The 111,688-nt window shown below is 52.8% G+C and carries 122 protein-coding genes, 2 tRNA genes and 1 pseudogene (2 of these 125 only partly in view); 54 read left to right on the forward strand and 71 right to left on the reverse strand.

Features of this window, described 5'->3' with window-relative positions; all coding sequences use genetic code 11:
- From ACOTYH_RS00560 to ACOTYH_RS00760, 41 genes are all read right to left on the reverse strand, one after another.
- Positions 1 to 226, reverse strand: partial view of a host specificity protein J gene (locus ACOTYH_RS00560; RefSeq protein WP_421637486.1) — the beginning only. The gene continues 3,329 nt to the left of window position 1, outside the view; 226 of the gene's 3,555 nt are visible here — the first part of the coding sequence; it begins with the start codon at positions 224 to 226; the stop codon falls past the left edge of the window.
- A gap of 71 nt (positions 227 to 297) precedes the next feature.
- Complete coding sequence (locus ACOTYH_RS00565) at positions 298 to 1,239, reverse strand: hypothetical protein (protein WP_421637487.1); 942 nt, start codon at positions 1,237 to 1,239, stop codon at positions 298 to 300.
- A gap of 41 nt (positions 1,240 to 1,280) precedes the next feature.
- A complete protein-coding gene (locus tag ACOTYH_RS00570; RefSeq protein WP_421637488.1) occupies positions 1,281 to 1,859 on the reverse strand; it encodes a tail assembly protein in 579 nt (192 codons plus the stop codon).
- Between the two features lie 83 nt (positions 1,860 to 1,942).
- Positions 1,943 to 2,653 (reverse strand): C40 family peptidase, encoded by a 711-nt coding sequence (locus ACOTYH_RS00575; RefSeq protein WP_421637489.1) that lies wholly within the window; start codon positions 2,651 to 2,653, stop codon positions 1,943 to 1,945.
- A 1-nt stretch (position 2,654) separates the two neighbouring features.
- Positions 2,655 to 3,410, reverse strand: coding sequence for a phage minor tail protein L (locus ACOTYH_RS00580; RefSeq protein WP_421637490.1), 756 nt, complete (start codon positions 3,408 to 3,410; stop codon positions 2,655 to 2,657).
- The gene (locus ACOTYH_RS00585) at positions 3,407 to 3,754 is read right to left on the reverse strand and encodes a phage tail protein (protein ID WP_023296494.1); all 348 of its coding nucleotides are present in this window, start codon (positions 3,752 to 3,754) and stop codon (positions 3,407 to 3,409) included. The genes ACOTYH_RS00580 and ACOTYH_RS00585 overlap by 4 nt, the downstream gene beginning before the upstream one ends.
- Positions 3,755 to 3,810: 56 nt before the next feature.
- Positions 3,811 to 4,164, reverse strand: a complete 354-nt coding sequence (locus ACOTYH_RS00590; RefSeq protein WP_020690998.1) for a hypothetical protein — start codon at positions 4,162 to 4,164, stop codon at positions 3,811 to 3,813.
- 76 nt (positions 4,165 to 4,240) lie between these two features.
- A complete protein-coding gene (locus ACOTYH_RS00595) occupies positions 4,241 to 7,153 on the reverse strand; it encodes a phage tail tape measure protein (protein ID WP_421637491.1) in 2,913 nt (970 codons plus the stop codon).
- Positions 7,150 to 7,464, reverse strand: coding sequence for a DUF1799 domain-containing protein (locus tag ACOTYH_RS00600; protein ID WP_080336444.1), 315 nt, complete (start codon positions 7,462 to 7,464; stop codon positions 7,150 to 7,152). Before ACOTYH_RS00600 ends, ACOTYH_RS00595 begins: the two co-directional genes overlap by 4 nt.
- The gene (locus tag ACOTYH_RS00605; RefSeq protein WP_032654531.1) at positions 7,461 to 7,772 is read right to left on the reverse strand and encodes a phage tail assembly chaperone; all 312 of its coding nucleotides are present in this window, start codon (positions 7,770 to 7,772) and stop codon (positions 7,461 to 7,463) included. Before ACOTYH_RS00605 ends, ACOTYH_RS00600 begins: the two co-directional genes overlap by 4 nt.
- A gap of 61 nt (positions 7,773 to 7,833) precedes the next feature.
- Complete coding sequence (locus ACOTYH_RS00610; protein ID WP_271138903.1) at positions 7,834 to 8,505, reverse strand: phage tail protein; 672 nt, start codon at positions 8,503 to 8,505, stop codon at positions 7,834 to 7,836.
- Between the two features lie 56 nt (positions 8,506 to 8,561).
- A complete protein-coding gene (locus ACOTYH_RS00615; protein ID WP_045331470.1) occupies positions 8,562 to 8,972 on the reverse strand; it encodes a DUF4128 domain-containing protein in 411 nt (136 codons plus the stop codon).
- A complete protein-coding gene (locus tag ACOTYH_RS00620; protein WP_278106161.1) occupies positions 8,969 to 9,553 on the reverse strand; it encodes a hypothetical protein in 585 nt (194 codons plus the stop codon). Before ACOTYH_RS00620 ends, ACOTYH_RS00615 begins: the two co-directional genes overlap by 4 nt.
- Position 9,554: 1 nt before the next feature.
- On the reverse strand, positions 9,555 to 9,905 hold the full coding sequence (locus ACOTYH_RS00625) for a hypothetical protein (RefSeq protein WP_421637492.1): 351 nt from the start codon (positions 9,903 to 9,905) through the stop codon (positions 9,555 to 9,557).
- Between the two features lie 3 nt (positions 9,906 to 9,908).
- Positions 9,909 to 10,169 (reverse strand): hypothetical protein, encoded by a 261-nt coding sequence (locus tag ACOTYH_RS00630; protein ID WP_032654540.1) that lies wholly within the window; start codon positions 10,167 to 10,169, stop codon positions 9,909 to 9,911.
- Position 10,170: 1 nt separating this feature from the next.
- Positions 10,171 to 10,653 carry a DnaT-like ssDNA-binding protein gene (locus ACOTYH_RS00635; protein WP_421637602.1) on the reverse strand — a complete coding sequence of 161 codons (483 nt, stop codon included), beginning with the start codon at positions 10,651 to 10,653 and terminating at the stop codon, positions 10,171 to 10,173.
- A gap of 36 nt (positions 10,654 to 10,689) precedes the next feature.
- Complete coding sequence (locus tag ACOTYH_RS00640; protein WP_421637603.1) at positions 10,690 to 11,046, reverse strand: Ig-like domain-containing protein; 357 nt, start codon at positions 11,044 to 11,046, stop codon at positions 10,690 to 10,692.
- Positions 10,971 to 11,924, reverse strand: a complete 954-nt coding sequence (locus tag ACOTYH_RS00645) for a major capsid protein (RefSeq protein WP_015570929.1) — start codon at positions 11,922 to 11,924, stop codon at positions 10,971 to 10,973. The genes ACOTYH_RS00640 and ACOTYH_RS00645 overlap by 76 nt, the downstream gene beginning before the upstream one ends.
- Positions 11,925 to 11,936: 12 nt before the next feature.
- Complete coding sequence (locus ACOTYH_RS00650; RefSeq protein WP_017693495.1) at positions 11,937 to 12,707, reverse strand: hypothetical protein; 771 nt, start codon at positions 12,705 to 12,707, stop codon at positions 11,937 to 11,939.
- Positions 12,708 to 12,793: 86 nt separating this feature from the next.
- Positions 12,794 to 13,885, reverse strand: coding sequence for a hypothetical protein (locus ACOTYH_RS00655; protein ID WP_421637493.1), 1,092 nt, complete (start codon positions 13,883 to 13,885; stop codon positions 12,794 to 12,796).
- 1 nt (position 13,886) lies between these two features.
- Complete coding sequence (locus ACOTYH_RS00660) at positions 13,887 to 15,275, reverse strand: DUF4055 domain-containing protein (protein WP_180245475.1); 1,389 nt, start codon at positions 15,273 to 15,275, stop codon at positions 13,887 to 13,889.
- Position 15,276: 1 nt separating this feature from the next.
- A complete protein-coding gene (locus ACOTYH_RS00665; RefSeq protein ID WP_421637494.1) occupies positions 15,277 to 16,584 on the reverse strand; it encodes a terminase large subunit domain-containing protein in 1,308 nt (435 codons plus the stop codon).
- Positions 16,562 to 17,548, reverse strand: a complete 987-nt coding sequence (locus ACOTYH_RS00670) for a terminase small subunit (protein ID WP_421637495.1) — start codon at positions 17,546 to 17,548, stop codon at positions 16,562 to 16,564. Before ACOTYH_RS00670 ends, ACOTYH_RS00665 begins: the two co-directional genes overlap by 23 nt.
- Before the next feature lie 456 nt (positions 17,549 to 18,004).
- Positions 18,005 to 18,418: an Ivy family c-type lysozyme inhibitor gene (locus ACOTYH_RS00675; protein WP_421637496.1), complete on the reverse strand. Its 414-nt coding sequence runs from the start codon at positions 18,416 to 18,418 to the stop codon at positions 18,005 to 18,007.
- 1,109 nt (positions 18,419 to 19,527) lie between these two features.
- Positions 19,528 to 19,803, reverse strand: coding sequence for a hypothetical protein (locus tag ACOTYH_RS00680; protein ID WP_421637604.1), 276 nt, complete (start codon positions 19,801 to 19,803; stop codon positions 19,528 to 19,530).
- Between the two features lie 7 nt (positions 19,804 to 19,810).
- Entirely contained in the window at positions 19,811 to 20,440 is a 630-nt protein-coding gene (locus tag ACOTYH_RS00685) for a glycoside hydrolase family 19 protein (protein WP_421637497.1), read from the reverse strand.
- Positions 20,440 to 20,721: a phage holin family protein gene (locus ACOTYH_RS00690; protein ID WP_022651286.1), complete on the reverse strand. Its 282-nt coding sequence runs from the start codon at positions 20,719 to 20,721 to the stop codon at positions 20,440 to 20,442. Before ACOTYH_RS00690 ends, ACOTYH_RS00685 begins: the two co-directional genes overlap by 1 nt.
- Positions 20,708 to 21,094, reverse strand: coding sequence for a phage holin family protein (locus tag ACOTYH_RS00695; protein WP_015570936.1), 387 nt, complete (start codon positions 21,092 to 21,094; stop codon positions 20,708 to 20,710). Before ACOTYH_RS00695 ends, ACOTYH_RS00690 begins: the two co-directional genes overlap by 14 nt.
- Positions 21,095 to 21,881: 787 nt before the next feature.
- Entirely contained in the window at positions 21,882 to 22,073 is a 192-nt protein-coding gene (locus tag ACOTYH_RS00700; RefSeq protein WP_063413505.1) for a hypothetical protein, read from the reverse strand.
- A 191-nt stretch (positions 22,074 to 22,264) separates the two neighbouring features.
- Complete coding sequence (locus ACOTYH_RS00705) at positions 22,265 to 23,098, reverse strand: antitermination protein (protein ID WP_421637498.1); 834 nt, start codon at positions 23,096 to 23,098, stop codon at positions 22,265 to 22,267.
- A complete protein-coding gene (gene rusA, locus ACOTYH_RS00710) occupies positions 23,095 to 23,457 on the reverse strand; it encodes a crossover junction endodeoxyribonuclease RusA (protein ID WP_045336422.1) in 363 nt (120 codons plus the stop codon). Before rusA ends, ACOTYH_RS00705 begins: the two co-directional genes overlap by 4 nt.
- 2 nt (positions 23,458 to 23,459) lie before the next feature.
- Entirely contained in the window at positions 23,460 to 23,666 is a 207-nt protein-coding gene (locus ACOTYH_RS00715; protein ID WP_025913038.1) for a hypothetical protein, read from the reverse strand.
- The gene (locus ACOTYH_RS00720) at positions 23,666 to 24,268 is read right to left on the reverse strand and encodes a DUF1367 family protein (RefSeq protein ID WP_421637499.1); all 603 of its coding nucleotides are present in this window, start codon (positions 24,266 to 24,268) and stop codon (positions 23,666 to 23,668) included. The genes ACOTYH_RS00715 and ACOTYH_RS00720 overlap by 1 nt, the downstream gene beginning before the upstream one ends.
- Positions 24,269 to 24,656: 388 nt before the next feature.
- Positions 24,657 to 24,881: a DinI family protein gene (locus tag ACOTYH_RS00725; protein ID WP_421637500.1), complete on the reverse strand. Its 225-nt coding sequence runs from the start codon at positions 24,879 to 24,881 to the stop codon at positions 24,657 to 24,659.
- A gap of 813 nt (positions 24,882 to 25,694) precedes the next feature.
- Positions 25,695 to 26,429 (reverse strand): hypothetical protein, encoded by a 735-nt coding sequence (locus ACOTYH_RS00730; protein ID WP_108453081.1) that lies wholly within the window; start codon positions 26,427 to 26,429, stop codon positions 25,695 to 25,697.
- Position 26,430: 1 nt separating this feature from the next.
- Positions 26,431 to 27,798 carry an AAA family ATPase gene (locus tag ACOTYH_RS00735; RefSeq protein WP_108453080.1) on the reverse strand — a complete coding sequence of 456 codons (1,368 nt, stop codon included), beginning with the start codon at positions 27,796 to 27,798 and terminating at the stop codon, positions 26,431 to 26,433.
- Positions 27,799 to 28,848: 1,050 nt separating this feature from the next.
- Positions 28,849 to 32,391 carry a hypothetical protein gene (locus tag ACOTYH_RS00740; RefSeq protein ID WP_421637501.1) on the reverse strand — a complete coding sequence of 1,181 codons (3,543 nt, stop codon included), beginning with the start codon at positions 32,389 to 32,391 and terminating at the stop codon, positions 28,849 to 28,851.
- Positions 32,392 to 32,554: 163 nt separating this feature from the next.
- A complete protein-coding gene (locus tag ACOTYH_RS00745) occupies positions 32,555 to 33,244 on the reverse strand; it encodes a replication protein P (RefSeq protein WP_421637502.1) in 690 nt (229 codons plus the stop codon).
- Positions 33,241 to 34,158 carry a replication protein gene (locus ACOTYH_RS00750; protein ID WP_421637503.1) on the reverse strand — a complete coding sequence of 306 codons (918 nt, stop codon included), beginning with the start codon at positions 34,156 to 34,158 and terminating at the stop codon, positions 33,241 to 33,243. Before ACOTYH_RS00750 ends, ACOTYH_RS00745 begins: the two co-directional genes overlap by 4 nt.
- 84 nt (positions 34,159 to 34,242) lie before the next feature.
- Positions 34,243 to 34,794 carry a toxin YdaT family protein gene (locus ACOTYH_RS00755; protein ID WP_421637504.1) on the reverse strand — a complete coding sequence of 184 codons (552 nt, stop codon included), beginning with the start codon at positions 34,792 to 34,794 and terminating at the stop codon, positions 34,243 to 34,245.
- 2 nt (positions 34,795 to 34,796) lie between these two features.
- Complete coding sequence (locus tag ACOTYH_RS00760) at positions 34,797 to 35,015, reverse strand: transcriptional regulator (protein WP_248052788.1); 219 nt, start codon at positions 35,013 to 35,015, stop codon at positions 34,797 to 34,799.
- A gap of 98 nt (positions 35,016 to 35,113) precedes the next feature.
- Between ACOTYH_RS00760 and ACOTYH_RS00765 the strand changes: the two genes are divergently transcribed.
- From ACOTYH_RS00765 to tus, 12 genes and pseudogenes are all read left to right on the forward strand, one after another.
- Entirely contained in the window at positions 35,114 to 35,497 is a 384-nt protein-coding gene (locus tag ACOTYH_RS00765; RefSeq protein ID WP_064910697.1) for a helix-turn-helix domain-containing protein, read from the forward strand.
- Positions 35,497 to 35,961, forward strand: coding sequence for a hypothetical protein (locus tag ACOTYH_RS00770; RefSeq protein WP_368748488.1), 465 nt, complete (start codon positions 35,497 to 35,499; stop codon positions 35,959 to 35,961). Before ACOTYH_RS00765 ends, ACOTYH_RS00770 begins: the two co-directional genes overlap by 1 nt.
- Positions 35,945 to 36,253 (forward strand): hypothetical protein, encoded by a 309-nt coding sequence (locus tag ACOTYH_RS00775; protein WP_368748489.1) that lies wholly within the window; start codon positions 35,945 to 35,947, stop codon positions 36,251 to 36,253. Before ACOTYH_RS00770 ends, ACOTYH_RS00775 begins: the two co-directional genes overlap by 17 nt.
- 302 nt (positions 36,254 to 36,555) lie before the next feature.
- Positions 36,556 to 36,711 (forward strand): annotated as a pseudogene (locus ACOTYH_RS00780) (hypothetical protein); the annotation flags it as partial.
- The gene (locus ACOTYH_RS00785; protein ID WP_421637505.1) at positions 36,704 to 36,868 is read left to right on the forward strand and encodes a YdaE family protein; all 165 of its coding nucleotides are present in this window, start codon (positions 36,704 to 36,706) and stop codon (positions 36,866 to 36,868) included. The pseudogene ACOTYH_RS00780 and the gene ACOTYH_RS00785, both read left to right, overlap by 8 nt.
- 141 nt (positions 36,869 to 37,009) lie before the next feature.
- A complete protein-coding gene (locus tag ACOTYH_RS00790) occupies positions 37,010 to 40,183 on the forward strand; it encodes a RecE family exodeoxyribonuclease (protein WP_421637506.1) in 3,174 nt (1,057 codons plus the stop codon).
- Between the two features lie 9 nt (positions 40,184 to 40,192).
- A complete protein-coding gene (locus tag ACOTYH_RS00795) occupies positions 40,193 to 41,278 on the forward strand; it encodes a RecT family recombinase (protein ID WP_421637507.1) in 1,086 nt (361 codons plus the stop codon).
- Positions 41,279 to 41,316: 38 nt separating this feature from the next.
- Positions 41,317 to 41,559 carry a DUF4060 family protein gene (locus ACOTYH_RS00800; protein ID WP_020882485.1) on the forward strand — a complete coding sequence of 81 codons (243 nt, stop codon included), beginning with the start codon at positions 41,317 to 41,319 and terminating at the stop codon, positions 41,557 to 41,559.
- Positions 41,560 to 41,623: 64 nt separating this feature from the next.
- Positions 41,624 to 41,839: an excisionase family protein gene (gene xisR / locus ACOTYH_RS00805; RefSeq protein ID WP_047647992.1), complete on the forward strand. Its 216-nt coding sequence runs from the start codon at positions 41,624 to 41,626 to the stop codon at positions 41,837 to 41,839.
- Positions 41,839 to 43,119 (forward strand): Arm DNA-binding domain-containing protein, encoded by a 1,281-nt coding sequence (locus ACOTYH_RS00810; protein ID WP_421637508.1) that lies wholly within the window; start codon positions 41,839 to 41,841, stop codon positions 43,117 to 43,119. The genes xisR and ACOTYH_RS00810 overlap by 1 nt, the downstream gene beginning before the upstream one ends.
- A 29-nt stretch (positions 43,120 to 43,148) precedes the next feature.
- Complete coding sequence (gene rstB / locus ACOTYH_RS00815; RefSeq protein WP_023303638.1) at positions 43,149 to 44,447, forward strand: two-component system sensor histidine kinase RstB; 1,299 nt, start codon at positions 43,149 to 43,151, stop codon at positions 44,445 to 44,447.
- A 74-nt stretch (positions 44,448 to 44,521) separates the two neighbouring features.
- Complete coding sequence (tus, locus tag ACOTYH_RS00820; RefSeq protein ID WP_421637509.1) at positions 44,522 to 45,451, forward strand: DNA replication terminus site-binding protein; 930 nt, start codon at positions 44,522 to 44,524, stop codon at positions 45,449 to 45,451.
- On the opposite strand, the gene fumC is transcribed toward tus, so the two are convergent.
- Positions 45,452 to 46,846: a class II fumarate hydratase gene (gene fumC / locus ACOTYH_RS00825; protein ID WP_017693543.1), complete on the reverse strand. Its 1,395-nt coding sequence runs from the start codon at positions 46,844 to 46,846 to the stop codon at positions 45,452 to 45,454.
- 182 nt (positions 46,847 to 47,028) lie between these two features.
- Positions 47,029 to 48,675 carry a class I fumarate hydratase FumA gene (fumA, locus tag ACOTYH_RS00830; RefSeq protein WP_063413517.1) on the reverse strand — a complete coding sequence of 549 codons (1,647 nt, stop codon included), beginning with the start codon at positions 48,673 to 48,675 and terminating at the stop codon, positions 47,029 to 47,031.
- Between the two features lie 199 nt (positions 48,676 to 48,874).
- On the opposite strand from fumA, the gene manA reads away from it, so the two are divergent.
- Both manA and ACOTYH_RS00840 read left to right on the forward strand, forming a co-directional pair.
- Positions 48,875 to 50,050, forward strand: a complete 1,176-nt coding sequence (manA, locus tag ACOTYH_RS00835; protein WP_045347981.1) for a mannose-6-phosphate isomerase — start codon at positions 48,875 to 48,877, stop codon at positions 50,048 to 50,050.
- A gap of 99 nt (positions 50,051 to 50,149) precedes the next feature.
- Positions 50,150 to 51,676, forward strand: coding sequence for a YdgA family protein (locus ACOTYH_RS00840; protein ID WP_421637510.1), 1,527 nt, complete (start codon positions 50,150 to 50,152; stop codon positions 51,674 to 51,676).
- A gap of 101 nt (positions 51,677 to 51,777) precedes the next feature.
- Here the strand turns inward: ACOTYH_RS00840 and ACOTYH_RS00845 are convergent, their stop codons facing one another.
- Positions 51,778 to 52,806: a Mal regulon transcriptional regulator MalI gene (locus ACOTYH_RS00845; RefSeq protein WP_022647925.1), complete on the reverse strand. Its 1,029-nt coding sequence runs from the start codon at positions 52,804 to 52,806 to the stop codon at positions 51,778 to 51,780.
- Positions 52,807 to 52,985: 179 nt separating this feature from the next.
- Here ACOTYH_RS00845 and malX point away from each other — a divergent pair, with 179 nt between their 5' ends.
- The 3 genes from malX (at position 52,986) to add (ending at position 56,895) form a co-directional block, all read left to right on the forward strand.
- Complete coding sequence (malX, locus tag ACOTYH_RS00850) at positions 52,986 to 54,578, forward strand: maltose/glucose-specific PTS transporter subunit IIBC (protein WP_063413518.1); 1,593 nt, start codon at positions 52,986 to 52,988, stop codon at positions 54,576 to 54,578.
- A 49-nt stretch (positions 54,579 to 54,627) separates the two neighbouring features.
- Positions 54,628 to 55,800 (forward strand): MalY/PatB family protein, encoded by a 1,173-nt coding sequence (locus tag ACOTYH_RS00855; RefSeq protein WP_063413519.1) that lies wholly within the window; start codon positions 54,628 to 54,630, stop codon positions 55,798 to 55,800.
- A 96-nt stretch (positions 55,801 to 55,896) separates the two neighbouring features.
- A complete protein-coding gene (gene add, locus ACOTYH_RS00860; RefSeq protein ID WP_032653360.1) occupies positions 55,897 to 56,895 on the forward strand; it encodes an adenosine deaminase in 999 nt (332 codons plus the stop codon).
- Positions 56,896 to 56,951: 56 nt separating this feature from the next.
- Here add and ACOTYH_RS00865 read toward each other — a convergent pair whose 3' ends face one another.
- Positions 56,952 to 57,992, reverse strand: a complete 1,041-nt coding sequence (locus ACOTYH_RS00865; RefSeq protein ID WP_032648137.1) for an oxidoreductase — start codon at positions 57,990 to 57,992, stop codon at positions 56,952 to 56,954.
- A 239-nt stretch (positions 57,993 to 58,231) separates the two neighbouring features.
- Between ACOTYH_RS00865 and blr the strand changes: the two genes are divergently transcribed.
- The 12 genes from blr to gstA all read left to right on the forward strand — a co-directional run bounded on the left by blr (position 58,232) and on the right by gstA (position 68,416).
- Positions 58,232 to 58,357, forward strand: a complete 126-nt coding sequence (gene blr / locus ACOTYH_RS00870) for a division septum protein Blr (protein WP_151884424.1) — start codon at positions 58,232 to 58,234, stop codon at positions 58,355 to 58,357.
- Positions 58,358 to 58,586: 229 nt separating this feature from the next.
- A complete protein-coding gene (gene ydgT, locus ACOTYH_RS00875; protein ID WP_000217941.1) occupies positions 58,587 to 58,802 on the forward strand; it encodes a transcription modulator YdgT in 216 nt (71 codons plus the stop codon).
- An 85-nt stretch (positions 58,803 to 58,887) separates the two neighbouring features.
- Positions 58,888 to 59,328, forward strand: coding sequence for a DUF2569 domain-containing protein (locus ACOTYH_RS00880; RefSeq protein WP_047717835.1), 441 nt, complete (start codon positions 58,888 to 58,890; stop codon positions 59,326 to 59,328).
- Between the two features lie 76 nt (positions 59,329 to 59,404).
- A complete protein-coding gene (gene rsxA / locus ACOTYH_RS00885) occupies positions 59,405 to 59,986 on the forward strand; it encodes an electron transport complex subunit RsxA (RefSeq protein WP_000133206.1) in 582 nt (193 codons plus the stop codon).
- Positions 59,986 to 60,564 (forward strand): electron transport complex subunit RsxB, encoded by a 579-nt coding sequence (rsxB, locus tag ACOTYH_RS00890; protein ID WP_040117572.1) that lies wholly within the window; start codon positions 59,986 to 59,988, stop codon positions 60,562 to 60,564. The genes rsxA and rsxB overlap by 1 nt, the downstream gene beginning before the upstream one ends.
- The gene (gene rsxC / locus ACOTYH_RS00895; protein WP_032653352.1) at positions 60,557 to 62,578 is read left to right on the forward strand and encodes an electron transport complex subunit RsxC; all 2,022 of its coding nucleotides are present in this window, start codon (positions 60,557 to 60,559) and stop codon (positions 62,576 to 62,578) included. The genes rsxB and rsxC overlap by 8 nt, the downstream gene beginning before the upstream one ends.
- Complete coding sequence (gene rsxD, locus ACOTYH_RS00900; protein WP_015570666.1) at positions 62,579 to 63,631, forward strand: electron transport complex subunit RsxD; 1,053 nt, start codon at positions 62,579 to 62,581, stop codon at positions 63,629 to 63,631.
- Positions 63,632 to 63,641: 10 nt separating this feature from the next.
- Positions 63,642 to 64,262 (forward strand): electron transport complex subunit RsxG, encoded by a 621-nt coding sequence (rsxG, locus tag ACOTYH_RS00905; protein WP_017384591.1) that lies wholly within the window; start codon positions 63,642 to 63,644, stop codon positions 64,260 to 64,262.
- 2 nt (positions 64,263 to 64,264) lie between these two features.
- Positions 64,265 to 64,951 (forward strand): electron transport complex subunit E, encoded by a 687-nt coding sequence (locus tag ACOTYH_RS00910; protein ID WP_003857592.1) that lies wholly within the window; start codon positions 64,265 to 64,267, stop codon positions 64,949 to 64,951.
- Complete coding sequence (gene nth, locus ACOTYH_RS00915; RefSeq protein ID WP_015570668.1) at positions 64,948 to 65,583, forward strand: endonuclease III; 636 nt, start codon at positions 64,948 to 64,950, stop codon at positions 65,581 to 65,583. Before ACOTYH_RS00910 ends, nth begins: the two co-directional genes overlap by 4 nt.
- Before the next feature lie 613 nt (positions 65,584 to 66,196).
- A complete protein-coding gene (gene dtpA / locus ACOTYH_RS00920) occupies positions 66,197 to 67,705 on the forward strand; it encodes a dipeptide/tripeptide permease DtpA (protein WP_003857596.1) in 1,509 nt (502 codons plus the stop codon).
- Positions 67,706 to 67,810: 105 nt separating this feature from the next.
- Positions 67,811 to 68,416, forward strand: coding sequence for a glutathione transferase GstA (gene gstA, locus ACOTYH_RS00925; RefSeq protein ID WP_003857598.1), 606 nt, complete (start codon positions 67,811 to 67,813; stop codon positions 68,414 to 68,416).
- A gap of 90 nt (positions 68,417 to 68,506) precedes the next feature.
- Here the strand turns inward: gstA and pdxY are convergent, their stop codons facing one another.
- The 5 genes from pdxY to anmK form a co-directional block, all read right to left on the reverse strand.
- Positions 68,507 to 69,367: a pyridoxal kinase PdxY gene (pdxY, locus tag ACOTYH_RS00930; RefSeq protein WP_015570669.1), complete on the reverse strand. Its 861-nt coding sequence runs from the start codon at positions 69,365 to 69,367 to the stop codon at positions 68,507 to 68,509.
- 66 nt (positions 69,368 to 69,433) lie between these two features.
- The gene (tyrS, locus tag ACOTYH_RS00935) at positions 69,434 to 70,708 is read right to left on the reverse strand and encodes a tyrosine--tRNA ligase (RefSeq protein WP_017384594.1); all 1,275 of its coding nucleotides are present in this window, start codon (positions 70,706 to 70,708) and stop codon (positions 69,434 to 69,436) included.
- Positions 70,709 to 70,833: 125 nt separating this feature from the next.
- Positions 70,834 to 71,490: a pyridoxamine 5'-phosphate oxidase gene (gene pdxH / locus ACOTYH_RS00940; protein ID WP_003857601.1), complete on the reverse strand. Its 657-nt coding sequence runs from the start codon at positions 71,488 to 71,490 to the stop codon at positions 70,834 to 70,836.
- 57 nt (positions 71,491 to 71,547) lie between these two features.
- Positions 71,548 to 71,871: a C-type lysozyme inhibitor gene (gene mliC, locus ACOTYH_RS00945; protein WP_015570672.1), complete on the reverse strand. Its 324-nt coding sequence runs from the start codon at positions 71,869 to 71,871 to the stop codon at positions 71,548 to 71,550.
- A gap of 93 nt (positions 71,872 to 71,964) precedes the next feature.
- Positions 71,965 to 73,089, reverse strand: a complete 1,125-nt coding sequence (gene anmK / locus ACOTYH_RS00950) for an anhydro-N-acetylmuramic acid kinase (protein WP_015570673.1) — start codon at positions 73,087 to 73,089, stop codon at positions 71,965 to 71,967.
- 255 nt (positions 73,090 to 73,344) lie between these two features.
- On the opposite strand from anmK, the gene slyB reads away from it, so the two are divergent.
- A complete protein-coding gene (slyB, locus tag ACOTYH_RS00955) occupies positions 73,345 to 73,812 on the forward strand; it encodes an outer membrane lipoprotein SlyB (protein ID WP_003857604.1) in 468 nt (155 codons plus the stop codon).
- A 192-nt stretch (positions 73,813 to 74,004) separates the two neighbouring features.
- Complete coding sequence (locus ACOTYH_RS00960) at positions 74,005 to 75,369, forward strand: sensor domain-containing diguanylate cyclase (RefSeq protein WP_045911665.1); 1,365 nt, start codon at positions 74,005 to 74,007, stop codon at positions 75,367 to 75,369.
- A gap of 35 nt (positions 75,370 to 75,404) precedes the next feature.
- Here ACOTYH_RS00960 and slyA read toward each other — a convergent pair whose 3' ends face one another.
- A complete protein-coding gene (slyA, locus tag ACOTYH_RS00965; protein ID WP_006808997.1) occupies positions 75,405 to 75,845 on the reverse strand; it encodes a transcriptional regulator SlyA in 441 nt (146 codons plus the stop codon).
- Between the two features lie 187 nt (positions 75,846 to 76,032).
- Here slyA and ACOTYH_RS00970 point away from each other — a divergent pair, with 187 nt between their 5' ends.
- Genes ACOTYH_RS00970 through ACOTYH_RS00980 form a run of 3 tightly spaced genes read left to right on the forward strand, consistent with a single transcriptional unit; the run spans position 76,033 to position 79,165 of the window.
- Entirely contained in the window at positions 76,033 to 76,269 is a 237-nt protein-coding gene (locus tag ACOTYH_RS00970) for a DUF1656 domain-containing protein (RefSeq protein ID WP_045911664.1), read from the forward strand.
- Positions 76,270 to 76,271: 2 nt separating this feature from the next.
- Positions 76,272 to 77,132 (forward strand): HlyD family secretion protein, encoded by an 861-nt coding sequence (locus ACOTYH_RS00975; RefSeq protein ID WP_219378637.1) that lies wholly within the window; start codon positions 76,272 to 76,274, stop codon positions 77,130 to 77,132.
- Entirely contained in the window at positions 77,132 to 79,165 is a 2,034-nt protein-coding gene (locus ACOTYH_RS00980) for an FUSC family protein (RefSeq protein WP_026080711.1), read from the forward strand. The genes ACOTYH_RS00975 and ACOTYH_RS00980 overlap by 1 nt, the downstream gene beginning before the upstream one ends.
- Here ACOTYH_RS00980 and sodC read toward each other — a convergent pair.
- The 3 genes from sodC to ACOTYH_RS00995 form a co-directional block, all read right to left on the reverse strand.
- A complete protein-coding gene (gene sodC / locus ACOTYH_RS00985) occupies positions 79,144 to 79,662 on the reverse strand; it encodes a superoxide dismutase [Cu-Zn] SodC (protein ID WP_015570677.1) in 519 nt (172 codons plus the stop codon). The genes ACOTYH_RS00980 and sodC overlap by 22 nt on opposite strands.
- Before the next feature lie 81 nt (positions 79,663 to 79,743).
- Positions 79,744 to 80,640 (reverse strand): aldo/keto reductase, encoded by an 897-nt coding sequence (locus tag ACOTYH_RS00990; protein WP_015570678.1) that lies wholly within the window; start codon positions 80,638 to 80,640, stop codon positions 79,744 to 79,746.
- A 48-nt stretch (positions 80,641 to 80,688) separates the two neighbouring features.
- Entirely contained in the window at positions 80,689 to 80,928 is a 240-nt protein-coding gene (locus tag ACOTYH_RS00995) for a DUF1289 domain-containing protein (protein WP_017384600.1), read from the reverse strand.
- 147 nt (positions 80,929 to 81,075) lie between these two features.
- Between ACOTYH_RS00995 and eptA the strand changes: the two genes are divergently transcribed.
- The 5 genes from eptA (at position 81,076) to rnt (ending at position 85,756) form a co-directional block, all read left to right on the forward strand.
- The gene (gene eptA / locus ACOTYH_RS01000; RefSeq protein WP_045329740.1) at positions 81,076 to 82,701 is read left to right on the forward strand and encodes a phosphoethanolamine transferase EptA; all 1,626 of its coding nucleotides are present in this window, start codon (positions 81,076 to 81,078) and stop codon (positions 82,699 to 82,701) included.
- A gap of 41 nt (positions 82,702 to 82,742) precedes the next feature.
- Positions 82,743 to 83,342 (forward strand): TetR/AcrR family transcriptional regulator, encoded by a 600-nt coding sequence (locus ACOTYH_RS01005; RefSeq protein WP_023303561.1) that lies wholly within the window; start codon positions 82,743 to 82,745, stop codon positions 83,340 to 83,342.
- Positions 83,343 to 83,395: 53 nt separating this feature from the next.
- A complete protein-coding gene (locus ACOTYH_RS01010; protein WP_169721925.1) occupies positions 83,396 to 84,493 on the forward strand; it encodes an alkene reductase in 1,098 nt (365 codons plus the stop codon).
- Between the two features lie 99 nt (positions 84,494 to 84,592).
- The gene (gene gloA / locus ACOTYH_RS01015) at positions 84,593 to 85,000 is read left to right on the forward strand and encodes a lactoylglutathione lyase (RefSeq protein WP_003857623.1); all 408 of its coding nucleotides are present in this window, start codon (positions 84,593 to 84,595) and stop codon (positions 84,998 to 85,000) included.
- A 96-nt stretch (positions 85,001 to 85,096) separates the two neighbouring features.
- Positions 85,097 to 85,756, forward strand: coding sequence for a ribonuclease T (gene rnt / locus ACOTYH_RS01020; protein WP_003857625.1), 660 nt, complete (start codon positions 85,097 to 85,099; stop codon positions 85,754 to 85,756).
- Between the two features lie 78 nt (positions 85,757 to 85,834).
- Here the strand turns inward: rnt and grxD are convergent, their stop codons facing one another.
- On the reverse strand, positions 85,835 to 86,182 hold the full coding sequence (gene grxD / locus ACOTYH_RS01025; RefSeq protein WP_003832760.1) for a monothiol glutaredoxin 4: 348 nt from the start codon (positions 86,180 to 86,182) through the stop codon (positions 85,835 to 85,837).
- Between the two features lie 338 nt (positions 86,183 to 86,520).
- On the opposite strand from grxD, the gene ACOTYH_RS01030 reads away from it, so the two are divergent.
- Together ACOTYH_RS01030 and sodB are read left to right on the forward strand one after the other, a co-directional pair.
- Complete coding sequence (locus ACOTYH_RS01030) at positions 86,521 to 87,279, forward strand: C40 family peptidase (protein ID WP_017384605.1); 759 nt, start codon at positions 86,521 to 86,523, stop codon at positions 87,277 to 87,279.
- Positions 87,280 to 87,401: 122 nt separating this feature from the next.
- Positions 87,402 to 87,983, forward strand: a complete 582-nt coding sequence (gene sodB / locus ACOTYH_RS01035) for a superoxide dismutase [Fe] (RefSeq protein WP_033487105.1) — start codon at positions 87,402 to 87,404, stop codon at positions 87,981 to 87,983.
- Positions 87,984 to 88,020: 37 nt separating this feature from the next.
- Here sodB and ACOTYH_RS01040 read toward each other — a convergent pair whose 3' ends face one another.
- A complete protein-coding gene (locus ACOTYH_RS01040; RefSeq protein WP_017384607.1) occupies positions 88,021 to 89,187 on the reverse strand; it encodes an MFS transporter in 1,167 nt (388 codons plus the stop codon).
- A gap of 161 nt (positions 89,188 to 89,348) precedes the next feature.
- Complete coding sequence (locus ACOTYH_RS01045) at positions 89,349 to 89,438, reverse strand: YnhF family membrane protein (RefSeq protein ID WP_003857632.1); 90 nt, start codon at positions 89,436 to 89,438, stop codon at positions 89,349 to 89,351.
- A 297-nt stretch (positions 89,439 to 89,735) separates the two neighbouring features.
- Between ACOTYH_RS01045 and purR the strand changes: the two genes are divergently transcribed.
- On the forward strand, positions 89,736 to 90,761 hold the full coding sequence (purR, locus tag ACOTYH_RS01050) for an HTH-type transcriptional repressor PurR (RefSeq protein WP_003857634.1): 1,026 nt from the start codon (positions 89,736 to 89,738) through the stop codon (positions 90,759 to 90,761).
- A gap of 17 nt (positions 90,762 to 90,778) precedes the next feature.
- Here the strand turns inward: purR and punR are convergent, their stop codons facing one another.
- Complete coding sequence (gene punR, locus ACOTYH_RS01055) at positions 90,779 to 91,690, reverse strand: DNA-binding transcriptional activator PunR (RefSeq protein WP_049012597.1); 912 nt, start codon at positions 91,688 to 91,690, stop codon at positions 90,779 to 90,781.
- 112 nt (positions 91,691 to 91,802) lie between these two features.
- On the opposite strand from punR, the gene punC reads away from it, so the two are divergent.
- Both punC and cfa read left to right on the forward strand, forming a co-directional pair.
- Positions 91,803 to 93,002 carry a purine nucleoside transporter PunC gene (punC, locus tag ACOTYH_RS01060; RefSeq protein ID WP_063933481.1) on the forward strand — a complete coding sequence of 400 codons (1,200 nt, stop codon included), beginning with the start codon at positions 91,803 to 91,805 and terminating at the stop codon, positions 93,000 to 93,002.
- 298 nt (positions 93,003 to 93,300) lie between these two features.
- Entirely contained in the window at positions 93,301 to 94,449 is a 1,149-nt protein-coding gene (gene cfa, locus ACOTYH_RS01065) for a cyclopropane fatty acyl phospholipid synthase (protein WP_332945586.1), read from the forward strand.
- A gap of 31 nt (positions 94,450 to 94,480) precedes the next feature.
- Here the strand turns inward: cfa and ACOTYH_RS01070 are convergent, their stop codons facing one another.
- On the reverse strand, positions 94,481 to 95,122 hold the full coding sequence (locus ACOTYH_RS01070) for a riboflavin synthase (protein ID WP_015570688.1): 642 nt from the start codon (positions 95,120 to 95,122) through the stop codon (positions 94,481 to 94,483).
- A gap of 225 nt (positions 95,123 to 95,347) precedes the next feature.
- On the opposite strand from ACOTYH_RS01070, the gene mdtK reads away from it, so the two are divergent.
- The 3 genes from mdtK (at position 95,348) to ACOTYH_RS01085 (ending at position 97,032) form a co-directional block, all read left to right on the forward strand.
- On the forward strand, positions 95,348 to 96,721 hold the full coding sequence (mdtK, locus tag ACOTYH_RS01075) for an MdtK family multidrug efflux MATE transporter (RefSeq protein WP_017384611.1): 1,374 nt from the start codon (positions 95,348 to 95,350) through the stop codon (positions 96,719 to 96,721).
- 153 nt (positions 96,722 to 96,874) lie between these two features.
- A tRNA-Val gene (locus tag ACOTYH_RS01080) sits at positions 96,875 to 96,951 on the forward strand.
- 4 nt (positions 96,952 to 96,955) lie between these two features.
- A tRNA-Val gene (locus ACOTYH_RS01085) sits at positions 96,956 to 97,032 on the forward strand.
- A gap of 179 nt (positions 97,033 to 97,211) precedes the next feature.
- Here the strand turns inward: ACOTYH_RS01085 and ACOTYH_RS01090 are convergent.
- The 4 genes from ACOTYH_RS01090 to ACOTYH_RS01105 all read right to left on the reverse strand — a co-directional run bounded on the left by ACOTYH_RS01090 (position 97,212) and on the right by ACOTYH_RS01105 (position 98,762).
- On the reverse strand, positions 97,212 to 97,682 hold the full coding sequence (locus tag ACOTYH_RS01090; RefSeq protein ID WP_077580095.1) for an Hsp20 family protein: 471 nt from the start codon (positions 97,680 to 97,682) through the stop codon (positions 97,212 to 97,214).
- A gap of 172 nt (positions 97,683 to 97,854) precedes the next feature.
- Positions 97,855 to 98,055, reverse strand: a complete 201-nt coding sequence (gene glgS, locus ACOTYH_RS01095) for a cell surface composition regulator GlgS (protein WP_026080713.1) — start codon at positions 98,053 to 98,055, stop codon at positions 97,855 to 97,857.
- A 179-nt stretch (positions 98,056 to 98,234) separates the two neighbouring features.
- On the reverse strand, positions 98,235 to 98,357 hold the full coding sequence (locus ACOTYH_RS01100; RefSeq protein WP_265342447.1) for a hypothetical protein: 123 nt from the start codon (positions 98,355 to 98,357) through the stop codon (positions 98,235 to 98,237).
- A gap of 54 nt (positions 98,358 to 98,411) precedes the next feature.
- Positions 98,412 to 98,762, reverse strand: coding sequence for a hypothetical protein (locus ACOTYH_RS01105; RefSeq protein WP_421637511.1), 351 nt, complete (start codon positions 98,760 to 98,762; stop codon positions 98,412 to 98,414).
- A 344-nt stretch (positions 98,763 to 99,106) separates the two neighbouring features.
- Between ACOTYH_RS01105 and ACOTYH_RS01110 the strand changes: the two genes are divergently transcribed.
- The gene (locus ACOTYH_RS01110) at positions 99,107 to 100,702 is read left to right on the forward strand and encodes an FAD-NAD(P)-binding protein (protein ID WP_160177015.1); all 1,596 of its coding nucleotides are present in this window, start codon (positions 99,107 to 99,109) and stop codon (positions 100,700 to 100,702) included.
- 28 nt (positions 100,703 to 100,730) lie between these two features.
- Here the strand turns inward: ACOTYH_RS01110 and ACOTYH_RS01115 are convergent, their stop codons facing one another.
- Together ACOTYH_RS01115 and ACOTYH_RS01120 are read right to left on the reverse strand one after the other, a co-directional pair.
- A complete protein-coding gene (locus ACOTYH_RS01115; protein WP_015570694.1) occupies positions 100,731 to 101,366 on the reverse strand; it encodes a carbonic anhydrase in 636 nt (211 codons plus the stop codon).
- A 72-nt stretch (positions 101,367 to 101,438) separates the two neighbouring features.
- Positions 101,439 to 102,221, reverse strand: coding sequence for an MBL fold metallo-hydrolase (locus ACOTYH_RS01120; protein WP_160177016.1), 783 nt, complete (start codon positions 102,219 to 102,221; stop codon positions 101,439 to 101,441).
- Positions 102,222 to 102,346: 125 nt separating this feature from the next.
- Here ACOTYH_RS01120 and ACOTYH_RS01125 point away from each other — a divergent pair, with 125 nt between their 5' ends.
- The gene (locus tag ACOTYH_RS01125) at positions 102,347 to 102,487 is read left to right on the forward strand and encodes a hypothetical protein (RefSeq protein WP_003857665.1); all 141 of its coding nucleotides are present in this window, start codon (positions 102,347 to 102,349) and stop codon (positions 102,485 to 102,487) included.
- A gap of 58 nt (positions 102,488 to 102,545) precedes the next feature.
- Here ACOTYH_RS01125 and ACOTYH_RS01130 read toward each other — a convergent pair whose 3' ends face one another.
- Together ACOTYH_RS01130 and ACOTYH_RS01135 are read right to left on the reverse strand one after the other, a co-directional pair.
- The gene (locus ACOTYH_RS01130) at positions 102,546 to 103,952 is read right to left on the reverse strand and encodes a DUF1996 domain-containing protein (RefSeq protein ID WP_063138751.1); all 1,407 of its coding nucleotides are present in this window, start codon (positions 103,950 to 103,952) and stop codon (positions 102,546 to 102,548) included.
- 144 nt (positions 103,953 to 104,096) lie between these two features.
- Positions 104,097 to 104,264, reverse strand: a complete 168-nt coding sequence (locus ACOTYH_RS01135) for a hypothetical protein (protein WP_032619795.1) — start codon at positions 104,262 to 104,264, stop codon at positions 104,097 to 104,099.
- A gap of 245 nt (positions 104,265 to 104,509) precedes the next feature.
- Here ACOTYH_RS01135 and ACOTYH_RS01140 point away from each other — a divergent pair, with 245 nt between their 5' ends.
- The 4 genes from ACOTYH_RS01140 to ACOTYH_RS01155 are packed head-to-tail and all read left to right on the forward strand — an operon-like array spanning position 104,510 to position 107,573.
- On the forward strand, positions 104,510 to 105,340 hold the full coding sequence (locus ACOTYH_RS01140) for an ABC transporter substrate-binding protein (protein ID WP_044488997.1): 831 nt from the start codon (positions 104,510 to 104,512) through the stop codon (positions 105,338 to 105,340).
- Position 105,341: 1 nt separating this feature from the next.
- Positions 105,342 to 106,157: an amino acid ABC transporter ATP-binding protein gene (locus ACOTYH_RS01145; RefSeq protein ID WP_015570698.1), complete on the forward strand. Its 816-nt coding sequence runs from the start codon at positions 105,342 to 105,344 to the stop codon at positions 106,155 to 106,157.
- Positions 106,157 to 106,903, forward strand: a complete 747-nt coding sequence (locus ACOTYH_RS01150; RefSeq protein WP_063138750.1) for an amino acid ABC transporter permease — start codon at positions 106,157 to 106,159, stop codon at positions 106,901 to 106,903. The genes ACOTYH_RS01145 and ACOTYH_RS01150 overlap by 1 nt, the downstream gene beginning before the upstream one ends.
- Complete coding sequence (locus tag ACOTYH_RS01155; protein WP_015570700.1) at positions 106,887 to 107,573, forward strand: amino acid ABC transporter permease; 687 nt, start codon at positions 106,887 to 106,889, stop codon at positions 107,571 to 107,573. The genes ACOTYH_RS01150 and ACOTYH_RS01155 overlap by 17 nt, the downstream gene beginning before the upstream one ends.
- Here the strand turns inward: ACOTYH_RS01155 and fumD are convergent.
- The 4 genes from fumD to ACOTYH_RS01175 form a co-directional block, all read right to left on the reverse strand.
- Positions 107,554 to 107,763, reverse strand: coding sequence for a fumarate hydratase FumD (fumD, locus tag ACOTYH_RS01160; protein WP_003857676.1), 210 nt, complete (start codon positions 107,761 to 107,763; stop codon positions 107,554 to 107,556). The two genes, ACOTYH_RS01155 and fumD, sit on opposite strands and share 20 nt — an antisense overlap.
- Before the next feature lie 108 nt (positions 107,764 to 107,871).
- Positions 107,872 to 108,684 carry a MetQ/NlpA family ABC transporter substrate-binding protein gene (locus ACOTYH_RS01165; RefSeq protein ID WP_003857677.1) on the reverse strand — a complete coding sequence of 271 codons (813 nt, stop codon included), beginning with the start codon at positions 108,682 to 108,684 and terminating at the stop codon, positions 107,872 to 107,874.
- Positions 108,685 to 108,707: 23 nt separating this feature from the next.
- Positions 108,708 to 109,376, reverse strand: coding sequence for a methionine ABC transporter permease (locus tag ACOTYH_RS01170; RefSeq protein ID WP_017384621.1), 669 nt, complete (start codon positions 109,374 to 109,376; stop codon positions 108,708 to 108,710).
- Positions 109,369 to 110,391, reverse strand: a complete 1,023-nt coding sequence (locus tag ACOTYH_RS01175) for a methionine ABC transporter ATP-binding protein (protein WP_017384622.1) — start codon at positions 110,389 to 110,391, stop codon at positions 109,369 to 109,371. Before ACOTYH_RS01175 ends, ACOTYH_RS01170 begins: the two co-directional genes overlap by 8 nt.
- A gap of 399 nt (positions 110,392 to 110,790) precedes the next feature.
- Between ACOTYH_RS01175 and ACOTYH_RS01180 the strand changes: the two genes are divergently transcribed.
- A protein-coding gene (locus ACOTYH_RS01180) for a pyridoxal-phosphate dependent enzyme (protein ID WP_047735033.1) crosses the window boundary here: on the forward strand, positions 110,791 to 111,688 show its 5' portion. 473 nt of this gene lie beyond the right edge of the window; only the first 898 of its 1,371 coding nucleotides appear in the window; its start codon is at positions 110,791 to 110,793; its stop codon lies beyond the right edge, outside the window.

The raw sequence follows: 111,688 nt of genomic DNA on the forward strand, positions 1-111,688 counted from the left end.
ACTCCCACACGACACCGCTGAAGTTTTGAGAGCCGTCAGCATTCTCCAGGGCCGTTCCGTCCAGGTAGATATCTTTCGCCGTCAGCTGCCCTGCAAATTCCCCCTCTCCTAGTGCAACGAGGATTTTTGCCTTTGCAACAGATTGCAGATCATCAGGCTGTTCGGTAGGGGTTCGGGAACTTGAGCTGCCGCCCTTGCGGCCTTTTATAGCGATTGCAGTTGCCATATTGCGCCCATAAAAAAGCCACCTTGAGGTGGCCTATATATATAACATTAATATTAGATGAAGATTGCTGATTAATACCAATCTGAAAAAGTATAAACTAATTTTGTTTCTTTGAGATCCCTACCAACTATAGCGGACAATCTAACATAATCTGGAGACTTGATAGGTATCAAGCTTGCTAAATAAGCAGGTCTATCATTAATTATTCTAACAACCTTGGCTCTAGAGCCTATCATTTTCATTTCAATATTACTTTCAGCTATTTCTGGAAACTGAGTGACAAACGAATCCATTTCTTTCAGAACATGGTCGAGAAGAGCGATAAGAAATTCTGTCAAGTGAACATGTTGAGATATTTTCGCACCATCAATATGCTTACAAACGAAATCGAGAGTCACTTTTCGAGGATTATACCCATAGACCTCACAAGCCTTTTGAATATCTTCCTTAATTTCCTCATTCAACCTATTCCTTTTTTCTAAAGTTGTCATTATGTAATTGTAGTTACTTACAAAAGCTGAGATTCTCATTAGGTTGCGCCAACTTCTCCCCAGTTCCTCAGTCGTTGGCTGGAAAGGTTTAACATGAATAACTTTATAATTAATCCATCTCACAAATTTTTGTTTAAAAGTAAAATTACTAGTTTGGACTGGCCCAATAAAATAATATCGTGAGACATCAACATTAAGAAGCCTTTCATTCATCAAAATAATAGGAACTTCGAAAGCCCTTTTTAGAGGATCGGAGGAAGTGAGGCCTAAATAGTTAGACTTTATGGAAACAAGACAATTCAGCCCAGACACAGCATCCGTTAAGATCTTATTTGCCAAATCAAAACGCTCCCGTTCCACACGAAATCTCTCATGCCTTTTATTGAAGATGTATGCAACTCCAGCACCCAGCAATGCTGAAAAAAAAGCAACAAAAAAGGGGAACAAATAATCCTTTATTACATCATTTTCCTGTTTGAGTTCCAAAATAGATTTGGCAATAATGAGAGCATCTTGATTCATAGTTATTAACCATCTGTAATTATGATATGGTTATAACACTTTTACATTTTGTCTTCCACATAGATTCCGGCTGAGATAATCGCACCTCCGATTCGCCGGCGGCCATAAAGAAGAGGTACCGGATACCCCTGGGCTGTCGTGTTTGTTACTCCACCAAATGCATAGCTGGCGCGGTTATCTGCTGATTGCTTGCTGGCTAGCCCGGTAGTCTGGGGAGAAAGCATCTGGACTACGCCGCCGATCGCCATTGATGCCCCAATCCCCGCCACAGCTCCCCATCCACCAGCAAAAGCAGTCCCACCAATCCCGATCGCGGCCCCTCCCGTGACGAACGCAGCAACAGCGACAAGGGCAACCCCGAGGATTGTCTGAAAAACCCCGGCTCGCTTACTGCCGATGATCACCGGCGCGATACGGATTTCCTCTGTGCTCCTGTCCATACTGAGTTCATCGTTTACGAGGTTTCGTTTCCCGCTGAATACCGCATAAGTTAAACCTCGTTGCTTACTGGTATTCAGGAAACGTTCAAAACCCGGTACGATAATGCTCAAGGCGCGGATGGCCTCCTTTGGTGAAGCTACTGATAAACGATATTCACGCCCAAAGGTGGCGCCTAGCACGCCGTAAAACGAATTGTGCGGACAGGCTCAACATTGAGTAATGCAGCCATTTTCCCCCCATACAAAACTGTCACAGGCGGTTATCAGAAACAGTCTTTAAACCGCAGTATTTTCATTGTGCGCTCACGCCAGTAACCGCCATAAGGTACGCGCTGGCTCAGATGCCCATAAAGGTGATGCAGTAGCATGTTGCCTTCCAGCAGAATTCCCGCATGATTCCACTTATCAGCCTGAACTTGCATAATCACCATATCGCCTGGTTTCGGTGGCCCATCGAATTCACGGAATCCGCACTCGTACCAGCAATCCTGATAGAAGTTGTCCGGATAGTCGTTTTCCCACCAGGGATAATCAACCCGGTAATCGTGGAGTTCGATACCATGCGTTTGCCGGAAATAGCTCATTACCAGCCCCCAGCAGTCGAAGTGACCAAGCACAAAAGGACGCTCCAGCAGCGGCAGCTCTCCGCGCGGCTGAATGGTGCGTAAATCCCCCTCTGGCCAGCTCACGATATGCCAGGGTAAAAGCGTTGAGTCGCATTGCGCTTTATCCAGTTCGCTCGGCTGCGTAGTGGCGTCAGGGTGACTATGCACAACGGCGATCACCGTCCCCCAATCCTCAGCGGCTGCGTAATCTTCGGGGCAAAGGACAAAATTGTCCTCCGGCGCCGCGGCAAGATTCCGGCAAGGAAAATAACGTTCAACGCGGCTTTTCTGCGCCACCACACCACAGCACTCACGAGGATATTCAGCGGCAGCATGCGCCATAATCGCATCAATTGTTTTCTGACGCATATCAGCTCCTGATCAGCGACGTTCCCGGGAATCCACCAAACGAGAGTTGGTTATTTTCGCCGAACCGAAGTTTGCAGGCCGTCAGCGTGCCGTTGCATTCATCCTGTGACGGATCGCTTACCGGGTTGTTGTTTTTGTCGAAATAGCGCGTACCGGCATAGTCGCAGCCGTCGCCGGTGCGGTACTTATTGCGCATGCACCAGGTACATAGGGAATGAAGCTGCCGCGTGGGGATCATCTTACCCTGCAACGACATCGGGCTATCGAGTACGAATTCGATACTTTCGCCCGGAATTTCGCTGCTTTTGCCATCGATGTAAAAAACTCGTTTTCTGACCTGTTGCGGATCAGCTGTTGCGTTACCTGCGGGGAAGTTCTTCGCATCGAGATAATGTGAATAAGTGTCATGGATAGTGACTTTCGCCTGTAGCATATCGTCATAAGCTAGGCACAGCGCTGTAATCTTGCTATCGATATCTGCAACCGTGAGCGTTGGCTGGGCGCTGTTGCCGTCTGTGGAGGCTTCAAGCCCTTCAATTTGATACGGCCAGGCGGCATATTCCTCCCCTTGCCACCAGATACTTTTCGCCTTCAGCTTTGATTCATCCCCACCAGCGGCTGCGATTTCTTCTTCTGTGTGCGGGAAGTTGTACGCGTGAAATCGCAGTACATCATCCACGCCGAACGTAGAACCATCAACTTCGATAAGACGGACTTTGTTGCCGGGCTCAAGACTTTGATAGTCTGCTGTGATCATGGTGCGTACGCCTGTTTGAATGTTGCGGAAATGGTCATGACTTTGCTGGACAAGGGCTGTGACTTGATTGATTCGGCCTCAATCCGGAAGAGTCCTGTTTCGCCAACTGGAGATGTCCAGATAAATGCCTTTGTGACGTGAGAACGAAAAAATTTTAGAGCCTGAAGCATGTCCGTATTTTTGCCCGTTAGGGTTACAGGCCATGACTGCTTTTCAGGGTTGATGCCTTCCCCGGCAATCTGCTCATAGCCGTCGCCAAAGGTTGCAGAGCGGGTTTTATGGTTAAACGTTCCCTCCATTCCCGCCTGTATCTGCGTTCGCCAGGTGAACGTTTCCAGGGCCATGTTTGCTCCATAAAAAAAGCCACCCGAAGGTGGCTTGTGACAGTATGAGAAGGAGATTAGCGGGTTTCACAACCAAGCTGAGACTTGTCGATAATCTGCGTGCCTTCAACACGGTAACCATATGTGCCGAACAGAAATGCGTGATTTAATTGATAAATAACAACATCGCTTAAGCCTACTGAACACTTATCTTTTTCAATAGCCCGATCCATTGCAGTTTTAACGCTCGGAATGCCCAGCGGGAAAATTACAATTGGGGCTTTGTCTTCACCAGTCACACGTTGACCTTTTTCAAACTTAGCTGCGTTCAGGTTGTAATTTTTAGTACTACCAACTGTCATATCAGCAACACGAACAGTACAGCCAGACAACATTAAAGCCCCAAGAGCTAAAGCCACTACCTTCTTCATTTTAAGTTTCCTTTAATTGCAATCGGAAACATCTTAACACGATGAATAATATGATCAAAAAAAACGCCGAAGTGTCTTATCTTGATTTTGTTGCATTCCAGATGAGGCCACCAGGCTGAAGTTGTTTCGCAATACCTGCCCGAACAGATTGATCAATAGTCTGCTTGTAAGCGCGAGAAACAGCATCGTTATTTGCAGAAGTCTGCTGCTGTGAATTTTGGTTTTGAACAACTACGGACGTTTGAATACTTACCCCACCGGCCGATGATGACTGAAGCCCATACATCGGAGCGTGGCCAACATAACCGCCATTTGCATAACCCTGAGCTCCACGCATAAGCGCATACAGATTGCCAACCCCCAGCGCACTGGTTGCCTCCTTGGTGAATACGAATTCGCCACCATGCACCACGCCTTTTGGCTGATACTTACCTCCATCCCCCGTGTAGCCGCCAGTATCAAACTCAGGGACTGCGCCACCATCAGAAAATCCGAAAAATGAACCAAATGAGGTTCCACCAAACGCAGACTTCATTCCGTTGACCAATGCCAACTGCGTAAGCATTTGGGCGGTGCCCTTCAGGAAGGTAGACAGGAAATCTGAGAAGTTAGATTTACCTGTAGTAAAAAAGTCGGTGAGCGTGCTGGCCATCCCGGTGAACGCATTGCTGGTAATAGTCTGCACCTGCGAGTAAACATTGGTCGCGCTGTCCTCAAATTCAGCCCAGCCCTTTTTCGCGCCAGTCAGCCAGTCGCCACGTAACCGGTCCTCGGCATCATAGTAATCATTCGCCGCTTTAAGCTGCTTTTGATAACTCTCGTCGTCAAGCTTACCGCCGGAGTTGATCCAGCCAGAAGAGAGCTGGCTCTTTGCCAGCTCACGTTGTGCCTGACGGTCACTCATCCCGGCACCTTTCACTAATGCAGCCTGTTTCTCAGCCATCTGCGTGACATATTTCTGAGAGGTATCCATTCGCTTGTTCAGCTGGTCCTGTGCGGTAATCTGATCACCTAACAGGGCTTTCTGCCGTGCCAACTGAAGCACCTGGTCTTTACTCGCCAGCAGGGATTGTTCCTGCTTCGTCAGTGAACGTGAACGCGAGGCCTCTTCCAGCACCTGAAATTTCGCCTCAGTGGTCCACAGATCTTTGCGCTGCTTGCTGATAGTGTCGTTCAGCCCTTTATGCTGCTGAAGCGCTCGCAACTGCGCCTGAAGCGCCAGCAATTCGGCCTGAGCAGCGTCAGTACTGCGGTCGCCAGCAGATACAGTGCCCTGTTTTCCTGTTTTCGTTTTTTTGCCAAACGAAGCGACTGCTTCGCGAACCTTCTGAGTGGTCGCGGCGCTTATCTTGCGGGATGTATCGAGGTACTTGCCTGCGCTAATGTCAGCTGCGTCCCAGTCCTTTTTCAACTGAGATACGCTGTTACCATAAGCGGCGGCCATTTGTTCGTTATAGGCCTGCCATCCCTGCAAAGTATCAGTTTTCGCCCAGTCAGGAACGAGATTAATCGCAGCCGCGATAGAAGAAGAAATAATCTGGTTCAGCTTCTGAAAAACTATCGCGACGCTGTAATAAATTGCGTTAAATTCCTTTAGCGTGTTCGATGCCAGTTCAGCCACCCACTGACCGATGCTCTGCATAGCCTCAGACGCCCATCCCTTGATATCAAGCCACAGGCGGCCAAATGGTGTCAGCGAGTCGTAAGCCTGCTCTCCGCGCTCTGCCATCGTGTCGCCAAACAAATCCATAGCTTGAGTAACGGCAGCGGTCTGGTCTTTCTGCTTAACTAACTCGTCAATGTGCTTAAGCTGTGAAACGGTGAGAAAGTTGAATTGCTCATTAAGGTTCTGAAGAGCCTTAACCGGATCCTTATCAATATCCTTATAAGCCTTGGTAATGTCCTGAGCCGAAACAATACCAGTTTCAACTGCCAGCGCTGTCGCTTTGGTAGCTTTCTCAAGCTGTCGCTGGGTCATTGAGCCGATACCAACCAACTCTGTCATCAGACTCTGGACAGTGCCCACCGTAGCCCCAGTTGAAGCAGAGATTGACTGGGAGGATGCCATAATCTGTAGCGCTGACGTACCGGCTATGTTTCCGGTGCGGATGATAGCTTTATTGATTTCGTCATAGGCTGTGAAGTAGTCCGATCCCGCTTTTGCCGCAATCAGTACAGCGCCAGCCAGACCACCAATCGCAACACGTGCCGGGGTTACCATGGATAACATCGCTTTTAGCGCGTTACCCACTCCGCCAAAGGAATCACGCAGCTGCCCCCCCTGTTGGATAGCGACCATATAAACCGGCATACCGGAGGCCAGTGAAGTCACAATATCCGTCATTTGCATTGGCAGGTAACGCATGGCATTACGGTACTGCCCCGCACTGATAGCTCCAGATTTCCAGGACTCTTCCTGCTCTTTTAGTCGGGCAATCATTGGCGCAGCGCGGTCCGACACGCCAAGCTGGGCCGCCTTCAGTTCGAGCAACTCTGCACGGGTTTTTCCGATAGCTGCAACCTGGTCCTCGAGTGAGTCGATAAAATTTTTGCCTGCGGCAGCTGCCCGTTGCGCTGCCTGTGCCTGCTCAATGCGAGCACGGCCCTCTGCTGTTTCAGATTCCATGACCTGCGCCAGTTTCGCGCGGGTTGTCTCAAGCACGCTGTTGTAACGAGTAAAATCCTCGTCACCCACCAAACCTTTGTTCCGGAATTTAGACAGGCTTTCCTGAATGGTATCGAGTTCATCCAACGCTTTGTTAACGGGGCTGATTTTGTTGAGCAGAGTCTGGAGCTCCTGGCGCTGCTGCTTCAGGCTCTCGGTATTTTTCTTCTGGTTGTCGATACCGGTTCGGAACGTACTGTTTAAATCATCCGCTTTCTCTGCCGCCCCGGTAGCCGTACGCTGAAATCGATCTAACTCCTGATTACCGCGCTCTAGTTCACTGGTATTCACGCGCAGGGAAATAGTGGCGATGTCGTTACTCATTCCGCCCTCTCTTTATGCATAACTTTTAGTGCGGTGCTCTCCATGATTCGGATGTCTGTAAGCGCGGTTGCCTCGTCGTCGACCTGGTGCAGGCGCATCACCCAGGGCAGCACATTGTAATCAAGCCCTGATGCGCCTCCCATGCCCGTGCGCCACTGCGTACTGACAGCCTGAAACACCAGAAATGAAGGCCATACATCTGGCCAGACGTCGATGTATTGATCATCGTAGTCATCCGGCGTAAGCCCATAGGGTGCCAGGTCTGCCGCTGTGGGTTCAGGCGTATAGAATGCAGAGGCAACCGCTATCAGTTTTTTTCGCGTTGCCCCATCAGTTCGCGATAGTAGGTTTCAGGGATAGCCTTCATCGCCGCCGGATAGTTCTCAAGCAGCAGCGACAAGTTTTCCGCGTTAAATGCATCAGGAAGTGCCCAGCCAGAAATAATTTCCATCAGAAAATCAGTGGCGGTTTTGCCTTCGAGTTTTTCCAGGTCAGCCAGCTCTTTAAGTGGTTTATGATTGAACGTGAATGTCAGCACGCCATCCTCATCGCCAGCGCGCGGGATCGAGACGTTGGCCTTAAAAGTTGGTTTGGGCTGAAGGGTGAATTTTGTCGCCATCGTTGCCTCTTAGTGAAAGAAAGCCTCCAAAGAGGAGGCTCAGACTATCGTTATGCCTGGCTTATGCCGCGGCGCCTGTGATTTTGTAGAACGTCATTGCTGGCGATTGCAGGTTCAGCACGACGCTTACCGTTTCGACTTCGTTCACCGCCGTGGTCGGCGTGTCGTCAAAAGATGCCGTGGCCGCCCAGTAACGATTCTCCTTAGCCTTCGGAACGTACATATAAGCCGCCACAGTCTCTTCGTCTTCATCCAGCTGGCGCAGCAACGGATATACCGGGAGACTTGAATCGTGAGCGATCGAGTAAGTCTGAGAGACAGCAGATTTATAGGTATTCAGGTTGCGCTGACGGTCATCGCTGAGGAACTGAATCTGCGTGGTGTTCTGATCGCCACCAGATTTCGATACCTCAGTGATTTGTGGAAGTTCGGTCCATTCCTCAATCTTGCGAATAGAGCCGGAACCGCCGCCCGCGGCGTATTTGTTTTGGTTTGTGGTATTGATATTTCGAAGAGTAACGGCATTCTCCGCAATCGCGTCGATTTTCGCGATAACGTTATCAATACCCGACCAGTTACAGTTCACGTGAACGATATCACCGACCGCGATATCGTCCGCGGCGCTGACGGTGATCACCACGTGCTCAGCATTCGTCGCGCCGGTGAAAGTAATGGCTGGGCCGTAGCCCGAGGCCAGATAAACATGAGCGCCGTTAGGCAGTGCGAAGCCCATAATGGTTACTCCTGTGAAAGTAGAAAACCGGCACAATGGCCGATGATTTTGACGGGTCAGTTAATGATGTCGGCCCGGTAGTTCAGGCTGATGGGAATGGTGTAGGAAACAGCGGTCGGGATACCGCGAAAAATTGCTGGCGTGCTGGTGATCCAGCAAGTGAAGTCACTTCCTGCAATCTCCTGCCCCTCAGGGAACAATTCAACTACTCTGCCCGCCAGAGAAACAACTGAGGTACGGCCTGAGCCGGCTGGCGCCACGACATTGATCTGGTACACGCCTGAATAAGTCCGGCAGCGCAACCCGAGATCGATTGTTCGCGGAGTAACGGGCAAATCGTGAACGGCCAGGTACATCTCGTTAGCAGGAGGTGTAAACGGCACGTTCTCCCATGCAACAGAAATGCCTTCGGCATCGGCCCAGGAACCCAGTCTGGCGGCCAGTGCATATGCAATATCAGGAATCACCTGGACACCTCCTTGATAGCTTCCTCAAAGAAGCGTTGAAACTCAGCAGCGGTTATACGGACCATTCCGCCCGGTGCCTGTGTGGAATGCCCCATTTCAAGCGGGTATGCATACGGGACGTTGTTGCAGAAATAAATGGCCTTCATCCCGACTTTGAACAGTGACAGCGTGTAGTTCCCGGCTGCTTTTGTCAGGTCGCCGGTCTTGTCTATTCGCCCTGTTTCATCAGTTGTCGGAGCATCAAACGATACCTGCCAGTTACCGCGAAAGCGTCCGCCCGTATACCCCGGCGGTGCTTTGATATCCATCCCATCCACCACCCGGACTTTTTTCTTCAGTCGCCCGGTTTTGGTCAGGTTGTCGGGATTTGCCCGCTGCGCCTCGTTATGGTCGTAAACAGCGCGATTATAGGAAGCGGCTGTCTGGTTAACTTCCCACAACTCCGGGTTGCCCACTGGGGACATCATCACCAGCTGGTTAAGTATTTTTATGCCGACGGCGCGCACCACTGCTTCCTGATTCGTTTTCGCCTTATTAACGAAAGCCGTGATTTCAGCCAGGAAAGCCGCGTTCTCGCCCATGTTAAGCCCTCAGTTGCGCTTTGTAGCAGAGTACCAACGAGGCAGGTTTTGCCGGGTTGGGTTTGATAACCCGGTGGGCTGTGCCATCAATATCGACTACGTCGCCGATTTTAATTTCCTGCTCTGCGGTAAAGACGATTCGAACATCACCGTTTACGATGACTGTTCCATCTATTTCGCCTGGCGCGATTTCGGTCTTCACGCCCACAGCAGTAAAACGGACCTCTTCAGTTTTATGCTCAACGCCGCCGATAACAGTTACCGAGCCTTTACGGGTGACGTTGTATAACGCTCCGTTCTGCCTGAGCATGCGTGTTGTTCTGGCCTGCATACGTAGGTAATCAATGGGCATTCGTCAGCGCCTCTCGATTTGCAGATTGATAAAATCAGTTTTGAGTGATTCGATGGCGCCAACCATAACGTACGGAAAACCACCGCTATGCCAGGCATCCATAACCGCACCGCTTTCATCAATAAGCAAAATAGCCATGCTACGATAATTGCCTTCGCGAGCAGCATGAAGCGCCTCTTCCAGAAGCCTAATAACCTCTGTTCGGTTATGTTCCAGATCAGCATCTTTTCTGCTCGCTAGGTTAATAACTTTCAGGTCCGGCATGTCATGCCCTCTCTGCAAATGCATTGATTGCGTAGCCACGACCACCAGCAAGATCGCCCAGCAGCCCCATCACAGCAGGATACGACGGTGTAAAGACTTCGCCATCTGCGACCGCATAGGTCATCGTGACAGCGCCTTCCACACGTTCAGTCTTGACAGCGGCTTCGCGCACGCTGGAGAGTAAATCGCCGTCGATTGCCTCTACCGCCAGAATGCACTGCGCGGTTATAACCTGCCGTGGAACCCCATCCGACGGGAAATTATGTTCATCCAGAACGACATTCACGCGTGGCCATGCCAGAGCCTGTCTCGGGTCAGCTTTTGAGCCAACCCAGTCCAGCCCCTCCAGGTAATCCATTGCCTTAATCAGCAAAGGTGTGAGCTTGTCAGGCAGTTCAATGCCGCGTATTTCCGCAAATGAGGCAAGATCCTCTTCACTGGCGTAGCTGTTGGCATCAGGAGAGGTGATATCGGTATTGATCATCGAATCATCCTGTTTATGGGGCTTTCGCCCCATTCGTTATTCTCCGGCAGGTGCAGTGAAGGTTATATCATCAGTGGTTTTCGCCACTCCTTCAACCGTGCCGGTTACCGTGAAGGTGCCAGCAACGTCTGATGTGAGTTTCACCGTTGCACCACCAGCAGAGCCGGTTTGAGAATTGGCCGTGCTAAGCGTGCCGCCTGTAGACGTCCACACGACGGTTTTACCGGATACACCGGAGCCGTTCAGTGTGTACCTAAGATAAACAGTTACCGCATCTGTGCTGTCAGCGGTTGCGGAGGTTTTATCCGCTGACAGCGTTACTCCCCCACCGCAGATTCCAGTTTGATCAGCACACCTGCTGTAGATTTGTTGCTGGTGAAGTGCTTCTTCCAGTTGCCCGCAGTGCCGATGGCGGTCAGGTCAGGGTTATCACCTTTGGCGGTATCCCAGCTGTAGCCCAGCAGATCAACGTTCACCACGCCTTCAGCGCGATAGCCAACCGCAAGGTTTTCCTGATCGTTGATATCATAGGAACGGAAGCCCGGCGCCTGAGACTCGGTAACGGTCACTGCGCCGGCTACCAGCCCAAGGATCGCATCAGCATCCATGGTGTCGGTCACCAGCACAGGTTTACCCAGCGTGCCCGGCTGCCCGCCGTAAACCACCACGCCCGCTTCTTCGTAAATTTTGTTGGCAATCGCCTCATCCACAATGTCGAAGTAGGTCGCGGAGTGCATCACGAACAGAACCACTCGGTTAAACTTGTCGCCATATTTGCGCAGGCCACGCGTCAGGGTCTTTTTACCGTCGGTCTCAATGTCGGCGGTTACGACCATGTCGGCGTTAGCACCAATCGCCGCAGTCAGCGCTTTCAGGCCATATTTCACATAGCCTTCCAGCGTGGCATCTGCGACATCAACGCCGATCACTTCGGAGAACTCATCAACGGAGCGGCCACGGCGTTTAAAGGCCTCTTCCGTGGTTTCATACGGACCGTATTTCCACGGTGCTTTAACGGATACCGCTTCACCGGCACCGATTTTTTTACCTGTGACTTTATCGACAGAGTTCACATTGCGCGATTCAATGGAACCACCAACTTTGTAGAAGGCGCGTTTACGGAAGTCGCCTTCAATCAGTTCGTTATCCAGCAAAATCGCACCGTTGGAGGAAGCGTTGAACACTTCCAGATTGTCCTGGCGACGTTCAAGAAACGCGGTCTGCGCCAGATCGTCATAAATAACCAGGTCGGTATTAACAGTCGTTGCCATGGTTTAAATCCCTTATTTCGGAAGTTTGAGGAAGGCCTGCTGGCCGTGTTTGCGGATGTAGTCCGCTTTGTCGCTGGCGCTCATTTCGGAACGTTTCAGGCTTCCACCACCGTTTGGCTTGTGTCCGCCCGCGCCCGTGCCTTCTGCGCGAGGGAACAGATGCGGAGCCGTCTCCTTGAGTGACTCCGCCCACTCAAGCGGGCTTAGTGGGGTTTTGCCGTCTTTGCCGAACAGAACATCGCCATTTGCATCAACCGCTACGGCCTCGCCTTCGTCGTTGAGCTGGAATGTGCCTTTGGCACGCAGAATCAGATCGTCAGAAGCTTCAGGCAGCGCGCCCGCTTTAGAGGCTGCTGCCCGGATTGCATCCCCGAGGACCCGATCCCGGAATTTGTTGGAGAACGCTTCAGCTTTTTCCGCGCGCTCGTTCGCCGCTTTGATCTGCTTATCAACGTCAGCACGCATGCGCTCGGTACGCTTATCCAGCACCTCGTCAATTTTTCCGGCGGCGATAAGCTTCGCCTCTTCATCGTCAGAAAAACGCTGGAGAATGCCGCGTACAGCGTCTGGGTCGATACCGTCAAAACGTGACAGGTTTTCTTTTTGCTGCTTGATGGTGCCCAGCAGCTCAGAGTTTTTTGTTTTCAGGCCTGTAACTTCATTGGTCACACGCTCATCAATCAGCTTCTGTATTTCCGGGGTGATTTCGATACCGCCACCACCACTGCCCTCACCGCCGCTTTCAGGTGCGTAATATTTCAGAAGCATGTTTCGAATTAACATAATTTCCCCTCGGGATTTAGTCGGGCCTCGCCCATAAAAAAGCCCCGGCGGATGCCAGGGCGTGTAGAAAGTGATGGTTGTCAGGTTCAAGGACCTGATAGCTGCTTAAGACGTTCCAGGCTGATCCACTCGCCTTTGTCAGTGAACATATCAGCCAGGTCGATTTCACCCGCGCGGAACAGACGGCCACGCTCGGCACCCAGAACCTGATCCTGCCTTTGAGCTGGCTGACGCGCGAGCCATTCAAGATACGTGGTTTTAGCAGGTACCTGCCCATCCATGCTGGCACGAGTGCCCTCGTCCATCTCATTAATATCAATGCCGAGTTCGCGCCAGGACTTGATAATCAGGGTTTCAGTAGAACGGCAACAGAAATGAATTTTCCCGGGCCCTTGCAGGTAAGGTACTTTGTGCCCGATCGGTTTATTATCCAGGGTGTAGCGCAGCAGGTCGCGAATGATGCAGTCGTGACTGGTTTTATTGTCCAGCGTAGACAGCCACTGTTTACCCTTCACGATGTCGCTGTGGGCGCTGGTGAAGCTGTTGCGTGCGGTGGCAGCCAGATGATTAACGGCTGTTTTAGCGATGCTGGCGGCGTTTGCCCTGCTCATCTGAAGCGCGCCGTCGCGATAGTCTTTATTGGCATGGCCGCGCACGCTTCGGGCGATGGTTTCAACCGTGTCGCCAGCAAGATAGCCACGGCGTACAGCATTTACGATCCGCGCCAGCCTGTCCGATTCCAGATTCTCCGCCCACTCACTCAGCAGGCGCCCCTGAAATGGCTGAGCCATCGCCGCGGCATAAACCATATCGGCGCTAATTCCCTGTAGCGGGTAGCGTGCCAGCACCTGTGAGGGAAGAAGGGAATCGAACAGGCTCAGCTGATAACTGACCTCGTTCCTGGAAAGCGCCAGCAATTCCCCTTCCAGCCCGGACTGCATCGAAGCGACAGCCTGATGATTAAGTTCGCGTACGCTACCGAGCAAGCTTTCCAGACGTGTAACCGTGAAGCTATCAGCCGGGAGCCGATCCAGAGCATCCAGCAGACGGGCAGACAGTTCTGAGTCCGTCTCGTTAAGCAACTTCACCATCCGGTTAGCCACGCCCGTCGCATAGCGGCTAATCCAGACAGAATGGGCAATGGCCTCATCCCGCAAACTTTCGTTGACTGTTGCCATATCATCCCCCGGTCAATGAGGGAGCCTGATTGCGGAGCGCATCAATCACATCATCCGGGCTGTCTGCCGGGTTGATGAGGTCGAGTTTCTGAAGAGCCCTAATCATGTCGGTATCGCGGAGTGCGCCGGACTGCCAGGCATTAACAATAGCGGTAACCATCCCGGATTCTGCAACCTTCGCGATAAATTCTTGGTTGATGATGTAGGCTGGTTCACCCCCATTAATACCCAGGTATTTTGCACACCAGCCCAGCGCCAGCGTGTAAGCCTCGGAAACGTTCGAAACGCAGATACCTAGCACCGATGTTGATGATGTCTGCTCACCGCTTGCCTGCGTTGCAGTCTTCGCCGTGGCGTTCTGCTCAATCAGTCGGGCGCCCAACTGCACCATGTAATCGCGTTTGCTGTCCATGGCCTCTTTAGCCAGCATGTTCGGCTGCGCCTGGGCATAGCCAAACGAGCCATCTTTGGGAAGCATTAGCGGTGAACGGGAACCAATTTTTACTCCGGTCTTCTCAAGGTGATCTCGCCAGCCGGTATCAAGACCAGTCATATACGGCTGCACCTGGCCACAGAACCACACGCTGTCCTCATAGTCAGCGCTATTTCGATAATGACCGTGGTTAATTTCCACCAGCGCAGCCAGCGGCGAGTCATCGATAGTGGGATCGTTGTTCTGGGCGCCGACAAAAGTGAACGGGATTTCATCCCAGTATTCCTTCCCTTTAGGCTTCGGATGATATTCGCTGTCGACGACATAGGTTCCGCTTGCAGTGCCACCTGCCCGGCGCCATACGCGGCAGATAAACTTCCCTTCTTCCAGCGCCAGCTCGCGGTACTGGATTTCATCCTTGTAAGCGTAACCATCCGGCTCTTCTACGCATTCGCGCAGGACCACCAGCACCAGTTGATCGCGCCCATTGATACGCTTCGTCCGCCAGTTAATGATGTTCTCTGCCGGGTAGCGGAGGATGATCGCCTCATCGGAGGCATCTGCGTAATCGACATAAAGCCCCTCCCGTGCAACTTCCAGCACGTTCTCGGTCACTAACTGTGACTGCTGATAGATGCTGGTACCGGCCCCATCAGCATTGTCCAACAGGTATTTCAGCTTCACCGGGCCATTAAACGTTGGGTCTTTGCGATACGCCATGCCAAGCATGCCGATCTTCGTATTGCCGGCAATGGCGTAAAATACAGCGCGGCGCAGATAATCTTCATTGCGTTTACGGTTGCGCGTGGATTTATCGGTTGGATCGAGATAAGGCAGATATTTATTGCCCGCCGCTTTTACGGCCTCAGCGCCTTTGCAAAAGTCTCTGTATTTCCGCCAGGCAGCAGAAGCCGCCCGGTGTTCTGGTCGAACCCAGGTGATGTCGTCGTTTGCCATATCAGAAAGTGGTGTCCATGGTGATTGAGTATGCCGGTTTCACGATGGGGTAATCCTTCACAATGAAGTACCCACCAGCATCATTGGGGTGATCGTTATCAGCTTTTTTGTCCGGCTCTCCGTTCGCTGCCCAGACCTGTTGTTCGAGGCTTTCGGTGTAAACCGGGCAATTCTGGACGTTAACCAGATAGCGGCGCTCACCATTGGCGTTACAGAACATGGCGTTCATCGAGTTAATGCGGTCTTTAACCGGGGGGTTTGCATCATCAACGATGACGCTGAATCCGGCATCATTAAGCTGGGCAATATCGGTCTTGCTGGCGTTCTGCGATTTGCGGGAGTCACCTGACGCATCCGGATAGATGTAAATCTCCCGGCTCTTTACGTAGCGACCATCCTCGAAGCGCCAGAACTCTTCCTGTATACGCTTAATCATCGCCGGCGTGTCGTAGACCTTCACCAGCTCGCGAACCGCGCGCGGTAGCCCGTTACGCTTTACGTGAACAATCGCGGCCATTTTTCCAACGTTGAAGTCCATACCGATAAACAGCGGATCCCCATCCTGAATCTCGTCAGAACAGTTGTTCAGCTTACGGTTAAAGGTGTGGTAAATGGTCCCGCTGTTAAGGTTCGTAAACTTCCCGCGCAGGTAAGCCTGAATCAGTTCATCAGGATAAGAACTCAGCAGCGAAGGGATGTAATCCGGGGGCAGGTTCTTCGCGTTGTCGAACGTACTGGCCTGTATCAGACCGTACAGAGCAGAAAGCTCGGGCTTTTCACGCACCGCCTTCACGAACTGCTGGTAAACGAATTTGAAGCCTTCCGGCGTTGTGGTGACATCGATGCCGTTACGCAACCCATCGACCTTGTAACGCATACGGGCTATGATTTTTCGCCATGCCTGTTGCGCTTTGGCTGCCGCCATGACGTCCAGCTCATCAACCATCGCGTTACCGATTTTGAAACCGACTATCGAGCCGGGCTTCTCCATTGAGCGGCAGATTGTGGTCCCGCGGTATCGTCGCCCCTCGTAGAAGTGAACCTCTTTGTTCCCCTCATTGATTATGACGCTCAGCCCCCAGTCAAAGGCCACTTCCTCAATTGTCGGGTAGAAGATGTCACGGATCTGCGGGTACGTCGGTGCGAAATAACCCTGGTTGATTTTAGGGTGCTCCCACATCCCCTTACAGATGCCCCCACAACCCACCCACGTCTTACCGGACCCGAACCCGGCAACGTAGGCTTTGAATTTGTGCTGCATCGCGAGGAAACGCGCCTGAGGAATGTTAAGTGTCGGGCTGATCCCCATCTTCCGCCCTCGCGTCCACTACGTTGATATTGATCTGAACTGGGGTCGGTTCGTCATCATCACCATCACCGGCCAGCTCTTTGCGGAGTTTTTCCACCTCCAGCTGCCGGCGGTCGATTTCGATTTGCTGGAGACGCTGAGCGAACTCGCTATCCGCCAGGCCAAGCCGCTTCATTACGGCTTCGAACATTCGCTCTCGGCTGATAGCGGTTATCTCGACGCCATTCTTCCCCAGCTTCACACCGGAATAAGACAGAGCAGCAACAGGGGAGAGTTTTCGGGTGTCGGCGAAATACGGCTGGCCAATACCATCGCCGTTGCATCGCGGACAGCCTGGGTTAGGCTCTCGGGTGTGATCGTAGCCGTAACCTCCAACATCAGCGGGCTCGCGACTCTTCCGCTCAAGCGCTTCGAGGCGTTTCTCTTCGAACTCCACCATATCGCGCCATTGGTACTGGTGACCGAAGCCCCAGCAGTAACGACACGCGCCACGACGATACTGAGAGAGTTGGTTAGCATCGAAGGTGGCAAGCTGCCACATCTGCGCGAGGACTTCATCGGCACTGCCAAGCGTGCGCGCAATGGAGGCTTTTTGTTGCTGCGCAATAGCCTGCGCAACGTTAGGATTCGCTATAAGCTGACGACCGTAGTTTGGGTCACTATAACCAGCACGTGCAGCGGCGGCTGTGGCGTTATTGTCCTTCAGATATTCAGCAATGAAGCGCTTTACCTTCGAACTGAGCTTTATATCCACCAGCTCATCTGCGCTTTTATCTTTCTGCGCAGTGCGCGCTATCTTTTGCGCGTAAATTTTTGTATTTTGCGCAGTAGCTTTCTTGATATAGCGGCGAGCAGTTACATAATTAAGGTTATGTGCCTCGCACCATTCCTTAGGGGATATGCCAGTAGCAGCGTGATCAGACAGGAACCGCTTCTGCAGCTCGCCCCAGTCCGGCTTAGCCATTGTCACCTCTAAATTGAATGAATTTTAAACGTCACTCATAGCTTCATTATTTGAAGCAATGAAGTATTTTTCTCAAAAAAATCTTGAAATGAGGATTTAAGCTCATGACATATGTATAGCTACGATGACGTAGAGAGAATCAAAACCAATCTCGAATGGATTGTACATCAATCATCTGCTGCTACTCAGTTGCCAAACAGGCACGACCAAAAAGCCATATACAAAATTCTTGAACTCATCCAAACCTACGAATTACTTCTTGATTTAATAAAGGATTTTGGCCTATCAGTAATAGATGCCGAACTCGCAGAAGGCCTCTCCATTACAGAGACATTCATAGCCAAAGTGAAACGGAGTGATAGTGCGATGTGAGAGCGTTTTTCAGCAAGCTCATTGTCAAGAGCTAAGTGTTTGTTAGCTTCAAACTGCTAACATGCAGTTTGAAGCTAGAGAGTATCAATTACCGTAAAGGCGATTGAAAAGCGCATTTTTCAAAGCACCAGAATCAATCGGATCCAGGTTTAGCCAGGTCAATGTCTCACGATTTTTTTCTGCATTAAAATCAGAAAAAACGCCATGGATTTCACGATTATCAGGTGAGTAAAGAACAGCGATATTTTGTTCAGGACAGCTATGAGGTTTACATCCAGACAGAGCAATATACTTTTTCCCTGCAACTGTAACTTCGGTTGATGGTGTGCTCGTGCCGCCACTCTTTACCCATGCGGGTAGCTTGTTTTTGCCGATTAGCTCGGAGTAGCTCTTAGAGGTGCTTTTTGCACTAGCGAAGTCAGAAAGATACTGCCCCTCGTCGGCAAGAGCACCGAAAGAAACAAAAGCCATAACAGCGATAATCATTTTACCTTTCATGTTAATCCTCATTCCATAAAGACATCTCAACTCTATACTTTAGCAGCTACTATGTCAGCCCTATAGTTAGCCAGACTATTCGAAATTACTTCCTATCCAAAATGATTACCTAAGGATTATCCCAATCTTTACCGCTTGTGCTTGTTGAATACTGACTGTTTGCCAGGCTATTAAGGACTCTGATGCGGAGAATGCCAACTCCGGAGAACATCAATAAAAAGAGCAACGAAACTGAGACTCCTGTAGCCCTCCCTGAGAGGGCTTTTTTTTGAAAAAAAAGCCAGCTCGGACAGAACTGGCTGGGTCTAGCAGTAATAAAATAGCACTTCACACTCAGCTCGACGTTTAATCTATTCCTTTAGTTCTGCATTCAGATGCCGGGTGCCTCCCGGTGAATTTGCCACAGTCTACAAATCCGCAAACGTTACGTGCAACAGCGACTGCTTGCCCCGCCGCAGAGGGGGATTCAGCCAAATAGCAAAAGTATCGATTCACCTGTGTAATACGAATCTAGTACAAAATTTTAGTTTTATGCAATCTATGACTAAATTATTAAAATCGCGACAAAAACTATCACGCAAGTTATTAATCCCCCATTAAAAATCACGCACTAAAACATTTCTTCTTATGCCCGATACTTATCTGACGCTTTGCTTTAAAGTCCAAGGCTCCTTGTAATGATGGCCATTTGGTCTACCTTCCGAATTGCAGGATTTCATTTCGGAAGGGACTTTTTTTCTTTCCCGCCTTGATAAATACTCATTGTTTTCTAGACTCTTACACAGACTTTGCTATGTCAGGTAAAGTCGTCGTTCAGGACTACCCGTGTGCTCAAGGATGAGCCACCCTGATTTGTTCAAGCTTATCCCTGCCATTTAATTATCTCCCCCCAAAGAATTGTCCATTCGTATTATGGAGTCCTCAATATTTGCTACGGTTAAAGTCCAGAGGAGAGACTGTGTCCGAACCTCAGGGATGAGGCTCAATTTTTCCCGCAATTTTCTTTCCATGCTTTGTTATGCGCCAGTATGTCTTTCTTCGTCTGGCGGTCCAGAACGTCGATGTCTTGATCCGTCAGGAAGATTGGCTTCACCCAATCACAACCGGTATCAACCACCACCGGGACGCTTCCATTCGTTACGCAGCTCGCGATCAATATCGTCGCCAGGCATATGATTAACAGTCTGCTGTACATTGCTGGCCTCTTTCGTTGTTACTACCCTGCGTTCGGCTGCTGCGACCATTGCCGCTGCGTTATCTTCGGTTCGCTGCTGGTCGGCTTTGGCTTCTGCTTTGCTGGTGCCGCGAATATGGCCCAGGCCAAAAGCGCCGGCGATAGTGGAAATGACCAGTGCGACCAGCCCGATTATTGTCTCGATACCCACACTCACCTCATACCAGAACTGATTTCGCCAGGTTAAACAACGCACGGCGTTTTTCCAGCCCGTTGCGGCCGCCATTGATTAATAGTGTCACGCGCTCAACGTCGCCGGAATGAAGAAGGCAACCGCGGGAGGCATAGAACCATGCGGCTGAGCGCGCGGCGTATTCATCCTCTTCAAGCAGTTCCGGGTGGGTTACAAGGTCCAGTTTCAACGCCTGGCCACAACTGCGATAGTTACTCAGACCAGTAACCTGTTTCAGCCCGCGACCGCGATATTTCCATCCATCACCGGCAACCTGATTGCCCAGGTGTTCTTTTCCCCACTCACCACCGTATACCAGATTAGCGATCGCTTTCTGGTTTGCCGGTTGCGTTGCCGTTCTGGCAAGTGCAGCGGCTTGCTGTGATGTGATGCGGTGGCTGCCGAACGTCGGCACCAAGTTTTCTGCCGCATAATTAAGATTTTCCACCACACGGGTAAATCTGGAGCTTTCATGCCCCATCTGGGCAATAAACATCGCCTGATCAAGCGGTGTGGTTATGCCGTATTCCTTCATAGCGGCGTCGATATGCGGAAACCAGCGCGCAGCTAACCCGGCGCTGATGCCAGCCGCCTTCTGAAATTGGGTTTGGTTCATTAGTGCCTCAGATGATCAACCAGACGTGCAACGTTGCCTTTGACGGCCACCAGCACGGAAAGGAATATGATGTTTGCCGCAATGGTGGCCCATGATGAATGCGGGTAAATCCCACACAGGTACGCCAGCGGTACAGCGCTGTAGGTGACGGTAATCAGCCAGGCTAAACGCGAAATCCATGGCCGATGCCGCGAATCTCCACGGCGATAAAACATCAGAGTAATCACAACTCCGGCGCAGAGCAGCGCGTTGATAGTTGCTGTTGGGTCATTTAGTACCACCCGAACCTCCCCGGCGCGTTATCAGCGCCACCAGCGAGCCGATGTCCTGCTTGTTCAGGAACGTAAGGATTTGAACGGCTAACGCAGAAGCTATTACGGCACCGATAGCATCCAGAGGCTTCTCGGTGTACCCCGTCCAGGATGTGAGTTTTGAACCCAACAGCCCCGAACAAAGAATGCCGACGATATACGACACGAAGAAGTATGCCAGGCGACGTAACACACTCAGGTCAGCCGCTGTCGCTATGTAAAATACGGCGCCCGCAAATGCACCAAAAACAACACCGTAGTCAGTTCCGGTCAATAGACCGTAGACACTGGCACCAGTCAAAGCTAAACCGGCCAGCCCCGTGCCGGAAAATGGATCGGACATCGGCCCCCCTCATATTGCTGTGAATCCTCTCAGTAAATTTGAGGGGAAATAAAAAAGGCCACCCTGAGGCAGCCTGTGTTCTTCGAATTATGTTCATAAAGGTGGGGATATGGGGCCTTCCAGAACGACCGCTTCACCGTTATGGCAAAGATCGTAGCCACGAGTTAGATGCCAGACGCCTCTGATTATTTTTCCTGTAACCATATCTTCAGTTTTACCGTGCGAAAAGTAGGCGATCTGGACACAGTCATTGTGTCTAATCCAATAATATCCCTCTTTCATAATTCACCTCTTAAATTGTTTCATTTAGAAGTGTATATGACGTTTCAGAACCTGGTGGTCGACAAAACGTTTTTTTGAGGATGTGGCGCCGGGTGCCTCCCGGTGACTTATCTCTGGTCGTCAAAGTCGCGTGCATACCTGCACATAGCAGTTAACCAGACGCCCCATCGCTTAGATGGGATTCACCACATTCATAACTAAAACAAGAAACATTCATCTGGTCAATGGATGATTAATAAATGAAAAAAAAGCCTGCTCGGAAAAGCAGGCATAAATAGCTAAGTTGGCAATAACTGAGGGAGTGGTGCCGGGTGCCTCCCGGTGGAAATGATCACAGCATTCATTTCCGCGCGCTGGTTGGACACTCTGGAGAAATGTCCTGCTGAATCGCCCCTCGCTTAGGGGGATCCACCACAAAAATGCTTTCAGAAACATCCATTACTCAGGATGCTTAAAAAGCATATGTGCAGTATGAAGAATCTGCCACGTAATCAGATGAATATATTCATTTAAATGGTACAGGCAGAAGGCCTTCAATCACCTCTGCCTCTCCGTTGTGGCAAATGTCCTCTCTCTGCGTCAGATGCCAGACACCAGTTATCAACTGGCCCGTTTCAAGGTCATCGGTTACACCATCGGTGTAGTAGGCTACCTGAATTCTGCCGTTGTGCTGTAGCCAGTAGAAACCCTTTTCCATTTTCCCACCAGTATGGCTGGGAAATTAGATGTTACTACGGGGTTGTATGGTTTTAGTAATTCTTAAATTGCTATAAAGCAAAAAGCCCTACGGGGTTAACCGCAGGGCTTTGAACGAAGGCAATAACCCATCGTTGGAGCAAAATTACCACAGATTCGGGAAAAGTAAATAGCTCACGATAAAATAACGCCCTATTTTGTTATCTGCTTCAGCTGCGCATCGGCCCATGCCTCTTCGATGTCAAACTTGGTGATTAGCTGATCGTAAAAGGGCTTAACAGACTTCTTCCAGGTATCCAGGCTGATTGTATCCGTTATCTGACACACCGCGGCGAAAGCCTCAGTTGATGGAATTCGCTCATACCCGCGTCCGCCGCAACGCTTGCAGTCAGCCAGAACAGGCACGCCCTGTTTTTCAGTGAGTTCCTGATTCACTGCTTTACCGCGCCCATGGCAGTCTTTACAGGCGCAACTTACAACCTTCTTACCCTTGCACTGAGGGCAGAGAACGCGCGCTACCTCCATGACCTGCCTACGCACCTCATACTCAGAAGGTCGAATATTCTCGACACCCATGTGCAAAGACATCTTCACGAACTTCTTCTCTTTTGCCGGAGTGTGAGACTTCATGCTGAAAACATCAGCCTCAATAAATCCCTGCCCCGAGCAGCAATCACACTGTTTCACGCTTGCGGCGCTGCGGGAATAGTCCTCGAACGCGAAGGTGGCCAGCTGATGCATTACCAGTGGTTTAATCTCTGCATTAAGCTTCCGTAATGCCGCAACCCGATCGCACTTAGTCAGCGCATACTGAGCCAACAACTCAATCGCCCTCTCCCGGTCATTGTTGCTGATCCCCATCTTCCCGAGAAAAGCGCTGTAACCCATGGCGGCCCGTTCCTGCGTCATGCCCATAGCAGCCATGATATCCGTTCCGGTTAATGCATCTGATGCCGTTGTCCGGGGAGAGTCACTAATCATTGTCGATTTGGCGAAGTGATATTTGAGAGTATTTTCAAGATTCATGCGGTCTCCAGCTCGGTAATGGTGAGTTCTAATTTTCCGCCCTTAACGACAGGCATTTTCACAACGCGATAGTCGACAACCTGGCAGTCATCCAGCCAGAATCCCGCCTTGGTTAAAGCGTCGAATGCAGCTTTTTGCAGGTTATCCAGATCGCGGCGCCGGCGGTCGGGCATGTGACATTCAATTCGGATTTTGAGTGGTGCGGTCGTCCGGATATTAAGACGAGCGCTTCGAATGACACTGGCCACCGCATAGCGATACGCGACGCCATCAGCACTAATGTGTGTACGTCCGCGGTTGTGGCGGTAATACCTGTTATTGCTCGGCGGCCAGGGTAAAGTGATTTGATATGTCTTCACGTTCACCCCCACATCCGGTTTCGCCAGCGGCTATCCGGGCGCGCTGGTGTATTTGAGGTCGGTAGGAATGCACTGACAGTCCAGGTAACGTAATCCGGGTTAAGGCTGCGCTCAACCCGAACGCCGCGCGCTTTGTAACGCTTAACCAGTTCGTCGGCCTGTTCGGTGCTGCAATCGGTGTGGTGGAACCAGGTTTTCTTCATCCCCATTACCCCGCAAAGCCAAGCAGCTGCGCGGCGACATTTTCAGCCTCATCGCGACTGCGGAATGAACGGGACAAGACCCAGCGCCATAGAACATCGAGCGCAGCTTTATAGAGCTGCTGGAATTCCAGTTCGTCCATGTTGGCGAATGAAATGCTGCGAGGATGCTTTTTGAGTGTGCCGTCAGGTAGCTGAATAGCATCGAAGTGCCCTGCCTCGACGATCACCCATGAGCGGTAAGCATCGAAGGATTTGCACAGGCTAATGCCATTCGTGACGCGCCGGTAAGCAACCTGCTCAAGATACTGCTCAGCTGCATCGATCAGCGCGCTCTCATTCCCGCCATACGAAGCCAGGAATTTGGCGTAGCCGGTGATCAGCTTCCGATCGTTGCTAGAGATAGCCCCGCCAGTTGGTTCCCAGTATTCAAAACCGAGATTGAGAAGCGCGAAAAAGCGTCGATGGAATGCCGGGTTTCGTACCCGCCTGAACTCGGCAACAAGAACATCGCCGAGCCGGGTTTTGGATTGCAGGATATCGCTGGTCTCGGGCGTTGCCGGGATCAGTATTCCTGAGTGGTGTTTGATAAGTTGTAATTCTAGCGCCATGGTTTTCTCCGTGGCGCATCAGGTATAGGGTGTTCAGGCCTATGAAAGAATAATATCAGACGGTGGTGTAATTCGGTACCCAAGCCGTTTTGCAAATTGCATAAACCCGTTGAGAGTGAAGATTTCTTCCTCTTCGAGTAGCGGTCTTAATGAAACTATTCCATTTACTCGATAAACCAGATATCTCCCTTCCGCCGGGAAGCTATAGATAACTGCTTTATCGGCCCTTCTGACCACGTCGTACCATTGATCATCTGCATTAAAGGCATCTGCACTACACACTATTTCCCCCAGAGCGACTTATTGACGCGGTAAACAGTAATCGGGAACAGCCAGGGGAACGCAAACAGCGATACTCTTTGAAACTGCTCCAATGAAATTCACGCGATTAATAAAACCACTCGTCCGCGCTCTCCCAGGTCTCCTGTACGATATGTTCGATCTCTTTCTTGTCGCCCCCGAAAACAGTCAAACCGTCATTACTGGTACGCTTAATCGTAAGCTGGCATTCATCGAACTGTTTGCTGAGTCTTTTGAGCAGTTCTGACTCGAGCGCAGGTATAGCTCCATCAGGAAGTTTCTTCATGCGATCAATGGTTAGCTCGATTTTCATTTATCCCTCCGCAATGAATTACTGTATGCATGTACAGTATATTTATAAACTTATGTAACGGATTTTGCAACGATTTAGTGATCAACTCCCGATGATTAAAACACCGCTATGTTAGTACTGTTTGCATAACCCACATCAGGATATTCCTATGAAGAAGCGCTTTCAGACAACAATTTAACTTGTATTTCCCGCATGCCGAAGCCAAGATTTTGCATAGGCACTCATCAGCATACATGTTAATGAAGAAAACACTCTTACAATTGGCGAAGGAAAAATGAAGGTATAAAAGTCCTAGAAGTGAAGCGCCCTTCGATAAGGAGAGCATATGTACTGAAAATAATTCGTTTAAATCATGCTCAGGCGCTTCAAATGACCCACAACGTAATTTGTGGAGACAGACCAGAAGCATTAACCCCTTGAAAATTATGTTTTAGGCTCAGCCTTCGATTGATAATACGAAGCAAACTCTTCACATGGTTGAGCTGGCACGTCAATGTTTTGTTTAGAGACATATTCGAAGTCTTCTGCGGCGTGCAGGTCTTAGCGTTGATTGCAAATAATAAGTATAAGCAAACGATAAATATCAAAAATCATAAAATAAATTTACTATCCTTGCATTTAATTGCCATTTAAATATCATCCGTCTTGGTATAGTCGAAATACAAAACCAAAGAATAGCTCTATAAAAAAATTAAGAATAGCCTTTATAAGCATAAGCCCCTAAGTATTTAATCCTAGGAACTTATACATTAACTAGCATAATGAAATTTGAAAAATTTTTCATGCAAAAAAACACGTTTGGAAAGTTAAAAATCACTCCCGAAGAATCTTACCTTCTGGTGTTACATTGGTATAATCATCTAAACCTCCACCAGGGTTTTGAACATCCCAATGATCTTTATGAAACTTATCCCAATGCCATTCACGCCGCTTATCATCCAAAAAACCATAATTCGGTTTTCCAGCCTTTAAAGGCTTCGCACTTTTACGCCAATGTTGAGGGGGCACAAAAGGAAAATCACCTTGCGATGGAAGATTATCAGGATAAATTTTGTACCACGTGTATTTGGCAAATTTTATATCTTTAACTTCTTTTATGTTAATGAAATCGTTGTAATTTATGCACATAGGTGTAGGTGTATAAATAGCCTCTTCATTTGTTTTATCGTGAAATGTATGAGTAGAAATATAATTTATAAAATCACAAAAAATATCATTCACTTTTTTTGTGATACCTGCACATCTAACTTTACTAACATTGCCTGTTATAGGATGTACAACAATATCCATGTCATTTAACAACGGTTTTAATACTGCATGCCAATCAGCCAGCCACTTGGTCCATTTTACGTCTTCACCTAAAGACCAAGGGTGCAGCTCCTCAAACATCTCAAGCAAAGTCTGTGAAATAGAAACTTTCAACCCCATGACTTTACAGGCTTTTATAAAGTCAACCAATGGCATTACATAAAACTTTTCTATTACCCTTGGATCAAGGTTAGGATCAATGTTTAAAATATGATGTGGGCAAAATGTGATTTTTGGCATGTTATTTTTCCCAAGGCGCCTTCAACTCTTGATTCTTTTTTACTCTTGCTTGTAAAATTGCATCGGCTAACTTAGTCGACTCATCTAAAAAGCCATCAGGATATTCTGGGAACATTCCATTTTCGTCTATTTTAAATTGCATTATAGTAGCCCCAGACTTTTTACCATCTCCAGTATTCTCAACAAAGACGATATTAATATCATCTTTAATACTTGGTTCTTCAATAACTCGCAGCCTTAATCGGTTTATTAATTCAGCACTATGTGTTTCAACCATTATTCTGCGTCCGTCTTTAATGAATCGTAAAAAAAGATCAGCTAGATTTGCTGCACTTGATGGATGCAAGTGTATTTCTGGTTGTTCAAGCAATATTAAATCACCGGGAGAACTGAGCAAACACATTAGAATTATAGGAATTACTTGAGAATATCCGAAACCGACATCTGAAATAGTTACTTCAGATGAACAATCAGCATTACTTAAATTAATTTGATAAATTAACTCACCTACTCTTGCGGGGCTAATACGCTGACTTAATCCCATAACATGAATACATTCATTTAATGCATCTTTAAGTTTTAACTCTTTTCCATCAAACTTAACTGAATCATTCTGTCGAGCCCACAAGATATGAGCTGCATTTTCACCAGACGGTAACAACTCCTTTGCCACTTCACTAAAATGAACATATGCACGTTTCGGAATAGCACGCAATGGTCCTAAATATTTAATGTTAATGATATCAGCAATGAGTCTTGACATCATAAAACTTTCTTGAGGGTAAAAAGCAGATACTGGTAGCCCGAATTCTGTAAATCGTTCATTATTATATGTCAAATCCTGTCGTTTAATTTGAATGAAACTCGGATAAAAATATTCAAACTCAGAACTTGTTTTAAACTTAACATTATTATCAACGATAATATCTTTGAGAAAGGATGGCATATCACCTTTGTTAATCCTTAATTTTAAAAAATCAATTTTTCTATCTTCTCCTTGGGCAGCAATAGAAAATGAATTAACCATTGGAGAATAATGATTAAATCTTTTTTTATTTTTAAAGCTGAATTTGATATTGGCTTCATCGCCTTTATATGCTAGTTTAAACCCGTACTCTATACTGGCTCTGTCAATGCTTGGAATAGAAAAAGATAACTCTTTTAAGTTTGTAAAAGTAAGGTATTCCCCATCAAGTTCGAGCTGTTCCTTTGATTTACTTGATAGCGTCTGCTTGAGTAACAAAAGGCTTTGAAAAATAGAAGACTTCCCACAGCTATTTTTACCAGCAATAACCGTAAGATTATTTACAATTAAATCATCCAAATTCTTAAATGATTTAAAATTGCGCAAGGATATTGTTTTGATCATATAAACGCCTAGTGGATGTTATTTTAAATGTCAACTGAGCAATGTTACATTAGCATATACAAATTCTAATATAGATCAAGTACAAAATTACATTACACCAAGCAAAATAACCTTTTGTTTTTAAAGTGTTTTCATTAAATCGACCATCCATTCGCCCTTAAGCGAAATTTACATGATTATTAAACCTATGCGTTCCGCAGTAAGAATAGAGCAGAACTATCCCAACATGACAAAGCGTTACATAGTCATTCTTTTCGAAGAGACAACCAAACGACTTTCATAGTGCTACAGAAATTTTTTTTCCCGTGGAACATACCCAGCAATCAAGATAATATTGTCGATTTGATGGGCCTACCTGCTCTTTTGGTATACTTATACGAAGTAAACTTTCTAGCACTTCACATGCATCATATTTATAAGTTTCTTCCGTTTGGTTCCATAACGAATACATTATTAATTATTTCGGCCACCCAAATACTGTTAGTGCTCAATAAAGGGCCTGAATCACAGAAATGGATTTCATCATCTTTCTTAATAATCTGGAAATTAGTCCAGAGGTAGTTAATCGCATTATGCATACTCTCCCAACAACCTTGATGCGCACATATATTGCCATAATCAACTCCGCCGGTCTCGATCCATTTGATGCGACTTGCGCATCCAGCAGACTGAGCTAATTTCTAACGTTTAGCCACATCTCAAATATCACTGTTTTTGTATAAAAGCCATCATTACCCACCCAACATCGAAACATTCTTAACAAAAATTGCTTACACTTGAAACCCCTTCCCCCTCGCCTGGTTAATTCTGTCTACGCATTCCCTTAATGCTTTAAATTGCCAGGGGTGAGTTCAGATTCATCAATTGTGGCCAGAAGCGCGTTGAGGGAGCGCTCAATATCGTTTTTAGTCAACCGTAAACAGATTACCTTAATCCAATGTGGCGAGAACTTGCTGAGACCGATTGCTCTTGTGATGCGTAGTTGCATGAGATGCCTCTTAACCGCCAGTGGTGGCGATTTGTAACCACGCTTGTAACACAATGTTTAGGTTAATTATCTTCACGGTTTTTTTGATCACTTATTACTCGCTCCGCTTCCCGGTCGTAGCCATCTGCTAAAACTCTTAAGGTAACGGCGAATCGTTGATAACCTGCATCTTCTACTGCCTCTGCTTTTGTCCGGAACGTATCCGCCAGTTTTCTCTCAGCTTGCCCGGTTGGATCGACCCAGTGTGCACCGCGAGAATTGTAGGTCCCTCGTCTATAGCCTTCACGCATGCTTTCAGTATCTCGGTCATTTAATGCAGAAGCGATCGCTCGGTTTATCCATAAGCCATCAGGATCGGAGGGTGCATTAATTAGAACTTCGCCGATTTTGCTTAGTGCAATCTCTAAATGATCTGATTCTGTTGCATATTCCTTAACCTTCTCAAGCCATTTAGTAAAGTTATCTGCGCTAAATGAACCATTTTGTTGGCTGCCCGGTGGAGTCTCCCATTTATCCAAGAGCCGCCATGCATTTCTTGCAATGGCTTTCGATTGCTCAGTGGGTTCACTGGCTGAAGCATCCTCTTTTTCGGAACGGAAAATAAGTCGAATTATCTCGCAGAAAAACTCGGGATCAGTAGCCATCCTGTTTTCCAGTAACTGGGGCACAGTACCTCTATGACCATCCAGCAGAGGAATATATGCCCACTCAACGCTAAATAGATCATCCTGATTTACATCAGATTTAGTCTGAAGATATTTGATTAAAGTCGTTATGTGGTATGTGTCCATATTGGAGCTTGATTCATCAGTTGAAAGGGCCGCCAGCAACGCACGAACACACTGATTTGCATCGATGGGCTGCTTGTTCTGATGCATTCTGTACAGACAGTGGATTGCCGCATGGGGTCTGCCATGTTCAATCAGTTTATCAATGGCACCAGCCAGCTCCCCTTCAGACTGATAAGCATTGGCATCGGTACGGGTCCAGTATTCGCTTTCGAAAGCTTGAAGGTATTGAGAAGCTCGTCCCCATGTCTCTCCGGAAAAAGGTAAATAGGCAAGGAACTGGCCTAGCTGTTTAGGAGTCCAGTCAGATTTGCTTAGATTGTCGCACCACTCCCAGCCTTTGAGCCAAAAACGCTTCCAGATAAAGGCACTTACCAATGCCTTGTGCTTATTTTCTGTTGTGTCCAAGAAATGGGGTAACAGGATAGTTTCGAACACATCATTGCTGAACGTTCCAAGTACACTGCCGACCTGGTTGGGTGCAGAAACGTTGTCAGCAAATCGCATAACACCCTCAGCCCCATTAAGCCGAAAAATTTCCAAAATTGCGGTTTCGCGCCTCGCTTCGATTTTCTTTTGCTGTTCTTCCCAGTCACCATTTTCATCGTAGAGATAAAAATCCCGGTTTGAGAAAAGATGCTGGTATAAGTTAAATGGATTGGTAGGAGCCAATTGCTCGGCAACATTTTCGATGCGGTTGATCAGATTATCAGGCAACGCCCACTTGGCATCAGAGTATCGCCTGTGTTTATTTGATAACTGATTGAGATGCTCCCATATCAAAACACGTTTTTCTTCATGCAGCCCGATAATAGGTTTAGAGGAGAGAACCTCAAGAAGTTGCTCAGAAGCAGGGGCTGGCAGATGATCAAAATGGTCAATTAATACGATCAGGCGACCGATATCTTCTCCGGCGCTCGCTACGGCAAGCTCGGCATAAAACAATGTCTGCTGCCAGTACTCCTGATTCGTTACTTCGTTTTCCCAGTCATCGGGAATGGTTCGACGCCAAGAAGGTTTGTGTGTTCCAAAAGAGGTTTGTTGTTGGCCAGGTAAAAGCCGAACAAGCAAATTCCAGGCAATATCAGGCCATTCTTTAAAAATGACTTTTACAGCAACCTGTCGCTTTTCAATTGATGCGAGTGTTCGCGGCAACCACGGTAATAATATAGTGGAAAGCGAATTGGATGGTCGGTTAGACCACTTCCCCCCCGGGTCGTGGCTGGAGAGTTCAGCAAGCACAGCACAGACCCTGACCAAATGTTGTTCATCCCAGGCTAACCCTTCCAGGGCCCATAGCAGTCCAGTTAGATAATTCCCACCAGTAATGCCATTTCCCTCTTGGGAGAATAGCTCATCGAATGCACAGGGTGTCTGGTGCATTGCCTTCTCAACTGCATCAAGAAATTTTGCGGGAGCAGCTTCAGCGAGCGTGGGTAACAAGCCGTTCAGGCTCCCCCATAAAACCCAGTCCGCTTCATTTAAAATTTCACAAATTGCCACATTACTGCAAGCTTCAGCCTTTCCCTGAGAACAGTTAATGCAAGCCTCTGGTTGGCTCCCCAGGATAGCCATACCCTCGGCTATACCTTGTCGCAACATAGGTGAAAAATGGAGTACCTTTCCATAAATGTTCGCAGCGTAACGCTCTTCAGCGGGTAATTCAAAAACAGGGTCTGGCTCTTTAAGTACTGATATTGTGAGAGACTTGAACAAATCGAGATTCTGGTCAAGTATACGGGACCCCAGAATACTCCACAGTTCAATTCGATTAGCTACTTTCCAGACGCCATTTCTGACAGTCAAAGGGCTGTCTGGTGCATGTAATATTTCTCGCGCCTTCCTTAACCATTCGTCATAACTAATACCAAGTAATTGGGTCAGCACTTCCAGATCATATTCATTTTTTTCATTCCACCTCCCGACCAATACTGCGATGGCTAAACAGGAAGCATCAGGATGGTGGGCCCAGTCGGTTTTTACTGCCTGCGGTACCACCCTTAATTCTTCAGGAATCGTAGCAACAACTCTTTGTTTGAACACATCTAAAAGATCGTCTGGGATCTTGCTGGGTGTGATAGTTCCTGCATCCTGATTCCACGTTTGCACAATATCGACTATCCGCGACCAGACCCATTGAGGATATTGCTGATGAAATTGCGCGATGTGGGAATGCAGCAGAGACAGAACAACACCGAATTCATTACCGAGATCGTAGCCGAGCAAGTGGAAATGGTTCAAAAATTCATACAGTTCATCATCTGTTAGATCGGTACCGTCATTTGCTACCTTCAGGTGATACTGGAAGACCTCCAGTTTTTCATTGCTTCTGGATGGGCTAAACTTAGCTTGCCGCACATTCCTAAGAAATTCATCCACATTTTTGGTATGCCTAGCTTGACTAAGCAGCCATTTCACATTGTGGGTATCGGTCGAACTTAGAGGACCGGTGATCAGCGCAATGACATCATTCTTCCTGTTGAACACCTCAGGATTATTGAAATCATTCCAGGCGGCCTGTATCACCTCCCCAAATATCGCGCTACCTTGAGTAATTGAAATAGAATGCTTGATTTGCCCAAGAAGTTTCTGCTTTTCTTTACTGGTGGGATTCTCAACAACGACAATGAGATCGTCGGTATCAAAACCTTCAATTTTTCCCTGAAGTTTGATTTCTACAATAGGCCAGCAAGGAAGACATGGGGCATTGCCGCAAGTGAGCATCAGTGCAACAAACGACGCCTGAACATGTGCCTCAAAATGAACACCGCCACCGCCTGTAGAAAAAGGATTGCTCAGATTTTTTGTATTTGCCATAAACAACCACTTCCATATTTTTGATTCAGAATAAATCAGAAATTGGCTAACTCAAACTTTATTCCGCTCGCATCGTGAATTGCGATTGTTTATGTAGACATTCTTATGGGTTCAGTCCACAGTCCAATAAATGTCCGCTGATGGCTCATAGCAGACCTATTCATCACTCTGCCCTCCCACCAGCTTTCATCCTCTCATATTTCGCCTTAAGCAACTCCGCCGGTGTCGGCCCCTTCGGAGCAACTGGCGCTGCTAGCGACCGTCGAACGGGCGGAATCGGCTTCCCGGCCAGCACCCGCTTTTCCCACAAGTCCAGAATCTCGCCAGCTTCACGCTCAAGTTCTTTATGGCTCAACTGGCCATCAGTTCCGCGGCGACGCAGCTCGAGGCAGATGTGGTAATAAACCGGCTTCGGCCAGGGATACTGCTCACTGCTCGGGTACCGAAACACCAGCTTACGCCACTTCCAGTACTCAGCCATGACGTCAGCAGTAGTGATCCCCAGCATGCAGCGCCCTTCCCTGCACCACTTGATGAACTGGCCAGGCGAAGGCAGGAATGGGCGCTCCTGGCGACGCACCATGCGCATACCGGCTTCAACCTGCTCCAGAGTGGTAATCCCGTTTTCTTTGAAGGCCAGAACCCACTGACGGCGGATCTCGTTCACGTCTTCCTGGCTGCGATTAACCAGACTTGCCGGGAACGCGGCGGACAGTTGTACGAATAGCCCGTTGATAATCTGCGCCACCTGCTGCGTTTGTTCGCGCTCGGTGTACTGCTCAGGCAAGTTGTGCGCCACGCGGCGAGCCTGTTCCCGGTCAAAACTGCGAATGTTCTCTGCGAGGTTTTTCATTTCAGCACCCCGTCAATCCAGTCGGTGTTATGCAGGTCGATGCTTCCCCGGGAAGGTTTTGCCGTTCCGGTTGCACGCAACCGCTTAGTGGTGAGCTGATCCCACTGCTTTCGCAGACTCGAGGGGCTCAGGATGTTGTCTTTCCAGAACTCATCCCGGTTGGCCCACTGGAACACGTCACAGATTTCGTAGTGAGTACGCTTGTCCTGGACACGCATCAACCTGATGGTGTTTGTCCATTCAGCCCAGTTTGGCTCAGATAGCGATGCGTTGACGGTGAGAAGCCTGTCGTAAATCCAGCGGGCGGCCTTGAGGTCGTCAGCGGATCCCCATGATTTACCTGCCGGGGTGTATATCCCGTCGGCAGCTTCAGGATGGCGTGAGAGAAACTTTTGAGTTTTCTGGTTTCGGGATTCGTCAGAATTCCGAGACGAGGATATTTTATTATTGTTCTTGTTATAGTCTTGGGTGTCTACCGTTTCCGGGAAGGTTTTTCCCGTTTTCGGTAACACTTTTCCCGATTTCGGGAAGACTTTTCCCGTTTTCGGTTTGTCTAAAATCCAGGCAGAAAGGTCAGTATTTATACCGACCGTTTTCATTACGCCCTGCTTCTGACTGAAGATAATTTTGCGTTCTGCGAGCGATTTGAGCGCATCCGAAACGTGGGAATCACTCAGCCCTGTAAGCTCAGCGATCACTGTGTTCGTAACGCGGTCCTGTTTCTTGTTCCAGCCGTAGGTAAGCCAGATCACCGCTTCAAAACACTGCCACTCCCGGCCTGACATTCTCAGACGAGGCTTGAGCTGTTGGATCTCGTTAGCGACCTTGGTATACCCATTCGACAGGTCGGCCATACGACCTCCCGGTTGTTCGTTTCTGTGGGGGAAATTGATAATTTCAGCTGTGTTTGACATACTTAGCTCCGCAATTACACTCCGTTTTTGCACCTGAAAGCCGTTGGTGTTCGAGCACCGCGGCTTTCGCCTTTTCTGAAGTCTTCACATTGCCCCCAGCATGGTTGTGACCATCGCCAGTAAAGGCGCCGTTAGGTCAGGGTCGACTCTGAACATTTCGAAAATCCCCTCGCCTAACTCCTTCAGTTTTTCCTTCTTCGGTGCATCGAGCATCAAAGCTTGCTTCGCCTCACTAACCTCTTTTTCCAACCTGGCCATGCGAAATGCGAACGTGTCATTCTTTACGACGCGGTCGCGGTATCGAAGCGGTAATACAGACATGATCGCGGGCACCAACTGTTCGACGTTCTTCCGGTACGATGCGGAGTCTTCTTTGTTGTCGAGCCAGCGGAACAGCTTGGCGTTCCAGACATCGGCCTGGCCTGAGAAATCCACGCCATCAAGTTGGAGTTCTTCCGCCGCTTCCTGGATTTGAAGCGCAACAGCTACGCGCCCTTCTGCCGCAGCCCAAGCTCGGACCGCTGAGCAGATATTGCGATGATCAATATCCTGCACTGCCGATTCGCTTTGATGACACTGGAATATCAGTGGATTAGAGGAAGCTCTGCTACTCTGTTGAAATGAAAAAGTTTGCATGATTAGGGCTCCTTTTTAGGTAAACCATCGGTGGGATTCGGGTAAAGATCAGGGCGCAGCTCGTGCGGAGTTACGCCGGTAACCCCATAAATAGGCAACACTCGCTCAGCCGGAATCCCCTTGTGGCGCCAAAGCGAAACAGCCATTTTTGAAACACCGATCAAAGCACCAAGCGCGCTGGCCGAGCCAGATCGAAAAATTGCAAGTTCAATTCCAGTCATAGGACCTCCTTAAGTGCATGCGAGTAAAGCAACAATTTACCAATAAGTCAATATACGCCTGCCTATCAAGTGGTAAAGCTATTGTTTACAATCCATATATGAATAGAAAAGAACCTAACCAGAGCCTGATATCTAGGCTGACTGAATTGAATAACAAAGGCTTCTCAAAAACAGAGATGGCCAAAGTAGCTAATGTCAGCAAGCAAGCTGTAACCGGATGGTTTCGAACCGGCAAGATGAGCAAAGAATCGGCACTTGCCTTAGCTGATGCAGCTGGGGTGTCGGTCCCCTGGCTATTAGGTGAAGACGTTGATGAGAAAGACGGGCTCAAGCCAGACGAACAGCGCCTACTCGAGCTCTATCGCCAGTTGCCGGAAGAAGAACAGCAGAACATGCTCCGCATCTTCGCAATCCGTCTTAAGGAACTAGACGAGTTGTATGAAAGGTACATAAAGGGGCGTATTCGTTCGCAAGGGGATTGATGATGTCGAATGATGTTCAAGCAAAGATAGCCTTTGTCTATACTAGTGAACTTCAGCCTGGGATGACCATAGGTGATCCAACTCCAGGATTAACTATCGCCTGTAGCGAGTTCCCTGCTAATTCAATCATCGCTGTTAACTTCGGAGTGATTGGTTTTAACGGTGTGGATAATTATTCACTTGATGTAAAAATTTACTTTAATGACGAAGATATTACTTCGCCATCTCAAAGCAATAAGAACTTATTCAAATATAGGCCCCAATGGAGTGATGAAGGCGAATTTGTTGCAACTATGACTATAGTTGAATCCTTTACTCCTAAAGCCCCAGGAATCTATCGTTTAGAAGCTAGCCTTCTTTTTAAAGAAGCAAAAGAGGAAGCTGTGTGGGAGTTAATTGATGTTAAAAGCTCCTATTTTGCCGTCGCCAAAAACTGGAGTAGTAACAGTGCAACCCAAGGATAACGTCATTCGCTTGCCCAACGGGAACCTTGATGCTTCCAATGAAATCATCCATGATGCAACTTATGGTGGGGGTAATGGTGGAGGTAGCGATATGTTGCAGAGAGTTAAGGATCTAGAAAAAGACGTCCAGCAAATGAAAACTGACATTGCTGTTATGCGATCTAACTATGCTACAAAGACAGATGTAAGCGACGCAAAAAATTCTATTATTTTATGGGTTGTTGGCGCAGTAGTGTTCGCACAACTCATTCCGGCAATACCTAAGATATTAGAAATTTTCTTTCATAAATAACCCGACTGTCGAACCGTTTCCCCCCCCGCCAGCAATTGCGCAGCCAAACCGTCTCCCAGCCCTATCCCGACCTTTGCGTCGGTTTTTTTGCCCTCAATAGCTCATTTTCGTACTCCATACAACCCAAGTAAAGTATTGCTGTACTTTTTTGTACCTCTCATATTGACCAAAGGGTAAAGTAGTGATTTACTAGACTCACCAAGACGCACTACGAACCACCAAGGCATGGAGCCCACGAAGTAGCCGCCGACGGCATACGAACAGTCGGATGAGGTGGATAGATTAACGCGCATCAGGTGTAAACGTTCCGCTGGCCGGCGATAAGGCAAACGAGGGTGAGAATGATTGATTTCGCACGCAAACCAAGACGGCAGCAGGCCGTAAAGCTGAACTTCTTCGAGGTGATTCTTCGCCGCTTGTGCTACCTGCTGGCGCAAAAGGGGAATCCAGATGTGTAACTCAACAAAATGCGGGTACTGCGGCATGCCGGTTGAACCGGGGGAAGTCGTCAAAAGTACCCTTCTCTATCGCAACGGCGCACAGCTGGCGCGCAAAGAAAAAGAATACTGCTCTGAACGCTGTGCTTCGTACGACCAGATGGCCCACGAGGCATAACGTAAAAGCCGCGCAAGGCGGCCCGTACGTCCGGTGCTCCCGACCAAAGTTACACCGGAAAACTACTTAAAAAACCAAAGTTCACCCAATGGGCGCTTTCTCTGGCCCGGGGATCTTACATCCAAAAAAAGAGGATCTCACATGGAATTTTTCTATGTAGTGAAGGCTACGCAGAAATCTGGCAAAGAAGATGCAGTGATTTGGTTCACTGCGAAATCAGAAGCCCGTGCAAACCTGCAGCTCGATGTTGAGTTGGAAGATGCTGGTATTGAAACCGGACGCGGTAAGGATTACGCCAAACCGGTACGCACCGATTTCCCTGTTTACAACGATCTGCCTGAAGAAAGCACAGTGGATTACACCTGGTGCAAACGTTACGAACTGCAGGACGATGGACGCACTTGGTTGCCAAAGGCTGGTGCTGAGTCTACTGCAGCCATGGACAACACTGCCGCAGCTGAAACGTCCGTTAATGTCGAAACTACCGTCGAGAGTGTCCCGCTTGAAAACCGCACTCCAGCGGTCCGTTATGCCGTACACCTGATCAGCGACAAATACCAGACGCATATCAGTAAAGAGCAGCAGCTGGCTGCCAGCGAAATGTCACTGGATGAAGGCAACACCTATCTTCAGAACCTGCTACAGGCGAAGAACGATATCCCTGAAGTTGCCGAAATTAGCCTGAACGCTGAGTGGAAACTGGTCCAGGCGATTAAACAGGTATTCGCGCCAGATGAAACGCACGAAGCTGAAGTTATCGCTGCATTCATGGCTGACTGGACGAGAGCAGATGCTGGCGAACTCAATCAGTTAGTTGAAGAGTGGAGAAGCGGAAAGCTTACTCTTCTGAAATCAGAAAGCACCAGCGACGCCGACGTTACAACTGGTCAGGATCCAAAACCTGATAACGGTATCCAGATTGACGAGAATGATGACGAAACCACACGTTATCCAGTCGTTCGTATGCCCTTCCGCAAGCAGCTACTAGCCCAGTTCACCGGCGACGAACTGCGCCACCACTTAACCCGCGAAGAATACGAAGGTATCAGCGCGCTGGAGATGGACACTGACAACAGCTATGTTCAGAACCTGCTGCTGGCGGCAGAAAACTGCGAAGAGGTTAAGGGTTACGATACCAAAGACCTGTGGCGCTATACCGACGCCATTCGCAAGGTGTTCAGCCAGGAGAAGCGTCACGAACTCGCTTTGGTTCTCCGATTCACCAGAATCTGGGCGGCGACTGATTACATTGACCGCGGCACCCTGGTGCGCGAATGGGCGGATGGTAATCGCATTTCTGAAGTAGGCTCTCCTGCACCTTTAGAACCAGCAAAGCCAGAAACTACCAAATCCTATAAACGCGCGGTTGCCCAGAACATGGCGAATCTGAGCATTGAGATCGCGATAGCTCAGCTGTACACAGATGCAGTACCGGGACAAATCAACCGTACGCAACTCCTGGCCGCCAAAGAACTAGCTGACAAAAAAGATGAGTCGCACGCCAAGGCGCTCAAGGTTCTTGGTAAAACCACCGACATCCTCGACTACGACGCCAACAGTATTTTTGGCGTTACCCGCGCTATTTCATGGTCTGGGGAAGAAAGCACAACCGAACTGCGTAGCCAGGTGCGCGAGTGGTTTACGGCGAACGGCATCTATGAAAGCGGGGAGCGCTCTAAAGGCTATCCAGAATGGAGTGCAGACTCCCGCAAGGTTCGTCATTCCACAGTGGAAGAACAAATTACATCCCGCCAACCACAGGTTGCCAGCTTTGGTGGCGGCGCGTTCTCCATCGATGGCCTGATGGTTGGAAATACCGCCCCGGTCATTGATAACCCCTCAAATGAAGTCGAAAAAACGGAAAACACAGCGGAGACCACCAGCGATGTGCAGATGGAAAAGACTCAGCCAGAGAAAGTCGAAAGTACTGATCCGGTACAACCAGGCGAAGGCACTGATGCAACTGATACGCAAGCAGTTACCGTAGCGCCAAAAGAACAGCAGTCAGAGCCAGTATTCGAATACCCGGCCTACTTCGAGCCTGGCCGCTACGAAGGTCTGCCGAATGACGTTTATCACGCAGCAAACGGTATTAGCTCAACCCAGGTAAAGGATGCCCGCGTCAGCCTGATGTACTTCAATGCGCGCCATGTAGCTAAAACCATCCCGCGCACAGCATCCAAAGTGCTGGATATGGGAAACCTGGTGCACGCCCTTGCATTGCAGCCGGAAAACCTCGAAGCAGAGTTCAGCGTAGAACCAGAGATCCCTGAAGATGCGTTTACGACCACCGCTACTCTGCGTGAGTTCATCGACAGGTACAACGCCGGCCTGCCGGCACTGCTGAGCGCTGACGCGATTAAAGCGTTGCTTGAAGAACACAACGCAGCCCTTCCCGCTCCAGTACCGCTTGGCGCGAGCCTGGAAGAAACGGCTCAAAGCTATATGGCTCTTCCTGCTGAGTTCCAGCGTATTGAAGAAGGCCAGAAGCAGACAGCAACGGCAATGAAGGCATGCATTAAAGAGTACAACGCCACCCTGCCCGTGCCGGTTAAAACCAGCGGCAGCCGTGATGCGTTACTTGAGCAATTAGCAGTCATCAATCCAGACCTGGTGGCGCAAGAAGCGCAGAAACCGATGCCGCTGAAAGTGTCCGGTACCAAAGCAGACATGATCCAGGAAGTTAAATCAGTTAAGCCCGATGCCGTGTTCGCAGACGAGCTGCTGGATGCCTGGCGCGACAACCCTGGCGAGAAGATTCTGGTTACCCGCCAGCAGCTGGCCACAGCGCGGGCAATTCAATCTGCACTCCTGGCGCACCCGACCGCTGGCATGCTGCTGACACATCCAAGCCGCGCCGTAGAAGTGAGTTACTTCGGCTTTGACGACGAAACCGGATTAGAAGTGCGTGTACGCCCTGACCTCGAGATTGAACTGGACGGCGTGCGCATCGGTGCTGACCTGAAAACCATCAGTATGTGGAATGTGAAGCAGGAAAGCCTGCGCGCCAGGCTGCACCGGGAAATCATAGACCGTGACTACCACCTCAGCGCGGCTATGTATTGCGAGACCGCGGCGCTGGACCAGTTCTTCTGGATTTTCGTCAACAAAGACGAGAACTACCACTGGATCGCCATCATCGAGGCATCCCCAGACCTGCTGGAACTGGGCATGCTCGAGTACCGCAAAATGATGCGCGCCATCGCAACCGGCTTCGACACCGGGGAATGGCCAGCTCCGATCATCGATGATTACACCGACGAACTGAACGACTTTGACCTGCGCCGCCTCGAAGCGCTGCGCACTCAGGCTTAAGGGGGATTTATGAATAACACAAACGTTACCATTGCTGACCAGAACACCGTTATTAACTCCAACGTGGCTCTGTTCGATTCCCAGTATCTGAATGCCATCAGCACATTTGCGCAGATCATGGCGCAGGGCACTGCCACCGTTCCTAAACACCTTCAGGGCAACCAAGCTGACTGCATGGCAGTTGCGATGCAAGCGGCACAGTGGCAGATGAATCCCTTTGCCGTGGCGCAGAAAACGCACCTGATTAACGGTGTGCTCGGGTACGAAGCGCAACTGGTTAATGCCGTCATCTCGCGCAGCGGCGTGCTGGCCAGCCGTTTTGAATATGAGTGGTACGGGCCATGGGAAAAGGTCGTTGGAAAATTCCATATCCGTAAAGGAGACAAAGGCGAGTACCGCGTCCCGGGCTGGACCCTGGCTGACGAAGCCGGGATCGGCATCATCATCCGCGCAACGCTTAAAGGCGAAGATCAGCCGAGAGAACTCGATTTGCTGCTGGCTCAGGCCCGCACCCGAAACTCTACCCTTTGGGCTGACGACCCTCGCCAGCAGCTGGCGTACCTGGCCGTCAAGCGCTGGGCGAGACTGTTCTGCCCGGATGTGATTCTGGGCGTTTATACCCCGGATGAACTGGATGATCGCCGTGATGAACGAGAGGTAAATCCCGCACCGGCGCAGCACGTTAGCCTCGCTGATATTTCAGGTGACAACGTCACTACGACTCAAACGGCTCAGGAATCAGCTCAAAACATCGATGCTCTTGCTGATGATTTCCGTGACCGCATCGAGGCGGCTCAGGATGTGGATAGCGCTAAAGCTCTGCGCGCAGATATTGAAACTGTGAAAACAACGCTGGGTTCTGCCCTGTTCACTGAGCTGAAAAACAAGGCCGTGAAGCGTTATTACTTGGTGGACGCACGCAATAAGGTTGAGGCCGCTATTAACTCCCTGCCCCAGCCTGACGAGCCGAATGCTGCCGAACGGTTCGCGGAAGCCGAGCGCGTGCTGGCATCTTCAAAGCGTCATCTGGGCGACGAGCTGCACGCTCAGTTCAGCATCACCCTGGCGGATATGAAACCGGAATACTTGGACTAACGAGATCGGGAGGGGAAACCCTCCCTCAAGGAGAAGAAATGCGACTGATTAATCGAGGCAGTAAGCAATCCCCTTTGGCTCGCCAGGCATGTGAAATAGCACTCGCAGCCCACCAGCAAAGATATGGTGACTATGGACGTAGCAAGATGAAAGAGACCTATACGGTGAGAGTGGAAGGCGTGAAGGTCTGGGTTGAAGTGGTCAACTGCAAGGCAAGCTACGTGGCCACAGCAATGACCGGCATGCGCCGACTGCGTTCCCTGCCAGGCCAGGCAAACTGAAACTGAAATATCAACGACTAAAGACCGGCATATCTATACTCATGCCGGTTACCTGAGGTGAACCATGTCGCAGGTAATTTACGATTCAGAATGGGGCGTTGCTTCAAAACTAAAAGAGAAGACAGGCCTTACAGATCGTCAGATTAAAAGCTATCGCCAAACCTCCTGGGTAGAAGGTGTTCATTTTAAGAGAATCCCATTGGATGGAAGCAGCTCCGAAGAGCGAGGACTTGTCTGGTACAACATCCCAAACATTAACAGGTTTGTGAAGGAAGCATAATGGCTGCAATGCCAACGGGTGTTGAGATCCACAACAATAAGATACGAATAAGTTTCAAGTTTCAGGGCGTTAGATGTCGAGAAACATTGAAAGGATGGATCGTAAATGCATCGAATCTCAAAAAAGCCGGGAATCTAAGGGCCAAAATTGTAAGCGAGATTCAACTGGGCACTTTTGACTACCGGGGCATGTTCCCGGAGTCAAAGGTGGCAGCAAAGTTTTATACATCTAAAAACATTACGACGTTCGCCGAACTTGCATCAACCTGGTATGAAAACCATAAAATCGATCTCTCACCCAATGCCACAAGAAGCTATGGGATAGCTGTAAGAACGTTAACAAAACTAATCGGCCCTGAAACGCTCGCTGCATCCATCACCAACAGCGACATTCTGGGTTGGAGAAAGGATTTACTGACTGGCGAGACTAACTATGCTCCCGAAAAGAGGAGAAATAAAACCGGCCGCGCCGTTAGAACCGTAGATTATTATCTGGCCATCCTGCGACAAATCCTCGACTATGCGGTTAAAAATAAAGTCATTTCATATCAACCATATGTCGGGATAAAAAGGCTTCGCAAAGGGCAAACAAAACCAGATCCACTTCTGAGACATGAGTTTCAGCAGTTGAAAGAGACTGCTCCGGCTCAGCAGAAAAACATGTGGCAATTTTTCGCTTATACCGGCGTTCGGCCCGGGGAGCTTTGCGCTCTTGCCTGGGAGGATATCGATCTTAATTCCGGCGAAGCTAACATTGCGCGCAATCTAACTCAGGAAGGCTTATTTGGACCACCCAAAACCGAAGCTGGATACCGGACGATAAAGTTACTGGAGCCGGCTCTGGAAGCTTTGCGAGCTCAAAAGGAACTTACCGGGAGTGCCCCTAAGGTACCAATCACTTTTCACCACCGGGAGTTCGGTAAAACGGAAACGCAGAAACTGCACTTTGTGTTTATGCCTCGACCTCAGAAAGGCAAGCAAGCTGCGTACTATTCAGTCAGCTCAATTGTGTCACTATGGGATATTACGGTAAGACGATCGGGCATTCGCCGCAGACGCCCCTATCAGCTGCGTCATACATACGCGTGCTGGATGTTGTCGGCAGGTGCTAATCCTGCTTTTATTGCGAATCAGATGGGTCATGAGAATGCAGAGATGGTCTTCCATGTATACTCTGCCTGGATAAATGCTCTCGATAGCGATCAGGTATCATTTTTGAATCAGCGCTTTGGTGGATATGCAAATGCCCCTATAGTGCCCCTGAAGGTTAAAACAAAGTAGTTAATTACTTGATTTACCGGTGATATTTAATGAAAAAGCTGTTTGTGCAGTTTTATCTCCTGCTGTTTGTCTGCTTTCTGGTGATGACCATGCTGGTCGGGCTGGTCTACAAGTTCACCGCAGAGCGCGCGGGCAGGCAATCTCTGGACGATCTGATGAAAAGCTCGCTCTATCTGATGCGTAGCGAGCTGCGAGAAATTCCTCCTCATGACTGGGCGCGCACGTTAAAAGAGCTGGATCTGAATCTGTCGTTTGATCTGCGTATCGAACCCATGAAGGATTTTGACTTAGCGCCGCCTGCGATGCAGCGTCTGCGCGACGGAGACATCGTCGCACTGGACGAGAAATATACCTTCATTCAGCGTATTCCGCGCAGCCATTATGTTCTGGCCGTCGGGCCAGTGCCCTATCTCTATTACCTGCACCAGATGCGCCTGCTGGATCTCGCTCTGCTGGGCTTTATTGCCATTTCGCTCGCTTTACCTGTGTTCATCTGGATGCGACCGCACTGGCAGGACATGCTGAAACTGGAATCCGCCGCACAGCGTTTTGGGGAGGGTCATTTAACTGAACGCATACATTTCGACAGCGGTTCCAGTTTTGACCGGCTCGGTATTGCCTTCAACCAGATGGCCGATAACATCAACGCACTGATTGCCAGCAAGAAGCAGCTGATCGATGGTATTGCGCATGAACTGCGCACTCCGCTGGTACGCCTGCGTTATCGCCTGGAGATGAGCGAGAACCTCACCGGGGCGGAATCGCAGGCGCTCAATCGGGATATTGGCCAGCTTGAAGCGCTGATTGAAGAGCTGCTGACCTATGCCCGCCTCGATCGGCCTCAGACGGAGTTGCACCTCAGTACACCGGATCTCCCCGTCTGGCTACAGACGCATATTAACGATGTGCAGAGCGTTAACCCTCAGCGAAAACTGCTGACAGCCATTACCCCCGGCGCGTACGGCGCACTGGACATGCGCCTGATGGAACGCGTGCTGGATAATCTGATGAACAACGCCATGCGCTACAGCGAAACGACGCTGCGCATAGGTTTAGATTTGCAGGGAAGCCAGGCGATTCTGTGTGTGGAAGACGATGGCCCCGGCATTGAGCCGGCGGAGCGTGAAAAAGTTTTTGAGCCGTTTGTGCGCCTCGATCCCAGCCGCGACCGGGCTACCGGCGGCTGTGGTCTGGGGCTGGCTATTGTCCGTTCTATTGCCCAGGCGATGGGCGGTTCGGTTCGCTGCGAAGCGAGCGAGCTGGGTGGAGCCCGGTTCGTCTTTAGCTGGCCGATCTATCACAATCTTCCCCTTCCCGTACCTGCCTGACCTAAACCACACGCTGGCCTGACCCGGCGTGTTATGCTATATCAGTAGTATGTTGTAACTAATTAAGGGCTGTCATGGCAACTTACGATCTCATCGAAAGGCTTAACACCACATTTCGGGAAATAGAGCAGGCGTTACTGACCCTCACGGGGCAACTTCAGGACTGCCGCCTGCTGGCCGCCCGCGTCTTTTCCCTGCCCGAGGTGGCGAAAGGCGCGGAGCACGACCCGCTGAACACCATTGAGGTGACGCAGCATATTGGCAAGGCGGCGCTGGAAATGACGTTGCAGCACTTTCGTCGCCTTTTCATCCAGCAGCAGTCCGAAAATCGCAGCAGTAAGGCCGCCGTTCGCCTGCCCGGCGTCATCTGCCTGCAAACTGATGCCGCAACGCGTGAAGGAATTGAGGCGCAGATTACGCATATCAATACGCTGAAAGCCGCGTTTGAGAAGATTGTAACCGTTGAGTCCGGGCTGGCGCCGGCTGCCCGTTTTGAATGGGTGCATCGCCAGCTTCCGGGGCTGATCACCCTGAATGCTTACCGCACGCTGACGGTACTGCGCCACCCCGCCACGCTGCGCTTCGGCTGGGCCAACAAGCACATCATTAAAAATTTCACGCGCGATGAGATCCTGGCTCAGCTGGAGAAAAGCCTGAAATCGCCGCGAACGGTCGCCCCGTGGTCGCGGGAACAGTGGATTGAACGGCTGGAGCAGGAGTACCACAACATTGCCTCCCTGCCAGCTGATACCCGTCTTAAAATAAAGCGTCCGGTGAAGGTACAGCCTATCGCCCGCGTCTGGTACGCCGGACAACAAAAGCAGGTGCAATACGCCTGCCCGACGCCGCTGATTGCGCTCTACGATGCCGATCAGGGTGCGGTGATGCCGGATATCGGGGAACTGCTGAATTACGATGCTGAAAACGTTCAGCATCGCTATAAACCCCAGGCGCAGCCGCTACAGCTGATTATTCCGCGGCTGCACCTGTATGTGGCGCAGTGATTATCTGAGGCTGCCCACCATCGCTTCCGGGCGGACCCAGGCATCAAACTCGGCGTCCGTCAGGTAGCCCAGCGCCAGCGCAGAGGCTTTCAGGGTAAGCCCCTCTTTGTGCGCTTTTTTAGCGATTTCGGCCGCTTTGTCATAACCAATATGGGTGTTCAGCGCCGTTACCAGCATCAGAGACTCATTCAGCAGCTGGCTGATTCGCTCGCGATTAGGCTCAATGCCCACCGCGCAGTGCTCGTTAAAGCTCTCCATGCCATCGGCCAGCAGACGAATCGATTGCAGTACGTTGTGGATCACCATCGGGCGATAGACGTTAAGCTCGAAGTTACCCGACGCGCCGCCCATGTTAACCGCCACGTCATTACCCATCACCTGACAGCACAGCATGGTCATGGCTTCGCACTGGGTCGGGTTCACTTTACCCGGCATAATGGAGCTGCCCGGCTCGTTTTCCGGAATGCTGATTTCGCCGATGCCGCAGCGCGGGCCGGAGGCCAGCCAGCGCACGTCGTTGGCAATTTTCATCAGCGAGGCCGCCAGCCCTTTCAGCGCGCCATGGGTATGCACCAGCGCATCACAGGTCGCCAGCGCTTCGAATTTATTCGGAGCGGTAACAAACGGCTGCCCGGTGATCTTCGCCAGCTCTTCGGCCACGCGCACCGCGTACTCGGGATGGGTGTTTAACCCAGTACCCACCGCCGTCCCGCCGAGCGCCAGCTCCGCCAGATGCGGCAGGCTGTTGTCGATATGCTTAAGATTGTGCTCCAGCATCGCCACCCAGCCGGAGATCTCCTGGCCGAGCGTCAGCGGCGTGGCGTCCTGAAGGTGCGTACGACCAATTTTAACGATGTCGCGGAAGGCCTGCGCTTTCTCGTTAAGCGTAGATTTAAGCACGTTGAGCTGCGGGATAAGCTGCTCGCGGATTGCGATGACGGCTGCCACGTGCATGGCCGTCGGGAACACGTCGTTGGAACTCTGGCTTTTGTTCACGTCATCGTTCGGGTGGACCTTGCGCTCCATGCCGCGCACGCCGCCAAGAAGCTCGCTTGCGCGGTTCGCCAGCACCTCGTTCATGTTCATGTTGCTCTGGGTGCCTGAGCCGGTCTGCCAGATGGCAAGGGGGAATTCGTCGGGATGTTTGCCCGCCAGCACTTCGTCGGCGGCATTGATGATGGCGGTGGCTTTATCGGCATCCAGCAGGCCCAGATCCTGATTGACTTTGGCGGCAGCGCGTTTGGTCAACGCCAGCGCCTGGATTAGCGAGACGGGCATTTTCTCTGTCGAAATGCGGAAATGCTCCAGCGAACGCTGGGTTTGTGCGCCCCATAGCTTGTCGGCCGGGACGTCGATGGCGCCCATGGAGTCTTTCTCGCGGCGATGCATTGTCATTACTTACTCCTTGATAACAAAGATGGGATTGCTCACATGCTTAAGAGATAAGTATTGATGACTTCTGAGAAACGTTATGGCGCTTTGTGCGCTCTTTTTGATGTCGGGTGGCGGCTGCGCCTTACCCGACCTACGAGAATGCAGGCCGGGTAAGCGTCAGCGCCACCCGGCAATTTACAGAATTACTTCACACACGCCGAACACTGGGAAGACTGGATCTGTTTGAAGAAGTCGTTACCTTTGTCATCCACGAGGATGAACGCCGGGAAGTCTTCCACTTCAATTTTCCAGATCGCTTCCATACCCAGTTCCGGGTACTCCACGCACTCCAGGCTCTTGATACTGCCCTGCGCCAGCACCGCTGCCGGGCCGCCTATGCTGCCGAGGTAGAAGCCGCCGTGCTTGTGGCACGCGTCCGTCACCTGCTGGCTGCGGTTGCCTTTCGCCAGCATGATCATGCTGCCGCCGTTTGCCTGCAACTGGTCGACGTAGGAGTCCATACGGCCCGCCGTGGTTGGGCCTAACGAGCCGGAAGCATACCCGTCAGGCGTTTTTGCCGGGCCTGCGTAGTAGATCGGGTGATCTTTAATGTACTGCGGCAGCCCTTCGCCGTTGTCCAGGCGCTCTTTCAGCTTCGCATGGGCGATGTCGCGGCCCACGATAATCGTCCCGTTCAGGGAAAGGCGCGTTGAAACCGGATACTGCGAAAGCTGCGCGAGGATCTCTTTCATCGGACGATTCAGGTCCACGCGAACCGCTTCCCCCTCGCCCGCTTTACGCAGTTCTTCAGGAATATATTTGCCCGGGTTGTTCTCCAGCTTCTCGATCCAGATGCCGTCGCGGTTGATCTTCGCCTTGATGTTGCGATCCGCCGAGCATGAGACGCCCATGCCCACCGGACAGGAAGCACCGTGGCGCGGCAGGCGGATCACGCGAATGTCATGCGCGAAGTATTTGCCGCCAAACTGCGCGCCCAGGCCCAGATTCTGCGCTTCGGCCAGCAGTTCCTGCTCAAGCTGCACGTCCCGGAACGCCTGACCATGTTCGTTACCTTCCGTTGGCAGGCTATCGTAGTATTTGGTTGAGGCCAGCTTAACGGTTTTCAGGGTGCTTTCGGCAGACGTACCGCCAATCACAAACGCGATATGGTACGGCGGGCAGGCCGCGGTGCCGAGGGTGCGCATCTTCTCGACCAGATAATTCTTCAGCTTGCCCGGGGTAAGCAGCGCTTTGGTTTCCTGGTAAAGATAGGTTTTGTTGGCTGAACCGCCGCCTTTGGCGATGCAGAGGAATTTGTACTCGTCACCGTCGACGCTGTAGAGGTCAATCTGCGCAGGCAGGTTGGTGCCGGTGTTCACCTCTTTGTACATATCCAGCGCCGCGTTTTGCGAATAGCGCAGGTTGTCTTCGGTGTAGGTATTGTAAACGCCGCGCGCCAGCGCCGCTTCGTCACCGCCGCCGGTCCAGACGCGCTGGCCTTTTTTACCGGTGATAATCGCCGTGCCGGTGTCCTGGCAGGTCGGCAGAATGCCTTTCGCCGCGATATCAGAGTTACGCAGGAATTGCAGAGCAACGTACTTATCGTTCTCACTCGCTTCCGGGTCGCTCAGGATATCAGCAACCTGCTGCTGATGCGCCGGACGGAGCATAAAGGAAGCATCATGGAAGGCTTGCTGCGCCAGCAACGTCAGCGCCTGCGGGTCAACTTTGAGGATCTCCTGCCCTTCAAACTCAGAGACAGAAACGTAATCGCGGGTTAACAGGTAATACTCGGTCTGATCCTGACTGAGGGGGAAAGGATCCTGATAATGGAAGGGTTTATTCGACATTGTTCTCTCACTTACTGCTTCGGTCTGTTTATTCAGGGCAGATGTTCCGCTGCCCGGCTTAAAAGCGAGTCAGCTTATCCTACACAATTTTTTAACAAAAACTGAGACTAGTACGACTTTTTACATCCGCAGGTTACTTCCATTCGGTTTATTGCTTTAATACGCGGAGTTAATTCCACATATGAATCAGGGCTTGATAATGCAAAAACTCATCAACTCAGTGCAAAACTACGCCTGGGGAAGTAAAACTGCGTTAACTGATCTCTACGGTATCGCCAACCCGGACAACCTGCCGATGGCAGAGCTGTGGATGGGCGCGCATCCGAAGAGCAGCTCAAAAATTGAAGATGCCAGCGGCCAGGTTCGCAGCCTGCGTGACGTCATCGACGCCGACAAAGCCGCACTGCTCGGCGATAAAGTGGCGAATCGTTTTGGTGAGCTGCCGTTTCTGTTCAAGGTATTGTGCGCCGACCAGCCGCTCTCCATTCAGGTTCACCCGAACAAAAAAGCCTCTGAGCTGGGCTTTGCCAAAGAAAATGCCGCCGGTATTCCGTTAGACGCCGCAGAGCGTAACTACAAAGATCCTAACCACAAGCCGGAACTGGTTTTCGCCCTTACCCCTTTCCTGGCGATGAATGCCTTCCGCGAGTTTTCCGAGATCATCTCCCTGCTGCAACCGGTCGCCGGGGCTCACAACGCGATCGCCCATTTCCTGGAAAACCCGAACGCAGAAGCCTTGAGCGAGCTGTTTGCCAGCCTGCTGAATATGCAGGGCGAGGAAAAATCCCACGCGCTGGCGGTGCTGAAAGCCGCGCTGAACAGCCAGCAGGGTGAGCCATGGGACACCATTCGCGTAATTTCCACGTTTTATCCGGACGACAGCGGTCTCTTCTCTCCGCTGCTGCTGAACGTGGTGAAGCTCAACCCGGGCGAAGCGATGTTCCTGTTCGCTGAAACCCCGCACGCCTACCTGAACGGCGTGGCGCTGGAGGTGATGGCTAACTCCGATAACGTACTGCGCGCGGGCCTGACGCCAAAATACATCGACATCCCTGAGCTGGTTGCCAACGTGAAGTTCGTGGCGAAACCTGCTGCGGAGCTGCTTACGCAGCCGGTGAAAAACGGCGCAGAGCTGGACTTCCCGATTCCGGTTGACGATTTTGCCTTCTCGCTGCATGACCTCAGCGCAGACGAAACCGCCATTGCACAGGAGAGCGCCGCGATCCTGTTCTGTGTGGAAGGCGAAGCGACGTTGCATAAAGATAGCGAGCGTCTGGTGCTCAAACCGGGTGAATCCGCCTTTGTCGCGGCCAACGAGTCGCCTGTCCGGGTGAGCGGCAACGGTCGCCTGGCGCGTGTTTTTAATAAGCTTTAGGGACTTACTGAATTTTTTAACAACTCTTGCTAAGCTAGTAACAGGCGTTGTAACACCAGGCGGTTTTAACCGCCTGGTTTCATTTTAGGGATAATCGCAATGAAAAAATCGGTCGTAGCGGTAGGAGTGATTGTTGCTTTAGGCGTGATCTGGACGGGTGCTTCCTGGTATACCGGGAAACAGCTGGAAAGCCGTCTGGCAGAGATGATGACGCAGGCAAACAGCGAGATTAAGCGCAGCGCGCCTGAAGCAGGTCTGGAGCTGAGCTACCAGAACTACCAGCGTGGCGTGTTTACCAGCCATATGCAGGTGGTGGTGAAGCCGGTTGCGGGTAATCAGAACGCCTGGCTGAAACCGGGCCAGAGCGTGGTGCTGGATGAAGTGGTCAGCCACGGTCCGTTCCCGCTGGCGCAGTTGAAAAAGTTTAACCTGATCCCCTCCATGGCATCCGCCAGAACCGTACTGGTGAATAACGAGGTGACGAAGCCGATTTTCGATATGGCGAAAAATGAGTCGCCGTTTGAGATCAATACCCGCATCAGCTATGCCGGTGATACGCATTCCGACATCGACCTGAAAGCCCTGAATTACGAACAAGGCACCGACAAAGTCGCCTTCAGCGGCGGTAATTTCCAGCTTGATGCCGATCGCGACGGCAAGAATGTCTCCCTGACCGGCGATGCCGCCAGCGGCCTGGTGAATTCAGTCAATGAATATAACCAGAAGGTTCAGCTTACCTTCAACAACCTGAAAGCCAGCGGCAATAGCCGTATGGCCGATTTTGATGAGCGTATCGGCGACCAGAAACTGAGCCTCGATAAGATCGCCATTGCGATCGAAGGCAAAGAGATGGCGGTGCTGGAAGGCATGGATCTGGACGGTAAGTCTGATGTCTCCAAAGACGGTAAAAGCATCAACACCCAGCTGGATTACAGCCTGGAAAGCCTGAAAGTACAGAATCAGGATCTGGGTACCGGTAAGCTGTCTCTGAAAATCGGCAACATTGACGGCCAGGCGTGGCATGAATTCAGTCAGAAATACAGTAAAGAGAGCCAGGCTCTGCTGACCGATGCCGCCCTGCAACAGAACCCGCAGGCGTACCAGCAGCAGGCGATGACGGTGCTGTTTAATAACCTGCCGATCCTGCTGAAGGGCGAGCCGGTGATTACCGTTGCGCCACTGAGCTGGAAAAACGGCAAAGGCGAAACCAACTTCAACCTGTCGCTGTTCCTGAAGGATCCGGCCGCTGCGACCGGCGAACCGCAGACCCTGGCGCAGGAAGTTGACCGCAGCGTGAAATCGCTCGACAGCAAGCTGACCATCCCGATGGATATGGCGACCGAGTTCATGACGCAGATTGCGAAACTTGAAGGGTATGGTGAAGAAGATGCAGGGAAACTGGCAAACCAACAGGTGAAAGGCCTGGCGGCGATGGGCCAGATGTTCCGTATCACGAAGGTGGAAGACAACACCATTTCCACCAGCCTGCAATATGCTAATGGCCAGGTGACGCTCAACGGCGACAAAATGCCGCTGGAAGAGTTTGTCGGTATGTTTGGTATGCCGACGCTGGGCATTCCGGCACCGGCTGAACCGGCAGCGCCACCGGCAGTACCGCAGCAGTAAACGAAAAACCCCTCGCATGAGGGGTTTTTTATTGCCGGGTGGCGCTGACGCTTACCCGGCCTCCGATCCTGAGTCGTTGCAGGCCCGTGCAAGCAAAGCGTTTACTTCACCGTCACTAACCGCGCAGCCACAATCTGATGCCCGGCCTGCACGTCCGTATTTTCAATGCGCTGCATGATCCTGTCTGCCAGGGTGTACCCCATCTCACGAGCCGGCGTCGTCGCCCAGACGATGGGGAGATCGTCTAACGCATTTTCACCGACGTCCGCGAACGCCCCCAGCGCTACCTGATGGCCGAAAAACGTTTCTACCCCGCCCTCACCGCTCTGGCGTCCGGCGCGGATTAAACCGAACCACGCCCCCATCGCAATGACGTCGTTATAGCAAATCACCGCGCTGATCGTCGGGCTGTTGCGAAGCAGCGTGCCGATGGCTTCCGCGGCTTTTTTCTGGCTGGATTCACACTCCACCACCCATTCGCTGTGAAACGGCAGGCCGTATTTGATGAGCGTGGAGCAGTAACCGCCCACCCGCTCGGCACGCGTCAGGGACGAGCTTTTACCGCCGAGCCAGGCGATGCGCTGATGGCCGCGATGAATAAGATGCTCGGTCAGCATTTGCGCGGCCTGCATGTTATCTGGCCGAAGGGTATCGGCTTCGTCGAGATAGCTGGCGCGCGAGGCAAACACCAGCGGTACGCCTTTCTGCGCCGCGCGCTCACACAATTCACTGCCCACGCCGGACGCGCCGGCCACGATCACCCCATCCACCCCTTGCGTCAGCAGCATATCCAGCCTGGAGAGCAGCTGCTCCGGTTCGCGCCCACCGTGGAGCAGGAAAACCATTCGCCCCTGCGCTTCAAGCGCCTCGGTAAGCCCGGCGGTCAGTTCTGCATAAAACGGCGACGCGAGGTCGCGAACGATCAGCCCTATCACCCCGCTTTGCCCACCGCGCAGCGCCGACGCCTGGCGATTACGCACAAAGCCTAACTGCTCAACGGCCTCGTTGACGCGCTGACCCGTTGCAGGAGAGATGCGCCCCTTCCCGCTCAATACAAGCGAAACGGTGCTGACGGAAACCCCCGCCGCCAGCGCGACATCGTTGATGGTGATCTTTTTCGCTACAGCCATGTGGTGGCGTGACTCCTTGATAATGAGATCGCTAAAACGTTTTATCAATACGCTATCTTTATACTACCAGTAAAAGCCTGAGAATGTGATTTAGCGCGCACTAAAGTTTGATAAAACGTTTTATCTTCTCGCCCCATCGAGGTCGTTAAATCTCTTTCTACCATTTAAGGAGTCGTTTTATGACGACGAAAGCAGCACAAAAAATATCGCTGTGGGAGTTTTTCCAGCAACTGGGTAAAACCTTTATGCTGCCCGTGGCGCTTCTCTCTTTTTGCGGGATCATGCTGGGGATCGGCAGCTCGTTAAGCAGCCACGACGTCATTACCCTGATCCCTTTCCTCGGAAATCCGGTACTTCAGGCGATCTTCATCTGGATGAGCAAGGTCGGCTCTTTTGCCTTTAGCTTCCTGCCGGTAATGTTCTGTATCGCCATTCCTCTGGGTCTGGCGCGCGAAAACAAAGGCGTGGCGGCGTTTGCGGGCTTCGTTGGCTATGCGGTCATGAACCTTGCGGTTAACTTCTGGCTGACCGCCAAAGGGATCCTGCCCACGACCGACGCGGCGGTACTGAAAGCCAATAACATTCAGAGCGTGATTGGTATTCAGTCCATCGATACCGGGATCCTTGGAGCCGTGATCGCGGGGGTGATTATCTGGATGCTGCACGAGCGCTTCCACAACATCCGCCTGCCCGATGCGCTGGCCTTCTTCGGCGGGACCCGCTTTGTGCCAATCATTACGCTGGTTGTGATGGGTCTGTTTGGTCTGATCATCCCTCTGATTTGGCCGATTTTTGCCATGGGGATCACCGGTATTGGCCGCATTATCAACGGCGCGGGTGATTTCGGCCCGATGATTTTCGGTACCGGTGAACGTCTGCTGCTGCCGTTTGGTTTACAGCACATCCTGGTTGCCCTGATCCGTTTTACGGAAGCAGGCGGCACCATGGACGTTTGCGGTCATTCCGTTAGCGGTGCGCTGACCATCTTCCAGGCCCAGCTGAGCTGCCCGACCACTCACGGCTTCTCTGAAAGTGCGACGCGTTTCCTCTCTCAGGGTAAAATGCCTGCCTTCCTCGGCGGCCTGCCGGGCGCAGCGCTGGCGATGTACCACTGTGCCCGTCCGGAAAATCGTCATAAAATTAAAGGTCTGCTGATCTCCGGCGTTATTGCCTGCGTGGTGGGCGGTACGACAGAACCTATCGAGTTCCTGTTCCTGTTCGTAGCGCCGGTACTGTACCTCATCCACGCCGTACTGACGGGCCTGGGCTTTACCGTGATGGCTGTGCTCGGTGTGACCATCGGTAACACCGACGGTAACGTGATTGACTTCGTGGTCTTCGGTATCCTGCACGGTCTGTCCACCAAGTGGTATCTGGTGCCGGTTGTGGCCGCCATCTGGTTCGCGGTTTACTACGGGATCTTCCGCTTCGCCATCACCCGCTTTAACCTGAAAACGCCTGGCCGCGATACCGATACGGCCACCAGCGTTGAACAGGCGGTAGCTGGTACCGTTGGGAAATCCGGATATAACACGCCGGCTATTCTGGCGGCGCTGGGCGGTGCGGATAACATTACCTCTCTGGATAACTGCATCACCCGCCTGCGTATGTCGGTGGCGGACATGTCCAAAGTGGATACCAACGCACTTAAAGCTAACCGGGCTATTGGGGTGGTACAGTTAAATCAACACAATTTGCAGGTCGTCATTGGCCCGCAGGTACAGTCAGTGAAGGATGAGCTGGCAACCCTGATGCGAACCGTCGAAGCCTGATGCCTCGCCCCCCTCGTCATGAGGGGGTTTTACTTTACGGAGCACCGTCATGTTTGATTTTTCAACCGTCGTGGATCGACACGGCACCTGGTGTACCCAGTGGGATTATGTCGCTGACCGTTTTGGCGCTGCCGACCTGCTGCCCTTCACCATCTCTGATATGGATTTCGCCACCGCCCCCTGCATTACCGATGCGCTGCACCAGCGAATCAACCACGGGGTGTTTGGCTACAGTCGCTGGAAAAATGACGAATTTCTGGCCGCCGTGGCGCACTGGTTCCGGCAACGCTTTAACAGTCAGATTGATACCGAAACCGTGGTGTATGGGCCGTCGGTCATTTATATGGTCTCGGAGCTGATCCGCCTCTGGTCCTCGCCTGGCGACGGCGTGGTGGTCCATACCCCGGCTTACGATGCCTTTTATAAAGCCATCGACGGCAACCAGCGTACCGTTGTTTCCGTGCCGATGCAGAAAACAGCGCATGGCTGGGAGGGCAATATGGCCGGGCTGGAAGCGGCGCTGTCAAAACCGGAAAACAAGGTGCTGCTGCTGTGTAGCCCGCAAAACCCGACCGGCAAAGTCTGGACGCGGGAAGAGCTGACCACAATGGCGGCCCTGTGTGAACGTTATGACGTAGCGGTGATCAGCGACGAAATTCATATGGACATGGTATGGGGCACGCATCGTCATACCCCGTGGAATGAGGTTGCGCGCGGTAAATGGGCGCTGCTGACCTCGGGTTCCAAAAGCTTCAACATTCCGGCGCTGACGGGTGCCTGGGGGCTTATCGCCGATGACGCCAGCCGTAACGCCTATCTGAATGCATTAAAAGGTCGGGACGGACTCTCTTCCCCTTCCGTGCTGGCGCTGACCGCGCACATTGCTGCCTACCGACAGGGAGAACCCTGGCTGGACGCGCTGCGGACCTATCTCGAAGAAAACCTGCGCTACATTGCTGACGAACTGAATACTGCATTTCCGACACTCAACTGGCAACCGCCCGAGGCCACCTATCTGGCATGGATCGATCTCAGCCCGCTTGGCATTAATGACAATACGCTGCAAAACGTGCTGATTGATCAGCAAAAAGTGGCCATCATGCCGGGATATACCTATGGGGATGAAGGTAAAGGCTTTGTGCGTCTGAATGCTGGCTGTCCGCGTAGTAAGCTTGAACAGGGCGTTCAACGCCTTATCGCTGGCATCAACACTCTGCTGTAAATCATTTGCGCAACGGAATATTCCCTTGCGCAAATAGCTTTTTACCCCGTTTTGTTTTTATAATATGGCGCACTTTAACCAGCAAAGAGTGCGACCATGATTGATACACGCCTGCCTTTAACTGATATTCACCGCCACCTCGACGGAAACATTCGTGCCCAAACCATTCTCGATCTTAGTCGCCAGTTCAATTTAACCCTCCCTGCCGAAACGCTTGAAACCCTGATCCCGCATGTTCAGGTCACGTCGAACGAACCGGATCTGGTGAGTTTTCTGAGCAAGCTCGACTGGGGCGTGAAGATGCTGGCCTCGGTCGATGCCTGTCGCCGTGTCGCCTTTGAAAACATCGAAGATGCCGCGCGTAACGGCCTGCACTATGTTGAACTGCGTTTCTCCCCGGGCTATATGGCGATGACCCATAACCTCCCCGTAGCGGGCGTGGTTGAAGCGGTCATTGAAGGCGTGCGTGAAGGCTGCAAAACCTTTGACGTTCAGGCGCGTTTGATTGGCATTATGAGCCGTACCTTCGGTGAAGCGGCCTGTCTTCAGGAACTGGAAGCATTACTGGCGCATCGCGACCAGATCACCGCCATCGACCTGGCCGGTGACGAGCTGGGCTTCCCGGGCAGTCTGTTCCTGTCTCATTTCAACCGCGCACGTGATGCAGGATGGCATATTACCGTTCATGCGGGCGAAGCTGCGGGGCCGGAAAGCATCTGGCAGGCCATTCGTGAACTGGGTGCGGAACGTATAGGTCATGGCGTGAAAGCCATTGAAGATCGCGCGCTGATGGATTTCCTCGCCGAACAACGTATTGGAATCGAATCCTGCCTGACCTCCAATATTCAGACCAGTACAGTAGCGTCGCTGGCGCAACACCCGCTGAAAACCTTCCTCGAACACGGGGTGCTGGCTTCGCTGAACACGGACGATCCGGCGGTTCAGGGCGTGGATATTATTCACGAATACAACATCGCCGCACCACAGGCCGGGCTGAGCCGCGAGCAGATCCGTCAGGCGCAAATCAACGGGCTGGAGATCGCCTTCCTGACGCCTGAAGAGAAACAGGCGCTGCGCGATAAAGTTGCTCAGTAGTCCTCTTTACTGCCGGGTGGCGCTGCGCTTACCCGGCCTACGAAAGCGTTTAGCACTTATGCCAGACAGAGCGTTGCGCGATGTTTGGCAGATTCGATCCCGAGCTCGATGAGCTCCATAATCTGAATTGCCTGGCTTGCGGGAACCGGATTTTCACCTGAACCGTTCAGCGCGTCACGAATGGCGGCGTAATACGCTGGATAGTTCCCCGGCAGGGTCAATACCGTCTCTTCAACCAGTACCTCCCCCTCCGCACGCGTCACCACCCCGTCGCGCATGTCGTAGCCCCAGTCCTCCTGCGGTAAGCGTTCGCCATTTTTGAGGCGCTCTTCCTGCGGATCCAGGCCGAACTTCACATAGCTGCCGCGCGCCCCGTGAATGATATAGCGGGCCGATTCCGCCGCCGCAAGCATTGTCCCGTGCAGCACAATGCGCCGCTGCGGATAACTCAAAATGGCATGGAAATAGTCGGTGGTCTGCGCCCCCGGCCTGAGCTGCGCTAAATCGACCGTCATGCTCACGGGCAAACCAAACAGATGAACGGCCTGATCGAGAAGATGCGGCGCTAAGTCATACCAGATGCCGCTACCCGGTCCCGCCTGCTCGCGCCAGCGATCTCGCACCTGCGGACGATAACGATCGAAGTGCGACTCAAAAAAGGCAATTTCGCCGAGCGTGCCTTCGTTTATCAGCGCCTTAACCGTCAGGAAATCGCTGTCCCAGCGCCGATTGTGAAAGACCGATAATAACCGACCCAGACTACGCGCCAGCGCATCCAGCTCGCGCGCCTGTGACAACGTCACGGTGAAGGGCTTATCGACAACAACATGTTTCCCTGCCTCCAGCGCCGCTTTCGCCAGGGGGAAATGAGTGTCGTTAGGAGTTGGAATGATAATAAGGTCAATATTAGGATCGTTAAACAGATGCTTAGGCTCCGTTACCACCGGCACGGCTGGCCAGTCGGCGCGGACCTTAGTCTCATCGCTGCTTGTGATAGCCGCCAGTTCCATTCCCGGCGTGCCGGCAACCAGCGGTGCATGAAAGGTTTTGCTTGCGTACCCGTAGCCAATAAGACCGACGCGGATGTTTTCACTCATCGTTTGCCCCCTCGCTGTGCGCTTATTTATCACTGGCCTTGTGCTTAACGCACACATTAATAATGTGCCCTGTGAGTTAAAATAGCATCTCGCGACAGCGTTTTTTGTTACCTCGCATTAAAGTGTGTATATGGGTTCGGGGAATCGTTCCCAAAGCGCTTGCTCTGGCGAAAAGGGCGCTGTAACATTTGTAATCTGTATTTATGGATAAATTACAAACACAAATTATGTCGTCAATAATTAATCGAATCATTGAATTAGCGGGATGGATTGTCCTTGGGGTTTCAGTCGTGTTGCTCGGCATTGCCAGCCATATCGATAACTACCAGCCGCCGGAGCCTGTGACTGTCGCACAACAAAAGTAAGCCGTGTCGTCATAAAGCGTGACACATTACGTCATGGAACGTATTGCCAGCCGTAATGAACGGGGTTACCCTTCTCTTCCAGGCATCTGCTGATGCCTGAATCTTCGCAAAGAAAACTCCTAATTTCGTCGCGTTACCCGAGTGGACAGTTTACGTCTTTATTAATCCGTTTATTATTCGAACGCATTACCTTTATGGGTATTACCCTTTTATATGGAAACTTATTAACATGACAGTTCAGGACTATTTATTAAAATTTCGCAAGATCAATTCCCTTGAAAGCCTGGAAAAACTGTTTGACCATCTGAACTACACGCTGTCGGATAATCAGGACATCATCAATATGTACCGCGCTGCTGACCATCGTCGCGCCGAACTGGTCTCTGGCGGTCGTCTGTTCAATGTGGGGGAAGTGCCTAAATCCGTATGGCGTTACGTTGTATAAGAAAGTAGCCTTCGGCGTGAAATGTTATATACTCTCCGCCCTGCAAATTTCTGTATAACATTTCGCGCAGACTATGGGAGAGCGTATGACCGCATTGCCTGGAGAGAGAATTGGGGGCTGGTTAATCGCCCCGCTGGCATGGCTGCTGGTGGCATTATTAAGCGCTTCGCTGGCGCTGTTGCTATACACCACCGCACTGGTTACGCCTCATGCTATCCAGACACTGATGTCCCAGAGTGCGCTCAATATTGCAACGTGGTTTGTGTCGTTCGTTTTCGCGATCGCGATGTGGTACTACACGCTGTGGCTGACTATCGCCTTCTTCAAACGCCGCAAAAACGTGCCGAAACATTACATTATCTGGCTGCTGGTCTCCGTGCTGCTGGCTGTCAAAGCATTCGCTTTCTCGCCAGTATCTGACGCGCTGGCGGTTCGCCAGTTACTGTTTCCGCTACTGGCGACGGCGCTTATGGTCCCTTATTTCAAGCGTTCGACGCGCGTTAAGAAGACCTTTGTCAACCCGTAATAACCTTACAGTTAACCTGTTGTGGCCTGTTGTCGTTTATCCGATAATAGGCGGCTATTTTATTTCAGGCTAAATAATGACCGATTACTTACTGCTCTTTGTCGGAACTGTGCTGGTTAATAACTTCGTACTGGTGAAGTTCCTTGGCCTGTGCCCGTTTATGGGCGTCTCCAAAAAGCTGGAGACGGCAATGGGCATGGGGCTGGCGACCACCTTCGTGATGACGATGGCCTCCATTTGCGCATGGCTGATTGATACCTGGATCCTGATCCCGCTCGACATGCTCTACCTGCGCACCTTGTCCTTTATTCTGGTCATTGCGGTTGTGGTGCAATTTACCGAGATGGTGGTGCGGAAAACCAGCCCTGCCCTGTATCGCCTGCTGGGCATTTTCCTGCCTCTCATCACCACCAACTGCGCGGTGCTGGGCGTGGCGCTGCTCAATATCAACCTTGGGCATAATTTCCTGCAATCGGCGCTGTACGGTTTTTCCGCGGCGGTCGGTTTCTCTTTTGTTATGGTCCTGTTCGCCTCGATTCGCGAGCGTCTGGCCGCGGCGGATATTCCCGCGCCGTTTCGCGGTAACGCCATCGCTCTGGTGACCGCAGGTTTAATGTCTCTGGCCTTTATGGGCTTTAGTGGTCTGGTGAAGTTGTAATGAGTGCTATCTGGATTGCCATCGCGTCCATCAGCGTACTGGGACTCGTCTTTGGCATCATTCTGGGTTATGCCTCCCGCCGGTTTGCGGTGGAGGACGATCCGGTGGTTGAAAAAATTGATGAACTTTTACCGCAGAGCCAGTGCGGGCAGTGCGGCTACCCTGGCTGCCGCCCTTACGCTGAGGCGGTGGGCGTGCAGGGCGAAAAGATCAACCGCTGCGCACCGGGTGGCGAAGCGGTCATGCTTAAAATAGCTGCCCTGCTGAACGTCGATCCCCAGCCTGTCGACGGCGATGAACAGGCCCAGGAGCCCGTTCGTGCCCTTGCTGTCATCGACGAAGCCAACTGCATTGGCTGCACCAAATGTATTCAGGCGTGTCCTGTTGACGCCATTGTGGGCTCAACGCGCGCGATGCACACCGTTGTGGCGGATCTGTGCACCGGCTGTAATCTCTGCGTGGCGCCCTGCCCGACGCAGTGTATAGAACTACGCCCGGTTGAAACGACTACTGAAAGCTGGAAGTGGGACCTTCAGACCATTCCGGTTCGCAATATTCCTGTGGAACAACATGCTTAAGTTATTTTCTGCCTTCAGAAAAGAGAAGATCTGGGATTTCGACGGCGGCATTCATCCGCCTGAGATGAAATCGCAGTCTAACGGCACGCCGCTGCGCCAGATCCCGCTGGCGACCCGTTACGTTATGCCCCTTAAACAGCATATCGGCGCGGAAGGTGAACTGTGCGTGAAAGAAGGCGATAGCGTTCTTCGCGGCCAGCCGCTGACCTTTGGTCGCGGACGGATGTTGCCGATACATGCCCCGACTTCCGGTAAGGTGGTGGCTGTTGCCCCCCATACCGTTGCCCATCCGTCGGCGTTGTCTGAGCTGAGCGTGATCATTGAAGCCGATGGTGAAGACCGCTGGATCGATCGTGACGGCTGGAGCGACTACCGTTGCCACAGCCGTGAAGCGCTGATTGAACGCATTCATCAGTTCGGCGTGGCGGGTCTGGGAGGCGCAGGCTTCCCGACCGGCGCTAAGCTTCACGGCGGCGGCGATAAAATCGAAACGCTGATCATCAACGCCGCCGAGTGCGAACCGTACATCACCGCCGATGACCGTCTGATGCAGGACTGTGCCGCGCAGGTGGTGGAAGGGATTCGCATTCTTGCGCATATTCTGCAACCCCGCGAAGTGCTGATCGGTATTGAGGACAATAAACCGCAGGCCATTTCGATGCTGCGTGCGGTACTGGCGGACAGCCACGATATCGCCCTGCGAGTGATCCCGACCAAATACCCGTCCGGCGGGGCAAAACAGCTGACGCAGATCCTGACCGGCAAACAGGTCCCCCACGGGGGCCGTTCGTCCGACATCGGCGTGCTGATGCAAAACGTGGGAACCGCCTACGCGGTGAAACGTGCGGTGATTGACGGCGAGCCATTGACCGAGCGCGTCGTCACGCTGACCGGCGAGTCCGTCTCCCGTCCCGGCAACGTCTGGGCGCGTCTGGGTACGCCGGTCCGTCATCTGCTGGAACAGGCTGGCTTCTGCCCGGGTAGCGATCAACTGGTCATTATGGGTGGCCCGCTGATGGGCTTTACCCTGCCGTGGCTGGATGTGCCGGTGGTGAAGATTACCAACTGCCTGCTCGCCCCTTCCCCAACGGAGATGGGCGAAACGCAGGAAGAGAAAGGCTGCATACGCTGTAGCGCCTGTGCGGACGCATGCCCGGCAGATTTACTGCCGCAGCAGTTGTACTGGTACAGCAAAGGCCAGCTGCACGATAAAGCCCAGGCGCATAACCTGGCTGACTGTATTGAATGCGGTGCCTGCGCCTGGGTCTGCCCAAGCAATATTCCGCTGGTGCAATACTTCCGTCAGGAGAAAGCCGAAATCTACGCCATCTCCATGGAAGAAAAACGTGCCGCTGAAGCGAAGGCCCGCTTTGAAGCGCGTCAGGCGCGACTGGAGCGCGAGAAACAAGCCCGTCAGGAACGCCATAAGCAGGCTGCCGTCCAGCCTGCGGCGAAAGATCAGGATGCCATTAACGCAGCCCTGGCCCGCGTGCGCGAGAAGAAAGCCACCGCCGCCCAGACGGTTGTGATCGCTCCGGGAGAAAGACCGGACAACAGCGAAGCGATTGCGGCCCGCGAAGCGCGTAAAGCCGAAGCTCGCGCGCGTCAGGCGGAGAAAGCGCAACACGCCAAACCGGAAGCCGATATCGACCCGCGTAAAGCGGCGGTGGAAGCGGCTATCGCCAGGGCAAAAGCCCGTAAGGCCGGTCAGCAGACAGTGGTGGTTGAACAGGAAGCGACGGATCCGCGCAAGGCGGCCGTTGAAGCCGCTATCGCCCGTGCCAAAGCACGAAAAGCGGCACAGGTTCAGCCAGCCGAAGAGAGTGAAGCGCCTGTCGACCCGCGTAAAGCCGCCGTTGAAGCGGCCATCGCCCGTGCCAAAGCACGAAAAGCGGCACAGCAGGACGAACGGCCTGCGGCCGCCAACGACGATCCACGCAAAGCCGCAGTCGCCGCCGCGATTGCGCGCGTTCAGGCAAAGAAAGCCGCGCAGCAAGCCGTTAACGAGGATTAAATGGTTTTCAGAATTGCAAGTTCCCCTTATACCCATAACCAGCGCCAGACATCGCGTATTATGATGCTGGTGTGCCTGGCCGCGCTGCCAGGTATTGCCGTACAGTGTTGGTTTTTCGGCTGGGGTACGCTTTTCCAGTTAGTTCTGGGTTGCGCCAGTGCCGTCGCAGCGGAAGCTGCGATCCTGAAGCTGCGCAAAATGGAAGTGACTCGCATCCTGAGCGATAACTCCGCCCTGTTGACCGGCCTGTTGCTGGCCATCAGCATTCCCCCGTTCGCCCCGTGGTGGATGGTGGTATTGGGAACGGTGTTTGCGGTGATCATCGCCAAGCAGCTGTACGGCGGGCTGGGCCATAACCCGTTTAACCCGGCGATGATTGGCTACGTGGTACTGCTGATCTCCTTCCCGGTACAGATGACCAGCTGGCTGCCACCGCATGAGATCGCCGCCACCGTCCCCGGCTTTATGGATGCCCTGCACGTTATCTTTACCGGCCACACCGCGCTGGGCGCAGATATGAACGCGCTTCGCATGGGCGTGGACGGCATCAGCCAGGCCACCCCGCTCGATACCTTCAAAACCTCCCTGCGTGCCGGACACAGCGTGGAGCAGGTGATGAAATCGTCTATTTACAGCGGCGTACTGGCGGGTGCTGGCTGGCAGTGGGTCAATCTGGCCTATTTGTTGGGCGGCGCGTTCCTGCTGCAACAGAAGGCAATCCGCTGGCATATTCCGGTGAGTTTCCTGGTGACGCTGGCCGTCTGCTCGACGCTCGGCTGGGTCATCTCACCTGAGTCACTGGCCAGCCCGCAGCTCCATCTGCTCTCCGGCGCGACCATGCTCGGGGCATTCTTTATTCTGACAGATCCGGTCACCGCCTCTACCACCAACCGAGGACGTCTGATTTTCGGCGCGCTGGCGGGTTTGCTGGTCTGGCTTATTCGCAGCTTTGGCGGTTATCCGGACGGCGTGGCATTTGCCGTGCTGCTGGCTAACATCACCGTTCCGCTCATAGACTACTACACGCGGCCACGCGTGTACGGTCATCGCTAAGGGTCACGCCATGCTAAAAACAATGCAAAAACACGGCGTTACGCTGGCGATCTTCGCTGCCGCCCTCACCGGGCTGACCGCGCTGGTAAATGAACTGACGAAAACTACCATTGCAGAGCAGGCAATGAAGCAGCAAAAGACGCTGTTCGATCAGGTGATCCCATCCGACCTCTACGATAATGACCTGCAAAAAAGCTGCTTTGTCGTGCAGGCTCCGCAGCTCGGTAAAGGACCCCATCGCGTTTATATTGCCCGCAAGGGCGATAATCCCGTGGGTGCCGTCATGGAAGCCACCGCGCCGGACGGTTACTCCGGTGCGATTCAGCTGCTGGTGGGCAGCGATTTTTCCGGCACCGTGCTGGGCACGCGCGTGACGGAGCATCACGAAACGCCGGGCCTTGGCGACAAAATTGAAACACGCTTAAGCGACTGGATCTTACACTTCGCCGGAAAGATGATTCATGGCGAAGACGATCCTGCTTTCGCGGTGAAAAAAGATGGCGGCGAGTTTGACCAGTTCACGGGTGCCACGATTACCCCACGCGCGGTGGTCAACGCCGTCAAGCGCGCCGGGCTGTATGCCGAAACGCTGCCCGCGCAGATCAATCATCTTTCCACCTGTGAGGAGTGACCATGAGCCAGGTTAAAGAGGTTATCGTCCAGGGTCTCTGGAAGAACAACTCCGCGCTGGTACAGCTGCTGGGGCTGTGTCCGCTGCTGGCGGTGACGTCTACCGCCACCAACGCGCTCGGGCTGGGGCTGGCGACCACGCTGGTGCTGACCCTGACTAACTTTTCCATTTCTGTTTTGCGCCGCTGGACGCCGTCGGAAATCCGTATTCCGATCTATGTCATGATCATTGCGTCGGTGGTCAGCGTGGTGCAAATGCTGATTAACGCCTACGCATTTGGCCTGTACCAGTCGCTCGGGATTTTCATTCCGCTTATCGTGACTAACTGTATTGTCGTAGGCCGCGCTGAAGCCTTTGCGGTGAAAAACAATCCGGCCATATCCGCGCTGGATGGTTTTTCCATCGGCATGGGCGCGACTGCCGCCATGTTCGTCCTCGGCTCTCTGCGTGAAATTTTGGGCAACGGTACGCTCTTCGACGGTGCGGACGCGCTGCTTGGCGGCTGGGCGAAGTCGCTGCGTATTGAGGTGTTCCATACGGACACTCCGTTCCTGCTGGCCATGCTGCCGCCTGGCGCCTTCATTGGCCTTGGGATGATGCTGGCGTTAAAATACCTGATTGATGAAAAACGTAAACGCCGCGCCGCTGAGCGCAGCGTACAGGAAGGGATCCCCGAGAAAGCAGTATGAATAAAGAGAAACGCATTGCGATCCTGACGCGCCTGCGCGATGAGAATCCTCATCCAACGACAGAGCTGAATTTTAACTCGCCGTTTGAACTGTTGATCGCGGTGCTGCTCTCTGCACAGGCGACGGACGTGAGCGTCAACAAAGCCACGGCCCTGCTCTACCCTGTCGCTAATACGCCGCAGGCCATGCTGGAGCTGGGCGTTGAAGGTGTGAAATCCTATATCAAGACCATTGGCCTGTTTAACAGCAAGGCCGAAAACGTCATTAAGACCTGCCGGATCCTGCTGGAGCAGCACGGCGGTGAAGTCCCGGAAGACCGCGCTGCGCTGGAAGCGTTGCCGGGCGTCGGGCGTAAAACGGCAAATGTGGTGCTGAACACGGCGTTTGGCTGGCCGACTATCGCCGTGGATACCCATATCTTTCGCGTCTCTAACCGTACCCGGTTCGCGCCGGGTAAAAACGTGGAAGAGGTGGAAGAGAAGCTGTTAAAAGTGGTCCCGGCGGAATTTAAGGTGGACTGCCACCACTGGCTGATCCTGCACGGACGGTATACCTGTATTGCCCGTAAGCCACGCTGCGGTTCCTGCATTATCGAAGATCTTTGCGAATACAAAGAAAAAGTCTATCCCTGAGCGTAAACCACCTTACTTCTTACCTGTTCAAGCCCTTAAAATTAACAAGGGCTCTGATATCTTCCCGATTGACCATAAATTGCCCTCTCTTTCTCCTTTACGCATTGTCGATTCTTCGGTCATTTAACACTCAAACAGGTTAATAGTTTTTTCATCACCAAAAATTTCTATACATCTGTGATCGCGATCACTCTGATAACCTGATGTTGGATTTTTGTTGTTAAAACCCGCCCAACCCCTTTGTCAGACAAGATTTCATCGATTCCACACCGCACATAAGACCAGTCATTTTTCAGAATATGGGCTATATCACTACCAATCACCCAAAATAGCAGAACATATCGCCATACAGCCATTAAACAGGGTCGATTACAGTGAAAAAAACCATCAATTTTGAACGGATGAGATTTAACGCTGTATAACATTTGCATGAACCGATGATTATACCGCCAGAGTTATATGTAACAGATTATTACAAACGTATTGCCAGATGGGGCTGGATAGTGAACATTACCCGCCGTTTCCCCTCCCAATATAACTATAAAGCGGATGGACTACGGTCATCACGCTATGAACACCCCCGTTAATATGGGATGTAAAAAAAGAGGTATATGTGTCTACTGCAAACAATAAACCAACAGATGAGAGCGTAAGTCTTAACGCTTTCAAACAGCCTAAAGCGTTCTATCTCATTTTCTCGATCGAATTATGGGAACGTTTTGGCTACTACGGCCTGCAAGGGATCATGGCGGTTTACCTGGTTAAACAACTGGGTATGTCTGAAGCCGATTCCATCACGCTGTTCTCTTCCTTCAGCGCCCTGGTGTATGGCCTGGTCGCTATCGGCGGCTGGTTAGGCGATAAAGTCCTCGGTACTAAACGAGTCATTATGCTGGGCGCCGTTGTTCTGGCGATTGGCTATGGGCTGGTTGCCTGGTCCGGGCACGATGCAGGTGTGGTTTACATGGGCATGGCTACCATCGCGGTAGGTAACGGCCTCTTCAAGGCGAACCCGTCTTCCCTGCTCTCTACCTGCTACAGCAAAGATGACCCACGTCTGGACGGTGCATTTACCATGTACTACATGTCCATCAACATCGGTTCCTTCTTCTCTATGCTGGCAACCCCATGGCTGGCCGCAAAATTCGGCTGGAGCGTAGCGTTTGCGCTGAGCTTCGTGGGTATGCTGATCACCGTTGTGAACTTCCTGTTCTGCCGTAGCTGGGTTAAAGACTATGGTTCAAAACCAGACTTCGAACCCGTGCACATGGGCAAACTGCTGGCAACCATCGTCGGCATCGTGATCCTGGCCGCTGTCGCCACCTGGCTGCTGCACAACCAGGGCGTTGCACGTGCCGTACTGGGCGTGGTTGCGCTGGGTATCGTGATTATCTTCGCGAAAGAAGCCTTTGCGATGCAGGGTGCGGCACGTCGTAAGATGATTGTGGCGTTCATCCTGATGCTGGAAGCGATCATCTTCTTCGTTCTGTACAGCCAGATGCCAACGTCTCTGAACTTCTTCGCTATCCGCAACGTTGAGCACTCCATCCTTGGTATCGCGTTCGAGCCGGAGCAGTATCAGGCCCTGAACCCGTTCTGGATCATGATTGGTAGCCCGATTCTGGCCGCTATCTATAACAAGATGGGCGACCGTCTGCCTATGCCGCACAAGTTCGCTATCGGTATGGTGCTGTGCTCTGGCGCATTCCTGGTGCTGCCGCTGGGGACGAAATTCGCGACCGACGCGGGTATCGTGTCTGTTAACTGGCTGATCCTGAGCTATGCGCTGCAATCCATCGGTGAACTGATGATCTCCGGTCTGGGCCTGGCGATGGTTGCGCAGCTGGTCCCTCAGCGTCTGATGGGCTTCATCATGGGCAGCTGGTTCCTGACCACCGCTGGCGCGGCTATCATCGCAGGTAAGATTGCGAACCTGATGGCGGTACCAGACAACGTTACCGACCCGCTGGTTTCCCTGAATGTCTACGGCACCGTGTTCATGCAAATTGGTATCGCGACCGCCGTGATTGCCGTGCTGATGCTGCTGACCGCACCTAAACTGAATCGTATGACCCAGGACGACGACAAATCCGCTAAAGCGATCAAAACCGCGAACGCGTAATGTCATCGGGAAACGACTGAACAGAAGCCGCTAATTGATTAGCGGCTTTTTTTTTATCCGAACGCGCACTAACATAGCTGGAACCTCAGCAAAAAGGAGTTACCGATGAAACTGTTCTATAAACCGGGCGCCTGCTCTCTTGCTTCCCATATTACGCTTCGCGAGAGCGGTAAAGATTTCACGCTGGACGGCGTTGACCTGATGAAAAAGCGTCTGGAAAACGGGGATGACTTTTTTGCGATTAACCCAAAAGGCCAGGTTCCGGCCCTGCTGCTGGATGATGGCACCCTGCTGACCGAAGGGGTGGCGATTATGCAATTCCTGGCGGACAACGTACCGGATCGTCAGCTCCTTGCCCCCACCGGCAGCATTGCGCGTTATAAAACGCTGGAGTGGCTGAACTATATTGCCACCGAACTGCACAAAGGCTTTACGCCCCTGTTCCGCCCGGACACGCCGGAAGAGTACAAACCTACCGTGCGCGCGCTGCTGGAGAAAAAGTTGCAGTACGTTAACGACGCGCTGAAAGACGACCAGTGGATCTGTGGCTCGCGTTTCACCATCGCCGATGCCTATCTGTTTACCGTTCTGCGCTGGGCGCGCGCGGTTAAGCTGAACATGGAAGGATTAGACCATGTCGCATCGTATATGACGCGCGTGGCGGAGCGTCCTGCGGTGGCAGCGGCGCTGAAAGCGGAAGGGTTGAATTAACCGAGCGGCCTGGATTGCCGGGTGGCGCTGACGCTTACCCGGCCTATAAATTCCGTAGGCCCGTGCAAGCGCAGCGGCGACGGGCGTTTTCTAAAGCTGCGTTGCGCTAAAATAGTGCTCCGGCTTCGCGATGCGATCCTGCGCCGCGACGACCTGGAGCTCATATTCCTGCATCGTCTTCGTCGCAATCATGATTTCATAAACGGCTGCGGTGACGTGCTCCAGCGCATCGCGCAGGCTCGCGCCCTGCAATAGCTTCACCAGCAGCAAACCGCTGGTCACATCCCCGACCCCGACAGGCTGACGTGCACCGAAATCCACCAGCGGTCGACTGATATGCCAGGCTTCATCCTTCGTCACCAGCAGCATCTCAAAACGGTCCTGGCTCAACCCTGCGCGTGCCAGGTGCTTAACCAGCACAATCTCTGGCCCCTGGGCGATCAGCTCGCGAGAGGCGCTTACAGCCTCTTCTACGCTGTTGACCGGATGCTCGCACAGGATCTCAAGTTCAATCAGGTTGGGGGCAATAATATCGCTGGCGGGCAATGCATGACGGACATGAAACTCCGCAACGCCCGGCGCTACGATGCAGCCTTTTTCCGGATGTCCCATCACCGGATCGCAGAAATATTTCGCCGCGGGGTTTGCCGCTTTCACCTGGCGCACAATGCCGAGGATATGTTCCCCCTGCTCCGCCGAACCCAGATAGCCGCTCAGTACGGCATCGCAGCGTTTAAGCTGGTCGATATCCGCAATCCCCTGAACGATTTCCGTCAGATGCGACGGCGGCATTACGCAGCCGGTCCATTTACCGTACTGGGTGTGATTCGAGAACTGGACGGTATTGAGGGGCCAGACGTTAACGCCGAGGCGGCGCATCGGGAATTCCGCAGCGCTGTTGCCAGCATGTCCAAACACAACGTGGGACTGAATGGCGAGGATGTTCTTCATGTTGTACTTACCAAACCCTGTCAAAACAAAAGGGGCGTGGTTTCCCACGCCCCTGCATACTTTTAATTACTTCCAGCAGACCAGGCAGTAATTTTTCTTACCGCGACGCAGCAGCGTGTAGCGACCATAGAGACGGTCGTTCTCGGTAAAGGTGTATTCCGGATCGGCCTGTTTTTCGCCATTAATGGTGATCGCGTTAGAGGCGATGGTTTTACGCGCCTGACCGCGAGACGGCTGGAGCTCGGAGTCCACCAGCGCCTGCATCAGATCGGCGCCTTTTTCCATCTCAACCATCGGCACGCCATCCTGCGCCAGCTGTTCGAAATCCGCTTCGCTTAAATCGCTCAGGGTTCCGTTGAACAGGCTAGCCGTAATGCGCTTCGCCGCCGCCAGACCTTCTTCGCCGTGAACCAGTTTAGTCACTTCGTCCGCCAGCACGTACTGGGCGCGTGGTGCTTTACCGCTGTTCTTGTCTTCTTCTTCCAGCGCATTGATTTCTTCGATATCCATAAAGGTGAAGAACTTCAGGAAGCGATAAACGTCGGCATCCGCCGTGTTGATCCAGAACTGGTAGAACTTGTACGGGCTGGTTTTCTTCGGATCCAGCCATACCGCGCCGCCTTCGGTCTTACCGAACTTGGTACCGTCGGCTTTGGTGATCAACGGCACGGTCAGACCAAACACCTGATTCTGGTGGAGGCGACGGGTCAGATCGATACCGGAGGTGATGTTACCCCACTGGTCGGAACCGCCAATTTGCAGAGAGACGCCGTGCAGTTTGTTCAGGCAGGCGAAGTCATACCCCTGCAACAGGTTGTAGGAGAACTCGGTGAAAGAGATACCCTGATCGTCACGGTTAAGACGCTGCTTCACTGCTTCTTTGTTAATCATCTGGTTAACAGAGAAGTGTTTGCCGATGTCACGCAGGAACGTCAGCACGTTCATGCCACCAAACCAGTCGTAGTTGTTCGCCGCAATCGCAGAGTTGTCACCGCAGTCGAAATCCAGGAACGGTGCAACCTGTTTACGGATCTTATCCACCCACTCCTGCACGGTGTCTTCGGTATTCAGCTTACGCTCAGCGGCTTTGAAACTTGGGTCGCCAATCAGACCGGTCGCGCCGCCAACCAGTGCGACAGGCTTATGGCCGGCCATCTGGAAGCGTTTCAGGCATAACAATGGAACAAGATGCCCCAAATGCAAGCTGTCAGCGGTGGGATCGAAGCCGCAATAGAGCGCGATCGGGCCTTGCGCCAGTCGCTCTGCTAACGCTTCCTCGTCCGTCACCTGGGCCACGAGGCCCCGCTCTTGCAATTGTTTAATCAAGTTACTGCTTGCCATCAAATTCTCCATGTATAAACGACTGCACCTTTGCCGGTACACGACTTTTCGCCTGATGCGAAAGGACCATAGAATAAAGCGCCAGCGCGGTGTGCGCTAGCGCTTAAATCAACAAATTTTGGGGATTACGGGGCCAGTCTGTCGATTTTCCAGCCACCGTTGTCGCGCTGGTATAAAAAGCGGTCGTGCAGGCGGTGTTCACCGCCCTGCCAGAATTCCATCTGCTCAATGGGGATGCGGAACCCGCCCCAGAAACTCGGCAGCGGTACTTCACCCTGCTGAAACTTCTGTTTGAGTTCGAGGAATTTACTCTCCAGCACGCCGCGGGCTGAGATTCGGCTGGACTGTTTAGAGACCCAGGCGCCGATCTGACTGTCGCGCGGGCGGCTGTGGAAATATTTTACCACTTCGAGCGTAGAGAGGCGCTCCGCCTTGCCGGTGACCATCACCTGGCGCTCCAGCATATGCCACGGGAAGAGCAGGCTAATACGCGGATTATTTTCAAGGTGATGCGCTTTACGACTGCCAAGGTTGGTGTAGAACACCAGCCCTTTCTCGTCATAATGCTTGAGAAGAACGATGCGTTGATACGGCTGACCATTTTCATCAACCGTGGCAACGACCATTGCCGTCGGGTCAGCCAGTTTCGCTTCGCAGGCCTGCTTCAGCCAGCGTTCAAAAAGCACCAGCGGTTCGGCGGGAAGATCCTGGCGGCGCAGACCGCCTTTGGTGTATTCACGGCGCAGATGCGCAATTTGCTGTAGTTCGTCGTTATCTGACATGGCGTTAGCTGAAAGTGAGATTGGGTGGCGCTATTGTGCGCGCCCCCTTCAAAAATCTCAACGCTTCGGATTTTCAAGCTGACAATTGTTCAGCACAATGCGGTCACGCTTGTAGACGGTGGCGCTGTCGCCTTTCGACCAGAAGACGTAGATCCCGTCTGAGTAGCGCGCACCGGAGGCCGACATTCCCTGCTTCAGCGTTAACAACTTATTGTCATAAACAAAGCTGGCTTCCTGATGCGGGTTGTTCAGCTTCACCGTCAGCGGTTTTTCATCACAACGATATTCCAGCGTATCGGTTTGCATACGCTCAACGAACTGGTTATAGACGCTGCATCCGGTCATAAGAAAAGGTACAGCAATGAGAAGAAGTTTTTTCATGGGCAGATTCCGAAGACTATCCTGGTCCTGGAGGGCCTAACCGCCCTCCTGTTTCTCCCTATTTTACGGGTTACGCCTCCCGCTGAATTTCAGTTAACTCTGATTATGGCGCGGGTTTGCGGGGAAAATGGCCCCAAGGACGCTCGCCTCCCGCGCACCGGTTACGGAGGGTAAATTCCCCGGCAGACCGGCAACCGTACGCCAGGCAAGCCAGGCGAAGGCCAGCGCTTCCATATCGTCTCCGCTGATCCCGGCTTCATCAGTGGTCGTGACTTCGGTGCCTGGCAGCAAGGCGGCGAGGCGTGCCATCACCAGCGGGTTGCGGCTTCCGCCTCCGCATACCAGCAAGCGCTCACATCCGCCGCTCAGCAACACCTGTTCAGAAATCGACACCGCGGTGAGCTCCGTCAGCGTAGCCTGCACATCCTGAGGCGCAAGGCCGGGGAAGCGCGCCAGCTGACGTTCAAGCCAGCCGTAGTTGAAATATTCCCGCCCCGTGCTTTTCGGCGCGGGCAGAGCAAAGAAAGGATCGCTTAACAGGGTTTGCAGCAAGGGAAGGATCACTTTCCCCTGGCTGGCCCACTGCGCGTCTTTGTCGTAGGCTTTACCGCTCTGACGCCAGATCCAGGCATCCATCAGCATATTACCGGGTCCGGTATCGTACCCCCGCACGGGCTGCCCGGGAATAAGCATCGACAGGTTGGCGATCCCGCCGATGTTCAGGACCATCCTGCGCTCTACCGGGTGCGCCAGCAGCGCCTGATGAAATGCCGGAACCAGCGGCGCCCCCTGCCCGCCGAGGGCCATATCGCGACGACGGAAATCACCCACCACCGTCACACCGGTTTTTGCCACAATCTGGTTGTTATCGCCAATTTGCATCGTGTGCGGCGCCTCGCCGACAGGTTCATGCCAGACGGTCTGCCCATGGCAACCTATTGCCACGATATCCTGCGGGTGGAGTCTTTCCTGCTGCATCAGGGCCAGTACCGCCTCAGCAAACAGCGCCCCCAGACGCACATCCAGTTGGCCCAGTTGGGAAAGCGTCAGCTGTTGTCCCTGGCAGATGTTCAGGATCTCTTCTTTTAACGAGACAGGAATAGGCCAGGTCAGGCTTGCCTGCTGCGCCACCATGTTTTCATCAATGGCGGCCAGAACGACATCCACACCGTCAAGACTGGTACCAGACATCACACCGATATAGCGACCCGATTTCATGCGCTTTCCTTACGTTACATGGGCTAAGTGCAAACACTCCATCATAAATAACGCGGCTTTGCTATGCGGTGATAATATTTTTTAACAATCTCAGACCTGTAGCACAGACGGTTTTTGTTTATGTCCCGTTAAGCCCTGTTGAAGTAAAATTTATCTATTCGGCATGCAAAGATATGAACTGTGGTCAGGAATGCCATATAATTTAGCCATAACGGATGCCCCAACCGGGCGTTTTTTGGTGAACAGGAGAGTCAAATGATTTTACGTGTACTGGGCGTTTCGCTGATTGGTTTAACACTGGCGGGTTGTGTGAATGACAGTTCACTCTCCGGCGACGTATATAGTGCTTCTGAAGCTAAACAGGTACAGAACGTGACATACGGTACTATCGTTAATGCCCGTCCTGTTCAGATTCAGGGTGGCGATGACACGAACGTGGTGGGCGCAATCGGTGGTGCTGTGCTGGGTGGTTTCCTGGGTAATACCATTGGCGGCGGCACCGGACGTTCTCTGGCTACCGCAGCGGGCGCAGTTGCAGGCGGCGTAGCGGGTCAGGGCGTTCAGGGTGCGATGAACAAAACTCAGGGCGTTGAGCTGGAAATCCGTAAAGACGATGGCAGCACCATTATGGTTGTGCAGAAACAGGGTAACACCCGCTTCTCTGCTGGCCAGCGTGTTGTACTGGCAAGCAACGGCAGCCAGGTTACCGTCTCCCCGCGCTAATATCCTGATGGATGTGGTCTGTTCAGACCGCATCCATTTAACAAAATCATCGTCTCCAACAATATATTTGCACAATACATTCACACGGTGAATTATTCATTTCATCTATTTTTGTCCGTGCGCAAAGTATTTTTTATTTCCCTCACTTAAACTCTTCGCAATCTCTTTTCTTTTTTAATTTTTAAATTCTCTATGCTTGCGATCTGTCGATTTGTAAAGAACCGCTTTGTGGCCTTCGCGCTTGGATGCATTGTTATCATTGCCGTATTACAAGCTTTTTTTATAAAACTTGTTGAATGGGTTCCTTCGTTTTCACCTTTGTTTTTCCCTACGCTGACGATATTTCTTCTGGTGTTTCATCTGTTTATTGCCTGTTTTATGGCAATGAAATACTGGTGCGACAGAAGGCGATTATATCTTGTTCCCATTGCCCTGGCCTTTGCCGGCTCAGCGTTATTGATGGTGGGGACTCTGTCCAGCTTCCCGGCCTGGCTTGATCTCTATCAGTTCAACGTGGCGAACTATAATGACGCCATGATTTTCTATATGTTCCGCCACTTTTTAATGGCGGTGCTGATAATCATCTCGGCATTGCTGTATACCCTGCGTACGTCCGCTCTCTCACGAAGCACCCACATCGGTATCGTTGTCGGCGCCTCGCTCTTTACGGGCAGTATGCTTGGGCTGGCATTGTTCTATTCCAGCCATTCAACCCTGCTCACACTGGACCTGGTAGACAATGAAACCCGACAGTTTATGGTTCTCTGGAGCCAGGCGATTAATATTATTTTGATCGTCCTGTGGGTAGTAACGTTAATCACCCTGATGGCCATTACCCGCGTGAGAAATTTGTTTTGGGTCGGCGGCAATTTTTTATGCGTCTGTTATATCGTCACCCTGCTCATGCTATTGTTAGGCGGACACGCTGAAGATATTTCATGGTACCGGGCACGGTTATTCGAAACTGTCGCTACATTAATCATTATCTTCATCTTACTTTCCGATGTATTTAATTTGTATCGTGACTCGCATGTAAAATATCAGCAGTCTTATCAAAACTCGATACGCGACCCCCTCACCCGTCTGTATAATCGTAGCTATTTCTATGATTCATTAAACCACGCGCTGAGTACAGCAACCCTGGCGCACCCGGTATCGGTGCTCGTGAGCGATCTTGACCGTTTCAAACGCATTAACGACTGCTACGGCCATTTGCAGGGGGATAAGGTTTTACAGTTTGTCTCAAACCTGTTGACCGATTCAGTGCGACCGCAGGATATCGCAGCGCGGATCGGCGGCGAAGAATTTGTGCTCATGCTGACAAATACCCCTTCCGATCTTGCGCAACAGGTTGCCGAACGCATACGTCTCAAATTGAGCGGTTTCGACAACGTCAGCAGCGGCGGTTATCTCCCGGAACCGATTACTATCAGTATGGGGGTATTCACCGCCACCTCGCCGGAGACCAGCGCTGAAACCTGTGTGGAAAGCGCGGATAAAGCCATGTACGAGGCAAAAGAGACGGGCCGCAACCGGGTGGTGGTGTTCAGAACATGACAGAGGCCTTGCACCAGCAAGGCCTGTAAACAACGTCAGTCGCGCGACTGTAAATCGTGGATGTTTTGCTCAAGACGGGCGATGAGTCCGATCAGCATTTCCAGCTCAGCGGGGGAAATACCGGCCAGGATCTCCCCTCGCGTTTTACTGATGACGGTCTCCATCTCAGTAATAATCGGGGCCGCTTTTTCCGTCAATTTAATCCGCTTGGCGCGACGATCGCTGGCGCAGGTTTGTCGGGAGATGAGTCCCTTCTCTTCCAGCTGGTCAAGGGTACGCACCAGAGAAGGCTGCTCAATACCAATCGCTTTTGCCAGTTGGATCTGTGACTGATCGGGCGGGAGCTGATGAATGTTATGCAGCGTAACCCAGTGCGTCTGCGTAAGTTCCAGAGGTTTCAGGCGATGGTCAATCAGAGCACGCCAGATGCGTACCAACCTTGCCAGATCAGAACCTAATGGCGATTCCAATTTCATCTCCTTATAATTAGCTTGCTAAGTGATTATAGTGATTTTAGAATAGTTTGCAGTATTTGTATTGCCAAAACAAATGCAATCACGGTATTCATCATTCCTTAAAGGATGATTTACACTGAATGGTAATGCGCCATCGCATTGAAATCTGCCAATGTGGCCCTCATTCCACCGCAAAGGATCGCTGCTTGTGACGTTGTTTTCCTTCTCCCCAGGGTTGCCCCTCCAGGATTTGATTGTTGGCGCATCGGTCTACTTTCCGCCACTGTTTAAAGCCGTGATGGTCGGTTTTGTAATCTGGCTCATTGCGCATCGTCTGCTGCGCGACTGGATGTATTCTGGTGAAATCTGGCACCCGATGTTAATGGATCTCTCCCTGTTTACCCTCTCCGTCTGTCTTGGCCTTGCCGTGTTAACCGTGTGGTGAGAATAGCATTGAAAACGTTAAAATATTTTTCCACTCTTTTCGTTTTAGCGCTGGCGGTGATGGCCGGCTGGTGGCTCTGGAATTATTACATGCAGTCGCCCTGGACGCGTGACGGCAAGATCCGCGCGGAACAGGTCAGCATCACGCCACAGGTGTCCGGCAGTATCAGCGCGCTTCAGGTGAAGGACAACCAGTACGTTCATGCGGGCGATGTGCTATTCCGTATCGATGAGACCCCTTTCCACATTGCGGTGCTTAATGCCCAGGCGCAGCTCGCAAAAGCTCAATCAGATCTGGCAAAAGCCAATAACGAAGCCGAACGCCGCCGCCATCTGTCGAGAAATTACATCTCTGCGGAGGATCTCGATACCGCCAATATCAATGTAAAAGCCATGCAGGCCAGCCTGAAGGTTGCAGAGGCAACGCTGAAACAGGCCGAGTGGCAACTGACCCAGACCGTGGTCAAAGCCCCGGTGGATGGATGGATCACGAGCCTGTCTACCCGTGTGGGTGATTACGCCACCACAGGCCAGCCGGTCTTCGCCCTGGTCGATAGCCACTCTTTCTATGTTGTAGGTTATTTTGAAGAGACCAAGCTGCGCCATATCCGCGAGGGTGCGCCTGCCCGGATCACGCTTTACAGCGGCGCAGAAACGTTACAGGGTCACGTTAGCAGCATAGGTCGGGCAATATACGATCAGAGCGTGGAAACCGATTCTGGCCTGGTGCCTGACATCAAACCCAACGTCCCGTGGGTGCGCCTGGCTCAGCGGGTGCCTGTTCGCGTCGAGTTTGATCAGCTGCCGAAAGACATTACCCTGGTCTCTGGCACAACCTGCACCGTCGCCATCGGATCGCGATGATGAACCTGGGGGCTTTCTCCTGGCGCAATACGCCGTGGATAAAAGCGACACGGCCGCAGTGGCGTTACGCGCTGCGCAACGGCATCGCCATGTGCCTTGCGCTTACGGTTGCCTATTATCTGAATCTGGATGAGCCTTACTGGGCGATGACCTCTGCGGCGGTCGTCAGCTTCCCTACCGTCGGGGGCGTTATCAGTAAAAGCCTCGGGCGCGTGGCGGGTAGCCTGCTGGGGGCAACCGCCGCACTGCTTCTTGCCGGCCATACCCTGAACGATCCCTGGCTCTTTCTGTTAAGCATGTCGGCATGGCTGGGGCTGTGTACCTGGGCCTGCGCCCATTTTACCAATAACGTTGCCTATGCGTTTCAGCTGGCGGGTTACACCGCGGCCATTATCGCCTTTCCGGTCGTCAACGTGCTGGACACCACCGAGCTGTGGGATATCGCCCAGGCACGCGTGTGTGAAGTGATGGTCGGCATTCTGTGCGGGGGCGTCATGATGATGATCCTGCCCAGTACCTCAGATGGCACTACGCTTATCACCGCCCTTAAAACGATGCACGCACGTTTGCTGGAACATGCCAGCCTGCTCTGGCAGCCTGACAGCAGCGATGACATCCGCCTCGCGCACGAAAAGGTCATCGGCCAGATCCTGACCATGAACCTGTTGCGCATCCAGGCTTTCTGGAGCCACTACCGTTTTCGTCGCCAGAACACGCTTCTGAACTATTTACTGCACCAGCAATTGCGGATGACGAGCGCGATCTCAAGCCTTCGCCGGATGTTGCTGAACTGGCCTGCACCGCCAGCCCATACCCGGGAGATTATCGAGGCGCTGCTCGCCGCTCTTGCGCGTCCGGATGCCGATATCTATACCGTGGCCCGCATTATCGCGCCGCTCGCCCCAACGGATGAATATGACTACAGGCACCGTGCCTTCTGGCAGCGTCTGAACTATTTCTGCCGCCTGTATCTGCGCAGCAGCCGCTGGTTAAAAGCCGTCGAGAATGCCACGCCCGTCACCGAATTTTCCGTTCCCGGTAGTCCTGCTCTGGCGCGCCATACCGACGCAATGGAGGCGCTGTGGAGCGGTTTTCGTACGTTTTGTGCGTTGACGGCCGTGGGCGCATGGGCCATCACCACGCAATGGGATGCGGGCAGTGCGGCCCTGACGCTTGCGGCAATCAGCTGCGTGCTCTATTCCGTCGCCGCTTCCCCCTTTAATTCCCTGACGCTTCTGCTGCGTACGCTGGTACTGCTGTCGCTATTCAGCTTCGTGGTGAAATTTGGTTTGATGGTGCAGATAACCGACCTCTGGCAATTTCTGCTGTTTCTCTTCCCGCTATTAACCACCATGCAGTTGCTCAAACTGCAAATGCCTAAACTGGCCGGTCTGTGGGGTCAGTTGATTGTTTTTATGGGCTCATTTATCTCTGTAACGAATCCACCGGTTTACGATTACGCTGATTTTCTCAACGACAACCTGGCGAAGATCCTCGGCGTGGGGCTGGCGTGGCTGGCTTTCGCTGTGCTACGCCCGGGCTCGGACGCGCGTAAAAGCCGCAGGCATATTCGGGAGTTGCGCAGGGGTTTTGTCGATCAGCTGAGCCGCAGGCCGCATCTGCGCGAAAGCGAGTATGAATCCCTGGTTTACCATCATGTCAGCCAGCTGAACAACAGCCAGGATTCACTCTCCCGTCGCTGGCTGCTGCGCTGGGGCGTGGTGCTGTTAAACTGTTCGCACGTGGTGTGGCAACTGCGCGCCTGGGAGACGCGTTCCGATCCGCTGTCGCAGGTCCGTGATAACTGTATTTCCATGCTCCGAGATGTGATGAGCGAGCGCGGAGTGCAGCAGCGCCCCCTGAGCGTCACGCTCGCCGAGCTTCAGCGTATTTGCGACGCGCTGGCGCACCATCATCAGCCTGCGGCCCGCGATCTGGCGTCCATTATCTGGCGGCTGCACTGCTCCCTGTCACAGCTTGAACAGGCGCCGCCACCCGGAACGATTGGCGATCAGATCACCCCGCAGGCATAGCGCGCCCCGCCGCCGCCAAGCGGTTTAGGCTGATCGGACATGTTATCGCCGCCCACGTGGACCATCAGCGCCTTGCCTTTGACCTCGTCAAGCTTTTTAAGTCGTGGCGCCACAACCGGATCGGTGGCTTTACCATCGTTATTTACCACCAGCACCGGCAGATCGCCGAGGTGCCCCATCCCTTCCGGGCCTTCATGCTTACCGGAGTTGTGCGGGTCGAGATGCCCCCCTGCGGCTTCCGCAGCTGTTGGTTTCCCCTCTTTCATCGCGGGTTGACAGCTGCCTTTGGCATGAACGTGAAAACCATGTTCGCCGGGTGGAAGAGCCTTGAGATCGGGAGCAAATTCCAGCCCTTTATCGGTTTCGGTGATTTTCACCGTCCCGATGGACTGGCCTACCCCCTGAGAAGTGACGAGATTCATTTCAACGTCCTCGCTGGCTGCATGCGCACCTGCGCAAACAACCAGCGTGACCATTGCCAGAGCAAAACGCTTCATAAGACCTCCACGGGTTATTTTTTGCACCTTAAGTCTATACCAGCGGCGCAGATTTCACCGGAAAGTCAGGTTCAGGCGTGCTCAGGGTACGTCGTAGCCCAGCGCCGCCTTGCGGATGCGGAACCACTGCTGACGCGTCATATCCAGCTCCTCAGCCACAAGCGCAGCGCGGACGCGCTCAATTTTGCCGGAGCCAATAATTGGCAGCGGTTTAGACGGCAGGCGCAGGATCCAGGCGTAAACCACCTGCTCGATACTCTCCGCATTCAGTTCGCGCGCCACCGTTTCAAGCTCGTTACGCAGCGGCTGGAATGCCTCATCGTTAAACAGGCGACCGCCTCCCAGACAGGACCATGCCATTGGACGGATGCGCAGCTGTTGCAGTTGGTCGAGCGTGCCATCCAGCAGCAGCGGCTGATGAACAGGCGAGATCTCCACCTGATTCGTCGCCAGCGTAAACGGCAGGCGAGACTGCAATAGCGCAAACTGTGCCGGGGTGAAGTTAGACACGCCAAAATGGCGCACTTTGCCGCTCTGGTGAAGCGTCAGGAAGGCTTCCGCGACCTCATCCGCATCCATCAACGGATCGGGTCGGTGGATCAGCAGCAGGTCGATACGATCGGTGGCCAGGTTAATCAGTGACTGCTCGGCGCTTTTAACGATATGCGCGCTGTCAGTGATGTAATGCCCAAGCGCATGCTCCGGTTTTGCTGTGGTGGCAATACCGCATTTGGTCACAATCTCCATACGTTCACGCAGCGCCGGCGCACGCTTCAGCGCTTCGCCAAAGGCAGCCTCGCATTGATAGCCGCCATAAATATCAGCGTGATCGACGGTGGTGATCCCGAGATCGAGATGCTCTTCTATAAAGTCCGCCAGCTGGACCGGAGACATATTCCAGTCCATAAGGCGCCAGTAGCCCATAACAAATCGGGAGAACTCCGGGCCCTGCGGGGCAAGGGTAATACGCTGAACCATAACATTTTCCTCAAGGAAGTCATGTCACCAGTATACGCAATTACCCTGCTAAAACAGTGAAGGTTGCTGAGGTTCTTCGCTTTCAACCGCTTTGTTTGCACGAATTTTACGCAGCAGACGCTGTCGACAGAGCCGTAAGACCTCCTGCTTTTGCGCGTCGCTGAAATTTTGCCAGTTAAAACGTTCATCGCGCGTGCGCATGCAGCCACGACAGTATCCTCGTTCATCTACCTGGCAAATACCCCGGCACGGGCTCTGGACAGGGAAAAACTCCAGTTGCTCTGCCACACCTACCTCCAGAACGTCATTATTCCCTACAGTGAAGACCCTAAATGGCTTGCATGCAAGGATGTGCGCCACAAACAGAGCATTAAGGTTTCGCTAATCTTCCCTTCTTATACTCGCCGCATTGATATAACGAATGGTCTGGTCATCATGTGGTTCACTAAAAAGTTACACTGTAACGATATAAAATTTACTCTGGGCTGTGCACTTTTCTTCACCGTACTGAATGCATTGTTTATCCAGCGCAGCTGGTCAATCATTGCGCCTGCACATCTGCACGATCTCCTGTTTGCTGCCAGCGTGCCGCTGGTGCTGTTCTGCGGCTGGGTGATTGTCTTCAGCCTGCTGAATATTCCCTTTGTTCGCAAGCCGCTCATGATTGTCCTGACCCTGGGATGCGCCGCCGCAACCTGGTTTATGTATACCTATGGCACGGTTATCGATCAGAACATGATTGTTAACGTGTTCGAAACTAATTCCCAGGAAGCGACTGCCCTGGTGACGCCGCAGATGATCCTGTGGCTGGTCGTTGCGGGTCTGGTTCCATCGATTATTTTAGCCCTGACGCGCATTCGCACCGGAAAATGGTGGTATGCCCTCCTGACGCGTGTCGCCGCTATGCTGGGTGCGCTGCTGGTGATCATCCTGGTCGCGGCGGTGTTTTATAAAGACTATGCTTCTCTGTTCCGCAATAACAAAAGCATCGTCAAAATGGTTACCCCGGCGAATTACGTGAGCGCCGTGGTGAAATACAGCAAAATGCGCTGGTTTGCCGGCGACCAGACGCTGGTCCGCATTGGCGAGGATGCTCATAAAGGCGCGCTGATTTCCAGCCAACGCAAGAAAACCGTGCTGATTGTGGTGGTGGGCGAAGCCTCCCGCGCCGCAAACTACTCGTTAAATGGTTACCCGCGTGAAACCAACCCCGAGCTGAAAAAGCAGGATGTCATCAACTTCCCCCAGGCTTCCTCCTGTGGCACGGAAACCGCCGTTTCCGTCCCCTGCATGTTCTCCGGCATGACGCGGAAAAAATATGACGCGGACCTCGCCCATCACCAGGAAGGTCTGCTCGATGTACTTAACCATGCCGGTTTCAACCTGCTGTGGCGCGACAACGACGGCGGGTGTAAAGGCGCCTGCGACCGCGTGCCGCACACGGACATGACCCAGTGGAAACTGGATCAGTTCTGTAAGGACAAATCCTGTATCGACGACGTCAACCTCTACCGTCTGGACAACGTACTGGATGGAATAAAGCAGGATACGGTACTGGTGATCCACCTGATGGGCAGCCACGGTCCGGCCTACTACAACCGTTATCCGGACAGCTTTCGCAAGTTCACCCCAACCTGCGATACCAATGAAATTCAGGATTGCGATCATCAGTCGCTGATCAATACCTATGACAACTCGATTTTGTATACCGACAGCGTGGTCAGCCGAACCATCGACGCGCTGAAAGCCCGGCAGGCCAACATGAACACGGCGCTCATTTACCTCTCCGATCACGGTGAATCGCTGGGCGAAAGCGGAATTTACCTGCACGGTACGCCGTATATGCTGGCCCCGGAGCAGCAAACGCATATTCCGTTTATGTTCTGGCTCTCCCCGGATTATGCGAAAAACTTCGGCGTAAACACGGATTGCCTGCGTGACCATGCCGCAAAAGAGGCGGTTTCACAGGACAATTTATTCGCCACCGTTCTGGGCATGATGGACGTGAAATCAGCGGTTTATCAACCGCAGCTGGATATTCTGTCGCAATGTCGTCGCTAAGCGTGCTTGCATTAGACCGAACGGTCTATTAGAGTAAGGGCATGAGCAGACACACTGAACACGATACACGAGAACATTTGCTGGCTACCGGCGAGCGCCTTTGCATGCATCGCGGGTTTACCGGTATGGGGCTGAGCGAATTGTTAAAAACCGCTGAAGTACCTAAGGGATCGTTTTATCACTATTTTCGATCCAAAGAGGCGTTTGGCGTTGCCATGCTGGAGCGGCACTACGCCAGCTACCATCAGCGCCTGGCAACCCACTTCGCCAGCAGTGAAGGTGACTACCGGGATCGTGTTCTGAACTACTATCAGGAAACGCTGACGCAGTTCTGTCAGCAGGGCATCATCAGCGGCTGCCTGACGGTAAAACTGTCTGCCGAAGTGTGCGATCTCTCCGAAGATATGCGCACCGCAATGGATAAAGGGGCCAGCGGCGTTATTGCCCTGCTGGCTCAGGCGCTGGAGAGCGGGCGCAATGAAAAAACGCTCTCCTTCTCCGGCGATCCGCTCACGCAGGCACAGGTGCTCTATTCCCTCTGGTTAGGCGCCAACCTGCAAGCAAAAATGTCTCGCAGCGCCGTGCCGCTCGAAAGCGCGCTGGCGCATGTGAAAAACTGTATTACCGCGCCTGGCGTGTAGCCGGCGTTTTTATTTACCCTTTTACTAGTCGACTGGTCTACTCAGGAGCCGTTATGTCCGCTGAAAAGCTGTTTACCCCACTGAAAGTGGGTGCCGTTACTGCCCCAAACCGCGTGTTTATGGCCCCACTTACCCGTCTGCGCAGCATCGAGCCGGGCGATATCCCAACGCCATTGATGGGTGAGTATTACCGCCAGCGCGCCAGCGCGGGCCTGATTATCTCCGAAGCCACGCAGATTTCTGCTCAGGCAAAAGGCTACGCCGGTGCACCGGGTCTGCACAGCCCGGAACAGATCGCCGCGTGGAAAAAAATCACCGCAGGCGTGCATGCTGAAGATGGCCGTATTGCGGTTCAGCTGTGGCACACCGGTCGTATCTCACACAGCAGCATCCAGCCTGGCGGTCAGGCGCCGGTTTCTGCCTCTGCCCTGAACGCCAATACCCGCACTTCCCTGCGCGATGAAAACGGTAATGCGATCCGCGTCGACACCACCACGCCACGCGCGCTGGAGCTGGACGAGCTCCCGGGTATTGTGAATGATTTCCGTCAGGCCGTCGCCAACGCCCGTGAAGCGGGCTTCGACCTGGTTGAGCTTCACTCTGCGCACGGTTACCTGCTGCATCAGTTCCTGTCCCCGTCTTCCAACCAGCGTACCGACCAGTACGGCGGCAGCGTTGAAAACCGCGCGCGTCTGGTGCTTGAAGTGGTGGATGCTGTCTGTAATGAGTGGAAGGCAGACCGCATTGGTATTCGTGTCTCCCCGATCGGTACTTTCCAGAACGTCGACAACGGTCCGAACGAAGAAGCAGACGCGCTGTATCTGATTGAAGAGCTGGCGAAACGCGGTATCGCCTATCTGCACATGTCCGAGCCGGACTGGGCAGGCGGCAAGCCTTACAGTGAAGCCTTCCGTCAGAAAGTGCGCGAGCGCTTCCACGGCGTGATTATCGGGGCGGGTGCGTATACGGCAGAGAAAGCCGAGGATTTGATCGGTAAAGGCCTGATCGACGCCGTGGCCTTTGGCCGTGACTACATTGCTAACCCGGATCTGGTTGCCCGTTTGCAGAAAAAAGCCGAACTGAACCCGCAGCGTCCTGAAAGCTTCTATGGCGGCGGCGCGGAAGGTTATACCGACTACCCTTCACTGTAATCCCGCTTTGTACATTGATAGCGGCGACCTTTCGCCGCTATACTAAAACATCGTTTCTGTTCAAAAAGATAATCCATTCCACTGGTTAATGAGGAAATTATGCGCCTACTTCACACCATGCTGCGCGTTGGCGACCTGCAACGTTCCATCGATTTCTACACTAACGTTCTGGGCATGAAGCTGCTGCGCACCAGCGAAAATCCGGAATATAAATACTCCCTGGCGTTTGTCGGTTACGGCCCGGAATCTGATGAAGCGGTCATCGAGCTGACCTACAACTGGGGCGTGGACAGCTACGAGCTGGGTACGGCTTACGGCCACATCGCGCTGGAAGTGGATAACGCCGCCGAAGCCTGCGAACGTATCCGCAGCAATGGCGGTAACGTCACCCGTGAAGCCGGTCCGGTTAAAGGCGGTACCACCGTCATTGCGTTTGTGGAAGATCCGGACGGTTATAAAATCGAACTGATTGAAGCCAAAGACGCTGGTCGCGGTCTGGGCAATTGATCCCGCAGGGCGCACTATGCGCCCGTTGTTTTGCTGCATCCCCTCTCAAAATTTGCCATAATGCGCACTGCTTTTTCCCCCTTGTAAGAGACCCTGATGTCCGATAACGCTCAATTTACCGGTCTGTGCGACCGTTTTCGTGGTTTTTATCCCGTTGTCATTGATGTTGAAACAGCCGGATTTAACGCTAAAACCGATGCGCTGCTTGAGATTGCCGCCATCACGCTGAAGATGGATGAACAGGGCTGGCTTGTACCGGACACCACGCTGCATTTCCACGTTGAACCCTTTGAAGGGGCAAACTTACAGCCAGAGGCGCTGGCCTTTAACGGTATCGATCCGACAAACCCGCTGCGCGGGGCGGTAAGCGAATACGAGGCGCTGCACGCCATTTTCAAAATGGTGCGCAAAGGCATGAAAGAGAATGACTGTAGCCGCGCCATCATGGTGGCCCACAATGCCACCTTTGATCACAGCTTCACTATGGCTGCCGCCGAGCGTGCCTCGCTCAAGCGTAATCCATTCCATCCGTTTGTGACCTTCGACACCGCCGCGCTGAGCGGCCTGGCGCTGGGGCAAACCGTGCTCTCTAAAGCCTGCATCACGGCGGGTATTGCGTTTGACGGCACCCAGGCGCATTCCGCGTTATACGACACCGAGCGTACGGCGGAGCTGTTCTGTGAGATCGTCAACCGCTGGAAACGTCTCGGCGGCTGGCCGCTGCCGATGGGCGACGAGGCCGATCTTCAATCGTAGGTTGGGTAATCAATAGCCCCACAGGACAAAAAAAAGCGACCAACATAATGTGGTCGCTTTTTTATATCCGCAGAAAACTTACTCTGCGTCCGGCTCTTCGGTTTTATACTTCGCCGCAGTCTCTTTGATCAGCTGTTGCAGTTCGCCGCGCTGATACATTTCAATCAGGATGTCGCATCCGCCGACCAGTTCACCATCAACCCACAGCTGTGGGAAGGTCGGCCAGTTGGCGTATTTTGGCAGTTCCGCGCGAATGTCCGGGTTTTGCAGGATATCAACGTAAGCAAAACGCTCACCACAGGCGGACAGTGCCTGAACCGCTTGCGCGGAGAAGCCGCAGCTTGGCAGCTTCGGAGAACCTTTCATGTACAGGAGAATCGGGTTTTCAGCGATCTGGCGCTGAATTTTTTCAATAGTGGTGCTCATGTCTTGCTTCCTTTAACTTCTGTTACGGCATCAGTCTGACATTGTAGCGGGTCAGGCCGACATCGGAAAATAACATTTTTGTCACGTCTAATTATTTTATCGCTTATCGCATAAAGTTGCATTGCTAATGTCGTTTATCCCCAGACGAGGTGCGGTTTTGCTTAAGGAGCGAACAGGAGTGCGACAGAATGGTGAATTTTTTTGCACTTGCTAACGAAACATAATTTTTGAATGAAAAATGCTATTAACTTCTTCTGAATTTATGGATTAGAATCGACAGGTTTTGTAAATCTCACGCGGGTATGCATTGTGGCCTGCATTTATCAGGGGACTGCCCAGTGGCGCGGATAACTAAAATCTCGATGACGCTCTGTGCTTTACTGTTTACCACACTCTCATTTACGCCAGCGGCGAACGCCTCTGAACAGGCGCGGCATTCTGCTGTACAAAAATCGCATCTGGCAAAAACCACAGAACGTAAGAAAAAAACCACCAGTAAAACAGTAAAGAAGAAAACCACCGCTCAGACCAAAAAGACCGCCTCCAGTAAACCCAAAACTCTCCGTTCCGGCACGCACAAAACCACCCGCACGACCGCCAGCCTGGTGAATGAAAAATGCACCGTGCGCAAAGGCCATAAAACGAAATGCGCAAAAGTGACGAAGCTGGCTGACGTGCATAAAGCGCGTATGCAGAAAGCGCAAAAAACGGCGATGAACAAACTGATGGGGCAAATAGGTAAACCGTATCGCTGGGGTGGCACCTCTCCGCGCACCGGTTTTGACTGTAGTGGGCTGGTTTATTATGCCTATAAAGATCTGGTGAAGTTTCGCATTCCACGCACCGCCAATGAGATGTACCATCTGCGGGACGCCGCGCCTGTAAACCGTGGCGAACTGCAAAATGGCGACCTGGTGTTCTTCCGCACCCAGGGACGCGGTACGGCCGATCACGTTGGGGTGTATGTGGGTAACGGTAAATTTATCCAGTCACCGCGCAGCGGTCAGGACATTCAGATCACCTCCCTCAGCGAAGATTATTGGGTGCGCCACTATGTGGGTGCGCGCCGCGTGATGACGCCAAAAACCATTCGCTAAACCCTGCCCTGCCGCCTCCATGGCAGGGTAAGTTCCTCTTTTGCATACCCTTTCAATTTGCTATTCTGTCCTTGTTGTCTGTAGGGTTATTGGCAACGTATAAAACTATAAGGAGAGAAGCAATGTCGTTCGAATTACCTGCACTACCGTATGCAAAAGACGCCCTGGCCCCGCACATTTCCGCGGAAACCCTGGAGTACCATTACGGCAAGCATCACCAGACCTATGTCACCAACCTGAACAATCTGATCAAGGGCACCGATTTTGAAGGCAAAACGCTGGAAGAGATCGTGCGCAGTTCAGACGGCGGCGTATTCAACAACGCCGCACAGGTGTGGAACCACACCTTCTACTGGCACTGCCTGGCCCCAAACGCAGGCGGAGAACCTACCGGTGAGCTGGCGGTAGCGATTAACGCCGCGTTCGGCAGTTTCGCGGATTTTAAAGCGAAGTTTACTGACGCAGCCGTTAAAAACTTTGGCTCCGGCTGGACCTGGCTGGTAAAAGAGGCTGATGGCAAACTGGCTATCGTTTCCACTTCTAATGCGGGTACCCCTCTTACCACCAGCGCCACGCCGCTGATGACCGTGGACGTATGGGAACACGCCTATTACATTGATTACCGTAATGCGCGCCCGAACTACCTGGAACACTTCTGGGCACTGGTTAACTGGGAATTTGTTGCGAAGAACTTCGCCGCGTAAGAGACACGCAGAAGGGGCAGCCCTTCTGCGTTTTTGTTTATTCCGCCGTACACACCGCTTCAGGCTGTTTACGACCAGACATCATCACCAGCAGCAGGCCGAGTGCAGCAATGATCGCCCCCATCACCGGCACAAAGCTGTAACCCAAACCACCTGAGATCACCGCCCCGCCCGCTGCGGCACCCAGCGCATTGCCCAGGTTAAACGCACCGATATTCACCGACGAAGAGAGCCCCGGCGCTTCGTGCGCAACGCGCATTACGCGCATCTGCAACGGTGGCACCACGGCAAAGGTTGCGGCGCCCCACACCACCATGGCAATCGCGGCACCCACTTCGTTACGCGCCAGCCACGGAATCGCCACCATGATGACAATCAGCAGCGTTAAAAAACCTTTCAGTGTTCCACTGACGGAGCGGTCGGCAAATTTCCCGCCGAGATAGTTGCCAATCGAGAACCCGACACCAATTAGCACCAGCATCGCGGTAACAAAGAGTGGCGTTGCGTGGGTAATGTCGTGCAGCACCGGGGAGATATAGGTGTAGAGCGTAAACATCGCCCCGGCCCCCAGTACCGTGGTAAGCAGCGCGGACAACACCTGAGGACGCATCAGCACCGCCAGCTCTTTACGTACTTCCGGACGTTCTCCCGCACTTCCTTTCGGCAGTGAGAAGAACAGCGCAACCATCGCGACCACGCCCAGTCCGGCGGTTGCGAGGAAAGACATACGCCAGCCGATGGCTTCTCCCAGCCAGGTGGCAGCGGGAACGCCGCCGATATTAGCGATGGTGAGGCCCATGAACATAGTGGCTACCGCGCTGGCCTGCTTATGTTTTGGCACGACGCTGGCGGCAACAACCGAGCCCAGTCCGAAGAAGGCGCCATGGTTGAGGCTGGTCAGAATGCGCGAAAGCATCAGAGTGGTGTAATCGGGCGAAATCGCGGAAAGCACATTTCCGAGAGTGAAAATCGCCATCAGGAAAATCAGCGCATTGCGGCGAGCGCGGTGGGAAAGCAGCAGCGTCATCAGCGGCGCGCCCACCATCACGCCAATCGCGTAGGCGCTAATTAACATACCGGCCGCAGGAATTGAGACGTCCACACCCCGGGCGATAACAGGCAATAACCCCATAGGGGAGAATTCAGTAGTGCCAATCCCAAAGGCGCCAATCGCCAGGGCCAGCAGGGGAAAATTGATTTTCATGAAGAGACTCCGGATACCGTGCCATAACCCGGCACAGAACTAAGAAGTCAAAAGCATGACATCAATCACAAAAAATGAGAAGTTAACATTTTGGCAAAAGATTTTTGCCGGAGAGGTAACAATAGCGGCAAGAGAGGGAGAAGGTTCTCCCCCCTCCTGAATCAGTGCAGCGCAGCGGTTAAACCACCCGCAACAATCAGGGCAAGAACAACAATGGTGGTAAACAGCGAAAACTTCAGATCGGTACTCATCAATTTTTCTCCTTTTATTCACCCTACGAAAAGTGAGCTTGCTCATTTTTACACAGTTCAGGTCAAAAATCTTCCAGGATTTAAGCGGATATCCACTTTACCTCTTCCCCTTTTCATCAAGATAGGACAAAATTCCACGCTAAATTTATTAGCGTACCGGCCACTGACCCCCTCCTGACGTCCTGTGTCGTTTTCCCGGCGTGTCGCAACTCATGTTTGCGTGATAAGGGTGAGAGAAGGCAAACGTTTACCTTCAATTTTTTCAGGAGCTTAGGATATGGTCTGGAGTGACATTTAATGGCAACAATTAAAGACGTAGCAAAACGCGCAAACGTTTCCACTACAACCGTATCACATGTTATTAACAAAACGCGTTTCGTCGCTGAAGAGACGCGTAATGCCGTCTGGGCGGCAATCAAAGAGCTGCACTACTCGCCAAGTGCCGTCGCCCGCAGCCTGAAGGTTAATCACACCAAATCGATTGGCCTGCTGGCCACCAGCAGTGAAGCGGCCTACTTTGCTGAAATCATCGAAGCCGTTGAAAAAAACTGCTTCCAGAAAGGCTATACCCTGATTCTGGGCAACGCGTGGAACAACATTGAAAAACAGCGCGCTTACCTGTCAATGATGGCGCAAAAGCGCGTCGACGGCCTGCTGGTGATGTGTTCTGAATACCCTGAGTCGGTCCTTTCCATGCTGGAAGAGTATCGCCACATTCCGATGGTGGTCATGGACTGGGGCGAAGCGCGCGCAGACTTCACCGACTCCGTTATTGATAACGCCTTTGAAGGCGGCTACATGGCGGGGCGTTATCTGGTAGAACGCGGTCATCGTGAAATTGGCGTGATCCCGGGACCGCTGGAGCGTAACACCGGGGCTGGCCGTCTGGCCGGTTTCATGAAAGCGATGGAAGAGGCGCTGATCACCGTGCCGGAAAACTGGATTGTTCAGGGCGACTTCGAGCCGGAATCGGGCTATCGCGCCATGCAGCAGATCGTTTCCCAGCCGCATCGCCCTACCGCGGTGTTCTGCGGCGGCGACATCATGGCGATGGGCGCGCTCTGCGCGGCGGATGAACTCGGCCTGCGCGTCCCGCAGGATATCTCGGTGATCGGCTATGACAACGTGCGCAACGCCCGCTTCTTTACCCCGGCGCTGACCACCATTCACCAGCCGAAAGATTCGCTGGGTGAAACGGCCTTCAACATGCTGCTGGACAGGATCGTCAACAAGCGTGAACAGTCCCAGTCCATTGAAGTTCACCCGCGCCTGATTGAACGCCGTTCCGTTGCGGACGGTCCGTTCCGCGACTACCGTCGTTAATCACTTTACGGGACCAGCTATGCTGGTTCCCGCAACCACTCCCGGTTCAGCGTTTCGCTGTCGCCCAGATAATCCAGCAGCCAGGCCATGGCGGGCGAGACGTCGTTTTGCTGCCACGTCAGACAGCACGCGGCATCCGGGAAGGGGTTTTCCAGCGTCAAGGCCACCCACTCTCCCGCATCGATGCGCGGGCGCGCAAAATGCACCGGCACCATGCCAACGCACAACCCCGCGCTCAGACAGGTGGCCGACGACTCCCAGTCCGGCGCGACCACGCGGCGCTGATTATCCAGCAGCCAGGTAATGCGCTTGGGTAGCGAGCGGGAGGTATCTTCCAGCACCAGCGAGGGCCAGTTGCGTAAGGTGTCATCGCTCAGCGGACCTTCCAGCGCCGCCAGCGGGTGATCGCGTGCGACCACGCAGGTCCAGCTCAGCATGCCCATGTCGCGAAACGCGTAGCGCCCCCCAACCGGGATCGCCTGGGTTGCACCAATCGCCATCTCCGCCCTGCCGTCCGCCAGCGCATCCCAGACGCCGTTGAACACTTCCTGCGAAACACGCAGTTCGACGTCGGTAAAATGACGATAGAAATCGACGATCATCTGCCGGGTCCGTTCCGGCTTAACGATGTTATCCACCGCGATAGCGAGATGCCCGCGCCAGCCATTGGCGATCTGCTGGCACTGCTCACGGGTGATCTGCATTTTTTTGATAACAGACCGCCCTTCCTTCAAAAACCACGCTCCGGCAGGCGTGAGCTCCACGTCGCGATGGCGCCGCTCGAACAGCGGGACCGCCAGCCACGCTTCCAGCTGGCGCACCGTATAGCTGATAGCCGAGGGAACGCGATGCAGCTCCTGGGCGGCACCGGTAAAGCTGCCGTTACGCGCCACGGCATCAACCACTTCAAGGGAATAATCTGACCACATCTTTAGCCTGCAAATTTTTTGAATGCACCCGCCAAATATTAGCGTTTCACAAGCCGCTTTGCACTCCCTACACTCTGCGCCAACGTACACCTGCCTCCTCAGGAGAAAAAAAGTGCAACCCAGGAAAGGATTTTTAGTCTGGCTCGGCGGCTTAAGCGTGCTGGGCTTTTTGGCGACCGATATGTATCTGCCCGCGTTCGCCGCGATGCAGGAAGATTTGCAAACCCCTGCCGCCGCCATCAGCGCCAGTTTAAGTTTGTTCCTCGCTGGCTTTGCTTTTGCGCAATTGCTGTGGGGGCCGCTCTCGGATCGTTTTGGCCGTAAGCCCGTCCTGTTGTTGGGGCTGGCGATTTTTGCCGTAGGCTGTCTGGGCATGCTGTGGGTCCGCGATGCCGCCTGGTTGCTGGCGCTGCGCTTTATTCAGGCGGTCGGTGTCTGCGCCGCAGCGGTGACCTGGCAGGCGCTGGTGACCGATTACTACCCCGCCTCGCGCACTAACCGCATATTCGCCACTATTATGCCGCTGGTCGGCCTGTCGCCGGCGCTTGCCCCGTTACTGGGCAGCTGGATCCTGGCGCATTTCGACTGGCAGGCCATTTTCGCCACGCTCTTTGCTATTACGCTAGTCCTGATGCTGCCTGCTTTCGGGCTTAAACCTGCGCATAAAAAAGAGACACATCCGGACGCAAAGCCCATCACCTTTACCTCTTTACTGCGGTCGAAAGCCTATCGCGGTAACGTGCTGATTTATGCTGCCTGCTCTGCCAGCTTCTTTGCCTGGCTAACCGGTTCGCCGTTCATTCTGCATGACATGGGCTACAGCCCGGCGGCTATCGGCCTGAGTTATGTACCACAGACCATCGCCTTCCTGGTGGGTGGCTATGGCTGTCGCGCCGCGCTGCAAAAATGGGAAGGCCAACAGATGCTGCCCTGGCTGCTGGTGCTGTATGCGCTAAGCGTGATTGCGACCTGGGCTGTCGGCTTTATTCCCGGCGCCGGGCTTGCAGAAATTTTGATTCCGTTCTGCGTCATGGCGATCGCTAACGGGGCCATCTACCCTATTGTTGTAGCCCAGGCGTTGCGTCCATTTCCGCAGGCGACAGGCCGCGCTGCCGCGCTGCAAAATACCCTGCAACTTGGCCTGTGCTTCCTGGCAAGTCTCGTGGTCTCTGCGTTGATTGCAACCCCGCTGCTCACCACTACCAGCGTGATGCTGGTCACCGTTGCGCTGACGGGTTTGGGCTATCGGATGCAGTCTTCAGCCCATCGCGAGCAGAGTGAAAACGCGCAGACAGAAACGTCGCACGCCTGATTGCGCGGGAAACTATGTTAAATACCAGTGATTAGGTTGCTAACAATTTTCTGTTGAATCACCAAATTTTGCGGCCTATACTAAATTTGGTTCGATTAAATACGATAAATATTAAGTGTTAACGGGAGCCGGAGCGCTCCCGTTTTACCATGGAAGGCATTTCGGCAAGGGTTATCTCCCTTCCTCTGTTCTACGTCGGATATTAGCCTCGCGGGCATTTACCGTGAGATTTCTCACAAACCAAAAAAGCGTCTACGCTGTTTTAAGGTTCTGATCACAGCAAGGTGATGGAGAAGCTATGAGTTCATCGTGTATAGAAGAAGTCAGCGTTCCGGACGATAACTGGTCCCGGATCGTCAGTGAACTATTGGGACGTGCGGGCATTACGATTAATGGCTCATCCCCCTCCGATCCCCAGATAAAGCATCCCGATTTTTTCAAACGCGTGTTACAGGAGGGGTCGTTAGGGCTGGGTGAAAGCTATATGGACGGCTGGTGGGAGTGTGAGCGGCTGGATATGTTCTTCTCCAGCGTATTACGCGCCGGTCTTGAAAAACAGCTCCCTCGTCATTTCAAAGATACCTTACGTATTGCCTCCGCCCGCCTGTTCAATCTTCAAAGTAAAAAACGGGCGTGGATCGTCGGTAAAGAGCATTACGACCTGGGCAACGATCTGTTCAGCCGTATACTCGATCCTTTAATGCAGTACTCCTGCGGATACTGGAAAAAAGCGACGACCCTGGAAGAGGCGCAGCAGGACAAGCTGCAACTGATCTGCGATAAATTGCAGTTACAGCCCGGTATGCGTGTGCTGGACATCGGCTGTGGCTGGGGTGGTCTTGCCTGGTTTATGGCGAAAAATTACGGCGTCAGCGTAGTCGGCGTCACGATTTCCGCTGAACAGCAGAAGATGGCGCAGGAACGCTGTCTGGGTCTGGATGTTGATATTCGGCTTCAGGACTACCGCGACCTGAACGAGCAGTTTGATCGCATTGTTTCCGTAGGTATGTTCGAGCACGTGGGGCCGAAGAACTACAAGACTTACTTCGAGGTCGCCGATCGTAACCTGAAGCCTGAGGGAATTTTCCTGCTACACACCATCGGCTCTAAACGCACCGATAACAATGTGGATCCCTGGATCAACAAATATATCTTCCCGAATGGCTGTTTACCCTCTGTTCGCCAGATTGCGAACGCCAGCGAACCGCATTTTATTGTGGAAGACTGGCATAACTTCGGCGCAGATTACGACACCACTCTGATGGCCTGGCATGAACGTTTCCAGGCTGCATGGCCTGAAATCGCCGACAACTATTCGGAACGATTCAAACGGATGTTTAGCTATTATCTGAATGCCTGTGCGGGCGCGTTCCGTGCGCGGGATATACAGCTGTGGCAGGTGGTGTTTAGTCGTGGGATTGAGCACGGTTTGCGTGTGGCTCGCTGAAAAAATAACCCCGGTTAACCGGGGTTATTTTTTATTCTTCTTCCATGGTTTTAATTATCGCCGCCTCTTTCGCCGCCAGTACGCGCTCAACGGTATCCACGACCGCCTGGGTCTGGGGATCAATTTCGATATTTACGCGCTGCCCCAGTTTTTTTGCGCCAAGCGTAGTACGTTGCAGCGTTTCAGGAATTAAATGCACGCAAAAACGCGTTGGCGTCACTTCACCGACGGTCAGACTAATCCCATCGATGCCAATAAATCCTTTATAAAGGATGTATTTCATTAATGACGGATCCTGCACCTTAAACCAGATTTGACGGTTATTTTCCGAGGTCACGATTTTCGCCACTTCTGCGGTGGTCATAATATGGCCCGACATCAGATGCCCGCCAATCTCATCGCTGAATTTCGCCGCGCGTTCCACGTTGACGATATCTCCCACCACCAGCTCACCCAGGTTAGTGATACGCAGCGTCTCTTTCATTAAATCAAAGCTAATCTGGTTACCGTTAATTTCGGTCACCGTCAGGCAGCAGCCGTTATGCGCTATCGACGCCCCGGTTTCAATGCCGTCGAGCATATATTCAGGCAGCTCAACTACGTGAGTGCGGAAATTCGGTTTTTCATCAATGGACACCACTTTGGCAGTGCCCTGCACAATACCAGTAAACATGCTTACAGCTCCTGTTCATTCCGAACGGCGATGACACCGTATAATCCCACCACAATAACAGTTGAAAAAACAGGTTGCCAGTGATGCGCAATTTCTGGCGATTTTTTCACTAGATAATTAGTTAAACCCCGCTACAATAGCTGGCATCCCTCTGTTTTTTCTTCTTGCTGCCAGTAACGGCGGCCTTTTTAGTCTCTCAAATAACTACAATACAAAGGTGTTCACGTGCAGAAGTATATGATCGAAGCGCGTCAGTTATTGGCACTGGCCATACCGGTGATCGTCGCGCAGGTAGCCCAAACCGCAATGGGATTTGTGGATACGGTAATGGCCGGTGGTTACAGCGCCACCGATATGGCCGCCGTGGCGATCGGAACCTCAATCTGGCTTCCGGCCATTCTTTTTGGTCACGGCCTGCTGCTGGCGCTGACGCCGGTTATCGCGCAGCTTAACGGCTCCGGTCGACGCGACCGCGTAGCGCATCAGGTGCGCCAGGGCTTCTGGCTGGCCGGGGGTGTCTCCGTCCTGATTATGATCGTCCTGTGGAACGCCGGGTATATTATTCGCGCCATGCATAATATCGACCCGGCGCTGGCGGATAAGGCGGTCGGTTATCTGCGCGCCCTGCTCTGGGGCGCCCCCGGCTATCTGTTCTTCCAGGTGGCACGTAACCAGTGTGAAGGGCTGGCAAAAACCAAGCCGGGCATGGTGATGGGCTTTATCGGCTTGCTGGTGAACATTCCCGTGAACTATATCTTCATTTACGGTCATTTTGGCATGCCGGAACTCGGCGGCGTGGGCTGCGGCGTGGCAACGGCTGCGGTGTACTGGGTGATGTTCGGCTGTATGCTCACCTACATTAAACATGCGCGATCCATGCGTGACATTCGTAACGACACCTCGTTCAGCGCACCTGACTGGACGCTCATGACCCGTCTCATTCAGCTGGGGTTACCCATTGCGCTGGCGCTGTTCTTCGAAGTGACGCTGTTTGCCGTCGTCGCCCTGCTGGTCTCGCCGTTAGGGATTATTGATGTCGCAGGACACCAGATCGCCCTGAACTTCAGCTCTTTGATGTTCGTCCTGCCGATGTCCCTGGCTGCCGCGGTGACGATTCGCGTGGGCTTCCGTCTGGGGCAAGGCTCGACGCTGGACGCGCAAACGGCAGCCCGCACCGGCCTCGGCGTCGGCGTCTGCATGGCAGTCTGTACCGCGCTCTTTACCGTGCTGTTGCGTGAGCAAATTGCCCTGCTCTATAACGACAACCCGGAGGTAGTGACCCTGGCCTCGCATCTGATGCTGCTGGCGGCCATTTATCAGATCTCTGACTCCATCCAGGTAATTGGCAGCGGCGTGCTGCGTGGGTATAAAGATACGCGTTCCATCTTCTTCATCACCTTTATCGCTTACTGGGTGCTGGGTCTGCCGTGCGGGTACATTCTGGCGCTCACGGATCTGGTGGTGGATCGCATGGGGCCAGCCGGATTCTGGATGGGCTTTATCATCGGCTTAACGTCTGCGGCCATTATGATGATGCTGCGTATGCGCTTCCTGCAACGTCAGCCGTCTGCGGTAATTTTGCAGCGCGCTGCACGTTAATGACACAGTAGCCGCCGGCTGGCGGCTACTTTCTCTTCACTTTGCGCGGTAATGAAGCAATCGCGTGAAATCAGAGAGAAAAATGCATTTTCCCTCTTGCCACCTTGGGGCTGTGCCGCTAATATTCGTCCCCGTTGTCACCGACAACACAATGCGTTCATAGCTCAGTTGGTTAGAGCACCACCTTGACATGGTGGGGGTCGTTGGTTCGAGTCCAATTGAACGCACCATTCTGCGTCTGTAGCTCAGTTGGTTAGAGCACCACCTTGACATGGTGGGGGTCGATGGTTCGAGTCCATTCAGACGCACCAATCTGTTTTCTCGCACATTTCATTCCCGTTCAGCCTCATGCAGAGGCAGCAAACCTTTTAAGCACATCGAAAGTGACCTCCAGCCCGCGCATGCCGCGAAAGAGCGGAATGGCATAAGCCCCATCAGGTTAGCAAAACGCCCGGCGTTTGCCGGGCGTGAAAACAACGTCAATCAATGATTACGGCTTATGTTCAATCGCCGGGTTGTTGTTGATGGCGATGCGCTGCGGTTTCTCTTCTTCCGGGATATCCTGGTGTAATTCAATCGTCAGCAAGCCGTTTTCCAGCGAAGCGCCGGTTACTTTCACATGCTCCGGCAGACTATAGCTGGCCCGGAAGTCGCTGCGGCTGATACCCCGATGGATCCACCCTTCTTCGCCGTTTTCGGTTTTCTCTTCTTCACGTTTACCGCTGATATTCAGCTGACCGCCAACGGTTTCAATTTCCAGTTCGCTCTCTTTCCAGCCCGGCACGCTCAGCGTCAGTTCATAGCGGTTATCACCCACCCGCCGGATATTGTAAGAAGGCGTGGAGGGCAACGGCGTACTGCCGGTTAGCTGGCTAAAAAGGCGATCGATACGGTTAAAACGGTCCGCAAACAGAGAGTCGGAGAGATCGTTCAACATGGGAAAAGCTCTCAGAGTCATCATGTACCTCCTGAACAGTAAAAAAGAATATTCAAAAAGTTCATGTCTTACGGGCAGGTATTCCTTACCCGCTTTCTATATGAGGTTACCGCACAATATTTCAACCTCAGGAGCCTGCAAAATGTATCTGGAACCTAAAAAACGCAACGGGCCGTTAAGCCCGTTATTCGTTACATCATCGCAGTTCTATCACTCTCGCCCGCTCAGCCTGCTTTCGGTAGTGGTCATATCGCTCCCGGAACCATGCCTGCTGTTCATTACTCATATTGCCGGTCACGGCATCGATATCAACTGGCTGGCCCAGGGCGTACATACGGGCAAAACTGCGTGCCAGAAAATCAAAATTCTTTAATGCGTTTATATCTTGTCGCTTCATTAGCATATCCCTCCAGTCATTGTGATTACTGTTCAAGGTCATATGCTTTTCTGATCTCAGTATCCGCCTGAAAAAGATCGTTTTTTGAGCGATGCGTGCGCATCCATCTGCCAGTGTTCACATTTCAGGAACGACAAAACTCTTCAGCCCTGGTCATCATTTTCCCTCCCTTTTATCAATCATGCAGAAAACATAAACGCCAGCCATGCAGTAAGTTCGCCATGTAGCCGGAAGGTGCGAACGGCATGATTTAATGCCAGACGCTGTAACAGGTCGCCCAGCGCGTTCAGGTGGGTTTCCACCTGCAAGCGTCTTATCAGTTCGAATAACAGACAAAGAACGTTTACACTGGCGGATTAATACTGATTTCCTGAACAAACGGGTAAATGGGTGAATCCGGGCTTGTTGGCCATATAGAGAAGGGCGCATGTAGGTTGCCGCGGTTGTGTATCGAACTGCGCATTGTTTTCTCCAACACGCTGCTCCTGGCCTTTCACGGCTGTTTTCTTTTTCGTCTGCGCTTGCCTGGCGGAGGGGGAGGGTTTTACCTGCCGGGGCAGTTCGGAGGCACCATAACATGAACAGAATCGCTTCGACTGGCTCAGACTTCCGTCATTGCAGACAAAACGACCATCCGATGTACAGTGTGCTATGCCACCTTTTGAGCCCGAGCAGGGCTGTCTTCCACGGGCGGCATCAGCCTGCATGTTAAAAAGTACACTGACCGTAAGATGGAGAATTCTCCTGATAAAATCAGCTGGTTCTCCTCACTGACGCTGTGCAGGTCAAGCCCGCCGGCGAAGTTACCGTACTTTTTAACCCCCATCACATACAGATAATCGTTAAACCTGGGACCAAACAGTCTTTCCTTTCAGAAATCAGGCAGAATCATATCTAATCAGCCAGGGTCAATTGAATTGACCTTCCCATAAGTTCAGGAAGGGGCGCAACATCCCCTCTTCAAAACGTCTTAATTTTTTCCTTCATTGAATGATTTAACCTTTCTCCTGCTACGCTTATTTTATGGTTCAGAAATGCAGGAACGCTTTCGATGAAAAAAATCGCCATTATCGGCTCAGGTCCAACAGGGATTTATACCTTTTACTCACTTCTTAACAACGCAGCACCGCTTTCGATCACCGTGTTCGAAAAGGCAGACCAACCCGGTGTCGGGATGCCCTACAGCGACGAGGATAATTCCCGGCTGATGCTGGCGAACATCGCCAGTATCGAAATCCCGCCCATTTTTATTACCTACCTCGACTGGCTCAAACAGCAGAGTGCGGCCCATCTTGCCCGCTATAACGTCGATAGTGAGAAACTGCACGACCGGCAATTCCTGCCGCGTATTCTGTTGGGTGAATATTTTCACGATCGGTTTCTTGCCGTCGTTGCTGAGGCGAAAAAGTCGGGCTTTCATGTCGAGGTGCACCCCAACGCAGAAGTCACAGATATTAAGGCTGATGCAGACGGCGTGGCCCTTTCAGTGAACAATGCCCCTTTCTCAAGACGGTTTGATCTTGCGGTAGTCGCCACCGGCCACGTCTGGCCTGATGAAGATGAAACCACCCGCGCATATTTCCCAAGCCCATGGTCGGGGCTGATGGACGCGGAGGTCCGAGCCTGTGAGGTGGGGATCATGGGTACCTCCCTCAGCGGGCTGGACGCTGCAATGGCGGTTGTGATGCAGCATGGCCGGTTTAGCGGGGAGCAGTTCGTTGTCAATAAAGGCAGCGAAGGGCTAAAAATCACGCTGATGTCCCGCACGGGCGTTCTGCCGGAGGCCGACTTTTACTGCCCTATCCCTTATGAACCGCTGTCCGTGTTAACGGAGTCTGTGGCGGAAAGTGAAATCGCCAAAGGCCCGGACGGGCTGCTTGACCGCATCTTTGCGCTGATGGTGAAAGAGCTCGAGCTGGCCGATCCGCGCTGGTGCCAGGCGATATCGCTCGGTACGCTGAATGCCGACACGCTTCGTGATGTCTGGTTTGAGGATCGTAAAAAGCATGGCCCTTTCACCTGGGCCGAAGCGAATCTGAAAGAAGTGGAGCGCAACAAGCGCGAAAAACGCACCGTTGCCTGGCGCTATACCGTGCTTCGTCTGCATGAAGTGGTTCAGGCCATCGTCCCTTCACTCAGTGAGCGTGACAGAGAGCGGTTTAAATCCGGGCTGGAGCGTGTGTTTATCGATAATTATGCCGCCATTCCACCGCAGTCTATCCGCCGTTTACTGGCGCTGCGCGAGGCAGGGATCATTAGCGTGGTCGCACTCGGTGATAATTACGACCTGGATATCGGCAGCGATCAGACCGTCATCACCACGGCAGAAAAGCGTTACCGCTTCGACGTGTTTATTGATGCGCGCGGGCAAAAGCCACTCAGAAACAAGGACATTCCCTTCCCCACCCTGCGTAAACAGCTTGCGGAAACCGGCGATGACGTCCCGGACGTGGGGGAAGACTATACGTTGCTGGCGCCTGCATCACTGCGGGGGCGCATCGCTTTTGGGGCGATCCCCTGGCTGATGCACGATCATCCCTTTGTTCAGGGTTTGTCTGAGTGCGCTGAAATTGGTAAAGCGATGGCGAAAGCGGCTGGAAAACCTGCGTCGGGCGTGCGAAGGAAGTTACCATTCATGGAATTTTAACAGAGCTTCCCTGCCCTGCGGGGTCGGGTTACTCGAAGAAGACGTCCGGGTTTTCCGACAGCGACACGAACGATTTAGTGTTCTTGTCCAGGGCAAGGATTTTGCCGCTTTCGATGTCATATACCCAGCCGTGCAGGCGAATGGCGTTGTTGCGCAGGCCTACCGCCACCGACGGATGGGTCTTGATATTGCTCAGCTGCGCAAAGACGTTCTCCTGCACCATCGCATTCACCTTATCGATTGGCTTATCCCATGTTTTCTTCTCAACCACCGCTTTTGCCGCATCAGAATAGCGCAGCCAGTGGGAAACGGCCGGCATCGGCTCCAGATCGGCGTTGTCAGCAATCGCCTTCATTGCGCCGCAGTTGGAGTGGCCGCAAATAACGATATCGGTCACGCCCAGGGCAACAACAGCATATTCGATGGTCGCAGAGACACCGCCAGGCTCCGGCCCGAACGGAGGCACAATGTTGCCCGCGTTTCGAATGACAAAGAGCTGTCCTGGCTCCTGTTGCGTAACCAGTTCCGGAACCAGACGGCTGTCGGAGCAGGAGATGAACAGCGCTTTGGGATTCTGGCTGGACGCTAAACTACGAAAAAGCTCTTTACGTTGCGGGAAAATCTCTTTTTGAAAGCTGAGAAAACCTTCAATGATATGTTGCATAGCCATTTCTCTTTTATCTGTTTTAGTTTAGGTATGATCGCGATCACACTCGTAAAATTTAACCACCGCGCCTTAGCCGAGACAAGCAATATATTTCTGGCCCGACCGCTGCACGATCTCATCCGCGTTCGCCGGGATGTTCTGCCCTTCAAAGGCCCCGTACAGGCGCTGGTACGTTTTCCCTGTCAGTCGACCAATCACCGACTCAACGGTGCGGGCAGGCAGCGGCAGCATATTCGGATAACTCCACATAAACGACACGGCGTCCTTACCGGGCGTAACCTGCAAAATATCACCGGCCAGCAGCACGCCGTCGCCTGACTGCCAGTGCAGCACCGTGCCGCCGGCAAAATGCCCGCCCAGCCGCAGAAGAGTCACCAAAGGCATAATCTCCAGGGCGTCCTCCTCCCAGAAGCGTATCGCCGGGCTGTCACGCATCACCCACTGCCGATCGCTGGCGTGCAGGTAGATCGGTGCGTTAAACGCCGCGGCCCACTCCTGCATGGTGGTGTAGTAATGCGGGTGCGAAATCGCGATCGCGCTGATCCCCCCGAGCGCGTCAACTAAGGCTCTGGTCGCCGGGTCAAGATTGGCGATGCAGTCCCACAGAACATTGCCCTGTGGCGTACGCAGCAGAAGCGCCCGCTGGTTGATGGCAAAAGAGGGAACAGTTTTGATGCTGAACAGCTGCGGCTCCAGCTGTTGCCATTTGTTGGTGTGCGTGGTCGTAAGGCTGTCGAAGTCCGTCCATGTCTGGCCCGTCACCGGGACATACTGGCGCTCATCGTCGCAAATCGGGCAGTTTTTGGGCTGTTTATCGTAAGCGGTACCGCAGGTTTTACAGAGTGTAATCATCGGCTTTCCTCAGCAATAAATCACTGAGTATGGCAGGGATTATCCATATGTGCTGAGGGGTGCCTGGCCCGCTTTTTTTGACTTATACTATGCCAGTATCAAAAACTTAATAACGCAGGTGGCACATGGAAATTGATCTCGATAACTTAGTCTTTAACGGGCTGGATGAAGCAGAAGAGCGCAACGCTGAACGTCTCGACGATGCGGATAAAAAAGCTCAGGCGATTGTCGCCGATGACGACTGCGGCGATGCCTGCAAGATCTGAAGAAAAAGCACCGGGCTCCCCGGTGCTTTTTTTTATGAATGCCTTTTGCTACCCGCTATCAGATCTCCGGCGTTTTGCTAAACCCGGTCAGCATCAGGATCAGGCTTTGGGGAGATGACCCCGTCTCAAACTGATAGTGATTTCCCTGACGATCGCCGCCGATATACCACGAAATGTCGGTTTTCCCTTCTGCCAGCGCCTTGCGCACCGCTTTATCCACGTCCACCATCCGGTATTCCCGGGATTGGTTCAGGTACACCACCGCATCCGAGCGATAGTTGCAGGACGGTCGTGACTGCCAGCTCACGGTGGCCGGTTCCCAGTCGTTACTCGCCGGATAGAAGAAGATTTGATCCGCGCCGTCAGTTTCCACTTTCCCGCCATAAATTCTCACGCGGTATTTAAACTTGGCAGGATCCTGTCCGACAGGCAGCGGAGGGATGTTGAACTTCACCAGCGACAATGTTTCGCTGTTTTTCGTGCGTCCACCGTTCTTCCAGTTATCCTGCACCAGTAAGACCTGGGGATCGGGCTGTGAAAGTGCCGGTTCCATGCTGCTGAGCCAGACGTTAGCCTTCGCTTTTGAATAACCATACGGCACGGTGGTGCCGCAATCCATTCCCCGGTTCATGCACAGGTCGGTCATAAATCGCGCGGCATCTTCCGTCCAGCCGTTCATGAAGTCAGCATGCGCCGTATACAGGCTCCCCCACCGCTCTTCACGCTCACTGCCATGCATGATGGGGTCGAGGGAAAGCTGGACTTTGCTGGTATCCAGAGAGCTAATTGTCGGAAGCACGTACGCAATATTCATGTTCACCGTCGGGATCTTCACCGGGAAGGCGGACGGACACTGTCCTTTCGTATCGTAGGTGGCGTTAGCCAGGCCGTGGGCGGGCTTCAGGTTGACCCCGTCCCAGCAGTTCGGGAACTGAATGCCGATATTAAACTGCACGGCATCCTTCGCCTTGCGTAAGCCGCAGACTTCACCCGTTCTGGTGGTATAGCCCTTACCATTGGCGCATAAAAAGGTGATATGCGGATTTGGCGCGGTGCCATGATGATCGCCCGCCAGCAGCGACAGCCCCGGCGGAAACGGATGAAGCGGCCAGGCGTCAACGTTCGATGCCTGATAATAGGTTTTTTGATAGGCGGGTTTGACTACCGTTCCGTCCGGCAATTTTAGCGACGGAGCCCAGTAGGCCGAGCTGTCTGCTTTGTTATCGCAGGTGGTCTTTTCCTGGGTACGCAGAGATTCACGGCTGGAGTAAGCATCCGCGTGCACGTTACCAAAAAAATCGTGCAGCATAGCCTCATTGGGCATGCCGAACATCATAATGGCATCATCGCCGAGGGTGTGGGAATAACTGCATACAACATGCGCCTGTGGACCAGCGTGTACCGCCTGCATGGTAAGCAGAAGTGCGGAGGCAGAAAGCGCGGGGGTTAATACTGTCCGTTTCATTATTATCTCCATCTGTGAAAGGAGATAGTGGTAACAAAACGGCCATCATTTACCGAGGATTAGCCTGGGTATTTTTCCCTTCATCCTCGCTTTACAGACACCACGCACAGCTCATTCCAGTACATTTCGCGCGTCCGGCGCAGTTCAGCGTGACGTTTTATCATGGAACCACTCCGGGTCGATGTTGGCTACGTCCACGCCATACAGGCTGGCGACAGGTAGTATTGACTCAAGAACACGTTGCGCGCTGTTCTCCGCATTCATTGGTCGGGGCGCAAATAACCGCCGTAACGTGCTTATCCATTTTTTCATCGTCATTACCCTTCTCGCTTAACCTGTCCTCAGTTAAACACCCAAATTGCGCCCGGGGGAAATATCAAAATCCACTGTCGATGTGCAGGATCTGCAAATAGCGCCCCGCCGTCTGCTCTCTTCTTTAACACCTTGTTCACTCATGCTTTTTTTCTCATAGCAAAGAACGATTTCTTATTTGGCGATAGCTTTCCCTTATGGGAGCGTAACGGGGTAAAACAAAAACAACGGGATGGCGTATGACTATGGCTGCAAAAATGAAAGGGTTTAAAAAACGGGCGCAGGTTCTGGGATTAGTGGCAGCCTGGGGCCTGGTTTCAGCGCAGGCGCAGGCCGATCGGCTGGCGGATATCAAGGCAGCAGGCGTGGTGAAAGTGGCCACGTTTGATGCCAATCCACCCTTTGGCTCGATTGATGCCAAAACGCATGAGATAGTGGGTTACGACGTGGACTTCGCCAAAGCGCTGGCGAAATCGCTCGGCGTAAAGCTTGAACTGGTCGCCACCAATCCGGCTAACCGTATTCCGCTGCTACAGTCCGGAAAAGCGGATCTCATCGTGGCGGATATCACGATCACTCCGGAACGCGCACAGGTCATTGATTTCTCAACGCCTTACTTTGTCACCGGCCAGCAGTTCCTGGTTCCGGCAAAATCACCGGACAAGCTTGATGACTATAGCCGGGCACGCATTGGCGCCGTAAAAGGTACGACGGGTGAACAGGCGCTGCACCAGCGTTTTCCGCAGTCCCGCGTCCTCTCTTATGATGATATTCCGCTGGCGCTGACGGCACTGCGCAATGGCAACGTGCAGGCCATTACCCAGGACAGCACCATTCTGGCCGGTCTGCTGGCGCAGGCGCCGGATAAAGCCGACTTCAAAATCCTGCCCGACCTGCTCAGTAAAGAAGAGATTGGCGTGGGGGTGAAAAAGGGTGAAACGGCGCTGCTGAAAGCCGTTAACGATGAGCTGGTAACCCTGGAGAAAAACGGCCAGGCGGCAAAAATCTATGACGTCTGGTTCGGTCCAGGCACCCCAGCTCCACAGCCTCGTAACTTTAAAATAGAAGCCCGGTAATATGCTCTCAGGTTTATTTTCACGCTCCGCGGCCAATGCCGCGGATTTTTCACGTCTGGAACAGGCCAGCGTTGAGTTTCGCCATGTGGACAAACGCTACGGCGACCATCCGGTTTTAACCGACATTAACCTCACCATCATGCCGGGTGAAGTGGTTGCCATTCTCGGCCCTTCGGGTTCCGGAAAATCGACCCTGATTCGGCTTATCAACCAGCTTGAGAGCCTGAGCGGCGGGGAGATTCTGATCGACCACAAGCCGACCGGACAGCTTTCCGGCAGCAGGCTACGTCAGTTACGCAGCCGCGTCGGGTTTGTGTTCCAGCAGTTCAATCTCTATGCCCACCTTACCGCCAGTCAGAACATCACCCTGGCACTGGAGCACGTTCACGGCTGGAAACCCCTGCCCGCCCAGGAGCGCGCGCTGGCGCTGCTGGAGAAGGTCGGCATGCTGGAGAAGGCGCACCGCTTCCCCGCTGAACTTTCCGGCGGACAGCAGCAGCGCGTGGCGATTGCCCGTGCTCTGGCCTCGTCGCCGCAAATCATTCTCTTTGACGAGCCGACGTCGGCACTCGACCCGGAAATGATTGGCGAAGTGCTGTTTGTGATGAAAACCCTCGCCCACAGCGGGATCACTATGATTGTCGTTACCCATGAGATGCAGTTCGCCCGGGAAATTGCCGATCGAATCGTCTTTATCGACGGCGGAAAAATTCTGGAAACCGCGCCCCCGGCGCAATTTTTCAATCAACCGTCGCATCCCCGTGCGAGGCGTTTCCTGCAAAAAGTGCTGGATCCGCTGCATCAGGAGCAACTGTAATGCCCGCTCTGGACTGGCAGGGGGTGCTGGCCGGACAGCCCCTGCACTGGATCCTCTCCGGATTTCTCACCACTCTGTGGGTGACGCTGGCGGGGATTATGCTGGCCAGCCTGCTCGCCTTGTTCTTTATGCTTTTGCGGCTTTCCGGGGGAAGTTTCGGGATATTGATCGTCAGCGGCTGGGTATCGCTGTTTCGCAATACGCCGCTGCTGGTACAGCTGCTGTTCTGGTATTTCGCCGCCTGGAACGGGTTGCCGCAGGGGCTGCGTGACGCGGTGAACGCAGACCACAGCTGGTCCATTTTACCCGGTGACGTCTGGTGGTTTACGCCAGAGTTTTTATGCTCCGCCTGGGGGTTAGGCGTCTTTACCTCGGCGTTTTTAATTGAAGAAGTGGAATCGGGGCTGCGTTCCGTACCTGCCGGGCAACGGGAGGCGGCGCTCGCTCAGGGATTTTCCTCATGGCGTCTGTTTCGCTACATTCTTCTGCCACAGGGGCTCGCTAACGCGTGGCAGCCCGTCGTCGGCCAGTACCTTAACCTGATGAAGCTCTCCTCGCTCGCGAGCGGGATTGGCTTCGCCGAACTGACCTACCAGGTCCGCCAGATAGAAAGTTACAACGCCCATGCACTGGAAGCCTTCACCGTCGGTACGGTGCTCTACTTGCTTACCGGGATGGTGACGGGAAGCGTGCTGGTGCGCCTCGGCCCCCATTCAGGGAGGAAATATCATGATCCCCGGATTTAACGTTATTGTCGAAAACCTGGATTATCTGCTTTGGGGACGTGCGGCTGCGGGAGAACCCGGCGGCGTACTGCTCTCACTGCTGATGGCCGCAGGCGCCGCCGCGCTTGCCCTGCCCGGCGGGATTGTGCTGGCTTGCGTCGCCTGGCGCTATCCCGGCGTGGTGCGCAGTGCGCTGTTTGCGTGGGCAGAGTTGATTCGCGGGATCCCCCTGATCTTCGTGATATTCTGGATGTGGTATCTGCTGCCACTGATAACCGGCAGGGATCTCCCGGGCGCGACGACCGTCACGCTGGCGCTGGCCTGGTTTACCGCGGCTGCGGTGATGCATTCGGTGTTAGCCGGACTGAGAGCTCTGCCGTCGGGCCAGAATGAGGCCGCGCTTTCTCAAGGGTTCAGTACGCAGCAAACGCTGTGGCGCGTGCTGCTGCCGCAGGCGCTGAGAAATATTCTGCCGTCGCTGGTGGGGATTTTTATCAGCCTGCTGAAGGATACGTCGCTGGCGTTTATCGTGAACGTTCCTGAACTGACCACGGTGGCGGGACAGATCAACAACCGGGTGCAAATTTACCCGGCGGCCATTTTTATCTTCACGGGTGTAATCTATTACCTGCTCTGCTGCTCGCTTGAGCTGCTCGCGAAGCGCTGGCGCGTCAGCCGGCCAGCGCTTTAACCACCGTTTCCATCGCTTTGGTGGTCAACTCACTGCGCTTAACGCGCTGGTTCGCCAGCGCGGTACGCAGAACGCCCGCAATGACAATATGTTTCGGCTCCTGCCCTAAATCACGCATTTCGAGAACGACCTTGCCTACCACCCGACACATCTCCTGGTAAAGCGCTTCGTCTTTGGTCACATTGCCCATTGCCATCACTCCGTTGCCCTAAACCGTCAGCTTAAATCATTCGTCGGCTGGATACAAAAAAGAAGCCCGGCGTGTAGTTCGCCGGGCTTCGTCTGGAAAATCAGGAGATTAGTTGTTTACCGGGATGACCGCGCCTTTGTATTTGGTGCGGATCCAGTCCTGGATCTCTTTGGAGTGCAGCACGTTCACCAGCGCGACGATATCCTTCTTCTTCTCGTCACCGCGATGAACGGTAATGATGTTGGCGTACGGGTTATTCTCACCGCTTTCAACCGCAATTGGATCGTGCACCGGATCCAGACCGGCATCAATTGCGTAGTTGGCGTTGATCACCACCGCAGCACCTTCGTCGTTGTTGTACATCTGCGGCAGCAGAGATGCCTCGACGTTAGGGGTGAATTGCAGCTTTTTCGGGTTCTCCACGATATCGCTGATGCGCGCGGTCACTTTATCGATGCCTGGCTTCAGCTTGATCACGCCCTCTTTTTCGAAGATGGAGAGAATACGCCCTTCCTCGGAAACCGCATCACGCATGATGATTTTGCCGCCTTCCGGCAGATCCTTCAGCGATTTGTATTTTTTCGAATAGATACCGATCGGCTCAATGTGGATTGCGCCCGCACTGACAAAATCATAATCCTTATCGCCCGCATGATCTTTCAGGACGCTGTTCAGGTAAGGGATGTGCTGGAAATAGTTGGCGTCAATGTCATGCCCCGCCAGCGCCGTGTTTGGCAGAATGTAATCCTGGAACGGTTTAATCTCCAGATCGATCCCCTGCTTCGCCAGAATCGGCTTAGCCTGCTCCAGAATTTCCGCGTGCGGGGTGTTGGACGCCCCCACGGTGAGCGTGTCCGCCCAGGAGGCAAAGCTCAGGGCACTCAGGGTTGCGGCGGCGATCAGTGTCAGTGTCTTTTTCATGATGTGGTTCCTGTGTGTATTTATTAGCGTTTATCTAACAGTGAAGTAATGGCATCGCCGCAGAACTGGATAATGAACACGATGATCAGAATGGTCACCGTTGCCACCAGCGTGACGTCACCATGGTTGCGCTGGAATCCTTCCAGATAAGCCAGATTTCCCAAACCGCCGGCACCTATCACCCCTGCCATTGCGCTGTAGCTCACCAGCGCAATCAGCGTCACCGTCATACCTGAAACCAGTGCGGGTGAAGATTCCGGCAATAAAACCCGAAACACTAACGTGCTCAGCCGCGCGCCCATCGAACGCGTGGCCTCAATGACTCCTTTGTCTACTTCTCGCAAGGCAATCTCGACCAGACGGGCGTAGAACGGCGCCGCGCCCACAATCAGGGCGGGCAGCGCAGCGTTAGCGCCGAGAATGGTCCCCACAACGGTCTTGGTGAACGGGATCAGCAGAACGATGAGAATGATGAACGGAATCGAGCGGAACACGTTCACCACAATCGACATCACGCTGTAGACCGTGCGGTTGTGGAATAACCCGCCGCGGGCGGTTAAAAACAGCGCCAGACCGAGCGCGATCCCCAGGACAAACGTCGCCACGCCGGAAAGCGCGGTCATGTAAAGCGTCTCCTGGGTTGCAGCCCAAAGCTGATCCCACTTCAGGTGCGGAAAGAGTTCTTCAGCCATGCTTGATTACCTCGCCTTCAATATCGCTTTGCTTCAGGTCGGCGAGGATATTGTTCAGTTGTTCGTCCGATGCCACCACGTGCACCCAGAGCTGCCCGAAAACACCGTGGGCGGTTTGCGTCATTTTGCCGTGCAGGATGTTAAACGGCAGGCCGTAGCGCAGGGTCAGTTCACCGACGATCGGCCTGTGCGTGCTGTGCCCGGTGAAGGTCAGCCTGATCACCGTGCCTTCCAGATCGTTTGCCAGTTCGGTATTGAAGGTCTCTTCCTCCGCGTACTGGCTCACCTGGCGGACAAACTGCCGGGTGATCGGCTGCTGCGGATGCGTAAACACGCTCAGCACGTCCCCCTCTTCCACCACCTTGCCGTTTTCCATCACCGCCACGCGGTCGCAGATTTTGCGCACCACGTGCATCTCATGCGTAATGAGTACGATGGTCAGGTTAAAGCGACGGTTAATGTCCAGGAGCAGATCGAGGATCTGATCGGTGGTCTGCGGATCCAGCGCCGAGGTGGCTTCGTCACACAGCAGTACGTCCGGATGATTGGCCAGCGCGCGGGCAATGCCCACACGTTGTTTTTGCCCGCCGCTCAGCTGGGATGGGTAGGCATTCTCGCGCCCCTTCAGGCCGACCAGCTCCACCAGCTCGGCAACGCGAGCCTGAATTTGCGCTTTTGGCACACCGGCAATTTGCATTGAAAAGGCGATGTTTTCCTTCACCGTGCGCGACCAGAGCAGATTAAAGTGCTGGAACACCATGCTGATTTTCAGGCGTGCCTGACGCAGCGCTTCTCCCTTAGCGGCGGAGATATCCTGACCGTTAATGGTGACGCTGCCGGCGCTGGGCTTTTCCAGACCGTTTAGCAGACGGATCAGCGTACTTTTCCCGGCCCCGCTGTAACCGATGATCCCGTAAATCTGTCCCTGCTCTATCGTCAGGTTGACGTTATCAACGGCTGTCAGCGCCTGTTTCCCGTTGTCAAAAACCTTCGAAATATTGCTGAGTACAATCATTCTTATTCGTTATCCGTTTCGCTTATAGCGGTTTAGCAGTATGGATGTCCAAAAGATAGTAAACAGCCGTTATCAGCTTTTAAATGACCAAAAAAGAATTTCTTATAATGCTCAGGAATAAGCAGCGAACTGGCGGGTGAAAAGCATTTAGATGAATATCAGCAATAATTATCTGCCATTTGCATATCAGGTCTTACTCACCCGACGAAATCGGCTAATTTTGCAGCACTTTATGCGGATATAGCCATCCTCACATCCGGACAACTTTACGTCTTGCTGTCTTTCCATCTGAAAACACAAGGATTATTCCTTTCCGTTCTAAAACTCAGTGAAAGGTTCTTTATTGAGAAAATTTCATGGTTCTATCATCCGGTCATCACCTCTTCACAGGACATGACCATGACGCTTTACCACTCCGTCACCGAACTGATTGGCCGTACGCCGCTCATCCAGTTGCACAAGCTGGACACCGGCCCCTGCTCGCTGTTTCTGAAGCTGGAAAACCAGAATCCCGGCGGCTCGATTAAAGACCGCGTCGCGTTGTCGATGATTAATGAAGCCGAGCGTACGGGCCAGCTACGACCCGGCGGCACCATTATTGAAGCCACGGCGGGGAACACCGGCCTGGGGCTGGCGTTGATTGCGGCGCAGAAGGGCTACTCGCTGATCCTGGTGGTGCCGGACAAAATGAGCCGCGAGAAGATTTTCCACCTGCGCGCGTTAGGGGCGCATGTCGTGCTGACCCGTTCAGATGTGAATAAAGGGCATCCGGCCTACTACCAGGATTATGCCCGGCGGCTGGCGAACGAACTGCCAGGCGCGTTTTATATTGATCAGTTCAATAACGCGGCCAATCCGCTAGCGCACCGCACCACTACCGCACCGGAACTGTTTGAACAGCTTGACGGCCAGATCGATGCCATCGTCGTCGGCGTGGGGTCCGGCGGTACGCTGGGTGGCTTACAGGCGTGGTTTGCAGAACATTCGCCGCAGACGGAATTTGTGCTTGCCGATCCGGCCGGGTCGGTGCTGGCGGACCAGGTTGAAAACGGACGCCATCACGATGCCGGATCGTGGCTGGTTGAGGGGATTGGCGAAGACTTTATCCCTCCGCTGGCGCACATCGAAGGGGTTAACCGCGCCTGGCGCATTACCGATCGCGAGGCGTTCACCACCGCCCGCGATCTGCTAAAAACGGAAGGGATCCTGGCAGGCTCCTCCACCGGCACGCTGCTGGCGGCGGCGCTGAAATATTGCCAGGCGCAGACTACGCCAAAACGTGTGGTCACCTTCGCCT

Origin of the sequence: Enterobacter cloacae complex sp. SHL001, from assembly GCF_049236825.1 — a bacterium.
Classification (GTDB): Bacteria; Pseudomonadota; Gammaproteobacteria; order Enterobacterales; family Enterobacteriaceae; genus Enterobacter; species Enterobacter hormaechei_C.

What these genes read in the sequence shown, in the direction of transcription:
- ACOTYH_RS00565 (WP_421637487.1), bottom strand. Translation starts at nt 1,239, where the DNA reads ATGAATCAAGATGCTCTCATTATTGCCAAATCTATTTTGGAACTCAAA.
- ACOTYH_RS00575 (WP_421637489.1), bottom strand. Translation starts at nt 2,653, where the DNA reads ATGCGTCAGAAAACAATTGATGCGATTATGGCGCATGCTGCCGCTGAA.
- ACOTYH_RS00580 (WP_421637490.1), bottom strand. Translation starts at nt 3,410, where the DNA reads ATGATCACAGCAGACTATCAAAGTCTTGAGCCCGGCAACAAAGTCCGT.
- ACOTYH_RS00585 (WP_023296494.1), bottom strand. Translation starts at nt 3,754, where the DNA reads ATGGCCCTGGAAACGTTCACCTGGCGAACGCAGATACAGGCGGGAATG.
- ACOTYH_RS00590 (WP_020690998.1), bottom strand. Translation starts at nt 4,164, where the DNA reads ATGAAGAAGGTAGTGGCTTTAGCTCTTGGGGCTTTAATGTTGTCTGGC.
- ACOTYH_RS00595 (WP_421637491.1), bottom strand. Translation starts at nt 7,153, where the DNA reads ATGAGTAACGACATCGCCACTATTTCCCTGCGCGTGAATACCAGTGAA.
- ACOTYH_RS00605 (WP_032654531.1), bottom strand. Translation starts at nt 7,772, where the DNA reads ATGGCGACAAAATTCACCCTTCAGCCCAAACCAACTTTTAAGGCCAAC.
- ACOTYH_RS00610 (WP_271138903.1), bottom strand. Translation starts at nt 8,505, where the DNA reads ATGGGCTTCGCACTGCCTAACGGCGCTCATGTTTATCTGGCCTCGGGC.
- ACOTYH_RS00620 (WP_278106161.1), bottom strand. Translation starts at nt 9,553, where the DNA reads ATGGGCGAGAACGCGGCTTTCCTGGCTGAAATCACGGCTTTCGTTAAT.
- ACOTYH_RS00625 (WP_421637492.1), bottom strand. Translation starts at nt 9,905, where the DNA reads ATGCCCATTGATTACCTACGTATGCAGGCCAGAACAACACGCATGCTC.
- ACOTYH_RS00630 (WP_032654540.1), bottom strand. Translation starts at nt 10,169, where the DNA reads ATGCCGGACCTGAAAGTTATTAACCTAGCGAGCAGAAAAGATGCTGAT.
- ACOTYH_RS00635 (WP_421637602.1), bottom strand. Translation starts at nt 10,653, where the DNA reads ATGATCAATACCGATATCACCTCTCCTGATGCCAACAGCTACGCCAGT.
- ACOTYH_RS00645 (WP_015570929.1), bottom strand. Translation starts at nt 11,924, where the DNA reads ATGGCAACGACTGTTAATACCGACCTGGTTATTTATGACGATCTGGCG.
- ACOTYH_RS00650 (WP_017693495.1), bottom strand. Translation starts at nt 12,707, where the DNA reads ATGTTAATTCGAAACATGCTTCTGAAATATTACGCACCTGAAAGCGGC.
- ACOTYH_RS00655 (WP_421637493.1), bottom strand. Translation starts at nt 13,885, where the DNA reads ATGGCAACAGTCAACGAAAGTTTGCGGGATGAGGCCATTGCCCATTCT.
- ACOTYH_RS00660 (WP_180245475.1), bottom strand. Translation starts at nt 15,275, where the DNA reads ATGGCAAACGACGACATCACCTGGGTTCGACCAGAACACCGGGCGGCT.
- ACOTYH_RS00665 (WP_421637494.1), bottom strand. Translation starts at nt 16,584, where the DNA reads ATGGGGATCAGCCCGACACTTAACATTCCTCAGGCGCGTTTCCTCGCG.
- ACOTYH_RS00670 (WP_421637495.1), bottom strand. Translation starts at nt 17,548, where the DNA reads ATGGCTAAGCCGGACTGGGGCGAGCTGCAGAAGCGGTTCCTGTCTGAT.
- ACOTYH_RS00675 (WP_421637496.1), bottom strand. Translation starts at nt 18,418, where the DNA reads ATGAAAGGTAAAATGATTATCGCTGTTATGGCTTTTGTTTCTTTCGGT.
- ACOTYH_RS00685 (WP_421637497.1), bottom strand. Translation starts at nt 20,440, where the DNA reads ATGAACCAAACCCAATTTCAGAAGGCGGCTGGCATCAGCGCCGGGTTA.
- ACOTYH_RS00695 (WP_015570936.1), bottom strand. Translation starts at nt 21,094, where the DNA reads ATGTCCGATCCATTTTCCGGCACGGGGCTGGCCGGTTTAGCTTTGACT.
- ACOTYH_RS00700 (WP_063413505.1), bottom strand. Translation starts at nt 22,073, where the DNA reads ATGGAAAAGGGTTTCTACTGGCTACAGCACAACGGCAGAATTCAGGTA.
- ACOTYH_RS00705 (WP_421637498.1), bottom strand. Translation starts at nt 23,098, where the DNA reads ATGAATCTTGAAAATACTCTCAAATATCACTTCGCCAAATCGACAATG.
- ACOTYH_RS00715 (WP_025913038.1), bottom strand. Translation starts at nt 23,666, where the DNA reads ATGGGGATGAAGAAAACCTGGTTCCACCACACCGATTGCAGCACCGAA.
- ACOTYH_RS00720 (WP_421637499.1), bottom strand. Translation starts at nt 24,268, where the DNA reads ATGGCGCTAGAATTACAACTTATCAAACACCACTCAGGAATACTGATC.
- ACOTYH_RS00725 (WP_421637500.1), bottom strand. Translation starts at nt 24,881, where the DNA reads ATGAAAATCGAGCTAACCATTGATCGCATGAAGAAACTTCCTGATGGA.
- ACOTYH_RS00730 (WP_108453081.1), bottom strand. Translation starts at nt 26,429, where the DNA reads ATGCCAAAAATCACATTTTGCCCACATCATATTTTAAACATTGATCCT.
- ACOTYH_RS00735 (WP_108453080.1), bottom strand. Translation starts at nt 27,798, where the DNA reads ATGATCAAAACAATATCCTTGCGCAATTTTAAATCATTTAAGAATTTG.
- ACOTYH_RS00740 (WP_421637501.1), bottom strand. Translation starts at nt 32,391, where the DNA reads ATGGCAAATACAAAAAATCTGAGCAATCCTTTTTCTACAGGCGGTGGC.
- ACOTYH_RS00745 (WP_421637502.1), bottom strand. Translation starts at nt 33,244, where the DNA reads ATGAAAAACCTCGCAGAGAACATTCGCAGTTTTGACCGGGAACAGGCT.
- ACOTYH_RS00750 (WP_421637503.1), bottom strand. Translation starts at nt 34,158, where the DNA reads ATGTCAAACACAGCTGAAATTATCAATTTCCCCCACAGAAACGAACAA.
- ACOTYH_RS00755 (WP_421637504.1), bottom strand. Translation starts at nt 34,794, where the DNA reads ATGCAAACTTTTTCATTTCAACAGAGTAGCAGAGCTTCCTCTAATCCA.
- ACOTYH_RS00760 (WP_248052788.1), bottom strand. Translation starts at nt 35,015, where the DNA reads ATGACTGGAATTGAACTTGCAATTTTTCGATCTGGCTCGGCCAGCGCG.
- ACOTYH_RS00765 (WP_064910697.1), top strand. Translation starts at nt 35,114, where the DNA reads ATGAATAGAAAAGAACCTAACCAGAGCCTGATATCTAGGCTGACTGAA.
- ACOTYH_RS00770 (WP_368748488.1), top strand. Translation starts at nt 35,497, where the DNA reads ATGATGTCGAATGATGTTCAAGCAAAGATAGCCTTTGTCTATACTAGT.
- ACOTYH_RS00785 (WP_421637505.1), top strand. Translation starts at nt 36,704, where the DNA reads ATGTGTAACTCAACAAAATGCGGGTACTGCGGCATGCCGGTTGAACCG.
- ACOTYH_RS00790 (WP_421637506.1), top strand. Translation starts at nt 37,010, where the DNA reads ATGGAATTTTTCTATGTAGTGAAGGCTACGCAGAAATCTGGCAAAGAA.
- ACOTYH_RS00795 (WP_421637507.1), top strand. Translation starts at nt 40,193, where the DNA reads ATGAATAACACAAACGTTACCATTGCTGACCAGAACACCGTTATTAAC.
- ACOTYH_RS00800 (WP_020882485.1), top strand. Translation starts at nt 41,317, where the DNA reads ATGCGACTGATTAATCGAGGCAGTAAGCAATCCCCTTTGGCTCGCCAG.
- xisR (WP_047647992.1), top strand. Translation starts at nt 41,624, where the DNA reads ATGTCGCAGGTAATTTACGATTCAGAATGGGGCGTTGCTTCAAAACTA.
- ACOTYH_RS00810 (WP_421637508.1), top strand. Translation starts at nt 41,839, where the DNA reads ATGGCTGCAATGCCAACGGGTGTTGAGATCCACAACAATAAGATACGA.
- rstB (WP_023303638.1), top strand. Translation starts at nt 43,149, where the DNA reads ATGAAAAAGCTGTTTGTGCAGTTTTATCTCCTGCTGTTTGTCTGCTTT.
- tus (WP_421637509.1), top strand. Translation starts at nt 44,522, where the DNA reads ATGGCAACTTACGATCTCATCGAAAGGCTTAACACCACATTTCGGGAA.
- fumC (WP_017693543.1), bottom strand. Translation starts at nt 46,846, where the DNA reads ATGACAATGCATCGCCGCGAGAAAGACTCCATGGGCGCCATCGACGTC.
- fumA (WP_063413517.1), bottom strand. Translation starts at nt 48,675, where the DNA reads ATGTCGAATAAACCCTTCCATTATCAGGATCCTTTCCCCCTCAGTCAG.
- manA (WP_045347981.1), top strand. Translation starts at nt 48,875, where the DNA reads ATGCAAAAACTCATCAACTCAGTGCAAAACTACGCCTGGGGAAGTAAA.
- ACOTYH_RS00840 (WP_421637510.1), top strand. Translation starts at nt 50,150, where the DNA reads ATGAAAAAATCGGTCGTAGCGGTAGGAGTGATTGTTGCTTTAGGCGTG.
- ACOTYH_RS00845 (WP_022647925.1), bottom strand. Translation starts at nt 52,806, where the DNA reads ATGGCTGTAGCGAAAAAGATCACCATCAACGATGTCGCGCTGGCGGCG.
- malX (WP_063413518.1), top strand. Translation starts at nt 52,986, where the DNA reads ATGACGACGAAAGCAGCACAAAAAATATCGCTGTGGGAGTTTTTCCAG.
- ACOTYH_RS00855 (WP_063413519.1), top strand. Translation starts at nt 54,628, where the DNA reads ATGTTTGATTTTTCAACCGTCGTGGATCGACACGGCACCTGGTGTACC.
- add (WP_032653360.1), top strand. Translation starts at nt 55,897, where the DNA reads ATGATTGATACACGCCTGCCTTTAACTGATATTCACCGCCACCTCGAC.
- ACOTYH_RS00865 (WP_032648137.1), bottom strand. Translation starts at nt 57,992, where the DNA reads ATGAGTGAAAACATCCGCGTCGGTCTTATTGGCTACGGGTACGCAAGC.
- ydgT (WP_000217941.1), top strand. Translation starts at nt 58,587, where the DNA reads ATGACAGTTCAGGACTATTTATTAAAATTTCGCAAGATCAATTCCCTT.
- ACOTYH_RS00880 (WP_047717835.1), top strand. Translation starts at nt 58,888, where the DNA reads ATGACCGCATTGCCTGGAGAGAGAATTGGGGGCTGGTTAATCGCCCCG.
- rsxA (WP_000133206.1), top strand. Translation starts at nt 59,405, where the DNA reads ATGACCGATTACTTACTGCTCTTTGTCGGAACTGTGCTGGTTAATAAC.
- rsxB (WP_040117572.1), top strand. Translation starts at nt 59,986, where the DNA reads ATGAGTGCTATCTGGATTGCCATCGCGTCCATCAGCGTACTGGGACTC.
- rsxC (WP_032653352.1), top strand. Translation starts at nt 60,557, where the DNA reads ATGCTTAAGTTATTTTCTGCCTTCAGAAAAGAGAAGATCTGGGATTTC.
- rsxD (WP_015570666.1), top strand. Translation starts at nt 62,579, where the DNA reads ATGGTTTTCAGAATTGCAAGTTCCCCTTATACCCATAACCAGCGCCAG.
- rsxG (WP_017384591.1), top strand. Translation starts at nt 63,642, where the DNA reads ATGCTAAAAACAATGCAAAAACACGGCGTTACGCTGGCGATCTTCGCT.
- ACOTYH_RS00910 (WP_003857592.1), top strand. Translation starts at nt 64,265, where the DNA reads ATGAGCCAGGTTAAAGAGGTTATCGTCCAGGGTCTCTGGAAGAACAAC.
- nth (WP_015570668.1), top strand. Translation starts at nt 64,948, where the DNA reads ATGAATAAAGAGAAACGCATTGCGATCCTGACGCGCCTGCGCGATGAG.
- gstA (WP_003857598.1), top strand. Translation starts at nt 67,811, where the DNA reads ATGAAACTGTTCTATAAACCGGGCGCCTGCTCTCTTGCTTCCCATATT.
- pdxY (WP_015570669.1), bottom strand. Translation starts at nt 69,367, where the DNA reads ATGAAGAACATCCTCGCCATTCAGTCCCACGTTGTGTTTGGACATGCT.
- tyrS (WP_017384594.1), bottom strand. Translation starts at nt 70,708, where the DNA reads ATGGCAAGCAGTAACTTGATTAAACAATTGCAAGAGCGGGGCCTCGTG.
- pdxH (WP_003857601.1), bottom strand. Translation starts at nt 71,490, where the DNA reads ATGTCAGATAACGACGAACTACAGCAAATTGCGCATCTGCGCCGTGAA.
- mliC (WP_015570672.1), bottom strand. Translation starts at nt 71,871, where the DNA reads ATGAAAAAACTTCTTCTCATTGCTGTACCTTTTCTTATGACCGGATGC.
- anmK (WP_015570673.1), bottom strand. Translation starts at nt 73,089, where the DNA reads ATGAAATCGGGTCGCTATATCGGTGTGATGTCTGGTACCAGTCTTGAC.
- slyB (WP_003857604.1), top strand. Translation starts at nt 73,345, where the DNA reads ATGATTTTACGTGTACTGGGCGTTTCGCTGATTGGTTTAACACTGGCG.
- ACOTYH_RS00960 (WP_045911665.1), top strand. Translation starts at nt 74,005, where the DNA reads ATGCTTGCGATCTGTCGATTTGTAAAGAACCGCTTTGTGGCCTTCGCG.
- slyA (WP_006808997.1), bottom strand. Translation starts at nt 75,845, where the DNA reads ATGAAATTGGAATCGCCATTAGGTTCTGATCTGGCAAGGTTGGTACGC.
- ACOTYH_RS00980 (WP_026080711.1), top strand. Translation starts at nt 77,132, where the DNA reads ATGAACCTGGGGGCTTTCTCCTGGCGCAATACGCCGTGGATAAAAGCG.
- sodC (WP_015570677.1), bottom strand. Translation starts at nt 79,662, where the DNA reads ATGAAGCGTTTTGCTCTGGCAATGGTCACGCTGGTTGTTTGCGCAGGT.
- ACOTYH_RS00990 (WP_015570678.1), bottom strand. Translation starts at nt 80,640, where the DNA reads ATGGTTCAGCGTATTACCCTTGCCCCGCAGGGCCCGGAGTTCTCCCGA.
- eptA (WP_045329740.1), top strand. Translation starts at nt 81,076, where the DNA reads ATGTGGTTCACTAAAAAGTTACACTGTAACGATATAAAATTTACTCTG.
- ACOTYH_RS01005 (WP_023303561.1), top strand. Translation starts at nt 82,743, where the DNA reads ATGAGCAGACACACTGAACACGATACACGAGAACATTTGCTGGCTACC.
- ACOTYH_RS01010 (WP_169721925.1), top strand. Translation starts at nt 83,396, where the DNA reads ATGTCCGCTGAAAAGCTGTTTACCCCACTGAAAGTGGGTGCCGTTACT.
- gloA (WP_003857623.1), top strand. Translation starts at nt 84,593, where the DNA reads ATGCGCCTACTTCACACCATGCTGCGCGTTGGCGACCTGCAACGTTCC.
- rnt (WP_003857625.1), top strand. Translation starts at nt 85,097, where the DNA reads ATGTCCGATAACGCTCAATTTACCGGTCTGTGCGACCGTTTTCGTGGT.
- grxD (WP_003832760.1), bottom strand. Translation starts at nt 86,182, where the DNA reads ATGAGCACCACTATTGAAAAAATTCAGCGCCAGATCGCTGAAAACCCG.
- sodB (WP_033487105.1), top strand. Translation starts at nt 87,402, where the DNA reads ATGTCGTTCGAATTACCTGCACTACCGTATGCAAAAGACGCCCTGGCC.
- ACOTYH_RS01040 (WP_017384607.1), bottom strand. Translation starts at nt 89,187, where the DNA reads ATGAAAATCAATTTTCCCCTGCTGGCCCTGGCGATTGGCGCCTTTGGG.
- ACOTYH_RS01045 (WP_003857632.1), bottom strand. Translation starts at nt 89,438, where the DNA reads ATGAGTACCGATCTGAAGTTTTCGCTGTTTACCACCATTGTTGTTCTT.
- purR (WP_003857634.1), top strand. Translation starts at nt 89,736, where the DNA reads ATGGCAACAATTAAAGACGTAGCAAAACGCGCAAACGTTTCCACTACA.
- punR (WP_049012597.1), bottom strand. Translation starts at nt 91,690, where the DNA reads ATGTGGTCAGATTATTCCCTTGAAGTGGTTGATGCCGTGGCGCGTAAC.
- cfa (WP_332945586.1), top strand. Translation starts at nt 93,301, where the DNA reads ATGAGTTCATCGTGTATAGAAGAAGTCAGCGTTCCGGACGATAACTGG.
- ACOTYH_RS01070 (WP_015570688.1), bottom strand. Translation starts at nt 95,122, where the DNA reads ATGTTTACTGGTATTGTGCAGGGCACTGCCAAAGTGGTGTCCATTGAT.
- ACOTYH_RS01090 (WP_077580095.1), bottom strand. Translation starts at nt 97,682, where the DNA reads ATGATGACTCTGAGAGCTTTTCCCATGTTGAACGATCTCTCCGACTCT.
- glgS (WP_026080713.1), bottom strand. Translation starts at nt 98,055, where the DNA reads ATGAAGCGACAAGATATAAACGCATTAAAGAATTTTGATTTTCTGGCA.
- ACOTYH_RS01105 (WP_421637511.1), bottom strand. Translation starts at nt 98,762, where the DNA reads ATGCAGGCTGATGCCGCCCGTGGAAGACAGCCCTGCTCGGGCTCAAAA.
- ACOTYH_RS01110 (WP_160177015.1), top strand. Translation starts at nt 99,107, where the DNA reads ATGAAAAAAATCGCCATTATCGGCTCAGGTCCAACAGGGATTTATACC.
- ACOTYH_RS01115 (WP_015570694.1), bottom strand. Translation starts at nt 101,366, where the DNA reads ATGCAACATATCATTGAAGGTTTTCTCAGCTTTCAAAAAGAGATTTTC.
- ACOTYH_RS01120 (WP_160177016.1), bottom strand. Translation starts at nt 102,221, where the DNA reads ATGATTACACTCTGTAAAACCTGCGGTACCGCTTACGATAAACAGCCC.
- ACOTYH_RS01125 (WP_003857665.1), top strand. Translation starts at nt 102,347, where the DNA reads ATGGAAATTGATCTCGATAACTTAGTCTTTAACGGGCTGGATGAAGCA.
- ACOTYH_RS01130 (WP_063138751.1), bottom strand. Translation starts at nt 103,952, where the DNA reads ATGAAACGGACAGTATTAACCCCCGCGCTTTCTGCCTCCGCACTTCTG.
- ACOTYH_RS01135 (WP_032619795.1), bottom strand. Translation starts at nt 104,264, where the DNA reads ATGAAAAAATGGATAAGCACGTTACGGCGGTTATTTGCGCCCCGACCA.
- ACOTYH_RS01140 (WP_044488997.1), top strand. Translation starts at nt 104,510, where the DNA reads ATGGCTGCAAAAATGAAAGGGTTTAAAAAACGGGCGCAGGTTCTGGGA.
- ACOTYH_RS01145 (WP_015570698.1), top strand. Translation starts at nt 105,342, where the DNA reads ATGCTCTCAGGTTTATTTTCACGCTCCGCGGCCAATGCCGCGGATTTT.
- ACOTYH_RS01150 (WP_063138750.1), top strand. Translation starts at nt 106,157, where the DNA reads ATGCCCGCTCTGGACTGGCAGGGGGTGCTGGCCGGACAGCCCCTGCAC.
- ACOTYH_RS01155 (WP_015570700.1), top strand. Translation starts at nt 106,887, where the DNA reads ATGATCCCCGGATTTAACGTTATTGTCGAAAACCTGGATTATCTGCTT.
- fumD (WP_003857676.1), bottom strand. Translation starts at nt 107,763, where the DNA reads ATGGGCAATGTGACCAAAGACGAAGCGCTTTACCAGGAGATGTGTCGG.
- ACOTYH_RS01165 (WP_003857677.1), bottom strand. Translation starts at nt 108,684, where the DNA reads ATGAAAAAGACACTGACACTGATCGCCGCCGCAACCCTGAGTGCCCTG.
- ACOTYH_RS01170 (WP_017384621.1), bottom strand. Translation starts at nt 109,376, where the DNA reads ATGGCTGAAGAACTCTTTCCGCACCTGAAGTGGGATCAGCTTTGGGCT.
- ACOTYH_RS01175 (WP_017384622.1), bottom strand. Translation starts at nt 110,391, where the DNA reads ATGATTGTACTCAGCAATATTTCGAAGGTTTTTGACAACGGGAAACAG.